At 38.0% G+C, this 115,343-nt stretch carries 113 protein-coding genes (2 of these 113 running past the window's edge); 60 read left to right on the forward strand and 53 right to left on the reverse strand.

The genetic code is table 11. The features are described from left to right. The 6 genes in view from DI076_RS17415 to speE are tightly spaced (at most 26 nt apart) and all read right to left on the reverse strand, a layout consistent with a single transcriptional unit that may run on beyond the window. A protein-coding gene (locus tag DI076_RS17415) for an NAD(P)/FAD-dependent oxidoreductase (protein ID WP_108961127.1) crosses the window boundary here: on the reverse strand, window positions 1-923 show its 5' portion. It extends 349 nt beyond the left edge of the window; only the first 923 of its 1,272 coding nucleotides appear in the window; its start codon is at window positions 921-923; its stop codon lies beyond the left edge, outside the window. Window positions 924-949: 26 nt separating this feature from the next. Beyond that, window positions 950-1,768, reverse strand: coding sequence for an orotidine-5'-phosphate decarboxylase (gene pyrF / locus DI076_RS17420; RefSeq protein ID WP_108961128.1), 819 nt, complete (start codon window positions 1,766-1,768; stop codon window positions 950-952). Then, window positions 1,765-2,643: a hypothetical protein gene (locus DI076_RS17425; protein ID WP_108961129.1), complete on the reverse strand. Its 879-nt coding sequence runs from the start codon at window positions 2,641-2,643 to the stop codon at window positions 1,765-1,767. The genes pyrF and DI076_RS17425 overlap by 4 nt, the downstream gene beginning before the upstream one ends. Further along, window positions 2,640-3,365, reverse strand: a complete 726-nt coding sequence (locus DI076_RS17430; protein ID WP_108961130.1) for a hypothetical protein — start codon at window positions 3,363-3,365, stop codon at window positions 2,640-2,642. The genes DI076_RS17425 and DI076_RS17430 overlap by 4 nt, the downstream gene beginning before the upstream one ends. Continuing rightward, window positions 3,355-4,614 carry a hypothetical protein gene (locus tag DI076_RS17435; RefSeq protein ID WP_108961131.1) on the reverse strand — a complete coding sequence of 420 codons (1,260 nt, stop codon included), beginning with the start codon at window positions 4,612-4,614 and terminating at the stop codon, window positions 3,355-3,357. Before DI076_RS17435 ends, DI076_RS17430 begins: the two co-directional genes overlap by 11 nt. A gap of 6 nt (window positions 4,615-4,620) precedes the next feature. Continuing rightward, window positions 4,621-5,466 (reverse strand): polyamine aminopropyltransferase, encoded by an 846-nt coding sequence (gene speE / locus DI076_RS17440; RefSeq protein ID WP_100727913.1) that lies wholly within the window; start codon window positions 5,464-5,466, stop codon window positions 4,621-4,623. A 140-nt stretch (window positions 5,467-5,606) separates the two neighbouring features. On the opposite strand from speE, the gene DI076_RS17445 reads away from it, so the two are divergent. Both DI076_RS17445 and DI076_RS17450 read left to right on the forward strand, forming a co-directional pair. After that, complete coding sequence (locus DI076_RS17445) at window positions 5,607-6,056, forward strand: hypothetical protein (protein WP_108961132.1); 450 nt, start codon at window positions 5,607-5,609, stop codon at window positions 6,054-6,056. Between the two features lie 71 nt (window positions 6,057-6,127). Beyond that, window positions 6,128-6,517 carry a DUF302 domain-containing protein gene (locus tag DI076_RS17450; protein ID WP_100715931.1) on the forward strand — a complete coding sequence of 130 codons (390 nt, stop codon included), beginning with the start codon at window positions 6,128-6,130 and terminating at the stop codon, window positions 6,515-6,517. Window positions 6,518-6,889: 372 nt separating this feature from the next. On the opposite strand, the gene DI076_RS17455 is transcribed toward DI076_RS17450, so the two are convergent. The 6 genes from DI076_RS17455 to DI076_RS17480 form a co-directional block, all read right to left on the reverse strand. Then, window positions 6,890-7,531, reverse strand: coding sequence for an HAD family hydrolase (locus DI076_RS17455; RefSeq protein ID WP_108961133.1), 642 nt, complete (start codon window positions 7,529-7,531; stop codon window positions 6,890-6,892). Between the two features lie 234 nt (window positions 7,532-7,765). Then, entirely contained in the window at window positions 7,766-8,512 is a 747-nt protein-coding gene (locus DI076_RS17460) for a trypsin-like peptidase domain-containing protein (RefSeq protein WP_108961134.1), read from the reverse strand. 91 nt (window positions 8,513-8,603) lie between these two features. Then, window positions 8,604-9,506 carry a DMT family transporter gene (locus DI076_RS17465; protein WP_369689775.1) on the reverse strand — a complete coding sequence of 301 codons (903 nt, stop codon included), beginning with the start codon at window positions 9,504-9,506 and terminating at the stop codon, window positions 8,604-8,606. Window positions 9,507-9,513: 7 nt separating this feature from the next. Then, a complete protein-coding gene (locus tag DI076_RS17470; protein WP_100715933.1) occupies window positions 9,514-9,996 on the reverse strand; it encodes a DUF2505 family protein in 483 nt (160 codons plus the stop codon). After that, a complete protein-coding gene (locus tag DI076_RS17475; protein ID WP_108961135.1) occupies window positions 9,996-10,742 on the reverse strand; it encodes a ferritin-like domain-containing protein in 747 nt (248 codons plus the stop codon). Before DI076_RS17475 ends, DI076_RS17470 begins: the two co-directional genes overlap by 1 nt. 58 nt (window positions 10,743-10,800) lie before the next feature. After that, window positions 10,801-11,469 carry a lysoplasmalogenase gene (locus tag DI076_RS17480; RefSeq protein WP_108961136.1) on the reverse strand — a complete coding sequence of 223 codons (669 nt, stop codon included), beginning with the start codon at window positions 11,467-11,469 and terminating at the stop codon, window positions 10,801-10,803. A gap of 66 nt (window positions 11,470-11,535) precedes the next feature. Between DI076_RS17480 and DI076_RS17485 the strand changes: the two genes are divergently transcribed. The 4 genes from DI076_RS17485 (at window position 11,536) to meaB (ending at window position 17,055) form a co-directional block, all read left to right on the forward strand. Continuing rightward, window positions 11,536-11,844 (forward strand): hypothetical protein, encoded by a 309-nt coding sequence (locus tag DI076_RS17485; RefSeq protein ID WP_238761418.1) that lies wholly within the window; start codon window positions 11,536-11,538, stop codon window positions 11,842-11,844. Window position 11,845: 1 nt separating this feature from the next. Further along, the gene (locus DI076_RS17490) at window positions 11,846-13,657 is read left to right on the forward strand and encodes a methylmalonyl-CoA mutase family protein (RefSeq protein WP_108961137.1); all 1,812 of its coding nucleotides are present in this window, start codon (window positions 11,846-11,848) and stop codon (window positions 13,655-13,657) included. A gap of 1 nt (window position 13,658) precedes the next feature. Then, window positions 13,659-15,797, forward strand: a complete 2,139-nt coding sequence (gene scpA / locus DI076_RS17495; protein WP_108961138.1) for a methylmalonyl-CoA mutase — start codon at window positions 13,659-13,661, stop codon at window positions 15,795-15,797. A gap of 142 nt (window positions 15,798-15,939) precedes the next feature. After that, entirely contained in the window at window positions 15,940-17,055 is a 1,116-nt protein-coding gene (gene meaB, locus DI076_RS17500; RefSeq protein WP_108961139.1) for a methylmalonyl Co-A mutase-associated GTPase MeaB, read from the forward strand. Between the two features lie 313 nt (window positions 17,056-17,368). Here the strand turns inward: meaB and DI076_RS17505 are convergent, their stop codons facing one another. The 5 genes from DI076_RS17505 to DI076_RS17525 form a co-directional block, all read right to left on the reverse strand. Continuing rightward, a complete protein-coding gene (locus DI076_RS17505; RefSeq protein ID WP_108961140.1) occupies window positions 17,369-18,031 on the reverse strand; it encodes a response regulator transcription factor in 663 nt (220 codons plus the stop codon). Continuing rightward, complete coding sequence (locus DI076_RS17510; RefSeq protein WP_108961141.1) at window positions 18,028-19,266, reverse strand: sensor histidine kinase; 1,239 nt, start codon at window positions 19,264-19,266, stop codon at window positions 18,028-18,030. The genes DI076_RS17505 and DI076_RS17510 overlap by 4 nt, the downstream gene beginning before the upstream one ends. Window positions 19,267-19,308: 42 nt before the next feature. Continuing rightward, entirely contained in the window at window positions 19,309-19,671 is a 363-nt protein-coding gene (locus DI076_RS17515; RefSeq protein ID WP_108961142.1) for a PilZ domain-containing protein, read from the reverse strand. Between the two features lie 80 nt (window positions 19,672-19,751). After that, window positions 19,752-22,955 carry an efflux RND transporter permease subunit gene (locus DI076_RS17520; protein ID WP_108961143.1) on the reverse strand — a complete coding sequence of 1,068 codons (3,204 nt, stop codon included), beginning with the start codon at window positions 22,953-22,955 and terminating at the stop codon, window positions 19,752-19,754. A gap of 12 nt (window positions 22,956-22,967) precedes the next feature. Then, a complete protein-coding gene (locus DI076_RS17525) occupies window positions 22,968-24,848 on the reverse strand; it encodes a hypothetical protein (protein WP_108961144.1) in 1,881 nt (626 codons plus the stop codon). Between the two features lie 106 nt (window positions 24,849-24,954). On the opposite strand from DI076_RS17525, the gene DI076_RS17530 reads away from it, so the two are divergent. Genes DI076_RS17530 through DI076_RS17540 form a run of 3 tightly spaced genes read left to right on the forward strand, consistent with a single transcriptional unit; the run spans window position 24,955 to window position 28,680 of the window. After that, window positions 24,955-25,614, forward strand: a complete 660-nt coding sequence (locus DI076_RS17530) for a MotA/TolQ/ExbB proton channel family protein (RefSeq protein WP_100727990.1) — start codon at window positions 24,955-24,957, stop codon at window positions 25,612-25,614. Window positions 25,615-25,625: 11 nt separating this feature from the next. Further along, a complete protein-coding gene (locus DI076_RS17535; protein ID WP_108961145.1) occupies window positions 25,626-26,267 on the forward strand; it encodes an energy transducer TonB in 642 nt (213 codons plus the stop codon). 1 nt (window position 26,268) lies between these two features. After that, on the forward strand, window positions 26,269-28,680 hold the full coding sequence (locus tag DI076_RS17540; protein WP_108961146.1) for a fibronectin type III domain-containing protein: 2,412 nt from the start codon (window positions 26,269-26,271) through the stop codon (window positions 28,678-28,680). A gap of 37 nt (window positions 28,681-28,717) precedes the next feature. On the opposite strand, the gene DI076_RS17545 is transcribed toward DI076_RS17540, so the two are convergent. Then, a complete protein-coding gene (locus DI076_RS17545) occupies window positions 28,718-29,125 on the reverse strand; it encodes an acyl-CoA thioesterase (RefSeq protein ID WP_108961147.1) in 408 nt (135 codons plus the stop codon). A 122-nt stretch (window positions 29,126-29,247) separates the two neighbouring features. Between DI076_RS17545 and DI076_RS17550 the strand changes: the two genes are divergently transcribed. Continuing rightward, window positions 29,248-29,838, forward strand: a complete 591-nt coding sequence (locus DI076_RS17550) for a TetR/AcrR family transcriptional regulator (protein ID WP_108961148.1) — start codon at window positions 29,248-29,250, stop codon at window positions 29,836-29,838. Here DI076_RS17550 and DI076_RS20535 read toward each other — a convergent pair. The 3 genes from DI076_RS20535 to DI076_RS17565 are packed head-to-tail and all read right to left on the reverse strand — an operon-like array spanning window position 29,828 to window position 31,861. Further along, a complete protein-coding gene (locus DI076_RS20535; protein ID WP_108961149.1) occupies window positions 29,828-30,085 on the reverse strand; it encodes an LA_0364 family Cys-rich lipoprotein in 258 nt (85 codons plus the stop codon). The two genes, DI076_RS17550 and DI076_RS20535, sit on opposite strands and share 11 nt — an antisense overlap. Further along, entirely contained in the window at window positions 30,082-31,494 is a 1,413-nt protein-coding gene (locus DI076_RS17560; protein ID WP_108961150.1) for a UTP--glucose-1-phosphate uridylyltransferase, read from the reverse strand. The genes DI076_RS20535 and DI076_RS17560 overlap by 4 nt, the downstream gene beginning before the upstream one ends. Before the next feature lies 1 nt (window position 31,495). Beyond that, window positions 31,496-31,861, reverse strand: a complete 366-nt coding sequence (locus DI076_RS17565; protein ID WP_108961151.1) for a hypothetical protein — start codon at window positions 31,859-31,861, stop codon at window positions 31,496-31,498. Between the two features lie 112 nt (window positions 31,862-31,973). Between DI076_RS17565 and DI076_RS17570 the strand changes: the two genes are divergently transcribed. Continuing rightward, window positions 31,974-32,840 (forward strand): esterase/lipase family protein, encoded by an 867-nt coding sequence (locus DI076_RS17570; protein WP_108961152.1) that lies wholly within the window; start codon window positions 31,974-31,976, stop codon window positions 32,838-32,840. A gap of 63 nt (window positions 32,841-32,903) precedes the next feature. On the opposite strand, the gene DI076_RS17575 is transcribed toward DI076_RS17570, so the two are convergent. The 3 genes from DI076_RS17575 to DI076_RS17585 all read right to left on the reverse strand — a co-directional run bounded on the left by DI076_RS17575 (window position 32,904) and on the right by DI076_RS17585 (window position 35,070). Further along, the gene (locus DI076_RS17575; protein ID WP_108961153.1) at window positions 32,904-33,350 is read right to left on the reverse strand and encodes a four-helix bundle copper-binding protein; all 447 of its coding nucleotides are present in this window, start codon (window positions 33,348-33,350) and stop codon (window positions 32,904-32,906) included. Window positions 33,351-33,418: 68 nt separating this feature from the next. Beyond that, entirely contained in the window at window positions 33,419-33,796 is a 378-nt protein-coding gene (locus DI076_RS17580; RefSeq protein WP_108961154.1) for a hypothetical protein, read from the reverse strand. A gap of 50 nt (window positions 33,797-33,846) precedes the next feature. Then, window positions 33,847-35,070, reverse strand: coding sequence for a TraB/GumN family protein (locus DI076_RS17585; protein WP_108961155.1), 1,224 nt, complete (start codon window positions 35,068-35,070; stop codon window positions 33,847-33,849). Window positions 35,071-35,130: 60 nt separating this feature from the next. Between DI076_RS17585 and DI076_RS17590 the strand changes: the two genes are divergently transcribed. From DI076_RS17590 to DI076_RS17600, 3 genes are read left to right on the forward strand one after another with little or no spacing between them, the layout of a single operon-like run. Next, window positions 35,131-35,634: a chemotaxis protein CheD gene (locus tag DI076_RS17590; protein WP_108961156.1), complete on the forward strand. Its 504-nt coding sequence runs from the start codon at window positions 35,131-35,133 to the stop codon at window positions 35,632-35,634. 5 nt (window positions 35,635-35,639) lie between these two features. Continuing rightward, window positions 35,640-36,494, forward strand: a complete 855-nt coding sequence (locus DI076_RS17595; RefSeq protein WP_108961157.1) for an HDOD domain-containing protein — start codon at window positions 35,640-35,642, stop codon at window positions 36,492-36,494. Between the two features lie 24 nt (window positions 36,495-36,518). Continuing rightward, window positions 36,519-37,055, forward strand: a complete 537-nt coding sequence (locus tag DI076_RS17600; RefSeq protein ID WP_108961158.1) for a shikimate kinase — start codon at window positions 36,519-36,521, stop codon at window positions 37,053-37,055. A 142-nt stretch (window positions 37,056-37,197) separates the two neighbouring features. Here DI076_RS17600 and DI076_RS17605 read toward each other — a convergent pair whose 3' ends face one another. After that, window positions 37,198-38,142 carry a TPM domain-containing protein gene (locus tag DI076_RS17605; RefSeq protein WP_245918552.1) on the reverse strand — a complete coding sequence of 315 codons (945 nt, stop codon included), beginning with the start codon at window positions 38,140-38,142 and terminating at the stop codon, window positions 37,198-37,200. A gap of 51 nt (window positions 38,143-38,193) precedes the next feature. On the opposite strand from DI076_RS17605, the gene DI076_RS17610 reads away from it, so the two are divergent. The 13 genes from DI076_RS17610 to DI076_RS17675 all read left to right on the forward strand — a co-directional run bounded on the left by DI076_RS17610 (window position 38,194) and on the right by DI076_RS17675 (window position 54,893). Then, a complete protein-coding gene (locus tag DI076_RS17610) occupies window positions 38,194-39,375 on the forward strand; it encodes a hypothetical protein (protein ID WP_108961160.1) in 1,182 nt (393 codons plus the stop codon). Between the two features lie 181 nt (window positions 39,376-39,556). Then, entirely contained in the window at window positions 39,557-44,134 is a 4,578-nt protein-coding gene (gltB, locus tag DI076_RS17615; RefSeq protein WP_108961161.1) for a glutamate synthase large subunit, read from the forward strand. Further along, window positions 44,127-45,569 carry a glutamate synthase subunit beta gene (locus DI076_RS17620; protein ID WP_108961162.1) on the forward strand — a complete coding sequence of 481 codons (1,443 nt, stop codon included), beginning with the start codon at window positions 44,127-44,129 and terminating at the stop codon, window positions 45,567-45,569. Before gltB ends, DI076_RS17620 begins: the two co-directional genes overlap by 8 nt. A gap of 214 nt (window positions 45,570-45,783) precedes the next feature. Then, window positions 45,784-46,752: an LA_0442/LA_0875 N-terminal domain-containing protein gene (locus DI076_RS17630; protein ID WP_100727975.1), complete on the forward strand. Its 969-nt coding sequence runs from the start codon at window positions 45,784-45,786 to the stop codon at window positions 46,750-46,752. A gap of 189 nt (window positions 46,753-46,941) precedes the next feature. Beyond that, window positions 46,942-48,372: a cytochrome-c oxidase, cbb3-type subunit I gene (gene ccoN / locus DI076_RS17635; RefSeq protein WP_108961164.1), complete on the forward strand. Its 1,431-nt coding sequence runs from the start codon at window positions 46,942-46,944 to the stop codon at window positions 48,370-48,372. Further along, complete coding sequence (gene ccoO, locus DI076_RS17640) at window positions 48,372-49,067, forward strand: cytochrome-c oxidase, cbb3-type subunit II (RefSeq protein ID WP_108961165.1); 696 nt, start codon at window positions 48,372-48,374, stop codon at window positions 49,065-49,067. Before ccoN ends, ccoO begins: the two co-directional genes overlap by 1 nt. 4 nt (window positions 49,068-49,071) lie before the next feature. Continuing rightward, window positions 49,072-49,221 carry a CcoQ/FixQ family Cbb3-type cytochrome c oxidase assembly chaperone gene (locus DI076_RS17645; protein ID WP_100715964.1) on the forward strand — a complete coding sequence of 50 codons (150 nt, stop codon included), beginning with the start codon at window positions 49,072-49,074 and terminating at the stop codon, window positions 49,219-49,221. A gap of 5 nt (window positions 49,222-49,226) precedes the next feature. Then, window positions 49,227-49,757: a c-type cytochrome gene (locus DI076_RS17650; RefSeq protein ID WP_100715965.1), complete on the forward strand. Its 531-nt coding sequence runs from the start codon at window positions 49,227-49,229 to the stop codon at window positions 49,755-49,757. Window positions 49,758-49,759: 2 nt separating this feature from the next. Next, on the forward strand, window positions 49,760-51,079 hold the full coding sequence (gene ccoG / locus DI076_RS17655; RefSeq protein WP_108961166.1) for a cytochrome c oxidase accessory protein CcoG: 1,320 nt from the start codon (window positions 49,760-49,762) through the stop codon (window positions 51,077-51,079). 2 nt (window positions 51,080-51,081) lie between these two features. Beyond that, entirely contained in the window at window positions 51,082-51,570 is a 489-nt protein-coding gene (locus DI076_RS17660) for a FixH family protein (RefSeq protein WP_108961167.1), read from the forward strand. Beyond that, a complete protein-coding gene (locus tag DI076_RS17665; RefSeq protein WP_108961168.1) occupies window positions 51,567-54,029 on the forward strand; it encodes a heavy metal translocating P-type ATPase in 2,463 nt (820 codons plus the stop codon). Before DI076_RS17660 ends, DI076_RS17665 begins: the two co-directional genes overlap by 4 nt. Further along, window positions 54,011-54,226 carry a cbb3-type cytochrome oxidase assembly protein gene (locus DI076_RS17670; RefSeq protein ID WP_108961169.1) on the forward strand — a complete coding sequence of 72 codons (216 nt, stop codon included), beginning with the start codon at window positions 54,011-54,013 and terminating at the stop codon, window positions 54,224-54,226. The genes DI076_RS17665 and DI076_RS17670 overlap by 19 nt, the downstream gene beginning before the upstream one ends. Next, on the forward strand, window positions 54,204-54,893 hold the full coding sequence (locus DI076_RS17675) for a sulfite exporter TauE/SafE family protein (RefSeq protein WP_108961170.1): 690 nt from the start codon (window positions 54,204-54,206) through the stop codon (window positions 54,891-54,893). The genes DI076_RS17670 and DI076_RS17675 overlap by 23 nt, the downstream gene beginning before the upstream one ends. 3 nt (window positions 54,894-54,896) lie before the next feature. Here DI076_RS17675 and DI076_RS17680 read toward each other — a convergent pair whose 3' ends face one another. The 7 genes from DI076_RS17680 to DI076_RS17710 form a co-directional block, all read right to left on the reverse strand. Continuing rightward, the gene (locus DI076_RS17680) at window positions 54,897-55,223 is read right to left on the reverse strand and encodes a hypothetical protein (protein ID WP_245918554.1); all 327 of its coding nucleotides are present in this window, start codon (window positions 55,221-55,223) and stop codon (window positions 54,897-54,899) included. A 105-nt stretch (window positions 55,224-55,328) separates the two neighbouring features. Further along, window positions 55,329-55,592, reverse strand: coding sequence for a hypothetical protein (locus DI076_RS17685; RefSeq protein WP_108961171.1), 264 nt, complete (start codon window positions 55,590-55,592; stop codon window positions 55,329-55,331). Then, the gene (locus DI076_RS17690; RefSeq protein WP_108961172.1) at window positions 55,573-56,097 is read right to left on the reverse strand and encodes an RNA polymerase sigma factor; all 525 of its coding nucleotides are present in this window, start codon (window positions 56,095-56,097) and stop codon (window positions 55,573-55,575) included. Before DI076_RS17690 ends, DI076_RS17685 begins: the two co-directional genes overlap by 20 nt. A 3-nt stretch (window positions 56,098-56,100) precedes the next feature. Then, window positions 56,101-56,553, reverse strand: a complete 453-nt coding sequence (locus DI076_RS17695) for a Spy/CpxP family protein refolding chaperone (RefSeq protein ID WP_108961173.1) — start codon at window positions 56,551-56,553, stop codon at window positions 56,101-56,103. Between the two features lie 93 nt (window positions 56,554-56,646). After that, window positions 56,647-57,027, reverse strand: a complete 381-nt coding sequence (locus DI076_RS17700; protein WP_108961174.1) for a TIGR04452 family lipoprotein — start codon at window positions 57,025-57,027, stop codon at window positions 56,647-56,649. Between the two features lie 91 nt (window positions 57,028-57,118). Next, the gene (locus DI076_RS17705; RefSeq protein ID WP_108961175.1) at window positions 57,119-57,799 is read right to left on the reverse strand and encodes an SH3 domain-containing protein; all 681 of its coding nucleotides are present in this window, start codon (window positions 57,797-57,799) and stop codon (window positions 57,119-57,121) included. 37 nt (window positions 57,800-57,836) lie between these two features. Further along, the gene (locus DI076_RS17710; protein WP_439957317.1) at window positions 57,837-58,184 is read right to left on the reverse strand and encodes a hypothetical protein; all 348 of its coding nucleotides are present in this window, start codon (window positions 58,182-58,184) and stop codon (window positions 57,837-57,839) included. 71 nt (window positions 58,185-58,255) lie between these two features. Here DI076_RS17710 and DI076_RS17715 point away from each other — a divergent pair, with 71 nt between their 5' ends. The 3 genes from DI076_RS17715 (at window position 58,256) to DI076_RS17725 (ending at window position 60,801) form a co-directional block, all read left to right on the forward strand. After that, entirely contained in the window at window positions 58,256-59,662 is a 1,407-nt protein-coding gene (locus DI076_RS17715; protein WP_108961177.1) for an aspartate ammonia-lyase, read from the forward strand. Between the two features lie 74 nt (window positions 59,663-59,736). Continuing rightward, window positions 59,737-60,120, forward strand: coding sequence for a response regulator (locus DI076_RS17720; protein ID WP_167396552.1), 384 nt, complete (start codon window positions 59,737-59,739; stop codon window positions 60,118-60,120). 54 nt (window positions 60,121-60,174) lie between these two features. Continuing rightward, window positions 60,175-60,801, forward strand: coding sequence for a lytic transglycosylase domain-containing protein (locus DI076_RS17725; RefSeq protein WP_108961179.1), 627 nt, complete (start codon window positions 60,175-60,177; stop codon window positions 60,799-60,801). 9 nt (window positions 60,802-60,810) lie between these two features. On the opposite strand, the gene DI076_RS17730 is transcribed toward DI076_RS17725, so the two are convergent. Continuing rightward, a complete protein-coding gene (locus DI076_RS17730) occupies window positions 60,811-62,142 on the reverse strand; it encodes a hypothetical protein (protein WP_108961180.1) in 1,332 nt (443 codons plus the stop codon). Window positions 62,143-62,243: 101 nt separating this feature from the next. Between DI076_RS17730 and DI076_RS17735 the strand changes: the two genes are divergently transcribed. Both DI076_RS17735 and DI076_RS17740 read left to right on the forward strand, forming a co-directional pair. Beyond that, on the forward strand, window positions 62,244-64,262 hold the full coding sequence (locus tag DI076_RS17735) for a protein meaA (protein WP_108961181.1): 2,019 nt from the start codon (window positions 62,244-62,246) through the stop codon (window positions 64,260-64,262). A 91-nt stretch (window positions 64,263-64,353) separates the two neighbouring features. Further along, complete coding sequence (locus DI076_RS17740) at window positions 64,354-65,358, forward strand: P-loop NTPase family protein (RefSeq protein WP_108961283.1); 1,005 nt, start codon at window positions 64,354-64,356, stop codon at window positions 65,356-65,358. Here DI076_RS17740 and DI076_RS17745 read toward each other — a convergent pair. The 7 genes from DI076_RS17745 to DI076_RS17775 form a co-directional block, all read right to left on the reverse strand. Next, a complete protein-coding gene (locus tag DI076_RS17745) occupies window positions 65,355-65,789 on the reverse strand; it encodes an acyl-CoA thioesterase (RefSeq protein ID WP_108961182.1) in 435 nt (144 codons plus the stop codon). The two genes, DI076_RS17740 and DI076_RS17745, sit on opposite strands and share 4 nt — an antisense overlap. Further along, the gene (locus DI076_RS17750; RefSeq protein ID WP_108961183.1) at window positions 65,790-67,430 is read right to left on the reverse strand and encodes a glycerol-3-phosphate dehydrogenase/oxidase; all 1,641 of its coding nucleotides are present in this window, start codon (window positions 67,428-67,430) and stop codon (window positions 65,790-65,792) included. It lies immediately after the preceding gene. Window positions 67,431-67,434: 4 nt separating this feature from the next. Next, the gene (locus DI076_RS17755) at window positions 67,435-68,364 is read right to left on the reverse strand and encodes a diacylglycerol/lipid kinase family protein (protein ID WP_245918558.1); all 930 of its coding nucleotides are present in this window, start codon (window positions 68,362-68,364) and stop codon (window positions 67,435-67,437) included. Next, window positions 68,361-69,002: a TetR/AcrR family transcriptional regulator gene (locus DI076_RS17760; RefSeq protein ID WP_108961184.1), complete on the reverse strand. Its 642-nt coding sequence runs from the start codon at window positions 69,000-69,002 to the stop codon at window positions 68,361-68,363. The genes DI076_RS17755 and DI076_RS17760 overlap by 4 nt, the downstream gene beginning before the upstream one ends. Continuing rightward, complete coding sequence (locus DI076_RS17765; RefSeq protein ID WP_108961185.1) at window positions 69,002-70,618, reverse strand: FAD-binding oxidoreductase; 1,617 nt, start codon at window positions 70,616-70,618, stop codon at window positions 69,002-69,004. The genes DI076_RS17760 and DI076_RS17765 overlap by 1 nt, the downstream gene beginning before the upstream one ends. Window positions 70,619-70,703: 85 nt before the next feature. Continuing rightward, window positions 70,704-71,156 (reverse strand): VanZ family protein, encoded by a 453-nt coding sequence (locus DI076_RS17770; RefSeq protein ID WP_108961285.1) that lies wholly within the window; start codon window positions 71,154-71,156, stop codon window positions 70,704-70,706. A 41-nt stretch (window positions 71,157-71,197) separates the two neighbouring features. After that, entirely contained in the window at window positions 71,198-71,503 is a 306-nt protein-coding gene (locus DI076_RS17775) for an HU family DNA-binding protein (protein WP_004788037.1), read from the reverse strand. 177 nt (window positions 71,504-71,680) lie between these two features. On the opposite strand from DI076_RS17775, the gene DI076_RS17780 reads away from it, so the two are divergent. Beyond that, the gene (locus DI076_RS17780; RefSeq protein WP_108961186.1) at window positions 71,681-72,958 is read left to right on the forward strand and encodes an STAS domain-containing protein; all 1,278 of its coding nucleotides are present in this window, start codon (window positions 71,681-71,683) and stop codon (window positions 72,956-72,958) included. A 457-nt stretch (window positions 72,959-73,415) separates the two neighbouring features. Here the strand turns inward: DI076_RS17780 and DI076_RS17790 are convergent, their stop codons facing one another. Further along, window positions 73,416-73,943 (reverse strand): hypothetical protein, encoded by a 528-nt coding sequence (locus tag DI076_RS17790; RefSeq protein ID WP_108961286.1) that lies wholly within the window; start codon window positions 73,941-73,943, stop codon window positions 73,416-73,418. An 87-nt stretch (window positions 73,944-74,030) separates the two neighbouring features. Here DI076_RS17790 and DI076_RS17795 point away from each other — a divergent pair, with 87 nt between their 5' ends. Both DI076_RS17795 and DI076_RS17800 read left to right on the forward strand, forming a co-directional pair. Next, window positions 74,031-75,533 (forward strand): HDOD domain-containing protein, encoded by a 1,503-nt coding sequence (locus tag DI076_RS17795; RefSeq protein ID WP_108961188.1) that lies wholly within the window; start codon window positions 74,031-74,033, stop codon window positions 75,531-75,533. Window positions 75,534-75,535: 2 nt separating this feature from the next. After that, entirely contained in the window at window positions 75,536-75,787 is a 252-nt protein-coding gene (locus DI076_RS17800; protein WP_108961189.1) for a hypothetical protein, read from the forward strand. Window positions 75,788-75,798: 11 nt separating this feature from the next. Here DI076_RS17800 and DI076_RS17805 read toward each other — a convergent pair whose 3' ends face one another. Continuing rightward, on the reverse strand, window positions 75,799-76,227 hold the full coding sequence (locus DI076_RS17805; protein ID WP_100715991.1) for a Crp/Fnr family transcriptional regulator: 429 nt from the start codon (window positions 76,225-76,227) through the stop codon (window positions 75,799-75,801). A gap of 80 nt (window positions 76,228-76,307) precedes the next feature. On the opposite strand from DI076_RS17805, the gene DI076_RS17810 reads away from it, so the two are divergent. Beyond that, on the forward strand, window positions 76,308-77,408 hold the full coding sequence (locus tag DI076_RS17810) for an acyltransferase family protein (protein ID WP_245918561.1): 1,101 nt from the start codon (window positions 76,308-76,310) through the stop codon (window positions 77,406-77,408). Here the strand turns inward: DI076_RS17810 and DI076_RS17815 are convergent. From DI076_RS17815 to DI076_RS17830, 4 genes are read right to left on the reverse strand one after another with little or no spacing between them, the layout of a single operon-like run. Beyond that, window positions 77,359-77,961 carry an NADPH-dependent FMN reductase gene (locus DI076_RS17815; RefSeq protein WP_108961190.1) on the reverse strand — a complete coding sequence of 201 codons (603 nt, stop codon included), beginning with the start codon at window positions 77,959-77,961 and terminating at the stop codon, window positions 77,359-77,361. The genes DI076_RS17810 and DI076_RS17815 overlap by 50 nt on opposite strands. Continuing rightward, window positions 77,958-78,602 carry a DUF1569 domain-containing protein gene (locus DI076_RS17820; protein ID WP_108961191.1) on the reverse strand — a complete coding sequence of 215 codons (645 nt, stop codon included), beginning with the start codon at window positions 78,600-78,602 and terminating at the stop codon, window positions 77,958-77,960. Before DI076_RS17820 ends, DI076_RS17815 begins: the two co-directional genes overlap by 4 nt. 7 nt (window positions 78,603-78,609) lie before the next feature. Then, on the reverse strand, window positions 78,610-79,320 hold the full coding sequence (locus DI076_RS17825) for a ParB/RepB/Spo0J family partition protein (RefSeq protein WP_108961192.1): 711 nt from the start codon (window positions 79,318-79,320) through the stop codon (window positions 78,610-78,612). Further along, entirely contained in the window at window positions 79,304-80,221 is a 918-nt protein-coding gene (locus DI076_RS17830) for a ParA family protein (protein WP_108961193.1), read from the reverse strand. The genes DI076_RS17825 and DI076_RS17830 overlap by 17 nt, the downstream gene beginning before the upstream one ends. Before the next feature lie 193 nt (window positions 80,222-80,414). Between DI076_RS17830 and DI076_RS17835 the strand changes: the two genes are divergently transcribed. Genes DI076_RS17835 through DI076_RS17850 form a run of 4 tightly spaced genes read left to right on the forward strand, consistent with a single transcriptional unit; the run spans window position 80,415 to window position 83,900 of the window. Then, on the forward strand, window positions 80,415-81,491 hold the full coding sequence (locus DI076_RS17835; RefSeq protein WP_439957319.1) for a putative porin: 1,077 nt from the start codon (window positions 80,415-80,417) through the stop codon (window positions 81,489-81,491). Beyond that, window positions 81,478-82,152, forward strand: coding sequence for a M48 family metallopeptidase (locus DI076_RS17840; protein ID WP_108961195.1), 675 nt, complete (start codon window positions 81,478-81,480; stop codon window positions 82,150-82,152). Before DI076_RS17835 ends, DI076_RS17840 begins: the two co-directional genes overlap by 14 nt. Next, the gene (locus DI076_RS17845) at window positions 82,153-82,626 is read left to right on the forward strand and encodes a low molecular weight protein-tyrosine-phosphatase (protein ID WP_108961196.1); all 474 of its coding nucleotides are present in this window, start codon (window positions 82,153-82,155) and stop codon (window positions 82,624-82,626) included. 2 nt (window positions 82,627-82,628) lie between these two features. Beyond that, window positions 82,629-83,900, forward strand: a complete 1,272-nt coding sequence (locus DI076_RS17850) for an NAD(P)/FAD-dependent oxidoreductase (protein WP_108961197.1) — start codon at window positions 82,629-82,631, stop codon at window positions 83,898-83,900. On the opposite strand, the gene DI076_RS20190 is transcribed toward DI076_RS17850, so the two are convergent. Then, window positions 83,886-84,026: a hypothetical protein gene (locus DI076_RS20190; protein ID WP_167396553.1), complete on the reverse strand. Its 141-nt coding sequence runs from the start codon at window positions 84,024-84,026 to the stop codon at window positions 83,886-83,888. The genes DI076_RS17850 and DI076_RS20190 overlap by 15 nt on opposite strands. Before the next feature lie 116 nt (window positions 84,027-84,142). Further along, on the reverse strand, window positions 84,143-84,502 hold the full coding sequence (locus DI076_RS17860; RefSeq protein ID WP_245918562.1) for a hypothetical protein: 360 nt from the start codon (window positions 84,500-84,502) through the stop codon (window positions 84,143-84,145). Window positions 84,503-84,662: 160 nt separating this feature from the next. Between DI076_RS17860 and DI076_RS17865 the strand changes: the two genes are divergently transcribed. From DI076_RS17865 to DI076_RS17915, 11 genes are read left to right on the forward strand one after another with little or no spacing between them, the layout of a single operon-like run. Next, window positions 84,663-85,523: an alpha/beta fold hydrolase gene (locus DI076_RS17865; protein WP_167396554.1), complete on the forward strand. Its 861-nt coding sequence runs from the start codon at window positions 84,663-84,665 to the stop codon at window positions 85,521-85,523. Continuing rightward, a complete protein-coding gene (locus DI076_RS17870) occupies window positions 85,520-86,062 on the forward strand; it encodes a PaaI family thioesterase (protein ID WP_108961200.1) in 543 nt (180 codons plus the stop codon). Before DI076_RS17865 ends, DI076_RS17870 begins: the two co-directional genes overlap by 4 nt. Then, window positions 86,059-87,378 carry an LIC20035 family adhesin gene (locus DI076_RS17875; RefSeq protein WP_108961201.1) on the forward strand — a complete coding sequence of 440 codons (1,320 nt, stop codon included), beginning with the start codon at window positions 86,059-86,061 and terminating at the stop codon, window positions 87,376-87,378. Before DI076_RS17870 ends, DI076_RS17875 begins: the two co-directional genes overlap by 4 nt. Beyond that, window positions 87,369-88,349 carry an AAA family ATPase gene (locus DI076_RS17880; protein WP_108961202.1) on the forward strand — a complete coding sequence of 327 codons (981 nt, stop codon included), beginning with the start codon at window positions 87,369-87,371 and terminating at the stop codon, window positions 88,347-88,349. Before DI076_RS17875 ends, DI076_RS17880 begins: the two co-directional genes overlap by 10 nt. A gap of 1 nt (window position 88,350) precedes the next feature. Beyond that, a complete protein-coding gene (locus DI076_RS17885) occupies window positions 88,351-89,169 on the forward strand; it encodes a DUF58 domain-containing protein (protein ID WP_108961203.1) in 819 nt (272 codons plus the stop codon). After that, window positions 89,162-90,004: an LB_053 family protein gene (locus DI076_RS17890; RefSeq protein WP_108961204.1), complete on the forward strand. Its 843-nt coding sequence runs from the start codon at window positions 89,162-89,164 to the stop codon at window positions 90,002-90,004. The genes DI076_RS17885 and DI076_RS17890 overlap by 8 nt, the downstream gene beginning before the upstream one ends. Before the next feature lies 1 nt (window position 90,005). Then, window positions 90,006-90,959 carry a VWA domain-containing protein BatA gene (gene batA, locus DI076_RS17895; protein WP_108961205.1) on the forward strand — a complete coding sequence of 318 codons (954 nt, stop codon included), beginning with the start codon at window positions 90,006-90,008 and terminating at the stop codon, window positions 90,957-90,959. A 5-nt stretch (window positions 90,960-90,964) separates the two neighbouring features. After that, on the forward strand, window positions 90,965-92,608 hold the full coding sequence (gene batB, locus DI076_RS17900) for a VWA domain-containing protein BatB (RefSeq protein WP_245918564.1): 1,644 nt from the start codon (window positions 90,965-90,967) through the stop codon (window positions 92,606-92,608). After that, entirely contained in the window at window positions 92,592-94,157 is a 1,566-nt protein-coding gene (locus tag DI076_RS17905) for a BatD family protein (RefSeq protein WP_108961207.1), read from the forward strand. Before batB ends, DI076_RS17905 begins: the two co-directional genes overlap by 17 nt. A 3-nt stretch (window positions 94,158-94,160) precedes the next feature. Next, window positions 94,161-95,993, forward strand: coding sequence for a molecular chaperone HtpG (gene htpG, locus DI076_RS17910; RefSeq protein ID WP_108961208.1), 1,833 nt, complete (start codon window positions 94,161-94,163; stop codon window positions 95,991-95,993). 57 nt (window positions 95,994-96,050) lie between these two features. Beyond that, a complete protein-coding gene (locus DI076_RS17915) occupies window positions 96,051-98,375 on the forward strand; it encodes an ATP-binding protein (RefSeq protein WP_108961209.1) in 2,325 nt (774 codons plus the stop codon). Here DI076_RS17915 and DI076_RS17920 read toward each other — a convergent pair. Then, entirely contained in the window at window positions 98,359-99,165 is an 807-nt protein-coding gene (locus DI076_RS17920; protein WP_174705099.1) for a hypothetical protein, read from the reverse strand. The genes DI076_RS17915 and DI076_RS17920 overlap by 17 nt on opposite strands. Before the next feature lie 91 nt (window positions 99,166-99,256). Between DI076_RS17920 and DI076_RS17925 the strand changes: the two genes are divergently transcribed. After that, window positions 99,257-100,420 carry an AZOBR_p60025 family cell surface glycopolymer formation protein gene (locus DI076_RS17925; protein WP_108961211.1) on the forward strand — a complete coding sequence of 388 codons (1,164 nt, stop codon included), beginning with the start codon at window positions 99,257-99,259 and terminating at the stop codon, window positions 100,418-100,420. After that, window positions 100,417-101,244 carry a 1,4-dihydroxy-6-naphtoate synthase gene (locus DI076_RS17930; protein WP_108961212.1) on the forward strand — a complete coding sequence of 276 codons (828 nt, stop codon included), beginning with the start codon at window positions 100,417-100,419 and terminating at the stop codon, window positions 101,242-101,244. The genes DI076_RS17925 and DI076_RS17930 overlap by 4 nt, the downstream gene beginning before the upstream one ends. Here the strand turns inward: DI076_RS17930 and DI076_RS17935 are convergent. From DI076_RS17935 to DI076_RS17950, 4 genes are all read right to left on the reverse strand, one after another. Further along, entirely contained in the window at window positions 101,230-103,740 is a 2,511-nt protein-coding gene (locus tag DI076_RS17935; protein ID WP_108961213.1) for a discoidin domain-containing protein, read from the reverse strand. The genes DI076_RS17930 and DI076_RS17935 overlap by 15 nt on opposite strands. 51 nt (window positions 103,741-103,791) lie before the next feature. Continuing rightward, the gene (locus DI076_RS17940) at window positions 103,792-104,682 is read right to left on the reverse strand and encodes a helix-turn-helix domain-containing protein (protein WP_167396557.1); all 891 of its coding nucleotides are present in this window, start codon (window positions 104,680-104,682) and stop codon (window positions 103,792-103,794) included. 376 nt (window positions 104,683-105,058) lie between these two features. Next, on the reverse strand, window positions 105,059-105,880 hold the full coding sequence (locus DI076_RS17945) for a ParB/RepB/Spo0J family partition protein (RefSeq protein WP_108961214.1): 822 nt from the start codon (window positions 105,878-105,880) through the stop codon (window positions 105,059-105,061). Beyond that, on the reverse strand, window positions 105,864-106,616 hold the full coding sequence (locus tag DI076_RS17950) for a ParA family protein (protein WP_108961215.1): 753 nt from the start codon (window positions 106,614-106,616) through the stop codon (window positions 105,864-105,866). The genes DI076_RS17945 and DI076_RS17950 overlap by 17 nt, the downstream gene beginning before the upstream one ends. A 230-nt stretch (window positions 106,617-106,846) precedes the next feature. Between DI076_RS17950 and DI076_RS17960 the strand changes: the two genes are divergently transcribed. The 7 genes from DI076_RS17960 to asd form a co-directional block, all read left to right on the forward strand. Further along, window positions 106,847-108,160, forward strand: coding sequence for a helix-turn-helix domain-containing protein (locus tag DI076_RS17960; protein ID WP_167396555.1), 1,314 nt, complete (start codon window positions 106,847-106,849; stop codon window positions 108,158-108,160). 2 nt (window positions 108,161-108,162) lie between these two features. Beyond that, window positions 108,163-109,161, forward strand: a complete 999-nt coding sequence (locus tag DI076_RS17965; RefSeq protein ID WP_100716018.1) for a hypothetical protein — start codon at window positions 108,163-108,165, stop codon at window positions 109,159-109,161. 528 nt (window positions 109,162-109,689) lie between these two features. Then, a complete protein-coding gene (locus DI076_RS17975) occupies window positions 109,690-110,139 on the forward strand; it encodes a phosphatidylinositol phospholipase (protein ID WP_108961219.1) in 450 nt (149 codons plus the stop codon). Between the two features lie 943 nt (window positions 110,140-111,082). Beyond that, window positions 111,083-111,298: a hypothetical protein gene (locus DI076_RS17985; RefSeq protein WP_108961290.1), complete on the forward strand. Its 216-nt coding sequence runs from the start codon at window positions 111,083-111,085 to the stop codon at window positions 111,296-111,298. A gap of 162 nt (window positions 111,299-111,460) precedes the next feature. Then, entirely contained in the window at window positions 111,461-112,798 is a 1,338-nt protein-coding gene (locus DI076_RS17990) for an MBOAT family O-acyltransferase (RefSeq protein WP_282432606.1), read from the forward strand. An 8-nt stretch (window positions 112,799-112,806) separates the two neighbouring features. Then, entirely contained in the window at window positions 112,807-114,327 is a 1,521-nt protein-coding gene (locus DI076_RS17995) for an LB_356 family protein (protein ID WP_108961222.1), read from the forward strand. A gap of 36 nt (window positions 114,328-114,363) precedes the next feature. Beyond that, on the forward strand, window positions 114,364-115,343 hold the 5' portion of the coding sequence (gene asd / locus DI076_RS18000; RefSeq protein WP_108961223.1) for an aspartate-semialdehyde dehydrogenase. The gene runs 70 nt beyond the window's last position; 980 of the gene's 1,050 nt are visible here — the first part of the coding sequence; the start codon lies at window positions 114,364-114,366; its stop codon lies off the right edge, out of view.

Genomic DNA, 115,343 nt, shown 5'->3' on the forward strand with positions numbered 1-115,343 from the left:
CAAGATTTGATGGATGGCATGTCAGAATCATCAGTATGTAATGTGGCTGTATTGTGTTGGTATTTGTAGAGAGGGAGTAATTCTTTTTCGAGTTTTGTTGGATTCCCTAGTAATTTTGCGGAAATATGTCCATGTGTCGCAAGAAGGACTTTGTCAAACACTTCCTTTTTCCCTTCCGGCAACACAAGTTCCACTTTTCCGTTCGGCAAACGGTTCACGGCAAGCACAGGTGTATTCAATCGGAATCGGTCTTGGATGGGAGGAACGATTCGTTTTACATATTCTTTGGATCCTCCATCAACTGTATACCACTGGTGTTGTGTACTTAAGCCCAAAAACCCATGGTTGTAAAAAAATCGAATGAGTGATTTAGCAGGAAATTCCAACATCAAATCAGGCGGAGTAGACCAAACAGCCGAACTCATGGGAACCAGATAATAATTGAGAATGTCTTTTCCATACCCAAAGGTTTCCATATAACGGCCCAAATTCCAATCATCGTATGTTGGGTTATCTAAAATTTTCGGTGCTTCCGTATTAAATCGATTAATCTCGAGTAACATTTTTAAGTAACGAGGACGGAAGAGATTTTTTTTCTGTGCAAATAAACCAGAGAGCCCAGATCCACAAAACTCCAGTTTGGTGGGATCATATTGTACACTGAATGACATATCCGATTTTTTGGTCGGTACATTTAAGGTTTGGAATAAACGTAATAAATTGGGATAAGTAACATGGTTGAATACAATAAACCCAGTATCAATGGGAATTTGGATCCCATCTTCTTCTACCATGACTGTATTGGTATGTCCGCCGATATAATCGGCATGATCAAAAATGGTTAATTCAAAATCGTTTTTTAAAAAGTGAACTGAACCTAAACCTGCGATTCCAGTTCCGACAATTGCTAATGTTTCTTTCACTTGATTTCCTAATGGTGATTAGACCGTTAAGAAAAGAGTTGGTTCATCAGCAAATGTACTTCTTCCGATTTCTTTTTAGAAACTTCTCCAAAATTTTCAGCAACCGTACTCATGGTGATCCCACGTGATGAATTGATAAGAGCTTCTTTGCCACTTGCTTTGATAATGGCTTCTAAATCACCACCTTGTGCTCCGAAACCAGGGATGAGAAAACATAACTCAGGGTGACGGTCACGTAAGGATTCAATTTCAGAGGGATGGGTACCACCGACAACTAAACCCAATTGTCCAGGATAAGATTCTGCCAGACGCGCCATTTGGTCACTCACCTCTTCGTATACGTACAAATCGCTGGACCCAATCCTTAGTTTTTGAAAATCAGATGAACTTGGATTTGAGGTTAACCCTAAAACAAATAGATACCCACCCAAATCTAAATAGGGAATAAGGCTATCTCGACCCATATAGGGATTCACTGTGAGGGCATCCACCTTTAAGGTTTGGAAAAAATACTTTGCATACTCTTTTGCCGTATTCGCAAGGTCCCCACGTTTGGCATCCATCACAATGGGAACTTCTGGGGAAATTTCCTTCATTAAGTGAACTGTATGTTCTAGCGCAAAATAACCCTCTGCACCAAGCCGTTCAAAAAAGGCAATGTTGGGTTTCCAAGAGACTGCATAAGGATGGGTGTATCGAACGATGGTTTCTGCAAAAAACACAAGAGGTGATTTTGAATCCAAACAGGGTTTTGGTAATTTTTCCAATTCAGGATCCATTCCGATGCATAATAGGGATCGTAAATTGTCTCTTCGGGAATGGAATTTTGTTAAAAATGAAGTCATGGAATGGATTTTGATTCCTTAAGTTTTTTCTTTTGTTTTCGCTTTTCTAATTCGAGAGGGATTTCTCTTTTTTTATAACGACCATAGATATGGCCAGGGATAACAGCGACAGCCGTTAATGGGTTCACTACCACATCTCCGATGGCTCCACCCACATACGTAGAGTAAGCAGGTGTTAACAATTCATAAGATGAGTTTAATTGAGCCGTGTCTTCTTTCTCTGCAAAATAATTTAATGCATCGTCAGAAGCTTTGGCCTCATGGTAAAGAGCTCCAACAACTGGAATGGCATAAACAACTGCATACAAAGTCCTTTTTTCTCTTTGTGAAAAATCCTTTGCATGCCCACCTTCATGGATCACGACTGGTGGTAAGTCAGAGTAGACGTTGATAGTATTGGTAAAAGAATTATAATGATCACCACCGATAGTACCTGCGAATAATCTACCTGGCAAAAACGTATAGGCAAGGAGAGAAATGGATCCAAAAAAATATCGGATTACTGGATTAATGTTTTTGTTTTTAGGAAGTCTACGCCATTCCGATAGAGGAGCATACTGGTTAAAACGGACTTTAACATCTCTTAAGTTGTTTTCTTTGATGTAACGGATTAAGTATTCTTTGGTTTCTTTTGAAATATAATGGTTATCTGCTTTGAGATTCCATAATACCAATTTGGAGGGAAGTGAAAAAACCCAATTCCCCGTTTGGTCCAAAATCCAAATTGGTTCCCCTTCTTCAAATTGAGGATCATCTTCTGTAAATTCAGGGCTTGGATGGTAAGGATTCCCATAATTATATGGTTTTTCCAAGGAATAACAATTGGAAAAAAATACCATAAACCCCAAAAACAAGATGAATCCATATCGTTTCATAAACTATCTAAAATTTCCTTTAACTTTGGATCCACTGGCTCTTGTTTGGTGGGTGTTTGTTTGGGAATGATTTTTTGATCCTCTAACTTTTGTGATTCGGTGGATTTTTCAGTGTAACCAGAACGTATTTCTAATTGGGTAAATAGTTCTGTCAACGCATTTCGGCCCAATTGGTTTAATTGGTCTTCGCGGTTCCCGCGAAATCCATTATAAGGCACATACCACAAAAGAGGTACAACAGTGATGATACTCCCTGTTAAAAAACAGTTAGTAACCTTCGAATCAATTTCATCATAATAATTAATTTCTTCTTCGGCATAACCTCGGATTTGGATTTTTGCCTTCAACCGAACATATGTTAAATTTCTAGAACACCGATCCAAAGATACTAATTGGAATTCTTCTACAGATATAGAACCCCCTCTTTCTACAAGTAATGGGTACCGTGACTCTCGGATGGAAAGTTCTTTTCGGATGAGATAGGATAATGGGCCGTATTCATTTTGTAAGGCTTCGGAATCAAAAAAATAGGGATCATACACTGCCATTTGCCTTCGATTTTCTTGTTTGACCTGGATGACAATATGATCCATTTTTTTTACAAAATCATATTCCCTTTCATTTGGAAAAACTCGGTACACTCGCAACGAAATTCCACACTGCAAAAACCCAAAGAGAGACAATAACAAACATAGACAATAAAGGAATCGTTTAGTAAACATAAGTATACCCAAAATACAAATTCGAAATACCATAGGATCTCATTGGACGACCCTTGCCTCCATCTGCTTCATAATACGCAGAACTCACAAAATAATCCCTAACACCGGCTAGGTAAGACTCTTGGTTTAAGGCACGAAGTCCTGGTGCTTGCGATTCATTGGCACGCCAATTGTATTGTATGGCTTGTAAACCCAGATGGAATTTATGATTCGGAAAGGGAACCCAATTCAATTGGGCATTGAGATTCAAACCAACAATCGTCGTTAGAATTCGTTTTTCTGAGAATAAAGAATACACTTCATCTGTTGTGGTTCGTTCACCCCCAAATCGGCTAATTCCTCCACTACTTGTCAAACTATCCCTTCTGTACTTTAAACTCCCAACAGGGGTAAAAAACAAATCACCACCCAATTCATAGGAATAATTTTCAAAAAACTGATGCACAAATTTAAAACCTGTACTCGGAGCCACATATTGGATTTTATCTCGGAAAAGTCCTGTTTGCCCCAATGATTGTGAATTTTGAGATGAATTTGTATTTAATGATCCCATTCGAAATCCAAATTCCCACACAAATCTCTTGTTATGCGAATATTCATCATGAACTAATACAGATAATTTATGGTCTGCGCTATAAAATCGATCCGTTTGGAATCCTAATTGGAAACCTGCAATGTCCCCCATCGAAAAAAAGTTTCTCGTGGTATTAAACTGCATATATACATATTCCATACCCCATTTTTTGGAACTATGTTGGTAGGAAATCCTTGGAGAAAAAGTATCTGAATTTTTTCTTGTATCTTCCCATTCCAATTGGTAAGGAAGTGTGCGGATATTTTGGTATCCCATGGGGGACCTAGGAAAATAAGGAGTGCCTGCTTGGAACGCAACTCTTCCATCATCTAACGCCCATTCCTTGCCGGAACGAAATCCTGCGTTTTGGCTTAAAAAACGAAACCCAAATTCCCAATTCCCATTCATAAATTCAAGTGAGCCGTTCTTCGTGGTTGGTAAATTTTGGTTAGGTGGGAGATAAACTGATTCGTACTCTTTGGATTGAAAATTTTCCTTTCGTATCCGTTTGATTTTTTCTCGGATGAGGTTTGCTTTTTTCGGATAACCTCGTTCTTCATACGATTCGGCTTCCAATTCCATCTCTGTTGCTTTTGTTTCTTGTGCAAATAATAGATTTGTACTCCCCAAAAGAGAAAAACAAAAAATGAAATTGGAAACGAATCGAAATTTCACAAAGTTTTAACCTTTTCGTTTGATATAAGCTTTTGCAAACTCAGGTAAGACAAACGCAGCTTTGTGGATTTCAGGGCTATAGTACTTAAGTCCTTTTGGAACTCGTTTTGGATCTGGTGTGACCGAATACGGATCAATTGCATTGGATAAAAAAGTAAACCCAATGATTCCAGATGGGTAAGTGGGAATGGTTGTGTAATAGTATCCATACTCAGGGAAAATTTTCGGAATGAATTCAAAGAGTGAAGTGATCACATCTCCATGGTACCAAAACGATTCTGCTTGAGTGGCAATGATCCCAGTAGGTTTTAAGGCACTTGCCATATCACGAAAAAATGGCTCCTTAAACAAAACTTCTGCAGGGCCCACGGGGTCACTGGAATCCACAAGGATCACATCAAAACGACCTTTGTTGTCTCTTGCAAATTTGGCTCCATCATCGTAATGGTGAATGACTTTCGGATCTTTCATGGCATCTGCACATTCTGGAAAGTATTTGTAACTGATGTCGACAACTGCTTTGTCAATCTCACACAAAACAACTTCTTTGACAGATGGGTGTTTTAATACTTCACGAACCGTTCCCCCATCTCCTCCTCCAATCACAAGAACAGATTCTGGATTGGGATGACTCATCATAGGGATATGTGCAATCATCTCATGATAAGAATGTTCGTCTTTATTTGTAACCATTGTTACACCATCTAAAGTGAACATACGACCGAATGATTGTGTTTCAAATATATCAATTTTTTGGAACGGAGATTGTAGGCTTTCGATTGTCTTTGTTACTCGGTAACTGACGGCTCGCCCTTTTTCTAATTCCAATTTTTCTGTGTACCAAATCTCCATTAAATGCTCCTAAGGATTCTCTCTTTGAACCAGAATAGGAATGGGAAGAAGAAGGTGTAGTTTTTTTTAATGATTTAGGAATGGGAGAGGTTAAAAATTGAACTTGGCGGGAATCAGTCAGTTCCATTCCATAGGTTTGTATGCAGAAATATTCTCGCGTTTTTTACCTCGTTGGTTTTTTAGCTATGCCACTCTTTATTTTACTTCTGGTTTTTGGTTATATCAAAATCAACCAAATGGCAAGTGAAGAAATCCATTGGGGCCATAATAAATCATTTGCGTTTGGGCAAGCTTCCAGAGAAGGGAAACTCATTTTATTATCAGTCACAAAGTCGCGTTGTGAAATGTTAAAGGGATTGGAATGTGGGGAAGGAAAACCTGACCTTGGCACTTATGTCCTGCTCAATTTCACTCCTCGCGATAATGAATTCCAAACCCTCATTTTGGATGATCGTTTTGCCTCACTGAAAACGGACCAACTCCCTCAATACTTTCTATTGAATGCTTCGGGCGAAATTAGGCATACTTCGAACCAACTTCCCAGTGTAGAAGAAATGCAAAAACTCCCGAAAAAAGAAACTTCTCCTTAAAAATTTAAAAAAAGCTCTTGCAACTTCCCACTTCTCCTATACCCTATGGGGTATAGGATTTCGGAGGATTTATGTTAGGGTTAACCGTTCACAGAAAAAAAAGTTTTGAAGAAACCATAAACGATACAACGGAAGCGTTAAAAAAAGAAGGGTTTGGAGTTTTGACTACCATTGATGTCAAACAAACCTTAAAAGACAAAATTAACGTTGATTTCAAACGTTATACCATCCTCGGTGCATGTAACCCTAGTTTTGCGCACAGAGCCCTACAAACTGCCGACGAAATTGGAATGTTGTTACCATGTAATGTGGTCGTGACAGAAGAAAAAAACGGAGAAATCAAAGTATCCATTTTTGATCCCATGACGATGACTAAACTCGTCCAAAATTCCGAACTGGAAACCATCGCCAAAGAAGTGCAGGACAAACTTGTCCGAGTGATCCACCACCTTCACGAATAACAAAAAAGAACCTTCCAAAATTTGGGGGCGCCTCGCCAATGGATGAGAATTTCGTATTCTTTCCATTAGGCGATCCCGCTGTCCGCTGCAATCTTTCGCCTTGCGAAAGGATTTCCGCTACCATCGGTGGCGCGGGACAATTGCCTTCCTACCTAAAAAGAATCAAAACAACGCAGATCAAACTTTACATCCACAGTATGAATACAACAACTAAGATTACAACTGGATACATACAAATCGAATATTTTCAAGGTTAGAAATCAAAAATAGTACCAAAAAAACTTAATAAATGATAAAGAAATCCAGCTTCAAACCAAATTACTATATACGCAATGTCGATATTGGTACGTCCGAAGCAAAATATATCAATCACTAAAATTCGTAAATTTTTTTATCTTTAAAATTATCAATAACGATATCCGCTAGGGATAGATCTTGATTTCCTGAATTTGGATTAAAAAAACCGATGCAAAACATATTAGCTGCTTTTGCAGCTTTAATTCCGTTTGTACTATCTTCTATGACGACACAATTATTTATGTTACAATTAAAAAATTGAGAAACTTTTAAGAAGATCTCTGGATTAGGTTTTCCTAGGGTGACTTCTTCGCCACTTATAATGAAATCGAAATAATTTGTGATGTTAAGTTTATTTAAGATCAAGTTAATATTTTTACGTAAAGATGATGAGGCAAGAGCGATTTTATAATTTTTACTTTTTAAGAAATTTAAATATTCTATAAGGTAGATAGTAGGCTTTAATTCTAAACTGGAAAGTGTATTAAATTTCATTTCCTTTTCTAGTTGAATGTAATGATCAATTTCTTCAGGGAGATTGAATTCTGATTTTAAAAAATTCCAAAATATTTTTGCAGAAATACCTACATATTTCTGATGAATATGAATCGGTAAATTAAATCCCATCTCATGAAACCATTTTTGATTCATGTCTAAATAAATTTTTTCGCTATCTAGGATAACTCCATCCATATCAAAGATAAAAACATTTTTCATAATTTAATTTAAAATTTTCCCCAGTTTTTAGGAAAGTTTTTTTGCTATGGCGCATAACAAACAAGCCAAAATGACGTAGGCTGACCCTTAGTTCCGGAATGGGAAGTTAGGGACTAACATGAAGTTTGCGGATGCAAACGAGTGACAGAAGGGAAATTTGCCACAGGCCGAGTGCCGAAACGGCAAGGTGCTGTTATACAGCCGTAAAAATGTAGAAAAAATCACGCAATTAAACTATTTTCCTTCTTCTTTTTCAAGTATCGCATTTACTAATGAATTTAAATCTAAAATATAATTCGCCATAGCAAATTTGTTTGTATAAATGTCGTCTTCAAAATAAAAATATGAAAAGCCTACAAACTCGCCTTTAATATTAAATAGTAAACCTGGATCTGGAATAATTCTTGATCTCGATGAGATCAAAAGGCTTTCCTTAGTTGAATATTCATTTTGAGGATAAATTTCATCACTAATATTGATTTTTGAGATGGATGTTAAAGCATTTACAGATTTATCTTTCTGATTATGAGTAATTAAAATTAGAAATTGCCCAATTTTCAATTTTGAATCATTACTGAAGCGAATAGGTTTTAAAATCACATTATTTGCAACTTTTAAGATTGCGAGATTATTCTTTTCGTCTATACCTACAAGTTTGCCAGGAATTTTTCTTCCGTCTGCGAAGGTAATTTCAAAATCGGAATTAAACTTACGAAGTGCATAGCGATTAATAATGATGAGTCCATCTAAATTGAATATAAATCCTACCCCGAGTTGCCTAGAAAGAACATTTTCTGAATCTGTTTTCTCTTGATTCTTTACACTAACAATTACAATTGATTCCTTAACATCATTGAATATATATTCAGGTAATTGATTTAAAATTGATTCAGCGAAATTTAAATTTATATTCTGTGAGAGTATTATATTACTTTGAAGTATAAGAACAATTTTGATAATACATTTAATAGCGTATTTCATAATTTCTCCTATTTTTCCCCTATTGACGCATAACAAGAAAATAAATGATTAACCAATTTCACTGAAACCTATCCCTAAAAAGAATAAATCTCTACACAAGTTTCTCTTTTTCCCGTATCCGAGACTCATTCTGTTTCCGAAACACTTCCATCACAGCACAAAACAAAATCACCCCTCCACCGAGCCAAAGTCTATCGGGCGGAACTTCCCCTAAAAAATACCATGCCGCCAAACTCCCGTAAATTGGGCTTAATGTGGACAATGTTCCCGCCGTAGTCACAGATAAATTTGACAAACTGCGAATCCAAATGGTATGGGCAAGGGATGTAAAAATTCCCGCAAGGATCACTTGGAAGAGGAGATACTTCGGTTCTGCAAGCATAGGGATAAGTCCATCGGCAAAGGGTAGTAAAACCAAGGAAGTAGCTAAAAGTTGGGTGAATAAAATTTGAGAACTTGGGTAATGGACATGCATCTCTTTTGTTAGCAAGTTTCGGATTGCATATAAAACAGCTGAAACAACACCCCAAACCACACCTTGGAACATTTGGTTGTCCCAAGAAAGATCGGGCACGATGAGAAATAATCCAAATAGTGAAAAAGAGGCCAAAAATAAAGCAAATGGTTCTGGTTTATTTCCACCTAATATTGGTTCGAGGATTGCAGAAAATACTGGGTAAGTAAATAGAGACAACATCCCAACGGCCACTGTGGAAACTTGGATGGAGTGGAAGTATGTTACCCAATGTAAGGCAAACAAAATTCCAATTCCAAATACATAACTAAAGTGTTTAAAACTTTGGTAGTTTATCGGCTTACGCCTTAGGATAAAAAATAACCCCAATATCAATACAGAAAACAAAGCACGACCAGAGATAATGGTAACCGCAGGAAAAGGGAGGAGTTTGGCAAACAAAGTGACGTTCCCCATAATGAGGATCGTCAAATTGAGTTCTAATACAGAACGAAGGAAAGACGGGGAAGAAGTTTTCACTTCTTCCTTAGGATTCAACCCCTAGAAATTTGGCGATGGATTTTCTGTCCTTCTCCAAACTATGTTTGTGAATTTCTTCGATCGCTTTTTCCACAATCGGAGAAACAAAGAGCAAACTAGAAACCACATCCACATCATAAGAACGTTTGGAATCAGATCCACTTGCCTCGTACTTACTTTTCCCTTTAATCACAAATACATTATCTTTGCCAGGTGGGGCAATTTTAAATTCATGTGTGTTGGTTGTGGTATCAAAGGTAGACTCTTCTAACAAAGAAAGATCATTCAGTGCCGCCGATAAAACGGCAGGCATTGATCCTTCTAAACTCACCTTTCGTTTTTGGTGGATGAGGTTCCCTTCTTTTTTTTCTTCGAGTAACGTCACATTCTTTAGATCCGGAAACTGGTCTAGGTGTTTGTATCTCTCTTCTCTTGCATGCAAAAGTTTATCTAAGGGAACTGGGAATGTATGGGTAACTTGGTATTTCACTATTTTTTCTTACCTTTTTTCTTTGCTGGTTTTGCCTTTGGTTTGGCTTTTTTAGCTACTGGTTTTGCGGCCTTTTTCACAGCTTTTTTCGCCTTCACTTTGTTTTGTGGTTTAGCAACAGGTTTGGATGTTGGTTTTGCCTTTGCCGAAGTATTTGGTTTCGCACTTGGTTTTGACTTCCCTTGTGACTTCGAAGGTTGGTTTACCTGTGCGAGTAAATCTTCATCTTCCCAATAAAAAACTTGGTCTGCTGGAGTGGACTGTTCCATCGCCATTGCTTGGGCTTCCAAAAGTGAATTATTGGATTCATTAAAATTTGCTAATTTTTGAAACAATAAATTGATTTTTGGATCTTGGAATTTCCCACGTACGGTCGCATAAAAATTACGTGCATCTTCCCCTTCGCGAATGGCAAGTTCAATTGCCTTCTTTTCGTCAGCTTTGACTTCCGCATTTTTGTTTCGGTCCAAACGATCCATTATCTTTTGGATGGTGGATGAATGGAATTTTTCAATCTCCGAAAGTTGTTTGAGGTTAGGAAGTTCTTTCCCCTCTGCACTTTTATAAATGTCTTTGATGTATTTGATGTGCTCATCACCATCTAACGCAAGTTGGCTGAAAAGTTCTCTAATTTGACCTTCAGGCAAACTTTCAGATAGTTTAAGATAAAAATTGAAACATTGAACCTCATGTTCAATCGCAGCTGCTACTGCTTCAATAAAGGATGTTTTTTTTAGCGATTTCATAATCCCTTTCCCTGGTTTTGTAAAACCATAAATACGATACTCGTTTGAGCGAAGCGAATCAAGTATTTTTCACTGATTGAACATCTAACTCTTCTGTCTTTGTTGCAGCATATATGAGTAGTTGTGCAAGATAATACGTGATCATAATTCCAAGAGAAGCAACGGATCGGTCCATTTCACGGTTGAGAAACATTGAATATGCGATAATGGAGTCCGATAGGATAAAAACCAGTGCACCAAGGAGACCCAAATAAAATGGTTTTGTGATGGAATTCCTTGCAGCTGCCCGCCAACCCATAAGGCAAATGGCAGAGATATAAAATCCGACAGGGATGGTTAGAGCTCCGAGTTTCGGAACAAGGACCATAAAGAAAGAACATCCAAATAATAAAAATGGAATGGCAAGGACCGGTTTGATTTTGGAATCAATGGTGAATGCATACGAATAAATCAATTGGGCAATGAGAAATGAGCCAAGCCCTGGGACAAAGTATCCTTCTTTTGGGATGGCCAAAAAACTATCTCCAAATAGAGAAAAAACAAGTCCTACTGCTACCAATTTCCCTCGTTTTTCCAATGTGGGAAACGAACGAAACAATGCTACAATCAAGATTAAGATTGGGACAATTTTGGAAGGTAGATAAAAAACATCTTCCTTTGAGATCGTAACGATCGCAAGTAGATGTACAACAGAAAAGAGAACAAACAAAACAATTTCTTTAGCCATATTTCTTACTTTACACAGATATCATTCTCGAGATTTCATCAGATGGAAAGCCCGAGTGATCAGCCTATGAAACAAACACGACCCTTGTCTATCCTTTTCTTAATCTGTCTTTTGTGGACACAAACCTTATCTGCAAGAGAAGTCCCTTCTGGTGGAGAAATGTTGATAGATCTCATCGTTGCTCGTCCCATGGGACTTGCAGGAACTGTATTAGGAACTGCAGCATTTATCGTCGCATCTCCCTTCACTCTTCTCTCTGGAACTTTTTTGCAATCTGGAAGAAGATTGGTTGTATACCCTGCAAAATTCACCTTCACACGAGGGTTAGGCGACTTCCCTGGTTATATGGAAGATTACCAAATCGTAGAGGAATAAATTGAACGAATTTTTATTTTCAGATTTCCCTGAAGTATCCACTGAGGATTGGAAAAACCAAATCCTCAAAGACCTAAAAGGTAGTCCTTGGGACAAAGTGACCTGGGAAACAGAAGAAGGTTTTAAAATTGAACCGTTTTATCGCAAAGAAGACCTTCCTGTTTTGCCTAGAGTTTTCAAACGAAACCCTGGATGGAAAGTAACCGAATCAATCACATCTGAATCCGAAACAAAATCTGTAACAGAGAAAGGTGTTGATGCAGCCATCCTCATTTCCCACGAAGAAGCTGGAAAACAATATGGATGTAAAATCTCCTCAGCTTCCGATTTAGAATCTTTGGCAAAATCAGTGGGTGAGATTCCCCTCATTGTTTCTCTTGCCACAAGAACTCCAAAGTTCAGTGACAGTTTCAAAAAACTTACTTCTTCGCATAACACGGTACTCGGTGACTTTGACCCGTATGGTACGGCGCTTCTTTGTGGAGAACTTGGTTGTGAAAAAGAGAGTATCGGGAAAACCTTCCAATCCCTCTCGGGAACCAAAGGTTTTTCTGGAGTCGGAATTCATAGTTTGTATTTACGGGATTCTGGTGCTTCCATTGGCCAAGAACTTGCCTATTCCCTTTCTTGGGGTGTGGATTACCTAAACCGACATTTGGATGCGGGAGTGTCTGTCGAAGATGCAGCGTCAAACCTTTGGTTTTGGATGGGGATTGGTTCTGATTACTTCACAGAGATCGCCAAATTCCGCGCAATGCGAATCCTTTGGACTGAAGTTTTAAATGCATACAAACTGGGTCTCGGAGAAACTCTTCCAGCTCTTATCCTTGCCCAAACTAGTAATTTTCAATACACTGCATATGATCCCTACGTGAATATGTTACGTGGAACAACGGCTGCTATGTCTGCCGTAATTGGAGGTGCTGATTTTATCGCCGTTTCTCCTTTTGATTCCGAATATTCCACAAAACAAGAGTTAGGAAAAAGAATTGCAAGGAATGCACAACTCCTACTTCGTTACGAATCTTTCCTCGACAAAGTAGAAGACCCTGCTTCAGGTTCGTACTACTTAGAAGTTCTCACGAAAAAATTAGCGGAAACAGCTTGGGAGAAATTCCAAACTGTGGAAAAAGAAGGTGGGTTTGGTGCCGCTTTGAAACAAGGAACTATCCAAAAGGAAATCACAGCAAGAGCTTCCAAAAAACGAGAAGCCCTTGCGACCAAAAAAGAAATCCTACTTGGTACAAACCAATACCCACTCCCCACAGAACGGCATGCCGAACTAAAAGAATCAATGGCCGAAACAGAAAAACTCCTATCTTACTCAGAAAAGTCGACATACGAACGTTTGGTACCACTCAGACTTTCATATGAATTTGACAAATGGAGAAACAAAACAGACCTCCACGTAGCATCTGGGAAAAAAGCTCCAAAGGTATTTTTATTGACCATTGGGGACCTAACGATGCGAAAAGCACGTGCTGGATTTAGCTCCAACTTCATTGGTTGCCTAGGATACGAAATCATCGACAACCTGGGATTTTCTTCTGTAAAAGAAGGAGTTACCAAAGCAAAAGAATCGGGAGCTGAGATTGTAGTCCTTTGTTCGTCTGACGAAGAGTATGCGACCTACCTTCCTGAATTTGCAAAGGAAATGGCAACCCAACTTCCAAACGCTTGGAAACTACTAGCGGGTTACCCAAAAGACCTAGTGAGCCAAGCGGAATCTCTCGGGATAGACGACTTCATCCACATGAAACGGAACCTCACTCAGTTTATGGAAAAAGCCCAAACCAAATGGATCGGGAAATAACATGAAGAAACCAAATTTTGCAACGACTCCACTTTCATTTAGTGCTCCAAAACCAGACCCAAAGTCGATTTCACTTTGGCAAACGGCAGAAGGGATCTCCATCCAATCTCGGTACCAACCTACCGATTTAGAAGGTTTGGAACACTTAAACTATGCAGCGGGAATCCCTCCTTATCTACGTGGGCCATATTCCACCATGTATGTGAATAAACCTTGGACCGTCCGCCAATACGCTGGATTTTCCACAGCGGAAGAATCAAATGCCTTTTATCGTAGAAACTTAGCCGCAGGGCAAAAGGGTCTTTCCGTTGCTTTTGACCTGGCGACACACAGGGGCTATGATTCCGACCACGAACGAGTGGTGGGGGACGTGGGAAAAGCGGGTGTGGCGATTGACTCTGTCCTTGACATGAAGATTCTCTTCGACCAAATCCCTCTCGACCAAATGTCAGTTTCCATGACCATGAATGGTGCGGTCATCCCAGTGCTTGCATTTTATATTGTGGCGGCAGAAGAACAAGGGGTAACACGAGACAAACTTTCCGGCACCATCCAAAATGATATTTTGAAAGAGTTTATGGTGAGGAACACTTACATCTACCCACCAAAACATTCGATGAAAATCATCGCCGATATCTTTGGTTACACTTCTAAGTACATGCCAAAGTTTAACTCCATCTCGATCTCTGGTTACCATATGCAAGAAGCTGGTGCCACGGCGGATTTGGAACTTGCGTATACACTCGCTGATGGTTGGGAATACATCAAAACGGGGATAGCTTCTGGGCTTTCTGTAGATGAATTTGCACCACGCCTCTCTTTCTTTTGGGCGATTGGGATGAACCATTTTATGGAGATTGCCAAAATGCGAGCGGGCCGTCTGCTTTGGGCTAAAATCGTAAACCAGTTCCAACCCAAGTCGACAAAGTCTTTGGCTCTCCGAACCCATTGCCAAACGTCTGGATGGTCCCTCACAGAACAAGACCCATTCAATAACGTGGGTAGGACTTGTATTGAAGCTATGGCGGCAGCCCTTGGCCATACACAATCCCTTCACACAAATGCTCTTGATGAAGCGATTGCCCTTCCGACTGACTTTTCTGCACGGATTGCTCGTAACACACAGATTTACTTACAAGAAGAAACCAACATCCACCGAGTCATCGACCCTTGGGGCGGATCATTTTATGTAGAAAAACTTACAAATGATTTAGTCCATAAAGCATGGGATCTCATCACCGAAGTACAAAAATTAGGTGGGATGGCAGAGGCAATTGAGACGGGAATTCCAAAGATGCGCATCGAAGAAGCATCCGCCAGAAAACAAGCTCGTATCGATTCTGGGAAGGATGTGATTGTCGGAGTGAACCGGTTCCGTTTGGATAAAGAAGCTCCACTTGATATTTTAGACATCGATAATACTGCGGTTCGACTCGCTCAAATCAAACGACTCGAACAAATGAAAAAAGACCGTGACAACACTGCCGTTGAAGCTGCGTTAAACGCCATTACCAAATGTGCAGAAACAGGCAACGGTAACTTACTCGAACTCGCAGTAGATGCCGCACGCAAACGTGCTTCTCTCGGTGAAATTTCATATGCAATGGAAAAAGTATTCGGGAGGTATAAAGCTGTGATCAGATCCATCTCGGGAGTGTACTCCTCCGAAATTTCTGAAGACAAAGGTTATATCGAAGCACGGGGTCTTGCTGACGAATTTGCAAAACTCGAAGGCCGTCGCCCAAGGATCATGGTTGCCAAAATGGGACAAGATGGCCATGACCGTGGTGCCAAGGTGATCTCCACCAGTTTTGCCGATATGGGGTTTGACGTTGATATCGGGCCTCTTTTCCAAACACCTGCGGAAGTTGCCAAACAAGTAGTAGAAAATGACTGCCACATCCTTGGAGTTTCTTCTCTTGCGGCTGGACACAAAACCTTGGTTCCTCAAGTGATTGAAGAATTAAAAAAACTCGGCGCAGAAGATGTGCTCGTGGTAGTGGGTGGGGTCATCCCAGCACAGGACTATGATTTCCTCTACAAATCAGGTGCCACAGCGATTTTTGGACCAGGGACTGTAATTTCGGAAGCCGCAAAACAAATCCTCAATTTGTTACTCGGGGAACGAAGAGCCGCCTAACGCTGACAAGCCAAGTTCTGGTAAATTACCAAATCGAACAAAAGACACCGACATGTCGTAATGGCAGTCGGTGTTCGTTTGTTGTCTGACAAACAGGATTCATAATAACACCGAAACGTTCGTAAGCTTCACAGAGAATCAAATGGATCAGGAAAACAAAGACTCACAGAAACCAAATCGTTCAAGTGACAAAGAAGGACATAAGTCTGCCCTTTCGGTCAATCCTGGTGTTGCGGATGCTCCTGCTATTTCTCCGTATATCAAAGAACAACGGAAATCCTTATCAAAAAAAGAAACCTCAGCGGAATCCCTCGCCGAAGGAATTCTCGCAGGGAACCGAACTGCCCTCTCCAAAGCCATCACCCTTGTGGAAAGTAATTTAGAGGAACACAATGACAAGGCGCAAGCCATCTTAGAACTTGTGATGCCAAAGGTTGGAAACTCCATTCGCATTGGGATCACTGGTGTTCCTGGTGTGGGAAAATCTACCTTCATTGAAAGTTTTGGAAGTTTTATCCTCGAACAAAATCGAAAACTAGCAGTACTCGCCATTGACCCGAGTAGCCAAAGGACAAAAGGTTCCATCCTCGGTGATAAAACCAGAATGGAAGTTTTGTCCAAAGCAGAAAATGCCTTCATACGGCCTTCACCTAGCAGTGGTTCGCTTGGTGGAGTCGCACGAAAAACACGTGAAAGTATGTATCTCTGTGAAGCGGCGGGGTTTGATACCATCATCATTGAAACTGTGGGTGTGGGCCAGTCTGAAACCCAAGTCCATTCCATGGTGGATTTCTTTTTGTTACTCATGCTTGCGGGTGCGGGAGACGAACTCCAAGGGATCAAACGAGGGATTATGGAGATGGCAGATCTCATTGCCATCAACAAAGCCGATGGTCCAAATGAAGCTTATGCCACTCGGGCAAGAGCTGAATATGAATCAGCCCTCCACCTCTTCCCTGCACCCGAATCCAAATGGACACCTCGTGCCACCACTTGCAGTGGGTTAGGTGGAAAAGGAATCGACGAAATTTGGAATCTCATCCAAGACTACATCAGTACCACAAAAACAAACGGATATTATGCGAAAAATCGCGATGACCAAACCAAAACTTGGTTTGAAGAATCTTTGCGGGAAGCAGTTTTGGATCAGTTTTTTGCAAAAGAAGGGAAAAAAGAATCCATTGCCGTTTCAGAATCCAAACTGATGCAAGGTAAGTCCACACTGCTCCGTGAAATCAAATTCCTCTTAGGACAATAAAAAAACACCACCGTGATTAAACACGATGGTGTATTATAAGGTTATCATTCATTTAAAGGAAAAAGTCTGTGATTGGTTTTCAAAAAAAACCGAAACCAATGGTGGGACACTCAGTAAAAAGAATTGAGGAGAAACATCATCAAACAATAAATCCCGAACCAAAAGAAAATCCTTAAACCGTTCCAGATATAAGGATTCAATGGCTCTCTGTGACTCGTTTCATAAGGGTGAAATTCCAACTTACAGTAAGTATAGGTTATTGTTTTCGTTTCGTCTATCTACCAGATGGTATAAAAACAAAACCTCCCTCAAATCAGAAGATACCAAATACCCTCGCTTTTTTTAACATTTGGACCCTCGTATTCACCTGGAGTTTTTTGTAGATGGTTTTGATTTGTTGCCTGACAGTCCCGAGGGTTGTTCCAAACAATTGGGCAATCTGTTGGGGAGTATCTCCTTCAATGATGAGTTCTAAAATTTGCCTTTCCCTTGGGGATAAAACTTCTAATCCCAATTCCTTTTCTTTTTTAGGATTAGAGCCTAAACTAGGATTGTTTTCCGGTTTTCGAAAGGCTAACAATACTTTTGTGGCGATGGAAGGAGAAATCACACTCCCCCCTTCCAAAATTGTTTGGATGGTTTCCCAAAGTGAATCCAATTCGGACTTCCAGATATAACCTGATGCACCGAGTTTGATCGCAGCAAAGATCACATCATCAGTTTGTAAAGAAGAGATCACAAGACTTTTCCTCACATCAACAGTATGGTATTTTTTTAAAACATCGATACCACTGGCACCTGGGAGTCCAATGTCAAGAATCAATAATTGTAATTCTTGCTTAGGAGGATTTGAATCAAATGTTTCTGCAGAATTCCAAGTTGAAATGGCAAGTGTATCTCTTGTTTTTAATACACCAACTAACGAATCTAAATAGTCAGGATTGTCTTCAATGATGCCAATATGGGTTACATTCATAATTGGAATAATGTTTTAGGGATTTGCATTTTGATACGGTAAGGTGAAGGATTAATTTCTAATTGACCATTTAGGAATTGGATTCTTTGTTCAATCCCTTTTTCTCCAATTCCAATATTCCAAAATGATTCAGGAAGTGCAATGTTTACGTTTGGAGGCTGTGGATTTGTTTCCTTGAATTCTGTGACAAAATCTATGGAGATGGAATTTTCGCTTTCCTCTAAACGACAAATTGTTTTTCCACTGCCATGCCTTAAATCATTGGTACTGATTTCTTTAAAAATTTGTAATAAATGATGTGCTGTCTCAGGTTCTTTGATTGGTATCATCCGATCCTTAAGGGTTTCGCTTTGGATTACAATTTCCCTACCTAACATTTTATATCTTTTTTTAACTAGGAGTTGCAGACCATGGATAAGGGATTCTTGCAAAATTTCTCTCTGGTCTTCTTCTTTTACTTGGTTCCGCAAAGATTCTAATGCATCAGAAGAAAGTTCTTTGATTTTATGGATCACAGCAGTGGAAGTTTCTGCTGCATTGGACTCCAATGTTTGGCAGAGTAATACTAAGTCCGTGAGTTTAGAACCCAAACTATCATGGATGTCTTGGAAAAATGTCCTACGTTTTTCTTCGAGTAACATACCACGATACGCTGCGATGTAACGTGTTTGGAACCACCAATGGTTTAGAAAGAAAGAAACTAAAAAGAGTGGCACAATCGTAGACATCTCTCTCCATGTTTCATCTGGAATCAAAGAATCATTTTGGATGAAAACTCGTATCAAATAAATGCAAAAAACAACGGTCCATTCAATCATAAACTGCCAAACAAGACCTGGATAAAAAAATGAATTTGAACCAATGAGTGCAATGATGGTTAACCAATTCCTTGGATCAAAATAAGGGATTGTTGGATCATGAAAGCCAGTTTCGATTTCGACTAAGACCAAGGAAAAAAACAAAATTCGAACAAGTTTTGTGATATTGGCATTCACAGTTCGATAAAAAAAAGAAATCCCGACTAAACATAAACTGATGATGAGCTGTGAAAACGAAAGGTAACAATTCGTAAGATCAGCTTTTCCCCACTCCAAATAAACGCTATGAGCATAAGCAAGGGTGTAGGCGAATCCTAAAAAATACAGTTTGTTTAAGATTTCTGAGTAAACTGCAATTAAGGAAATTGGGTCAAATTGTTTGCCCAAAAGTTTGTGATAGACAACACGAATGTTCATAAGACTACCAATACTTTGTTTGGTAGAGAATGAAGATTTTCTTCATACTTCTAGTTTTTTGATGTGTTCCAATAGGAGTTTTTTGTCATCATCGAAGATTTGGTTGAATTCAAGCCCCACTTCATAAAAAGCACCTTCACCAAATTCTTCCAATCGAACTACTTTTGCCTTCGGGTACAAAACATATTTTACATCAGGGAATCGTAATTCCAATTCAAGCCTTGTTCCCATAGGCATCGGTTCCTTGGTCCGAAAGAGGAGTCCACCTTCCGAGATGTCTTGTGAGTCCCCTTCCCCTTTGTCGCTAGGCAAAAACTGAGCTGAACCAGCACCTGATTGGATCACACGGTAGGTGAGATGGACTTTTTCAGAGATACGATTGTAAATGCGGCGTTCGCTAGACATGAATGCTAGAGAACACCGAAATCAATGTTTGGGCAAGTTTAAAATGAAAATCTCACCCGCATCTAAGGGTGAGATTTCTGTTATCCTTCTAAATCCTCTGGTCGGATTTCGTAATCTGGACGGAAGGCTCCTTCAATTTTCTCTCTGAGCCTATCGATGTATCCAAAAACGGCAGGTACTACGATGAGTGTGATGAGAGTCGATAGGATGAGTCCACCAATGATGGCAATCCCCATTGCAGTTCTCGATTTAGAGGCTTCACCAATCCCAAGTGCAATTGGCAATGTCCCTGCAATCATTGCAAGGGATGTCATAAGGATTGGTCTCAATCGTTTTGCACCCGCATCAAAGATGGCATCGTTTCTAGACATACCATGTTCTTTCATAGCAAGCATCGCATGGTCCACAAGTAAGATGGAGTTTTTAGCAACAAGACCCATTAGTAGGATGAGTCCAATCATACTAAATAAGTTTAACATCTCGCCAGTTAAGGCGAGTGCAAAAAAGGCACCCGATATAGCAGGTGGAATGGCAAACAAAATCGTTATCGGTGTGATAAATGACTCATAAAGAGAAGCTAACACAAGATAAATGAAGATAAGCGCCATCCCAAAGGCAAGGACGATGTTTTGTAACAACTCTTTGAAGTCTTCAGATTGTCCCACAAAGGAATACGTAATGCCAGGAGGTGGTGGTAATTTTTCCTTTAGGATTTTGACTGCGGATTCAGAAGCCGATGCAATGGCACCACCTGGTGCCAGGTTTGCATTGATAGGAACAACCCTCGATCTGTCTTCACGAATGATCCTTGCTGGAGAGGAACTTTCTTTACCATCGGCAATTGCACTTAGAGGAATGAGTTTGTTTTGAATGTTTGGCACTCTTGTTTCATAAAAAGACTTACGTAAATTTCGTTGGTCTTCTTTCAGACGTAACCGCACATCATATTCAATTCCATTTTCCAGGTATTTGGCAACCTCTCCCCCTTCGATGTGGTAACGAAGTTCTGCTCCCATCACCCCTGCAACCACACCAACGGTTTGCATTTTTGCACGATTTGGTACAACTTGGAATTCTGGTTTACCTGTTCTGTAAGTTGTGTCCACATCAGTTAGGTCTGGAATTTTTCTAAGTTCATCCATTACCTTAAACGAATAGCTTTCCAAATCTTTTAAATTTTCCCCTTTTAAGTTAAGGTTAAATGGATATTGTACCCCACCACCAATCGCAGAATAATCGTTAACCTTTGGTCTTGCATGTGGATATGCTTTTAGAAAATCTCTGATCTGGTCTTTTACATCTGCCGTTGTACGTTTGCGGTATTCAGAAGGAAGTAAGGCAACGCCGATCGTAGCGATATTGGATTCTCCATCACTATTCCCCACAACTGTTGCCAATAATTCTAACTCGGGAATGTTTTTGATGATTTCATTTTGGATTTGTTCTACCACTTCAGAAGTACCAGTTAAGGAAGTCCCCGGTGCCATTTCCACATTCACCATAAATTCACCTTGATCGTTTGCAGGAAGGAAGGTCTTTTTCACAAAGGCAAGAGAGAAGATACTTGTGATGAGTGTAAGAATTGTAAGTAAAATGACTGCCCAAGGTTTTTTTAAGGCAAACTTCATAATGATTGCGTACATTCTGTCCAGGAAATCTTGGAACTTATCAAAATTACGGAGAACAAAATTCTTTTCTTTGTGAATGTCAGTTTTCCCTGCAAAATAAGCAGATAACATTGGTGCAACTGTAAGACCATCAAAAAGAGAAATGATCATGGCAAAGACAACTGTGAGTCCAAACTGTTTGAAAAACTGACCTACTATTCCCGATAAAAATCCAATGGGAAGGAAAACCGCAATCACGGTAAGAGAGGTTCCAATTACCGCCAAGGTTACTTCTTCTGTTCCTTTTCGGGCAGCAACAATGACCGATTCCCCTTCTTCTAGTTTACGGAAAATATTTTCCCTAACCACAATCGCATCATCAACCAAAAGACCAACCGCAAGTGATAAGGCAAGAAGTGTCATCACGTTCATGGTAAATCCCATGGCATACATAATGATAAAGGCACCTAACATTGAGTTAGGGAGTGCCATACCAGTGATGATGGTAGAACGAACGTTTCCGAGAAAAAGATACACAACTAAAACAGCAAGAAAAATCCCTAGAATAATGGCGAGAGTTACATCTTCAATGTTAGCTCGGATCCATTTCGAGCCATCTCGGATGAGGATGACTTTCGGAGTGCCCTTCATATCTTTGATTTGGTCATTGATGGTATTAATTTTTGCTAAGATACCATCCGCTACTTCAACGGTGTTTGCTCCCGATTGTTTGTAAACATCTAAGAAAAGAGCTGTTTTTTGAACTCGCTCTTTTTTCGGTGCTTCGTATTTGAATAATAATTTTCCAATGATAGAAGGTTCTTCGTGTTCTTCGGTATTGATAGGAGCATACAATAATCCACGAGTCTGTCGGTCTTGTAATGTGTCTTTGACTTGGCCAAGGTCTTTGACAAGTACCCCTCTACCAAATTCACCACCAAACGAAACAACTGTGTTCTCAATTTGAGATAAGGATTCGTATTTTGCTACCGTACGGAAAGAAGTTTCCTTTTCTCCACCTTCTACTTTTCCTGCAGGGATGTTCACACCAGAATTTTTGATTTGGTTCCCAATGGCAATGGCAGGCACTTGGTAGGCATTTATTTTATTGCGATCAAGTTCGATATGAATCTCACGGCGAGCTCCACCGATAATTTTCACGGCACCAACATTATTCACTTGTTCTAACTTGGTTTTGATTTTTTCTTTTGCTAAATCGTACAACTCACCTTCTGGTAAATCCGCAAATAAAGAGATCCGCATAATGGGTTGGTCTGATGGATCAAACCTCTGTACGAGAGGTTCTTTTGATGATTCAGGGAAAAGTGGTTTGACCCTTGCTGTTTTATCGCGTACTTGTTGTTCGGCATATTTGATATCAGTGGTCAAACTGAACTCAGCAAAAACGAGAGAGATCCCTTCTTGGTTTCGAGAAGTAATCCTTTTAAGTCCAGAGATGGAACTGAGTTCCTCTTCCAAAGGTTTGGAGATAGAAGTCTCAATCTCTTCTGGGCCTGCTCCAGGGTACACAGTGGACACCACAACAAATGGGATGTTGATATCCGGGAATAAATCCACACCGATTCGTTTTAAGGAAATGTATCCTGTGATCACCATGATGATCACGAGGGATGAAATGAAAATGGGGCGTTTGATCGAAAATGAAGCAATACTCATGAATTTTTATCTCTATTGAAGCAGTTTGTATTCTTGTAAACAAGCTGTACCAGAGCTCTCTCTGTAAGTAGACAGCAATGTTGACTTACTGTTCAACATTTTTGTGCGATTTTCAAATTTTTCTTCAACAAAACTATCAGGACAAATATCACTTAATAAGAGAACGGAATCAAAATTTGTCCAATCTTTCCATCTGTATTTGTTGTCATTTCGTACCATCCCCTCTTTGTAGGTGCGAAGTTTCATCGCCAGATCAAAATCGGAGGCTAAAACTCGCCCTTTTGTATCGTATTTTTCTGTAAAATGGAAGGCATTGATGAGGATGTATTTTTTATTGGGAGTCACATGTTCGGCAATTTCTCTTGCAGGTTGGAAATCACCTGCATTCATCCCTCGGTAACAGAACATTTTGGTCTTATAAAATTTTCCAGAAAGAATCCCTTGTTCGTAAACCGAATTATAAAATACAAAACTAGTTGTGAGTAGGATCACTGATATGGAAGTGATCCTTTGAAAATTATGATCCGCTAAATGATAGAGTCGTAAAATCCACAAAAAACCCACTAGACCAATCGCAGGGATAAACTGGAGAACATGCCTTGGTTGTTTGTTCCCAGTGGTAAGTTCCAAAATCAAAAGTTCTAAAAATAGAATAAAAGTACCTGCTACAAGTGGGTCTTTGATTTTATTCCATATTGTTTCTTTCGTACGAACAAGAAAATATAACAAAGACAAGGTGGAAAATAATACCAAAGTTCGGAATCCCCAAATGAAATCAAAAACTCCAGGAACAGATGGGTCTTTTCCTGGTTCCGTCCAAAGGGTCAGGAAAAAACTTCTTGTGTAAGCGTTTACAATCATCTGTGCATCGATAAGAGCATTCACTCTATCTGGATTTAAAAATAACCATAAAAATGCAGGGAAAATTGCATAAGCCCAAAGTACAACGGCTGTTTTTGGGAAGATTTTCTTCATAGCATCGCGATTTCGGAATAAATAAACTGAAAGATCAACAAACAAAACCAAGGTGATCCCAAACATAAACTGTTTGAATCCTTTTTGATTCAGATTGATTTTGGTGACTACTCGTAACACAGGCAAAGAGAATACCATGAGTACAACAAATACTAGGTATAAAAGTCGAATTCCTTTTGCGTAATGTTTTAAGAGATAAAGGATAACTTCTTTGTATTTACCTGGGGAACGAATGAGTTCATAGGCAAAACATGCCATAAAGAATAAAATCCCATATGGATATTTGGTGAAATAAAAACCAAATAAGGAAACAAAAATCATCCATTTGGTAGTGCCATCAATCTCAAGTTCTCGGTTATCTGTATCATACAAACGGTAAATCGCATAAACAGAGAGGAGTAAAAAAAACATCGATTGGGTTTCCAACATAGAAGACAAAGAATACGCAGGCACTTCTACAGTTTGGATGGTCAGGATAAAAATGAGGGATGAAAATAGTCCTGACCAAAAAAGAGATTTTGTCATCCGAAACGATGTATACACCAAACCTGGATACACTAAGATCAAAAAGAAAAGTCCAAGAAAACTATCTCGATAGGTTTCATAAGCATCAATTGGTAAATACAAAGTAACAAATGTTAGAAGCGAACGTAATGGAGGCCAAGTGGGGCTTTCCAGAAATGGCATCATGCCATAAAACCAATTTCCATTTCGAAAATCGACGTACTGGTCCAGGACTTGGTTCAGTCGTATGTTTTCATCCCAAGACAAAAAATCTTTATTGGGACAAATTTGGAGGAAGGCCTCCCAAGATTTTGTAGCATAGAACACGACGAGAAAAACGCCGAAACCGATGAAAAGAACCCCAAAACTGTTCAGAAGAATGTTTTTTGCCTTCATACCAATCCTTGGAATCATTCTTTCTTTGGGGTGGAATTGGGATCAACCGAAGTATTTTTTACGCAAATTTTCTCTTTGATTGTTGTCCAAGGGATTGGATTCTGTCCGTTAGAAGGTTCAAAAAATGCAAGATTTCGTAGACATTGGTGAAAAAATCATCTTTCTCGTGATGTTATTCGCGAGTATCCTCGCCATTGCTGTTTTCATCGAAAGGTTAATTGTTTATAAACGCAATTTTAACAAAGAATCTGAATCACTTCTCGATTCACTCACACTTCTGATTCGCCACCGTGATCTAAAAGGTACGGAAAAACTACTCGAAAGCCATCCTATGGAAAATTCTTATACACGATTCATTCATTTTGTTTTGGAACGTGAAAAAGAAAATCATAAAGGTTTATCGGAACTCATGGAAGGGAAAATTCTAAAAGAACGACTCAGTTTAGAAGAAAGACTTCCGATTCTAAACACTCTTGGGAACAACACTCCCTTCATTGGACTTTTGGGAACTGTGCTTGGAGTCATCAAAGCATTTTATGGTTTGGGTACTTTAGGTAACTCTGGTGCAGAAGTGGTGATGCGTAGTATTTCCACGGCCCTACTTGCTACTGCTGCTGGTCTTGCTGTTGCGATTCCTGTTGTGATGGCCAATAACTACTTCACTCGTAAAATGAAACTGGTATTAGGACAATTAGAAATTCTTTCGAAAGAGATCCATGCAAGTTTTATCACAAGTGGGAAACACAACCAATCCTCTAGTTCCACTCCCAACATTCACCACTAAATACTGGTTATATGAATTCATTTACATTATTTTTACAATACAAACTCAGGCGGTTCGGTCTTTTCCGAGCCAGCTTATTTGTTTCTGTGAGTTTACATGTATTTTGTTATTTGGTATATTTTATTCTAACATTGCCAAGTGAAGCTGCGTTTCAAGAAACTTCAATGGAAGATGTGGATGTATCCTTTGAAGAAATTCCACCAGAACTCATTGGTGGAACTTCAAGCCCCGCTCCCGTCGAAAAACAAGAATGGGTAGAGGGATCGAATAAGGATGCGGAAGACAAACCCGATAATTCAGACTTAAACCCAAACCAACTTTCAGGGAATGGTACAGACAAAGATGGATTTTTGTTTTCATTTAATGGTGACAGGCCTCCCACACCTATCATTGATTTTGATCTAAAAGCATATTTCCCTGAAGCAGCAAAAGCTGCGAACATTAGCCAAAAGACAGTTGTAGTTATGGTGCAAGTTGACGAACAAGGTGTACTCCAAGGAGTCAAAATTGTTTCGGGACGAGCGGGATATGGGTTTGATGAAGCTGCGATTAAAATCATCCAACGTGCAAGGTTTACACCTGGTTATGACAAAGGAAAACCAACTCGGATGGCTCATAGATTGCCCATCAGTTTTGATTTAGAAGAGGATTAAGATGTTCCGGAATACAAAACAAAAAATTGCAATTGGTACTTTATTATTCATTGTTGGACTAATCGTTGTTAGTTTTCAAACAAAACCAATTACAGGGAAAACAGAAACCAAATCTTCTTTAAAAAAACCAGGTCTTACTCCAGACCCATTTGCTTTATACCAAAGTATTCCTCCCTTTACTTCCGATATTTCCCCATCAGATTTACCTTCCAATATCGACTTTAGTGCAGACTTTCCTACACCAATGGACCAAGGCACAGGGAAAGATAACGTAGGATTTACAGTTGGTTATGGCCTTATTTCGTATTTAGAAGCCGGAAAAAAGGGGATTCGCAATCTATCTTCAATTGGTCCAAATTCTGCGAATGGACAAAAACTTCTGTATTCCGCAAATTTCATTTATAACCAATTGAACAGTGGGAAAGACCAAGCAGTTTCCCTACTTGATGCCTTGGTTCTTGCAACGAGTAGAGGATCTGTTCCCATTGAACTCATGAATGAATCAAGTAACAATCTGAGGGTTCGACCAAAAGCAAACATTGTAGAAATAGGACGAAAAGCAAGGCTTGGGCGAATTTTTAAAATTGAACCTCACGACCTCTCTTCCATTAAACTTGCATTAGCTGAGAAAAAACCAGTTTTAATTGGATATTTGGTTTATGAAAATTTTCTAGATCCAAAACCAGATGCCATTTTCCAACAAGGGAATGGAGAAGTTTTAGGAGCACAATCCCTTGTAATTTTGGGATATAATGACAAAAAGAAAGCGTTTAAAGTTTGGAATACTTGGGGAACCAATTGGGGGGACCAAGGGTATCTTTGGATCTCTTATGATAGTTTCCCAAAACACACCAAATCGATTTATGTTGCGAATCCTTCAGAGGGAAACCAATTACTCACAGAATCAAAATTGATGAATGAATTGGAGTCATTGGAATTTGGTGAACATAATTTATTCCCACCGAAAGAAGTTTATGCATCCCGAGGGGATTTTTCTGATCGGATTAGAATCTCATGGTCGAGCGAAAAACGAGCTATTGGGTACGAAGTGTACAGAAAACGTAAAATTGATACGAAATACCAACTTGTAGGACTTTCCAAACAACCCTATTTCGATGATTTTGGTGTTCAAAAGAATACTGCCTACCATTACAAAGTCGCTAGCTTGGATGAAAATTATTTATCCAAACCTTCCATTGATTCAAACGATGGTTATGCGTCAGAGCCAACAAAACCTGCAGGCATTTTACCTGTCACGAATTTAAGAGCATCTGTTGCTCCAACGAATGACCGTATCCTATTGGAATGGGACAATCATTCCATTCCTACTACTTATATTGTCTACAAATGGAACGCAATGGCACGGATTTTCCGCTTTTTAGGAAAAACTGAAAAAAATTCTTACACGGATTTAAAAGCCAGTCGTAACGGTGACAACGAAATTTACCAAGTTGTTCCAGAACGAAACCAATTAGAAGGAGAATCCAGTTATTACGTATCTGCGCATTTAGATCCTTCTGAGGTTTTAAAACCCAGACCTGAACATTTCACCGCTTCCAAAGGATTGTATCCAGGTGTGACCGTCTTACAATGGGAAGGTTCTCCAAGTGCAACAGCTTACCATATCTTTCGAAAAACAAATGGTTCCTGGAAGCGCATTGCCAAAACCACAGATTTACTCTACAAGGACCATGAGCCATCTGAAAAAGAATCCTTTTATGCAGTCACAGCAGAATTCGAAGGGGAATTGTATAGTTTCCCATCTGAACCAGATATAGGATATGCATCACTAGTTGCAGGGAGGTCTTTAAGTGTAAAGGCTCCTGAATTATCAATTACAGAAAATCGTAAATCTGGTGAACTCTGGTTTAGTTGGAATGTAATTCCAAAAGTCACTTCTTATAAAATTCTGATGAGAAAAAAGAATGAAGAAGACTGGAGTCTTGTCAAAGAAACTTCAGAATCTAATTTTAAATTACAAAATCTTTCGAAAAATCAATTTTATTTTTTTGTGATTCAATCTGTGCAAAAAGGAGTTGGGGAAAGTTTGTATTCCTCTCCTGTCACTGCTGTTTTATCGGAAACTGTTCCCGATATTAAGAAAGTAAAAACTTTTGGCGAATCCGCCATACAGAAGTTTATCGGGCCTTGGACCGCTATGTATTGGGATGGAAAAAACAAAGTGAAACCAGTTCGATTGACCATCGAAGCTGAAGACGCTGAAGGGAACATTGTCATGAAATGGAATGACAATCCAATCTTTCGTGGCAAAAATATTGTAGATTCTGATTTAATTGAAGAAAAAGGAAAATGGAAAATTAAACTATCTCCAAACTATGAATCTTTATCAGGTGAATTTGAAGACAAAGGTTTAGTCCCAGAAAAAAGCCAACTATCATTTATCCGTGAATAAACGATAGACCTTCATATGATTCAGAAAAAAGTTTTCGTTAGGCAGTTGTTAGTTGGTCAAAAAAATGTTTTGGAATTTTCCAAGGTCTTTTTTTGGCAAAATCAAAAAATATAGCCGAAAAGATAGCTTCGCAGACTAGAACACCATCGGAAACCCGATACATATTTTGTACGACAGTTCCCCTTACGGCAGTCATATCCCGAAATCCAGTTTCAATTCGAACCGAATCGGGATGATTCAATGGTTTGTGGTAATTTAACTCGGCCTTTAAGACCACAGGACCGACCAGATTCTCTCTCATCTCTCGAATGGAAAACCCAATCTTCTCTAATGCCTGCATCCTTGCTTCATCCAAATAGGATTGGTACACTCCATTATTAACATGCCCATTGGCATCCAAATGGCTCCATAATACGGGAATTTCAGTTGTATGAGTCACTATCATGATCTTCGCTTTCCTCAACGATTCCAAGATTAGACAGAACGATCTGTCTGCCAACAAAAAAACAGACAATTCTGTCTAATTTATGATTCCCAAAATTGCAAATTGGACTCTAGTGGAGACGAATGAAACGTTCACCCAAAATTAGGATTCTCGAAATTGCCAAAAACAGATTTTACAGGCAAGGGTATCACCACACGGGGATCAACCAAATCATCCGAGAATCTGCGACAGCTAAAGCAAGTTTTTATGATCATTTCCCCTCCAAACAAACTTTAGGTGTTCACGTCATTAGAGCCTATGGTGTTGATGTGCTTGTATGGTTTCGCAAAATCCTTCGTAATTCCTCTACACCCAATGACTTTATATCGGAAATGTCCCAAGCAATGTTAGACCAAGTAAGAACGAATGATTCATATTACCAAGGTTGCCCCATTGCCATTTTTTCTAGCCAATTCCCTGTAGGCGAAAAACCATTTAGTGATGAATTCAAAAGGATTGTCATTCGTTGGGAGTCAATTTTAAGTACAGCCATTCAGAAATGGAAATCAAAAGGATTGATACAAAAAAATACAAAAGAATTAGAATTAGCAAGGGATCTGATCAATCTCTACGAAGGATCTCTTATGAACTGGCGAATTTCAATGAATGAAGATTACATCCTCCGTGCGATGTTACAAATCAAAGAAAGATTCAAAACAGAAATTAATAAATAGTTCCACTTTCGCAGTTTTTTCGACAGACTTTTTCTAATCCTAGGCAACTACCCACAATGGCCGCCAAATCTGCGTTACTGTAAGTAGACGCCCCAGTTGATACTCGATAAAATGCATCGTTCCGTAAAAAACATGCACCTTCAATTGTAGAACACTTATTCCGCTCATAACAAGCAGAACGAAACGAAAATGGCGAACCACAATCCAGTAAAAATACAAAAGTGATAGAACCAATCAAACCTCTCATAATGAAATGATTTGGTTTTCAAATTCAGTTTTTGATAAAGATGAAATTTTCTGAAGTGAACCAGAAACGTTTTGGAATTTCACCTTTCCCTTTATTTTCACAGGAACATCAAATAAAATCTCACCTTCCACAACCAATTCTTCACATTCAACTAAAGATGGTAAGGCCACAAACAATGTATCAAATTGTTGGATTTTTTTATAGAATTTTTCATCCAAAGAAACAAGAACTTCGCCAAGTCCTTTTTGCTTTCTTTCTCTTGTCATTGTTAACGAAAAATCTTCATTTAATACATAGGCATCCGAACGGCGGATCAAATAGTCTTCTGTTTTTTTGACAGGTGCAAATCGATCTCTTGGAATGATGATCCCTTTAAACTTTGAAAAATTACCAACCGCACTTCCCATTGCTGTTTCCAGTTGGATGACATCCTTTCCAGAAACTTGTTTTGGATTGACGATGAGAGATAAAGAAAAGTTTCCTTTTTGAAATCTTTCTTTGAGTGCACGCAAATTGATCCAAAGATTATTGGTAGAAAACGTTCTGAATTTTCCAAGTCCACTAAATTCGTGTTCGTGTTCTTTTGGAACTTGAGCCGTTTCCAATAATTCGTATTGAATCATTTTACCACCAACTAACTTACGATAAATGGCTCCACCTTTTTTATCCGCTAAAGTTTTTGGTGTCATTTCCATTGCAAAATGGATATCTTCTTTGAGTAAGTAGGATACGATTTGAGGGTCTACAGTTGCGCCTAAATTATCCCCATTGGAAAGGAAAGCAATTTCAAATCCTTTGGAGAGAAGTTCATCTAAAATCCCTTCTTCCATCATGGTAAAATAAATATCACCATGACCAGGTGGGCACCAATTTTCCTTTTCTACATTGGTTTTGATGGGAGCAAAGGTTTTTGCCTCTAATCTTGGAACTTTATGTTGTAAAAAACTAGAACGTAACGATTGTTTGAATCCACTATGATTTAATTCTTTTTGAGAATCTTCTTGGGTATTATAAGAATCCATGAATAACAAAGGAACATCGATACCATATTGATTACGAAGGTATTCAATTTGTTTTGCCATCACGGATAAAAAAGACAAATTCCCTTTGATCGGGATGAGGGACTTTGCTTTGTCGAGTCCCATACTTGTCCCAAGTCCCCCATTCAACTTGATGACAACAAGTTTCGATAGAAGTGTGGTATCGAGAGGATAAGAATCATGGATGGACTCAAGGGAAATTTCGTCAGATTTGGGGTCTAAATCTCCTACCTCTTCCCAACGTACGATCCCTGTTTCACCATTACGGACTGCGTCTACTTTAAGTATAAAGTCAGCGATGAACGCATCAGAAAGACCTGCCTGTTTCATCGTCTCGCGGATCAGTTGGTCTACGGTTTCTTTCTCCATTTCATTTCCCTTCGTGTGGTTCCCCTAATTCGATCCGGTGGGGTTCATCAATGATTCCCGGATTCCAGAAAAAAAAGACATGAATATTACGACCTTCCCGTTTTGGAACCGGCGTCGTTTCTTTCCTTTCGTACTTTGGCATAAATACTTCGAAATTGTACACCCAATACTTTCCTTTTTTACGAGAAATCTGACGGATCCCCTGATTGAGAGGGTCCTTCTTAATGAGTTTTCCATAAGGAAGTGGGTATTTTGTCTCCCAAATTTCAGGGAGTAATTTGGCTGCATCCTCATAAGTCCCAGGATTTGCCGAGAGATAGGACGGCAAAACCAAAAAGAACAAAAAAAAGCGCACCGAATGTAACATAGCTTACTAAAAGGCAATCCTATGTGGAGTCGGTTAGAGGTCAATTCAGGAATTCTTCCCCTGGAATTGATTTTCCTAGACAAGAATTGTGTCAGATTGAATCATCAAATTCATGTTTCGCTTCATGGAATATCTGGAACGATTTTGGGCTTTTGTATCATTTTACCTGCCTAGTCATTTGTCGATTGATAACAATAAAGATAAAAATATTCTCATTGTGCCTGGGTTTAGAGCCGGTCGTTTTTTTTATGCAAGACTAAAGTCAAATTTAGACAATCTGGGTTTCAAAGTTGGGATTTTGTCTACTTTACGAAACCCCACTTCGTTAGAAGAAGCAATCCAACACTTAGCGAAACAAATTTTAACAGCACCTAACGAAGTTACTTTGATCGCTCATAATACTGGTGGTCTATTGGTTTTGATTTTACCAGATGAAGCGAGACGAAAAGTAAAAAGATTAATCACTCTTGGAACTCCCTTTCATGGATCTGATCGATTTACCAATACAAGATTTTCGTATTGGGGTTTTGAATCGGATTGGGTGAAAACCAATTATAAAAACGCATTATTTTTTCCACTTTTCCAACCACTCTCTGCCATTGAAGATTTTAGTTTTCCCCCTCAAGAAAGTACCGAGTTTGGACAAGGACGTGACCTTTGGTTTGACATTCCAGGGAATTACAATCTTGTACGCAGGAATGAAAACATCCGAACATTACGTGAATTTTTAGGAACACCAAAAGATAATATTAATATCGCACCAAGTCCGAAAGCAAATCCTGACTTTGCAGTCCCTAAAAAAATCGAGGTTGATTTTTCTAAATATGAACCAGCTGTTTATAAAAAGAATCAAGCAACGTTAGCAAAAAAGAAATCTTCTTCTAACAAAGAGTTGTCGAAACCGTCACCAAAAACAAAACAGAAAGTGAAACAGACTCCGAAACCAAAGGCAAAACCGAAAAAGAAATCCAAACGGTAATACATAAAAAAAGCTGTCCACCAAACGATGGACAGCTTCTAAAAATAAAGTTCTAACCCGAACTTAAACTTTTTTTAGTTCTTTTGCACAAGCAAGACAACTGTCTCTACATTCTTTGCAAACTGCATGGTGATTGGCATGTTTATCACATTCTTTTGCACAAGCTTCACAGACTTCCACACATAAATTTGCTAGTTTCTTGGTAAACGTTGAACTTTGGCTCGCAAGTTTCACAAACGAGTCACAAAGGCTAATCACTTCACGAGTGGAGGCCGCACATGCTGCCATCGCTTTATCACCTTTTCCAAGTTCGGTGATACAATGACTGAGGCATACTTCTGCTGATAATTGGCAATGGATTGCTGCCATCATCGCTTTTGCGTATTTGGATTTCCCTGCAGTGGGCATACTTGCACTTTCGTGGTTATGGTCTTCTGCGGAAAGTGTTGATAAAATTCCAGAAACAGCCACTGCCATTCCTGCTTTTTGTAATAATTCTTTGCGATTCATATTCTAATCCTTCTGTAGTGATTTTAATTATTTGAAATCGGTTCACCTCAGTACAAGGTGTGCCATTCTCAAATCAGAAGGTGGATGGTACGAGTGGGAATATGAGGAGGGAGTTTGTGTTGTGATTTGGCAATCCAACTCTCGGTTGGTCGCGGTTTTAACAAGGAAACAAAAGACCCACGGGAATCTGACCAAACAACCAATGTCATCATTGGTTTGCCGATTGAAAGATCCGAATCAGGTGAAGATTGGAGTGATTCTAAGACAATCGGACAATCACAATTGTCTTTTTTGTCCGATTCACCTGCTTGTGTTTGGTGGCAAGGAGGGAGTGAGGATTTCTGAACGAAGGATTCAGGAGATAAACATACCCCAAAAAGGGAAGATTTACACCCTAAATAGAGTAAAAACAGCAGAATGAACCCTAAACTTGCCTTACGTTTCATTGTTGTTCCCTTGTCTTTAGACGAAGAACCCTTACAATCAGATTACCAGTTTAAAATAAATTCTTCAAGCCTTTTCCTGCGACAATAAAGGTTCCAATTGTGGACCCAAATTGGGGGAGGAAAAAAACCAAAAAGATATGCAAAACTCTATTTTTCCAAAACCCTTGAAAGGTTTCTGAATCTTCTGCAATTCTTTCAAAATCTTCTACCAGTGGTTTTCGTAAATAGGACTCAGATAAGGCACTCACCCAACCCGCCTTAAAAATGGGAACAAAAGTTCCAATGGGTGCTGTAATGAAAGCAAGTAAAATGGAAATGGGGTGTGCCCATGCAATGAGTGCTCCGAGAGCAGCAAGCCCTCCTTTGATGTAAATGAGTTTAGAAAACAAATCCAAACCCGCTTCTCCCCCTTGGCTCCAAGTGGTATAACCAATAAGCCCAGCAAAAAACACAGGGTAGATGATAAGACTCAGACTATCCCAAAGTTTTGGTTTGGGTACTTCGTCTAACACCGATAAGTCATTTTGTAAATCTATATTCCTTTCGATCCCAGCGAGGTGGCCTGCTCCCACAACTGCTACTACTTTTTTTACCTTTTTATCTAAGGTAGAAACGCGGATTTTTTCGGCTAAGTATACATCCCTTTCATCAATGATAACATTTTTGATAGATTCGTATTTTTTTGGAATTTGTGAGAATAAATCTTTTAGGATATCATCTGATTTCATTTCTTCAATTTTTTCATCAGAAACATCTTCTTTGACAAGTAATGATGCAAGTAAGGCACTAAAGAGATACATCTTAGAAAAAAATCCAACATTGCCCCACGAACGTTTGAGAGTGGTTTGGATTTCTCGGTCAACTGGAAGGACCGGTTTTTTGAGTGATTTTCCAAGAGAGATGGCTTTACGCATTTCATCTCCTGGTTTGATGTCTTGGTTCCCCATTTTTTTCTGAAACGAAGAGAGGATGAGACTCGAAAGTAATAACCACATCTTTCGTTCTTTGAACACTTTAAAAATATCTAATTTTTTAAGATAGTCTGGGTCTTCCACAGACTTCATGCGTGATTCACATAACTCAACACAAATGACATCCGGTTTGATACTTTGGATCAGTTTTTCAACTTCTTCCACACTTTGTTTGGAGATGTGGGCAGTTCCTAAAATATGGACTTCTGTTTTGTCAATGGTTTTAAATAGGTAAGGTTCTTTGGTTTTGAAACCTTTTTTGGCAGATTTTCTTGGTGGAGTAGTTTTTTTGATTGAACGCATACTGAGAAGTGACTATCTATTATACCTAAATAACGGTTCCTCTCTCTAGAAACAAGAAGAATGTCTATAAAATCCAAAATCATCAATGTGGGAATTGCTGACATTAAGGTCGGAAAAGATACGGATGTACTCCGGACTACATTGGGTTCCTGCATTGGAATCGTCTTGTATGACCCCGACCAAAAAATTGGTGCCATTTCACACATCATGCTCGCAAAAGATCCAACTGGAAAAGACATGAGTAAGTTTCCTCACAAATATGGAGAAACAGCACTTCCAATCCTCATTGATATGATGAAAAAGGAAGGATCAAACATTGGGCAATTCTCTTGCCGAATTTTTGGTGGTGCTTCCATGTTTAAAGGAATCAATTCCCAATTCTTACAAAATATTGGGGAACAGAACATTCTCATCGTCAGAAAGTTTATGGAAGAAAAAAAAATCCCAATCATTGTGGAAGATGTAGCTGGTAACGAGGGAAGAACCATCAGTCTCTACTGCGATGACGGTCGCGTTTTGCTAAAAAAAGCTGGTATGGAAAAATACCTTTATAAGGTGCGTTAGGCGATATGCTAAAATCAAAAGTTGATGAAGTATTACAAGACGTAAATAAACTACCGGCCATTTCATCGGTTGTTTCCAAGGTATTGGAAAAATTACAAAAACCCGATGTCAACATTGCTGACTTAGCACAAGAAATTTCTAAAGACCCAGCCATTACGGCCAATGTAATCAAACTCTCTAATTCGGCTTATTACCGAGCTTCCAAACCGATTCGAACTGTCCAAGAAGCATTGATGACTTTAGGGATCAAAACGGTAAAAGAAATTGTACTTCTTACTGCAGCAAAGGGAATCCTTGCGCAAGACTTAAACAGTTACCAATTGGAAGCGGCACAATTATGGACTGCATCCTTACTTGTTGCAGAACTTTCTAGTAAAATCGTCCAACACAAAAAGTTAAAAATTGATAAAGACTTAGCCTTTACTTCAGGTCTTTTGTGTAGTGTGGGAAAAATTGTATTAGCTCAGTTCTTTAGCCCTGTGATGATGCAACTCAAAGCAGACTTAAAAAACAACCAAGAACCATTCCCTACATTAGAAAAAAAATACTTCGGTTACACACACATGGAAGTTTCCGAAACACTTTTAAAACGATGGAACTTCCCTGTTGACCTTACCGATGTTGTGGCAAACTACCTCACTCCTGAAAATTCCAAAGTAAATCCTCTCCTCACTTCAGTTGTGCATATAGCAAGTATCCTCATTGTCGTATCAGGGATTGGGATTGATATTGGTGGAGAATCAGTTCCGATTTCGCCATTTGCTCTCAGCCAAACAGGTGTTACTGATGCAGATATCGAAACTTACTTTGTTCACATTCCTGACTTACAAGCAGGTCTTGCCGATTTGTTAAATGTTTAAAACAAACTAAGGATTTACTCTTAGATGAACATCATCTTTATTGGGGCCAGAGGAGCGGGGAAATCAAAAGTTTCCCGTAATTTATCAAAACAAACAGAAATTCCAGTAGTTTCAACGGATTCCATAGCGGTTTATGAGGCCGGTGGGTTACCAATCCCTAAGTTTGTAGATAAAAACGGATGGAAGGCTTTTCGTGAATTAGAATATTCTATTTTGCAAAAACTACAAAATGCAAATGGCATTATTTTAGATTGTGGTGGTGGAATCTTATTTGATTTAGATGATGTTGGCAATGAAATTGTGAGCCAAAGAAAGTTGGACTTATTACGAAAGATTGGCCGCATTGTTTACTTAGAACGTGGTATTGAAGAGCTTGTGGAAAAAGTAAAAGGGGATAAAACAAGACCCGACCTTTCGAAAGTAACTTCTTACAAACAGATTTTAGAAAAAAGACTTCCCGTTTACCAAGAAGCTGCACACTTTAAATTGAATTTATCCAAACTTTCCAAAGAAGAAGCAGTTGAACGGATATTAGACTGGCTAGGACTCAAATCCAAATAAAGGAAAGAGGTGTTGTCGGTTACAAGCATTGCGCTTATCAGCATACCATTTTTAGTCGTCCAAATGACAGACAACTTTTGGTTAGGGTTCGGTAATCGAAAAAAAAATGATTTAAAGATTCAGCTAAGCGAGCTTAATTTCATTACCAACTTCCACTCGAACCCCCTCCACCAAAACTTCCTCCTCCACCACTAAATCCACCACTCGAACCTCCTGAAGACCCACTCCCACTACTTCCAGAAAATCCACCGGATGAGAAAAATACATTGTCTGTTACCTTTGATGCAATGTGTTTTACCCATTTCACTTTATCCCTTGTGAGCCTTACAAAAAGAAAACCGAACCCATAAACCAAATTACAAAAAACCCAAGCATAATAACCAAAGAACATTGTTGGTACCCATTGGAAGAACACCAATATGAAAAAAAACATACCAACACCTTCCGCTTCATAATGAAAGGCCGAAATGAAAGCAAATAAAAACAAAACTCCTACAAACAAACAACCCAAAGGGTATAAAAACCAATTCCCTTGGAAATCGAAACCTCGAAAGGATTGGAATTTTTGAAATAGGGATGGTTCTTCTGGAGTGACTCCAATTGTTGCAGTTTGCAACAACTGTTCCAATCCCAATCGAATCCCAGTTGTGTAATCTCCTTTTCGGAAATGAGGGATCATGGTATCTCGTATGATTCGTTTGCAGTACACATCAGTGAGAACACCTTCCAAACCATAACCAACTTCAATCCGAACTTTTCTGTCATCAATGGCAAGTAATACTAGAACTCCATTATCGGAACCTTCCCTACCAAGTTTCCAGTTTTCCGCCACTTTTAAGCTATACTCTTCTAAGATCTCACCTTCAAGTGATTGTACGACAAGAATCGCTACTTGGTTTGATGTTTGTTTTTCGTGTTCGGCTAGGATTGATTCCCATTCTAAAGCCACATCTTTAGGAATTGTTCCTTCTTCAAAAGTAACTCTCGATTCTAATTTCGGAATCTCTTTTGCGAGTAATCTGGAATTGTAAGGAAGCAGGTAAAAAAATCCTAATACAAACCAGGCGGATACAAATCTTATTTTCATTGGCATAAGGCTAGTTGACAAATTGAAAAAAATCAAAAAGATTTTTGATGCGTGGAAACAACATTTTTACAAAATTCTATTTTGATCCAAGGGGCAAATGTGCATCCTTACGTACTATTATCGGGATCGATTGTTTTGGGGATTCTATCTCTACTCGGTATCCTTTTTTGGAAACACTCCACGATCGGAAAAAAAGGGATTCTCTTTTCCCTTCTCACGTTTACCCCACTCAGCTTGGTTTGTGTGAAATCTTATCAGGAAACCAATTCGTTTTCCTACCATGTACAAGTGGACGGAGAGTCGAAACAGGTTCGGTTTGGAGATACTCAAGGAATAAATGATTTGGGAATCCCTTTTTCCGATTGGGTTTCATACCAAATCCATTCTGATGCGGAATCCAAAAAAGATGGCTGGAAATATACAGATACTATTTATCTCAAACATAAGTTAGGTTTACTGATTCCGGTTTCGACCATTACAGTTAGAAAATACACGGACAAATCAAAAGAGTTTAGCCGTTACTTAGATTTAAACCGGGAACTTAAAAAATTCTATCGATTTATGCCACTACCCATTGAAGATGAGTTAGGTGACCCATTCCCAAAATTGCCAATCCCACTAACACCGAATTCCCTATTAAATTCCCATGATTTACCAAACCTTTCATTTGTAAGACCAGATTCGTTGTTCCCGATCCAATGGGATCATTCCATTTCGAATGCAAATTGGTTTTTTTCGTTTTGTTTACTGGCAGTCGGCCATATGGGGCTTTTGGTAACACTTGTGAGTTTAAAACAAGAAGAGAATCAAAACATGAAAACAGGTATTGTCATCCTTCTTGTCGGGTATCTCAGTTTTGGTGTACATTTTTATTATTGGATCGGTAAAAAAATGGGGGTAACCTACCAAATCGAACGTTTGTCGGATGGTTATGCGTTATATGGAATATCAAAGAAGGGAAAAGAGAAATTACAGGAATTGAAACAAACCGAAGATTTGATGGTACGTTTAGAACTTCCCTCAAAATACTTCTGGGTCCAATCCAGAAAAAATTACGAATCCACACGTAAGTTAGCAAAATCCTTACTCGATCCAAATTCCGAACTGACCACCACATTGAACCATACGAAAGAACTGTTCACCTCTTCTCAAATGGAACGTTGGGATTTAAGCGATCTTCCTATGGAAGTTGCAGTTCGCTTCTTTCTTGTACTCCGCCAAACTTTAGACTAAATATAAATATGCTATATTTATAATCCGATTTTGTATATATTATGCTAAATGATCAAATGATAGACATTTTTATGGCTTTAGTTTTGCCTAAAAATAAATCATTTTGCTGAAAACAAAATAATTGGACAGTACACCCAAATTCTAAAACAAGGTACAGTAATTGCTTTAGAGTAGGGTACGTATGTCAAAATCCAACCAACCACCCATCCTTCCGCCACTCGGCCCACAGGCCCAAGGTATGTATGATCCTGCCATGGACAAAGACTCCTGTGGTGTTGGTTTTATCGCAAACTATAAGGGCAAACGTTCCCGTGACATCGTAGACAAAGGCATCCGCCTCATGTGTAACCTCGAACACCGAGGAGCCGAAGGTGCGGATCCAAAAACGGGAGACGGTGCAGGGATTATGATCAACCTGCCAGATGCTTTTTTCCGCAAAAACCTACCCTTCACCCTTCCTAAAGAAGGTGATTATGCTGTTGGATTTTTATTTTTACCTCAAAATGCGGAAGTGAGAGCGGCCGTTGAAAACGTGATCGAAAAGATCATCATCGACGAAGGGGAAGAATTCCTTGGGTTTCGTGATGTTCCAGTTAACAAAGAATATGCGGGAGTGGTTGCCTCCAAAACCATTCCTGTATTCAAACAAGTGTTCATCGGGAAAAAATCCAAAAAAATCAAAACTTCTGATGATTTTGAAAGAAAACTATTCCTTATCAGACGACTCATTGATAGACGAATTCGTGCGGAACTAAAACTCGATCGTTCCCAATACTACGTACCAAGTTTTTCTTCTAGAACCATCGTATACAAAGGGATGTTACTTGGTGACCAAGTTAAAAAATTCTACGAAGACCTAAAGTCACCCGACCTTACTTCGGCGTTCTGTTTGACTCACACCAGATTTTCGACAAACACCTTCCCAACTTGGGATTTGGCTCACCCTTACCGACAAATTGCTCACAATGGTGAGATTAATACATTACGTGGGAACATGAACTGGATGGCAGCCCGCCAAATGGTCATGCAATCTCCGTTATATGGTGATGAACTAAAAAGAATGCTTCCGATCGTCATGGAAGGCCAATCAGATACGGCAACATTTGATACTGTCCTTGAACTACTTGTGATGGGTGGAAGGTCTTTACCTCACTCAGTGATGATGATGATCCCAGAAGCTTGGTCAAAAAATAAAGCTATGGATGCCGACAGACGCGCGTTCTACGAATACCATGCCACATTTATGGAACCATGGGATGGTCCTGCTGCGATTGCTTTTACTGATGGAAGGATTATTGGTGCCACTCTTGACCGGAATGGTTTAAGACCTGCTCGTTATATCGTTACCAAAGATGATGAAGTGATCATGTCTTCCGAAGCGGGAGTACTCAATTTACCACCAGAAGAAGTCCTTGTCCAAGACAGACTTCGCCCAGGAAGGATGCTTCTCATCGATATGGAGAAAGGACAAATCCTTGACGATGAAGAAATCAAAAAACAAATCTCTACCCAAAAACCATACCGCAAATGGGTAGAAGACAATATGATTCGATTGGGTTCTCTACCTGACCCTGAGAACGTAAAACAACCACAACACGAAACCATTTTAGAAAGACAAAGAGCATTTGGATACACACACGAAGACGTGTTTACCCTCATCAAACCGATGGGAGTTTCAGGGGAAGAACCAGTCGGTTCCATGGGAGTGGATTCCTCTCTTGCTGTCCTCAGTGAAAAACCACAACCTCTCTTCCGTTACTTCAAACAAAACTTTGCCCAAGTAACAAACCCACCGATTGACCCTATCCGTGAAGAATTGGTGATGGAACTCACAACTTACATTGGTCCGGAAGGCAACCTTCTTTCGGAAGAACCAGAACATGCTCACAGGCTAGAGTTGGAACACCCAATTCTTACAAACGAAGATTTTGAAAAGATCAAACAAATCAGTGAAGGGCATTTTAAAGCAAAAACCTTTGATATCCTTTTTGATCCTTCCAAAAAACATGATATGCGTAACTCACTCGATAGAGTGTGCGCGGATGCAGCAAAAGCGATCAGGGAACAAGGGGTAAACCTCATCATCCTCACTGACCATGCAGTGGGAGAAAAAAAGGCAGCCATTCCTTCCTTACTCGCAGTCGCTGGACTCCACCACTACCTCATCCGAGAAGGACTCCGTACAAAAGCAGGGATTGTTTTGGAATCTGGAGAACCAAGAGAAGTGGCTCACTTCGCTTTGTTATGCGGATATGGTGCCAATGCCATCAACCCATATTTAGCATTCGAAACCATTGCTGATTTGTCTCTTCAAGGACTTTTACCAGAAGTACCGAATTACAAAGATGCAAAGAAAAAATACATCAAATCCATTGGAAAAGGACTCTTCAAAGTATTCTCTAAAATGGGGATTTCCACATTACAATCGTATTGCGGTGCTCAAATTTTTGAAGCTGTAGGACTTGATTCCGAACTTGTGAACACGTATTTTGCGGGAACACAATCCAGAATTGAAGGACTTTCTCTTGAGATGTTGGAAGAAGAAACTGTCAGAAGGCACAAAGCAGCTTATGACCCAACTTTTTTCCCTAACAACTTAGAACCTGGTGGAGTTCATTATTACCGTAAAAATGGAGATAGCCATCTTTACACTCCGATCACAGTTCATAAATTACAAAAGGCAACACAAGAAAACGATTACAAAACGTTCAAAGAGTTTTCTGCTCTCATCGATAACCAAAACGAAAGAGCGATCACACTTAGAAGTTTGTTCCAATTGGACTTTGAAGGATCAAAGGCAATTCCAATTGAAGAAGTGGAATCGGTAAAATCCATTCTCAAACGTTTCCAAACAGGAGCGATGAGCCATGGTTCTATTTCTTGGGAAGCACATACAACTCTTGCCATTGCCATGAACCGCATTGGAGCAAAATCCAATACGGGAGAAGGTGGAGAAGACCCAGTTCGTTTCAAAACCCTCCCAAATGGAGATAGCATGCGTTCGGCGATCAAACAGGTTGCTTCCGCAAGGTTTGGTGTGACAATGGAATACCTCACGAATGCAGATGACATCCAAATCAAGATGGCACAGGGCGCAAAACCAGGAGAAGGTGGACAGTTACCAGGGCACAAGGTAGACAAATACATTGGATGGTTACGTTACTCAACTCCAGGTGTAACACTCATCTCCCCTCCTCCTCACCATGATATTTATTCGATTGAAGACTTAAAACAGCTCATCTTCGATTTAAAAAACTCAAACCCAAGAGCTCGTATCTCTGTAAAACTAGTTTCAGAATCGGGAGTGGGAACAGTGGCAGCAGGGGTTGCAAAAGCACATGCAGACCATATCCTCATCGCAGGTCACGAAGGGGGAACGGGAGCAAGTCCTATTTCTTCCATCCACCATGCAGGAACACCTTGGGAACTTGGACTTTCGGAAACCCACCAAACACTCGTTGCAAACGGTTTACGTGACCGCGTGTATCTAGCAGTGGATGGAAAACTCCTCACAGGAAAAGACGTAGTTGTGGGAGCCCTCCTCGGCGCTGAAGAGTTTGGATTTTCCACTTCTGCACTGGTATCTGTTGGCTGTATTATGATGCGTAAATGCCATCTCAATACATGCCCAGTGGGAGTTGCAACTCAAGATGAATTTTTAAGAAGTAAGTTCACAGGAAAACCTGAGTATGTTGTGAACTTTATGACCTTTGTTGCGGAAGAAGTACGTGAGATCATGGCAAAACTTGGTTTCAGAACTTTCGAAGAAATGATTGGCCAAGTGGAAAAAATCAAATTCAAACGACCTCACCACCATTGGAAAGCTCGTGGACTTGACTTTAGCAAAGTGCTCCATAGACCAAACCCTGTATTCCCTACAGGACTCTATCGTGCTAAAGAACAAAACCACCACTTGGATGAACAGATTGATAACGAACTCATTCGTAAGTCCCTTGCGGCGATTGATCACAAACAACCTGTGAAAATCCAAACATCCATTGTGAACTTAAACCGTTCTGTCGGAACGATGCTCAGCCACGAAGTCACTAAAAAATACGGAGTGGATGGTCTTTCTGAAGATACAATCGACATTGAGTTTACTGGAACCGCAGGACAGTCGTTTGGTGCATTTGTTACGAAAGGTATGACACTTCGCCTGGTGGGTGAAGGAAATGACTATGTAGGAAAAGGACTTTGTGGTGGAAAACTCATCTTCCAAACTCCTAAAAATGCTCCTTACAAAGCAGAGGAAAACATCGTTATCGGTAACACATGTTTCATCGGTGCCACTAGTGGACATGCTTATGTAAACGGTATGGCCGGTGAACGTTTCTGTGTGAGAAACTCAGGAGCTCATGTCATCGTGGAAGGAACTGGTGACCATGGTTGTGAATACATGACCGGGGGACGAGTGATCATCTTAGGTGAGATTGGTCGTAACTTTGCTGCGGGTATGTCAGGTGGAATTGCTTACCTCTGGGATCCAAAGAAAAACAAAGAAGCTCTCATCAACAAGGAAATGGTCGACTTAGATCCGTTAACTGATGCATCAGAAATTGCAGAAGTTAAAAAAATGGTAGAAGACCATAAAAAATACACTGGGTCCAAACGTGCAGAAGAAGTTCTAAACAATTGGAATGAAGTCGTAAAACAAATGATCAAAGTAATTCCGAGAGATTATAAAAAAGCCTTAGAAAAAATGGCTTCGGAAAATGGATCGGAAAAACAAAAAACAGAGGGGGTAACAACTCGTGGGTAAACCAACAGGATTTTTAGAATTTAAAAAAGAATACCTTCAAAAGATTGATCCGAAGGAAAGAGTTAAAAACTATAAAGAGTTTGAAAAACCTTTTCCTGAGGTTGTTGCCAAAGACCAAGGAGCTCGTTGTATGGACTGCGGGATTCCGTTTTGCCATGGCGACACTGGTTGCCCTGTGGACAACCTCATCCCTGAATTCAATGACTTTGTTTACCGAGGTCGCTGGAAAGAAGCTTGGGAAAATCTTTCGAAAACGAATAACTTCCCTGAGTTTACGGGAAGGTTATGCCCTGCTCCATGTGAGTCTGCTTGTACCCTTGGGATCATTGAACCACCAGTATCCATCAAGTCCATTGAACGAACCATCATCGACCGTGCTTGGGAAGAAGGATGGGTCATCCCGCAATCTCCTGTTTCTAAATCAGGCAAAAAAGTAGCAGTTGTCGGATCGGGACCAGCTGGTCTTGCCGCAGGACAACAGTTAGCTCGTGCAGGTCACACAGTCACTATCTTCGAAAAAAATGATCGGATTGGTGGCCTACTCCGTTACGGAATTCCAGATTTTAAAATGGAAAAAAGACACATCGACCGCCGAATGAAACAAATGGAAGCGGAAGGTGTTACTTTCAAAACCAATGTGAATGTTGGGGTTGATATTACCGCAAAACAATTATTAGATGATTTTGATGCAGTTGTCCTTGCTTGTGGATCCGAAGTGCCAAGAGACCTGCCTGTAGAAGGTAGAAATCACAAAGGAATCCATTTTGCGATGGAGTTTTTGACTAAAAACAACAAACACGTTGCGGGTGATGCGATTGATATCATCAATGCAAAAGACAAACATGTGATTGTGATTGGTGGTGGTGATACAGGATCTGACTGTGTTGGAACATCCAACAGGCATGGTGCAAAGTCCGTCACACAAATTGAATTATTCCCTGAACCTCCTAAGGAAAGAGACAAGTCCACTCCTTGGCCTTTGTATCCAAAGATGTACCGAACATCCACTTCTCATGAAGAAGGTGTGAATCGCAAATGGGCAGTTTCGACAATGGGATTTAAAGCCAATGAGAAAGGTGAAGTCACTGCCATTTACGGATCGGAAGTCAAAGAAGAAAACGGAAAGTTCGTCCCAGTACCTGGAACCGAATTCGAATGGCCTGCTGACCTTGTTTTTTTAGCCATGGGATTTGTGAACCCTGTGAAAGAAGGTTTGCTTGCTGATCTACAAAAAGAAGGGTTAGAACTGGATGCCAGAGGGAATGTCAAAGCAGAATTTGGCACAAAAGCCGGATCATTTGCAACCTCAGTTCAAAAAGTCTATGCTTGCGGAGACGTAAGACGAGGACAATCCCTGATTGTATGGGCGATTTCGGAAGGAAGAAAGTGTGCAGACCAAGTGCACCATTTTTTGACTTCAGAAGTAGACGCTTAAATTTTCAACAACCACACTTAAGATCCACATTTGGAGCAAACTTTCTCGTAACAGGGATAATTTGTTTCCAATTGTGGATTCTGATTCATCTTCTCTTTTGCAAAAAAATTCTTGCCTAACTTCCAAATCGATAAAATCATAGGAGAGATTAATTGGAACGTAGCAAGTAACACTATAAAAATTGTTAAGTAATATTCCAACATTCGAGACTCCCTTGAAACTAATTGTAAAACAAATCTTAAAAATCGCAACACTTTTGGTACTCCTATCAACCAACGTTTCTGCAGAGAACATTCTCCTCAAAAAAGGAGGAACTATCAAAGGGAAAGTTGTAGAACAAGACCAATACAAGCTTAAAATCAGAAAAGAAGATGGAACTACTGTTGTTCTCAATAAAACTGAAATTTTAAAGGTCGTTTATAAAGACCAACTAACAGCTGCAGAAGAAGATAAACTCAGAAAAGCAGAAGAAGAAAAAGAACGTATCAAACGAGAAAAAGAAGAAGCAGCAAGACTCAAAAAAGAGCAGGAAGAAGCAGCTCGTTTGGAAAAAGAAAACGCTAAAAACAATGCGATCCTAGAAGCAGAAGCAAAACGAAAACAAGAAGAAGACGCAAGACTTGCGGAAGCAGAAAAGAAAAATCTAACACGAGCAGGGGCAACATGGCGATCTGCTGTTCTCCCAGGATGGGGACAGTGGAAACAAGGAAGAAAGGTGCAAGCAATTGTTTACCCATCAATCATTGCCATTGGACTCTTTTTTACGTATGACAAACACCGCATGTATCTCAATGCAAAAAGAGATTATAATAATTTAGATAATCCTTATACAACAAACGGACTGATCCGTGCTGCTTTCACACCACAAACCGCTGCTGTTTCACCTGGAGAGGCAGTGGTTGCAAGCCAACTTGGACCTTTTAAGGGCCAAAGAGAATCTGTAGAAAGACACTACCAAGAAATGCAGTACATTGGGATTGCCACCTTACTTGCGTATGCTTGGAACATCTTTGATGCTTATTACTTCCACCCAACAGGTTCTGGTCTCAGTATGGATGATACTAGAAAGGAAAAGTTTTTCCTCCATTCGACTGTAGATAGAGTTGGATACCACCCAACAGCCATTGCTGGGGACAGAGGCATAGAACATCGTACACAATTAGGTTACGAAGTCACCTTCTAACCAGAATTATACTAACTTTAACCTTCCTTAAATTTTAGATCAATTCTAAATCTCAAGTCCATCCTTGACAAAAATCAAGGGTGGAACATAGTCTCGCTTTCCTGTTTTTCTTTCTTTTCTTCGTCTTCTTTGTATAAAGGATTAAGTTCTCTAAAGAAATAGAACTGATAAAGATTAAGGAGAGAAACATTGGCTACGGAAAAAACTCAATATGACGATTTTATCGTAAAAGGGTTTATCATTTCAGCGTTAGTCTGGGGCGTTGCATCAATGACATTTGGTGTCATCATTGCCTTCCAACTTGTGTATCCACAGCTGAATTTGGAATTACCTTGGACGAGCTTCGGAAGGTTACGACCATTACATACCAATGCTGCCATTTTTGGTTTTGCATTGAGCGTAATCTTCGCCACTGCTTATCATACAGTACAAAGACTTTGTCGCACAAGAATGTGGAACGACACTCTTTCCAAACTGCATTTGGCATTATACAATCTATCAATTGTTTTAGCTGCGATCACATTACCACTCGGTTACAGCCAATCAAAAGAATATGCTGAATTAGAATGGCCTATCGACTTACTCATAGTTGTATGGTATGTAATCTTTTTTGCAAACTACCTCATGACGGTACTCAAACGAAAAGAAGAACAAATGTATGTTGCCATTTGGTTTTACATTGCTTCCTTCGTGACAGTTCCCCTACTCTTCATTGTGAATAACATCGTAATCCCTGCAGGATTCTTAAAATCGTATTCGGTTTATGCAGGAGTATTTGATGCCAACATCCAATGGTGGTATGGTCACAATGCGGTGGCATTTGTTCTCACAACTCCATTTTTGGGACTTATGTACTATTACCTCCCAAAACACATCAAACAACCAATTTACTCACATAGACTCTCCATCATTCACTTTTGGTCTCTCATCTTTATTTACATTTGGGCAGGTCCTCACCACTTATTGTATTCACCAATCCCTGAGTGGCTACAAACAACTGGTATGGTATTTTCCATCATGTTATGGATGCCGTCTTGGGGAGGTATGTTAAATGGATTTTTAACACTCACACAAGCCAAAGACAAAATCAAAGTGGATGCAACCCTTAAAATGATGTTAGCTGCCGTAACATTTTATGGTATGTCAACATTCGAAGGACCACTTCTTTCCATCCGTGCCGTTTCTGCTTTAGGTCACAACACAGACTGGATCATTGGTCACGTTCACTCTGGGACTTTAGGTTGGGTTGGTTTTATGTCAGCTGCTGCCTTGTATTACTTAGTCCCTAGACTTTGGAATGCAAACCTCTACAGTGAAAAACTTGCGAATGCACATTTTTGGCTCGGTACGCTTGGTATCCTACTCTACATCATTTCCATGTGGGTATCTGGGATCACAGAAGGATCAATGTGGAGAGCTGTAGGTGAAAACGGTGAACTCGTTTATAAAGATTGGGTTGAGATCGTTGAGTTCTTAAAACCATTCCGTTTATTCCGAGCGATTGGAGGAACACTCTATCTGACAGGGATTATCCTTATGGTGTATAACTTTATCAAAACCATTCAAAACAAAGACAGTGGTTTTGTGGAACAAGACTTACGTATAGGAGTGAAATCATAATGTTTGGTTTTAACAAATTCTTAGATTGGTTTTCAGAAATTGCTGACCGTTGGGATACAAAAGGTGTTAAGTTTACAATTTATACAACCATTGCAGTTGTGATTGGTGGACTTTTTGAACTCATCCCTCCGTTTTTCCTAACCAAAACAGTTACTCCGATTTCCACTGTAAAACCATATTCAGCATTGGAGTTGGCAGGTCGTGATACTTACCAAAGAGAAGGTTGTATTGGTTGTCATACACAAATGGTTCGTCCTTTTAAATGGGAAGTGGATCGTTTTGATCCAACTAAATCGTATGGAAGAAATGGTTATTCCAAAGGTGGAGAGTTTGTTTACGACCATCCATTCCTTTGGGGTTCAAAACGTACGGGACCTGACTTAGCACACGAGTCACAAATGTTACGATCAAATGAGTGGCATAAAAACCACCTCATCAACCCAAGAACCGTAGGTGGTGTACCAAACTCCATTATGCCAGCCTATCCATGGTTATTCGAAGAGTCACACAAAGTAGATGTCGAACAAGTTGTTGCGAACATGAAAGCATTACGATCCATCGGGGTACCATATTCCGAAGAGGATTTAGCAAATGCTCCATCACTTCTCAAAGATAAAACTGAGGGAGATGCACTTGTAGCTTATTTGCAAAAACTAGGACGTGACTCTGCAGAGTTACAAAAAGGGATGAAGTAGAGTCATGAATGACGCCGACCTTCTCTTAATTTATAAAAGTTTGCGATTGCCGATCCTTGTGATCGCAATTGCATACATCACCTACTACGTTTATAAAAAACGCAGTAAAGAAGAAATGGAAAAACCCAAGTATCGAATGCTTGAGGAGGATTAATACGAATGAAAGAACCAAAAGAAGTAGACGGAATCTTCCAAGCCGACAATCCAATGCCACCTTGGTGGAAATTAGTATGGCTCATCAGTATCATCGTATCCATCGGTTATGTTGTATACTTTCACTGGTACTCCGATTGGCCACAAGATGTTGCTTTCGAAAAAGAAGTGGCGGAACACGAAACTAAGTTTCCAACAAAACAAGTTGTTGTAGCAAATCCAGAGGATGGCTCAAATCCATACCGCGATGATGCTGTTGCGATTAAAGAAGGTGAGAGCACTTACAAACAAATTTGCTCAGCTTGCCACGGACCAACTGCAGAAGGTGCGGTAGGACCAAGTTTGGTTGATAAAGATTGGATTCATGGAAATACTGATAAAGAAGTATTTAATAACATCATGAAAGGAATTGGACCAGATAGACAAAAACTCAACCGAGGTGGTATGCCAGCTTGGGAAGGTTTAGGTGCTGAGAAAGTATATGCTGTTATGGCGTGGCTTGCAACAAAGAACAGTAGTTTGGTAAAGGCAAAATAAAGATGATCATATCAAGACCCCAATCAGGAAAAGTAAGGACACGAAGAAATATCGTCATGAGTTTTCTCGTGGGATTATTTTTAGTCGCACCTTGGGTAGTGTTACCAGAAGGTAGCCCTCTCATCCGACTGGACATTCCCAAAAGGATGTTTCACTTGTTTGGTGGTCTTTTTATCCCACAAGAAGGACTAATTTTATGGTTTTTCCTTCTGACGATGGGATTATCACTTTTCTTTTTTACATCCGTCATTGGACGTGTCTGGTGCGGATGGGGTTGCCCCCAAACCATTTATACCGACTTATTCGATCGAATTGGTCGGTTTGTTTTAGATTCTAAATATGGAAAAAAAGACGCATCCATTGTAGGAAAATACACGGTGTATTTTATATGGATCGTAGTCTCATTTATTGCTTCCTTTCACTGGATTGCGTATTTTGTTAGCCCCTATGAAATGTTAGCTGATTATATGAGTTTTTCCGCATTTTCCGAAACCTATTTTTATTTTACCTTATTTTTTACCGCAGCGATGTTCATTGATATCGGGTTTATCAGGGAACAATTTTGTCGTTATGCATGCCCTTATGCAAGATTCCAAACCCTTCTTATGGATGAACATTCCTGGAATGTAACTTACGATTTCAAACGTGGTGAACCTCGTCGTGATGGAAAAACCAAAATCGGAGACTGCATTGCTTGTAATATGTGTGTGGTAGTTTGCCCAACAGGAATTGATATCCGTGATGGCTTACAAGTAGGTTGTGTTGCCTGCGGGAAATGTGTGGATGCATGTACATCCATCATGGCAAAAGAAAACAAAAAAACCTTAATCGGATATTTTTCACTCAAACAAATTGAAACTGGCGATAAAATCAAATGGGTTCGACCACGGACAGTGGTGTATGCGATTTTATTAGGTGTGGTTCTCACAGGGGCAAGTATCCAACTTCTCACAAGAATTCCAATGTCAATGATTGCCGCTTCGAATAAATCGATGCCCCCGATTCTCATTCCTGATAATAAAATCAGAGCCTTCGTAGCCCTCAGAATCCAAAATATTGCACCTGTCGAAAAAGAATTCCAACTTACTGCTTTTGATACGAGGCATGGAAAGGAAATCCTCATTCGTTCAGGTGAAGAAAATAATCAATTCACTTTAGGTTCCGGAGAAATCAAAAGTATTTCCGTTGTATTGGAAACACAAACTCTCTCCGAACAAGAATTAAACGAAGGGTATTTACCTGGTTCCATCGTTTTAAAAAACATACAAGATCCAGATGAAAAACTAGAGAAAAAACTATCACTGTCTCTACCAAGGAAATAATTATGTTCAAAGACTTACACCCTAGTTTACGCAATGCAATGTATGTGGTTTTATTTAGCTTTACTGGACTTGTGGCAGCAACCTTTTATACGATACGCCTTACTTACAAACATTTTGAGCCAGTCATGGACAAAAACTATTATGAAATCGGTTTGAATTATGAAAAGGCAATTGAAAATCAAAAAGAACTGATCAAACAAGGCTACAAATTATCTACCAATTGGGACAAAACAACAATACTTCCTCTTGGTGATTTAGAATTAACGGTTACTTTAAATCAAAACGAATCAATTGTGAAGGCAGATTCAGTTTATGTCATACTGGAACGAAATGCAACTACCAAAAACACAACTCGATATGATTTAAAACCATCAGATTTCACTTTCACTGGAAAAATTCCATTAAAAGAATCAGGTACTTGGAACATGAGGCTGATTGCAAATATCAGCGGAAAATCCTTTGAAAGAGAAGGTAAAATCATAGTTAAATGAAAGAAACAACATCACAAAACACAACAACGGAATGTGACCACTGCGGTAATCCCATTCGTTTGGTTCGTATCGAATCCAAATTGGGAGACGATACAAAGGTTTTCTGTTGTGAAGGTTGTGAAACTGTTTATTCCATTATACATTCATTAGGTGGTAGTTATTATTATAACCTAAAAGGAAATACTAAACTCAGCCCCGTTGAAATCGAAGAAAACGAATCAGAGATTGAGAATGAGTTGGTATACCAAAAGTTTGTAAGGCCCTCCGGAGAATTTTCGGAAGTTTCAATCCAGATCACAAACATCCATTGTTCTGCCTGCGTCTGGATCAATGAAAAAGTTTTGAATGAAGAAGAAGGAATCCTATCTGCTCAAATCAATTTTGCTTCTGGGCGTGCAAGAATCCGATTTGATAAATCTAAGATTAAAATTTCACGTATCCTTTCCCTAATCCGTGCGATTGGTTATAAACCGATTTTATTCTCCCCTACCGAAGGGAATTTACAAAAGTCAAAACAACTTAAGAACTTATTACTTCGCATTGGTGTGGCCGGTTTTTGTTTTGGGAATATCATGATTCTAAGTGTTGCATTGTATTCTGGATACTTCACTGGAATTGATCTCAATCTCAAACGTATGTTTCACTATGCTTCTTGGGTTTTTGCAACACCTGCCTACTTGTATTCTGGGTTTCCTTTTATGTCGGGATTTTTAACAAGTATTAGAAGGCGAACTCTCTCCATGGACTTCCTTCTATTTTTAGGAATTTCGATGGCTTATTTTTATTCTGTTTTTGTCACATTAACTGACAAAGGAGAAGTGTATTTTGATTCCGTAGCGATGATTTATTTCTTTATTTTAATAGGGAAATACTTTGAAGAAAAGGCAAGGGTATTTGCTTCGGATAAATTAGAATCCATCCTTTGTAAACTTCCAGAAACTTCAGTTCGTATCAGTGAAGATGTTGAAACTACAATCCCGAGCAGTGAAATTAGGTTAGGTGATAAAATCCAAGTAGCACCTGGTAAACGTATCCCTGTGGATGCAATTTTATTATCAAAGGAAACCTATGTTGATGAATCATTTTTAACAGGGGAATCTGTCCCGATTCGAAAACAAACAGGAGATTCCATTCTTGCTGGTTCCCTCACAATGGACAATCCAGCTCTCATCCTAGCTAATTCTGATTACCATGCATCCACATTGTCTTCGCTGAAACTGCGTTTAGAGGAAGCACTGCACTTAAAACCAAAAATCCAAATCCTAACGGAAAGAATTGCATCTTATTTTATTTCAGTCGTTTTCCTATTGGCATTTGTTTGTTTTGGAGTCTGGATGTTTGTCACGAATGGCAATCTAGAACAGAGTTTGGTCACAACGATATCTGTTCTGATTGTTGCCTGTCCATGTGCCTTAGGAATCTCAGTTCCCACTGCCCTCGTCACAAATCATATTTTAAATGCTGAAAAAGGTGTACTGTTAAAAAATCCGTCCGTTGTGGAAACTTTAGCAAAGGCAAATACAATTTATTTGGACAAAACAGGAACACTCACGGAAGGGAAATTCCTTGTTCGTTTGGTTACTGTTTCAGAGGAACACCTACCATTTGTTTATCGAATCGAAAAGGAAATTAACCATCCCTTAGCCAAATCTCTTGTAAGGTATCTTTCCCCTTTCCATTTGGTGAAGGAAAAAGCAAAAGAAATGGAACTTCTCCATATACAGAATATCCCAGGACAAGGTGTCAAAGGAACTATCCTTTGGATGGGTAACGAACATTCGGTTCTCATTGGAAACCAAGCTCTTCTCAAAGACCAAAACATAAAAATTGATTCCCATACTGATAAAGAAGGCTCTATCATCTACGTTGCCATTGACAGTAAAATGTTAGGGCAATTTGTACTGGCAGATGAAGTGAGGTTAGGTGCTCATTCATTTGTGACTTTACTGAAACAAATGATACCTAAAATAGCAATCCTTTCTGGTGATCGTTTCCCGGCGGTAAAGTCCATTGCAAATACATTAGGGATCCAACAGTTTTATTCAGACCTTTCACCCGAAGAAAAAGCAAATATCATCCAAGATTCACAAAACAAAGGCAATGTGGTCATTATGGTGGGTGATGGAATCAACGACAGTTTGTCTTTGGCTAGGGCAAATGTTTCCATTTCGCATACGGAAGCTGAAGATATGTCACTCGAAAAATCGGACGTCGTACTTACTTCTGGAAATTTAAACGGACTCATTCATTCTTTACTATCTGCCAAAAAAACAAAAGAAGTCATATTACAAAACATTATCATTTCTTTCTGTTACAATTCGATTATGTTACCACTTGCTATGTTTGGTTTGATGTTACCTGTAATCTGTGCCGTATTTATGGCTTGTTCTAGTTTGACAGTTCTCATTAATTCGTTATCAATACGCATAAGGATCCCCAAATGGAAGCCCTCTATTTAACTATTCCCATGGCAATGTGTATTGCTGGTTTCTTTTTATATGTATTTGTTTTGGCATTCCGAAAAGGTCAATTCGAAGACATTGAGTCACCTAAATATAGAATGTTTTTTGAAGAAGAATACCCTGTTCAATCAAAAGTGGAACCCTCTTTAACAAAAACAGAAGACAAACAAAATGGACCAACTGACAAATCTTAGCTTTTTTGCTTCTATCATTCTTTATGGATTACTGAGTAGTTTTCACTGTGCTTTGATGTGTGGACCGTTTATTTCTCTCCTGCAAACATCGAAACCATCCAAACAAATCCCTGTGATTCTCTATCATGTAGGCCGAATGGTATCGTATTCCTTTTTAGGAATTGTGTTAGGATTGATGGGCAAAGGAGCTAACGCAATAGGAGAACTCAAGTCCATCCAAAGCATTGCAGGAACTTTTACATTTGTCCTGTTACTCTTTTTTTTGATACGAATGCTTTTCCTTCCTACAAATTCCAAATTTGGAACATTACCAAAAGGGATTTCCAATATTTTACAAAAAATCCGTGAAAAGACAAATCTGAATGGTTTAGGGTTTGGAATTGGAATTCTCAGTGCTCTCCTACCCTGTGGTGTTTTATACCCAGCATATGCTGCATCGTTTGCAACAGGAAGTGCAGTGACAGGGGGGATTGTGATGTTTTGTTTTTATCTAGGTACAATCCCAATGCTTACAGGCTTAAGTGTTGTTATGGGGAAAATTCGAAACTACATTCAACCCAAGTGGATTCCAGTTTTTGGCACCGTGATCATTCTCACTTCACTTGGGTTTTTACTCTTCCGTTTGTTCTTTCATGCCCACTCGGAGTCTTGTGATCATTTGATCTAAAAGTTATGCCCTTCCTCGAAAGTATTTTTCTTTGAAGTGACTGACAACACTTGGATTGATTTTTGTTTCGATCGCACTTCCAATCACAGCGATGAGTTTTTTGGCTAAAACACGGTCATGGTTGGCTAACCATCGGCGGTATTCCATATTTAGACCCGATTCACCCACCAGGATCACTTCATTTGGTGAATCTAAAGTTTTGGTAATCTCTGCAAAATCCCATTTATCGGTTTCTTTCAATTTTTCCCAGGACTTTGATTCCATGTGATCTGATTCTAACTTGATCATCTCAATTCGTTTTTTGTTTAGGTAGAGAATGCAAGCGTTCATTTTATATTGTTCCTTATCAAATTATGACGAAACAATTGAATTAAATATACCTAATTCTTCAGTAAGATGCCTCCAAATTGTACTGATATTTGTCAATGACATATATCAATCAAAACTCAAACTCACAATCGATTCAGAACTTAGTTCTTCTACCAAATAACTCATGTTACTGATCATTTCGTTGGGTTCAATGACCCATTGGTGGAACGTAAACGATACCAAAATGATAAAACTTAGCCCAAACGAGACAACTAGGTTTCGATTCTTTCGTTGTGCTTGCACCTTGGTTTCTATTTTACGAACAATACGCGATTCAAAATCAGAATCATTCAATAATTCTTCCCATCTTTTATGATTCTTGGAATTCATTTTTCACTCCTGGCAACGATTTTCGAATCCATTCTTTTGTGCGAAACAATCTAGATTTTACGGTTCCCTCTTTGATGTTGAGTTCGTTTGCAATTTCGTCCATTGTTTTGCCTGATAAATACAAACGTACTGTCTTTTGGTAAACTTCTGGGATTTTTAGTAAGGTAGATTCAATCCATTCTTGTTTTAAAATGGAGTGATTCTCATCTGATTGGAATAAGTTCGATTTGTTTTTTTGTAAATATCGTTTTGCTTTTTCTTCTTCTCGTAAACGTTTTTCGTTCATACGTAAGGCTTCATTTTTTGCAATTGTGTAGATCCAAGTGGAAAGCTTAGATCGACCATCAAATCCACCTTTTTCGAGGGACTTAAAAACACGAAAATACACTTCCTGAACTACATCCTCAGTGGCATCGTCAAAACGATCGATGAGTGTGTCACCGATCGTTTTTAAAACCAAGTATTTGGTTTCTTTGACTACAGATTCGAAGTCAAAATTTGCCATGTTTTACTCTTCAGGTGATTGGTGACGAGATGCAAATTTTTCAACGAGTTCCGCAAATTTTTCCCTTTGTTCTGGTTTTAGAACCGCATGGAACTCAACAAGTTTTGTTTGGAAAAACTTACGCATTTCTTGGTGGCGTGTTTCTCTTTCTAGACTCATTTTGTCGAGATACTTGGTATCAATTTTTTCAGAACGAATCTGAGTTGCCAATTCTTTAGCCCAAGATTCATGTTTTGGTTTCATCTCCTTGTGTTTGGCGATGAGTTCTGCTTTGATACTTTCTAGTTTTGCTTTCTGAGCATCGTCCAAATCTAATTTTGAAGTGAGTTTGGATGTTACCCATTCGATACGTTTTTCAAAGTCTTTGTGACCACGGCAATTTCCAAAGGCAAACGCCATAACCGAAACAAGACCAAGGGTCGTTGTGATTTTGAGAGCTTTTTTAAAAGAGATCATAAAACCTTCCTTTTTTGTTTTGAGAATATGACCCGGAAGGTTTTGAAATGGTTCCCTGCCCTAAAAAAAAGAGCAGGGAAAAGATTGCTAGATTTAAAGGCTAGGGAACGGATCTCCCGTTACGTAACCGTCTGATTTCAAATCTTGGCAAGAAATGATATTTGTGATTAAAGATCCAAGAACAAATCCTTTGAATCCAGTAATCTCATCAACGCATTTATCTACATCCGCTTTTACATAGTATTTATCTGATTCAATATTTGCAATATCTCCCGCCAAAAGAGAGAGGATTGAAATAGACGCTCTTCCAGCTAAAAGAGTGGAATTGACTAGGTCTGTTTGAATGGCTGCATCAGTGATTCTACCTGCAGCGACAGAACCCTTTTCCCTATCAATTGTTGCACCAAGTGGATTTAAAACCAAACAGTTGGTGAGTGAAAGTGCAATAGCACCTAAAAGCAATTTTTTTAACATAGTGAATCCTTTTACGATTGTTTGTTCTTATTTGTAAACCTATGTTTCGAATATCAAGAAAAAACTATTGGATTTGATAATTTAACAGCTATCAATCGCCAACAATGAATGTTGTTAGATACCATTGCCCATTCTTTTTTTCGAAAAAAGCTCTGTAGTCGAGAGGACTACGGATGAATCGATCACAAACAAATCCGGCTTTTCCCTGAGGTGTACAAATCTTTTTCCAATTACAATTACTTTCCTTCTCCAATCGCCTTCCATCCAAATCATCAGCTTCGGACTTCACAATTTGGTAACTGAGTTGGGCAATCACCTTTGATTCTTTTGATGCATCCTCTCTTACATTTACGTTTTTTCCAATGATGAGGTAATGTGAAAAGGGATCATAATCACTTGGGAATGTTTCAAAAAAATAAGGAGCAACCATTTGGCCTTCTGCATTTTGACGTAAACCTAACTGGATTGTATCATTCATTAAATTCCAAAAATCGGAATCATTTGGTTTTTCTGTCAGTTGGAATGATTTTAAAAAATCTTTTTTGCCAGTTTCTGGACCAAATGTAAAATGAATGTCTTTGTCCAAAAAAGATTCTAAGGATTTTCGATCTTTTGATTTTAAGGTTTTTAAAAATTTGCCTTTGAATTCCGAAAAACTTTTGTCTTTCGATGAATGGTCGATAGGTGACAAAACTTTTGTAACAAAAGGTTCACATGGCAGAAGGACCATAGGAAAAAGGAAAAAACAGAAAATGGGAATGTACTTCAACATATACTTGGCAATAAATTTACTAAATTGAGTCGAAGAATCAATTCTTTTTCGTCACGGATTGGTAGGAATTACATTGTTTGGTAAGCCCCAAATTGTCACGAATCTCTTCTAATGTACGTTTTTTGCGTTTTAACTCACACACTTTCAAAAACAATTCTTGGTATTCTTTGTCCAATTTTTCGCCTTCTTCATCTTCTTCAGTGAGAACAAGTTTTGCAATTTCAGGACAACTCCGATCTGAATCAGGTAAAAGTTGGAATATCGTTTTGATTGTTTCTTCTTTTTGTTTGCAAGTTACTTCCAGGTTTGTCTTTTCAATACCAAATAAAAAGATCGTAGAAAATGGAAGGCTAAAGTAAATAAATAGGAATGTGAATTTCTTCATGCAGAACATAAATCTTCTTCCCAATTCTTTTTGGTCTAGTATCTTTCGTACTCAATTGGAGAAATTCTGAAATGACAGAAACAAATTTTCGGATGGAACATGACCTACTCGGTGAACGAGAAATTCCTAAGGATGTTTATTGGGGTATCCACACATTAAGAGCACTTGAAAATTATCCCATCACGGGGAAGTCCATTGGCACGTATCCTGATTTGGTATGTGCCCTTGCCCATATCAAAAAAGCTTCTGCTTTGGCAAATTTACAATTAGGTCTACTCCCTTCCGAAAAATCAAAATGGATCGTGGAAGCTTGTGATCAAATTTTAAACGGCAAATTCCATTCGGAATTTGTAGTGGATGTCATCCAAGGTGGTGCAGGAACTTCTACGAATATGAATGCCAATGAAGTGATTACAAACATTGCTTTAGAATTAGCAGGCCATCCCAAGGGTGATTACACAATGATCCACCCACTCAATGATGTCAATATGTCACAAAGTACAAATGATGTATATCCTTCCTCGATCAAATTGGCTGCTGTATTTTCCATCATTGGACTACTTTCTGCTTTAGAAAGTTTGCAGGTATCGTTTCGAAAAAAATCTAATGAATTCAAAGATATTTTAAAAATCGGAAGAACTCAGTTACAAGATGCAGTGCCAATGACATTGGGACAAGAATTCTCAACTTACGAAGTTATGTTAGGAGAGGACATTTCGAGATTGAAGGAAGCAACTTCCCTCATAGGCGAAATTAATTTAGGAGCTACTGCAATCGGTACAGGAATCAATACTGACATTCGTTATTCGAAGATTGTAACCGAAATCCTGGCAAAACAAACTGGATTTGATTTAAATGCAGCTCCGAATTTGATCGAAGCAACACAGGATACCGGTGCATTTGTACAATTATCTGGTGTCTTAAAACGGATTGCTACCAAACTTTCAAAGGTATGTAATGATTTACGATTACTCTCAAGTGGCCCACAAGGTGGATTTAACGAAATCAATTTACCAGCAAAGGCTGCGGGTTCCTCCATCATGCCAGGCAAAGTGAATCCCATCATCCCAGAAGTGGTCAATCAAATTGCCTTTGAAGTGATTGGGAATGATATCACAATCACTATGGCGGCAGAAGCAGGACAATTACAATTGAATGCATTTGAGCCAATCATTGCCCATAGTTTATTCAAAAGCATTGAGCACCTAACAGCCGGTTGTAAGACTTTGGAAACTAACTGTGTTTCAGGAATCACTGCAAACCGAAAAATTCTAGAATCCAGAGTCAAAACATCAGCAGGTCTTGCAACTGCACTAAATCCATACATTGGGTATGAAAATGCAACCTTAGTCGCAAAACGTGCTCTTGCCGAAAATCGTTCTGTGGAATCAATCGTCCTTGAACTTGGATTCTTAGAAGAGAAAAAACTAAAAGAAATACTAAGGCCAGAAGTTTTAACCTCTCCTCATTCCTTGTAAAGAGTGGTTTTATCATTTTATTGGTTGCTTCTTTTCCAGAAATCGATAGTTTCTGAGAGAAGTTTTCCAGAATCATGAGCCAAATTTCCAAAGTATTTTTGATTGAAGATGATGTTGTTACAACTTTCCTCATCAAAACCCTAATGGAAAAACTATCGTTTGCTTCTGAAATTTTCACTTACCCGAATGGAGCAGAAGCACTCACTGCCTTACAGTCTTCGGAACAACTACCCGAACTTTTGTTTTTAGATTTGAATATGCCGATCATGGATGGTTGGCAGTTTTTGGATACAATCCAAACGATCACACCCATCTCACAAATCCCGATTTACATTCTCACATCCTCCATAGATCCTTCCGACAAATCCAAAAGTTTGTCCTTTCCCAATGTGAAAGGTTACCTTGTGAAACCACTGGGCGCAAAAGACTTACACCAAATCCAAACTTCCAGATTTTAATAAGAGACATAATTTTTTACTTCAGTTTTCCAAATTTCGACCGAAGGGAATGATGTGAAACTCACTGATATCCCGTCTGTTTCGTCTGTCCTAGGCCGAATGGAATCTTTGTCCCAAATGGCAAAGAATCCTAGTACCCTTGTCTCCTTCCCTGATCTATTAGAAAAGGAATGGAACAAACAAAATGGGGCAAAACAAACGAGTGAGACAAATCCCGTTTCGAATGACTCGATCCAACTTCCTTTTCCTGATACAGCGAAATCCTTGGAGCCTTCTCTTTCACGAGGCCCCAAACAAACGGGGGATCTCATTGGTACCATCGAATCCATTGCAGAAGCTCAAGGGATGGATCCAAATTTAGTGAAGGCTATGGTAAAAGCAGAATCTGGATTTAAAACGAAAGCAGTTTCTCCCAAAGGGGCAATGGGCCTCATGCAACTAATGCCCGAGACAGCAGAAAGTTTGGGTGTAAAGGACCCTTTTGATCCAGAAGAAAACATTACTGGTGGTGTAAAATTCTTAAAAGGTCTCATGAAAGAATTTAAGGATCCAGAAAAGGCAATTGCCGCTTACAATGCAGGTCCTGGTGCTGTGAAACGATACAAAGGCATTCCACCATATGAAGAAACAAAACAATATGTTTCTAAGGTGAAACGATTTTATAAAGACTTTAGTTCTTAATCCGAAGTTTTAGTAAAAACTCAAATAACCAAACTTTTTTTGTAATCCTGCTGTATATTCGTCAAACGGGCGCTTTGCGGGAATATTCATCCACGATTCTTCTATCTTCTTAGAGATAAAACTTAGGTTTTTTTCATTTTTAATTCTATCGAAGGTAGTTTTTTGAATGAGGACATCGTCTTCGCTCAATGGAACAATCCCAATCGACCGATTCGATTTTCGGAACAATCCAGATTTTTGCACTAATTGGATGTCTTGGTTCCATATCCCTTCTACATATAAAAAGGATTTATCAGGAATCACTGTTTCTTTTAAATATTTAGTTTTGGTTCCTGTTTGGAAATACAAAGCAAAGGAAAACTCTTTTGGTAAATAAATAGGATCTGATTTTAGTACAAGAGCCTGACCAAATGATTTGGTTAAATTTTTGGTTTGAGTATCCCACGGTTCCTTGGCAGAAGAACGCAAATCCTTAAAGATAAAATACACGGAAACAAGGATTGAAATGCCTAAGACAACAGAAGCTGTAATTGTATTCAGTTCTTTTTCTGTTTTTAATAATATATGTCCAATCCCAATGGTTAACATAGGAAGTAATATCATCAGTGCTATTTGGTACCAAGTTTTGAAAAGAAAACTGATCGATTTTTCTCCAAAAAAATTGGAGTAAGAGAAAAAGATAAGTGAGATGACAAAAAAAGCTAAGTATCCAAGTAAAAATAAAAACGGAACATTTTTTTTCTTATAAAAAACTGATGTTTTTTGTGCTGCTTTTCTAGAACCACGAATCCCCGTGAAGATCACAAAGAATGTGAAACCCAAATAGAACATGATAAAACTAGAGAAAAAGGCAAGAAGTGTGAATGTTGGAAAAATCAGTAAGTCTGTCATCTTTTCTAATCGAAATGTCAAAAAGACAAGTAACAAAAATACCAAACAAAGTGTTTCTGTGAAATAGGAAGTTGGGAATCCGTAGGAAAATGGTAAAAAGGCAGCAAGATAAACCACAAAATAGTGATTTCGTTTCCATTCTACATTTCTGAGTAACAACAAAAATAGATGTAAAAACAAACTATAAAATAAGCCAGCTAACGCAATGAAGGATGGAATGTAATTGCTACCAAAGATTTTTTTCCAAGTGACTACAAACCAAAAAGCAAGAGGTTCTCTTGCAGAAATGAGTCCCCCCTCCTCCGTTGCAGCTTTGGCATTTGCCAAAAACTCCCATTCTGTTTCTGTCGTCGGGAAAGGTCTAAAATATGAGAACAACGCATAACCCAAACTTAAGAGTAAGATGCTAAAAATGAATGGAATTGGTGAAAAAGGTTTAGGTTCGCGCATCTTGGAAAAGGCTTAAATTGCCTAGTCCTGTATAAATTTTTAGGTGAAAATATTCCAGAAGATTTTCAATTATACATAGAAATTATAAAACGAGGCAAAGAATGTCCGCCGAAAAAAAAGATTACCTTCTCGTTGACGAGAATGGACAGGGAAAACCTGACAAACCATGGATTTTTAGGACCTATGCAGGGCACACCAACGCAAAAGCCTCCAATGAGTTGTACAGAAAGAACCTTTCTAAAGGCCAAACAGGGCTTTCCATTGCATTTGATCTACCCACACAGTGTGGTTATAGCTCCGACCACGAAGTCTCAAGGCCTGAAATCGGAAAAGTGGGAGTTCCTATCAACTCACTTGAAGATTTCCGCATTTTATTTGACCAAATCCCAATCGAGGAGATGAACACATCGATGACCATCAATGGAACCTCTATGTGGCTCTTGTCGCTTTATGTGGCACTTGCGGAAGAACGTGGAGTTCCCCTCGAAAAACTAAACGGAACTACTCAAAACGATCTCATCAAAGAATACCTGGCACGAGGAACTTACATTTATCCACCAAAAGACTCGATGAAAATCATCGTGGATATGTATGAATACTGTCTGCACAATATTCCAAAGTGGAACCCCTCTAACATCTGTTCTTATCACTTACAAGAAGCAGGTGCAACACCTGTACAAGAACTTTCCTTTGCTCTTGCAACAGCGATTGCAGTGTTAGATGCCATTAAAGAAAGAAACTGTTTTACAGAGGATGAATTCGAACAGTGTGTGGGAAGGATTTCCTTTTTTGTCAACGCTGGGATTCGTTTTGTAGAAGAGATGTGCAAAATGCGTGCCTTCACAGAAATGTGGGAAGAGATCACAAAAGAACGTTACGGTGTCAAAAATGCTAAGTACAGAGTGTTCCGATATGGAGTACAAGTAAACTCGCTTGGTCTCACAGAAGAACAACCAGAAAACAATGCATGGAGAATCCTGATCGAAGCGTTGGGTGTGACTTTATCTCGTAACGCAAGGTGCCGTGCTTTACAATTACCAGCATGGAACGAAGCTCTTTCCCTTCCAAGACCTTGGGACCAACAATGGTCACTTCGTTTGCAACAAGTCTTAGCGTATGAAACCGATCTTTTAGAATACCCAGATATTTTTGAAGGTTCAAAAGTCATTGAAGGAAAAGTAAAAGCCCTAAAAGAACAAGCCAAATTAGAAATCCAAAAAATTCTCGATATGGGCGGTGCTCTTGTTGCCATTGAAAACGGTTATATGAAATCACAACTTGTGAAATCGCAAACCGAAAGGCTTTCCAAAATCAATTCCAATGAACTTGTGATCGTTGGTAAAAACAAATGGACTGACGGAATCAAATCTCCACTTATGACTGACTCTGACGGTGGTATTTTCAAAGTTGATCCTAAATCCGCTGAACAAACATTAGGTGTGTTGGCAGAAGCAAAAAGTCGACGAAATGCAGAACTTGCTAAAAAATCTTTAGAAGAACTCAAACAAGCAGCAAAAGATGGAAAAAATCTTATGCCATATTCCATTGCATGTGCAAAAGCACTTGTGACTACAGGAGAATGGGCAGACGCTCTTCGCGAAGTGTATGGCGAATACAACCCACCAACTGGTGTAGATGGACAAAAACTTTTTCTCTCCGATGATAAAGTAGCCACTGTTCGTGGAAAAGTTGAGGCCTTCACAAAAGCCCATGGACATAGACCAAAAATTGTAGTGGGAAAACCGGGACTTGATGGACACTCCAATGGTGCGGAAATGATTGCAGTCTCTGCAAAACACAGTGGATTTGATGTGATTTACTCTGGGATACGACTCTCTCCAGAGGAAATTGTACAATCTGCGGTGGAAGAAAATGCAAATGTGATTGGACTTTCCATTCTTTCTGGTTCCCATAAAGAAATCGCAAAACATCTATTTGATGAACTTGCTCACTACAAAGCAAACATCCCAGTTGTGATTGGTGGGATCATCCCAGAATCCGATTTTGAAGAATTGAAAAAAATGGGAATCCGCGAGATCTTTACTCCAAAAGATTATGATTTGATGTCGATCATGAACAAGATCATCGATATCATTTCAGTTGAACCAGCCCTGGTTTAACCACGAGATCCAACTACCTCCACTATAATTCGAAGTGAATATTAGTGGAGGTTTCAGCTCGAATACTACTCGTTTTACAATGGCAAACTCTTTGATGGATTCCACAGAAACACTATCGCAATTGGTTTCAGAAGCACTCCTTGGTGAGAAGTTTCCCATTGCAAAAATCATCTCCAAAATCGAAACAGAAAACAATCTAACATTTCGTGAAAGTTTGTTCAACGAAATCCAATCTCAAAAACCAAATGCCAAAGATGGTCTTACCATTGGAATCACAGGAACGCCTGGTGCCGGCAAATCATCGTTACTCGGAGAACTTTGTCGTTTGTTCCTGGACTTTGCACCAGTCAAAAAAATGGCAATCGTTGCAATTGACCCCTCTTCCAATATCAGTGGCGGCTCGATACTTGGAGATCGTACAAGAGTTACTCTTCCAAGACGGGACACGAGGATTTATTTTCGATCACAACCTTCTCAACTTGAATTAGGTGGACTCAATCCCTATACCTATCATGTAATTCGTTTTTTAAGAAAGATTTTTGATTATGTATTCATTGAAACGGTTGGTATTGGACAAAACGAAATTTCAGTATCACTCATTTCCGATATTTCATTTCTTGTGATGCAACCTTTGGGTGGTGACCAAGTTCAGTTTATGAAATCAGGAATTATGGAAGTTCCCGAAGCTTTTATCATCAACAAATGTGATGAAGAGTCTTTGGCAAATTCAAGTTATTATATGTTAGAGTCCACTCTCGAATTTATCAAAGACATTCTCCCTGACCAGTCACTTCCACCAATTTTTAAAACATCAGTTGTAAAAAAGAAAGGGATAGAAGAACTATTAAATTTTATTCTAACATATTCGAAACGGAAAGATAAAAATATAGAAACCATAACTCAACTTATGCAGTGGATACGTAATGAATACGGCCGATTTGGGATTGGGATTTGGAAACAATTAGAATCAAATACTTGGAATCAAGCAGTCCGGCTCAATCCCTTAGGTGGCATCCATAAGCTCAGTTATGAGCTAGAAGAAACAAAATTTTTGTCTCTCATTCAAAACAAAATTGCTCAAAACGATAAAAATTAATTCTTAGATTCTTTTTTGATTACACTTAAAAACACTGCTGGGATTGGGCAAGGTTTCCGTTCCGAATAATCAAAAAAGACAATTGCAGTTTTAGCACGAGCAATTTCTTTTCCATCCTTATGTGTGATCACATACAACATATCTAATGATTTTGTTGAGATTTGATCTACGTACAATTGAATGTTCAAATCATCAGGGAAAAAAGCTTCTGATTTATAAACAATAGCCACATCAGAAACAACTATTCCTTTGCCTTCTACATTGATCTCAGTCCATCCATGAGAATAGAAAAATCTAGCTCTACATTCATGTGTTAATGTCAAAATCGCATCATGTGCCAAATGTCCGGCAAAATTGATATCTGATATTCGAACAGATAAAGATGTTTCAAATATTTTATGATTTGGAATATCGATTTTTATTCTTGGCACTTAATCAACAAACCACTGATAACGTTCATCAACTTTTTTGGCTTCTTCTTTCAGGCGATCTGCACTCCAACCAAGTAACTTAGCAATTTTTTTATCTAGACGAGTTCGTTCCGATGTTTCTACTTTCCCAACTGTTCCGACTCCAGACCTTCTGAAATAAAAATCAGTTAAATGATGAATGTCTTCATTTAAAACTATGTATTCCACTTCATCTTCATAATACATCTCGCCATTAGGAATTCGATATGTATCCAATCCTTTTAATGATAATATTTTCCATGTTAAACTGCCATACCGTCTAACTAATGTATCCATTTTAATACCAGGGACTTGTGGAAACTTAAATTGAATTTCGGTAACCAATTCCTTAAGGTTCTGGTATCTTCCACCAAGTAATGGTGTGAACTTTGTGACACAAGGATCAATTTTTCCTTTTGTATAAGTATCAATTGCATTCACTAAACTTTCTGCAACCGCTCTACTTGTTGTGTATTTTCCACCTAATGCTGAAAAAAATCCAGCGAAACCTTCATCTTCATAATGAAATATCTCCGATTTCCTTGAAGCAGAGTATGTTCCTTCAGTACTACCTGGATCTTCCACAAGTGGTCTTAATCCACCGTAATAATAATCGACATCTTTTAATGTTAATTTTGCAAAACCAAAACTATGATTTACTTCATCGATCAAATCAACAATTTCGGATTGTTTGACTTTAAACTTGTCTGGATCATCCTCATATGCAGTATCAGTAGTTCCGATGATCGTTTTGCCACGCCATGGGATCACAAATAAATGTGAGCCATCTCGTTTTGACAATACAACACACTCATTACCGCAAATATTACGAACGACTGCATGAATCCCTTTGGATCGAACTAATTTTTTTTCTGCTGAAATTCCAGCCATAGACTCAATTAAATCCGCCCAAGGTCCTGCCGAATTGACAACTACCTTAGCAGATACCAAAATCTTCTTGCCAGTGATTTCATCCGTCAACCCTACCGTATAACCGCCACTATTTTGTCTTTTTAAGGTAGTAACAGATAAATAATTGAAAGCATGTGCACCTTTTTCTTTTGCAGAAAGGATAAACTCAGTTGTATGTTTCTCTGGATTTGGATTTGCATAGTCGTAGTATTGGAAACTTCCTTTCAGTGATTTTCTACCAAGACCCAGCACCTTATAAATTGTTTCCGCAACGGAATTCCATCGGTATCTGGGAAGTTGAACATCTGGGTCAATTTCTTTGTTTCTATCAAAAGATAATAAATTGTATAACTCCATGCCTAACAATAACTGTATCCTTTGGAAGAGAGACCGAATCGGAATGATAAAACCCATAGGTCGAACAGCATGTGGAGAAATTTTCGCTAAATACCTTCGTTCTGATAAAGATTCACGCACAAGACCTAGTTCAAAATTTTTTAAATAACGTAGTCCGCCGTGGATTAGTTTGGAAGTTGCTTGGCTTGTACCAGATGCATAATCATTTTTTTCCACTAGAAGGCAATTATATCCTCTTAGTGTTGCATCCCATAAAACATTGGCACCAGTAATCCCACCTCCAATGACAAGAATATCGTATTCTTTTTTTAAATGATCTAATCTCGAATTTTCTTGTTTGGTGCTATTTTTCATAAGTTTAACATTTAATTGGTAATACCTTGGAAAGAACTTTAAACTGAGCAGGAAGTTGCCCCATATTTTCTCCATCTACATCGATAAATACATCTTCTTCTGATTCTGCTGTCAGTTCAGTAATTTGTTTTGAAATTACTTTTGCATCATCAGATAATTTTCCTTGGTAAAGATTTCCAAATTTTCGAAGTGTCTCAAAAACGGAAACGTCTTGGATTGCCAATAAATCCATTTTTCCATCATCTAATTTAGCTTTCGGTGCAAACCACATTCCTCCACCAGCAAATTCGCCATTCGCACAAACAATTAACCTACATTTATTTGTGATTTTCTCAAATTTGGAAAGTGTGAGTGTGATTTTTTTATTTGTATATGAAAACAAACAAACAACTGTATAAAAAAGGAATACACCTTTGCCACCAATAAACCTACCTAATTTTGATTGATTCACTCTATATACAACTTCTCCGCCCATTCCAAAATCAGCCAAGTTCAAACACAAATATTTACCTTTTGATTTATCAGGCTTGGTATAGGTAACATCAATTAAATCAATTTGTCTTTCGCTGCCATTTAACGCTTGTTCCAATGCTTTTACTGGATTTTTTGGAACCTTTACAGTTTTGATAAAATCATTTCCCCGGCCAGCAGGGATCGGGCTAAATACAACATTTTGATTGATCAATTTTCCATTTTCAAAAAGTCCATTGATGATATTTGAGAAAGTACCATCTCCTCCAATGCCTAAAATCCAATGATACCCTTGTTTTACAGATTCCTTTGCGATATCTTTTGCGGCTTTTTCTTTGGTAGTTGCTTCATATGAATAGGAAATCCCCTTTTGGATGAGAATAGGTTCAATTTTTTGCCAAACTTTTGCAGAAAGGCCTCCACCCGAAACTGGATTTAAAATTACCTTTATCTTTCTCATCATGTTTCTCCTTTGTTTCCACCTGAAAATAATCCAAAAAATAAAACATGTTCTATCGTTTCTAAATATGCTTTTTCACTTTTTATTTCATTTTGAAAATGCCCATCGAGAATCACTTCTACTGCACCACGGATCATTCCCCATGCAACGGCCACATTGGGATAGGTTCCTCGTGAGTTGATGAGATTTTCAATTTTTGCTTGTTTATAAATTTTTTCTAATAAAGACAATCGATTTGATCGTTCATCTGTGAGCATTTTCCTCATGTCTTCAGAAACATTATCAATGTTTAGATTCACTCCACATTGTTTAGCAACGAGGTACATATGTTTATCACCTAAACAATGATCGATGTAGGCTCGAATGGCCCGCCTAGACATCTCAATAGCAGTTTTTTCTTCAAAAGCTTTTTCAAGCCTTTCCCGAAGACGAACATAATCTTCATATTGGATACGAGCCATCAAATCATCTTTACTTTTAAAATGTAGATAAATTGTCCCTCGTCCAATTTCCAAATGTTTTGCGATATCATCCATCTTCACAAGAGATGGATGTTTTGTTCGAAAAAGTTCAATCGCGCAATTTAGAATGTCCGTTTCTCTTTGTGCAAATTCTCTTTTTTTCCTTTCAGAAACACCCATTATTTTAATCCTAATAATCCACCTGGATTCATAATTCCCTTTGGATCAAAAGTTTTTTTGAGAGAAGATAGGATACGAATCCCTTCTTTCCCAACTTCTTTTTCCATCCATGGAGACAACATTCTTCCGATTCCATGATGATGTGAAAGTGATCCACCATTTTCATGGATACTATCGATAATACCTTTATGAAATTTAACAAAAGAGGAAACTTCATTTTGTTTGTCCATAGGGCTTAGGAAAATGAAGTATAAATTTGCTCCATTTTCATATGCATGGGATATATGGACCATACATGAGGTATTTTCAAAACTTTTAATATATGCTCTTGTGTTTTCCCATAAAGTATGAAGGTTTGACCAACTAACAGCGGTCTCTAAGGTATCAATCCGAATACCTTCATCCATTAAATAATCACGCAAGTAGGCACTTGAATACCTTTGGTGTAGCCATTTGTTAACAGGTGATTCTCCGGTGGAAAATCCCCCATTCGATTTTGCTATCTTTTTGATTTTCTTCAAAACTTCTTTTGTATAAGAAGGGTCTCCATCGATGATGATGTGCATAAGTGACCTTTGCATTGGTTTGTAACCAATAAACCTTAGAAAAAGATCCTCTTTTCCTCCATGTAATCCACTCATATGAAAAGAAATATCAGTTTCCTCAGGATCTTGGATTCGGAAAAAATGAGGTTTTCCAAATCCCCCTTGCATCACTTCTCGCATTGTTTCCACTGCACTTTCAAAGTTTTTGAATATAAAAGAACCTTTAGCAGAATTTTGTGAATGGTATTTTCGAATTTTTAAAGTAGCCTTTGTTATAACACCAAAACTTCCTTCCGTTCCAAGAAACAAACGAAACATATCAGGACCAATGGAAGCTGCAGGATAAATTTTTGATTCAAATTTACCAGAAGGTGTAATCGCTGTTAATCCAAGAAGAATATCTTCTATCTTACCATAACCAGTTGAGGCTTGCCCTGCCCCTTTTGCTGCAATCCAACCACCTACAGTTGAAAATTCGAATGATTGAGGGAAATGTCCGCAGGTATATCCCCTGTCATTTAAATGTTTTTCTAATTCTGGTCCATATACACCAGCTTCGACGGTTACTGTTGAATCAATTGCATTAAATTCAATGATACGATTGAATCGAGACAAATCAAGGGAGATCCCTCCTTTCGGAGCTTGTAATGCTTTTGTGACTGTGGATCCTGCACCAAATGGAATGACGGGAATTTTATTTGCATTCGCAAGAGTTAAAATTTCTTCAATTTCCTTTTCATTTTTTGGAGAGACCACTACATCGACAACATCCGATACTTCACCGAACCGAGCTTTATAAATTTCAGTATAAAACTTTCCCATTGAATGTTTTGCTCGGCTAACATCGTCTAACGACACATTCGTATTCCCAACAATTTTTTTTAGTTTTGAGATGATGTTTGGAGTTAACTTCGATTTCTTTAATGGTTTTAAAGGGAGTTCACCTTTAGGAAGAGCAGATTTAAATTCTTTTGAAACTGGGAATTGATGATTTAAAAAATCCAATGTATGTGAGGGAAGTTTTTCTTCCACTTCTTGTGATCCCCATTTATAGATGTTTCGAGTTTGCATAGAAGTTACCAAAAATCCTTATTTGCTCCAAATTTTGAACCAAATTCACAAACTGACAATCAAAAAACTTTTTTGTTAGTTTTATTTAACCACGTAACTCTTTAAAATACTCAGCACGAACAGATGTTAAAAACTCAATTGATAAAGTAATTCCGAATAATAATGATAAAGTTTCTCTTAAAACTTCATCCAAATCAAATCCAGTTAACAACCATTCTATGAGTTCAAAACAAATATCTAATGCTGGTTGAGAATTTGATGGTGTATTTCCTTTTGCAATTGCTATCAGTAATTTGGGAATTTCACTAGTTTGATTGTTTGTTATTAAATTCCTAATTTCACTAGGATATGAAACCATTAACTTTTGTTTGATTGCGTTTGGAGTAAATACTAACTGATCTTCTCTTAATTCCAAAGCCATGAGTAAATGGTCTTTTAAATTTTTTTCAGAGTGATGGCTATCTTGCCAAACAAGTAGAGCTTTTTCCCCTACGAGAGAGTCTTCAAACGGTAAGAATGGATATGGTTTTTTTTCCATAAAATTCCCAGGTAGTTTCCCACCTGGGAGAATTGATGACATTATTTTTTAGGTGGGACAACCGCATCTTTGCAAGTTTTAGAAAGAGTGAATTTCACAACTGTCTTTGCTGGGATAACAATCGCTTCACCAGTTGCAGGGTTTCTACCTTTTCTTTTCGGACGATTACGTTTAACAAGTTTACCTAGACCAGGAATGACAAATGCACCATTCTTCTTAGTTTCTTTGTAAGCGAGTTCAACGAAAGAGTCCAAAAATGCTGCTACATTTTTTTTGGTCATTCCAGTTGTTTCAGCGAGTTCGCTGAGCATTTCGGACTTTTTCATTGGGGTAGGAGTTGTTGCCATACTTTGATTTTCCTCTAAACCATTTAACGGTTACACATTATTTACAAAACTACCTGTTTTGGTACAAGATTAAAATCATTTTGGATACAATTTTTCTTAAAATTCCCTAAGAAAATCGTAGTTTTTGTAAAAAAACCTTTATTTTCCTAAGGAAAATGGGAATTTCTTCCAAAACTCATGACTTCCATCAAATACAAGAAGATCGTTGTCGTTTTCAAACGAACCAAATACGAGTTGGATTTGGAAACTTATGGTTCCATCCAAGCCTATAAGGAAGTCACTAAACAAAATCCAAATGTATTCCAAAGAACATTTGAATCCCACGAAAGGCAAATTCGTTCCCGTGAGTATCTAAAAACACATGTATTTCCAAAAGCTGATTTTGTTTTCCGAGAACACTTTGACCCTGAATCTGGTTCGAATTATGATTTAGTTGTCGCACATGGTGGTGATAATCATTTTACATATGTTGCTCATTTGGTCGGTAATACTCATTTGATTGGGTGTAATTCGGATCCAGACTCTTCAGTTGGAGCACTTCTTGGCTTTACTGCGGAAGAACTTGGTGAAGCAGTAAAACATAATTTTAAACAAACAAAAATAGAGTCTTGGTCACTATTAGAAACTGAAATTGTGTATCCAAATGGTACAAAACTTAAAACGGTTCCAGCTGTTTGTGAACTATCCATCCGAAACAATAGCCCAGATCTCACTTCAAGATTTTGGATCACGTATTTGGACAAAAAGGAAGAACAAAAATGTTCAGGCTTACTGGTTTACACCGGTGCAGGATCAACAGGTTGGATCAGTTCCTGTTTCCCTAAAAAATTCCCGCCATTTTCGAAACATGAGCCATTTTTCCACGTGTATTCCAGAGAAATACGAGTCAAATCACGAGAAACAGAGTTTTCCTTGGCAGATTTTAGGGCTTTGGATCAAGTGGAAGTTATTTCCGAAATGAATGGTGGATTGGCAGTGGATTCTCTCACGGAGAGACACTATCCTTTTCCACCATATGCAAAAGCGGTAATCAAATTATCGCCTGAGAAATTATTTGTAGTCGTTCCACTAAAGAGAGGGGAATCCATGCAGGACTTACCATACGAAATCGAACAAAAGCGCATCAATGGAACTGTCATTGTTCAAATTAAAGGACGGATGGAATCTGGTCCGTTAGATCGAATCACCCAAACCATACTTGATGAAATGGTTGGTACCGATAGAAAACATTTGATATTAGATTTTTCTGAATTACGTTACATTTCCAGTTTAGGAATACGTATGATTTTAGATGTAAAAATGAACTTACAAAAACGAAATAAAGAAATGGCACTCGTCGGTGTAACAAGTTCTATTTTACAAGTGTTCCATCTGTTAGGTTTATCCAATGCATTCCAATTTTTTTCTGATCGAGAAGATGCTTTAAAGTCTTTTGAGGAGCCATCTAAGTCCTAGATGACTCCACGAATTTCCGTTTGGATCTCCAATTCGGTTTTCGTTTCTTTTTTAGTAATTTCTATATTCTATTCCCTCATTTACTACGAAAACTCCTTCCTAAAAGAGGAGTCCACTTCACTCATCAATGAAAAAAACAGAAGTTTTGCGAGGGTGCAAGAATTGTCTCGAATCAAAAATCAATTCCCAATCGCTTACCAATGCCATTATAATTTTGGTTTATCTGATGGATCTTTATATGAATCTACCGAAAAAATCCCTTATTCCATTTACAAAAGGTTAAGGTTAGGTGATTCAATTGAAATTTACAAAAAGGAATTGCGAATTTTAGGAAAACCTACGGCAATTTCGAGAATTATGGGGAATGAAGAGCCACTCCCCCTTCTAGAGAACTTAGAAAAATATTTTAGACTTAGCTTTTACTATTTCTTTACTTTAACGGCTGTTTTTTTGGCGATTAGGGTTTCGGAATTGTTACTTCGAACTTATCCTTACCGGAAAAAACCAAATGAGACTGACGTGATTGTTGTAAATAATTCTCAGGATTTACATCAAAAGTAACAAAACACATATATTTATCGTATTTCACAACATACATATATTCCATATAATTGAGATGCGTATTTTGAGTCATAAACCCACGTAACCATTTGCTATCACGATAAACTCTTTCGTATTGGATGTTAGTCGCATCTATTTTTTTGATTGATTCTGCTGACTCTTTTGAATAATCACGACTCATGATTTCTTTTTTAAGCGTCTTTATCAGGTTATATTCAAGTTTTGCTTTATTAGGTGGTAAATTTTCTGGACGTGTTTTATAGTAGTACTCGAACAACTCTTTGTCTTGGCCTTCTTTGGCATCGTGATTTTCTTGATTCACGTCGGTAGATGTTGTTTGTGGTTTAGAGTCCTGTGCAGAGATTGAAACAACTGCTAAACTGAACAAAATGGTTAAGAGAAGGCTTTTTTTCGAGAGTTCCATAGTTACTATTATCGGATTTTCTAAGTAAATTTCAAAATAAAATTTTCGGTTTTCAAAAAGAGAAACAAGGTTCAAAACAGTTTTATCATGTCGATTCCCCCACTCATGACATTCCAGGAGGACTTTCTCTCTGGGAAATTGATCACCAAAGAATATGTCCATTTTTCGGAAATCGACTGTCCGGAATTGGACATTTGGATTGGTCGAGTGGTTAGGAGTATTTCTCTGGAATTCCTCCATGAGATTTTATTCACCATCCTAAGTGAACTTTTAGTGAATGGGTGTAAGGCCAATGGGAAACGTGTTTTTTTCTCAGAACAAGGGTTAGACTTATGGAATGAAAAAGATTATGCCAGAGGGATAAGTCTGTATAAGGATGAGTTTGGTCACCATCGCAAACGAGTCTTTTCATCTTTAGAAAAATCAAATTATTCTATTTCTCTTAGTACAATTTACAAGGAGGATTTTATTGAGTTCCGAGTACGCAATAATGCAAAAATCTTACCGGAAGAAAAAAATCGAATCGTTCGCAGGGTCCAAGCTTCAACAAAATACAAAAATATCAATGATGCTTATCGAGAATCCGTAGACAATGAGGAAAGTTCTGGTTTAGGCATTGTATTAATTCATATCCTACTTCGTAATTCAGGAATACCAAATCAATTTTTCGAATTGGTAACTGGTGAAGACTTTACAGAAGTCATCATTCGTATCCCCAAACAATTGATCCCAAAAGATAGCCAATCACGCATCAGGGATCTTTTGATCCGAGAAGTAAATTCACTTCCTCCATTGCCTGCTCAAATTAATAAATTGATCCTGATTGCGAAAAAGAAAGATGTTACTTTCCAAGAAATTGCGACTGAAGCTGAAAAAGACCCAGCGATCGCGGCTGAAATCATCAAAATCGCAAATTCACCATTGTTCGGAGTCCATAAATCCATAGTTTCTGTTTTTGAAGGAGTGAAACGGATTGGTCTAAAAAACCTCGAGTCAATCTTTTTGGCATTGGGTGCAAAAAAGATACTTAACTCTCGTTATGCGAAACAAGTTCTTGTTTGGACTCACTCTTTTAAAACTTCTATGTATGTGAAATTTTTACTGGAAGAAAAGCGAAAACACATCCAACTTTTGGAAACCGCAACAATCGCTGCCCTACTACATGATTTAGGAAGAATGGTTCTTTTATCCCTTGATTTAAGCCAAGTCAATCAGATCCGAGTCTTAAGAAGTGACGATAATACGGAAATTTCTGAATGGGTAGAAGAATACACGGTTGGAACAACTCATTCAGAAATTGGTTATTTAATTTCTGACAAATGGCATTTTCCTGAAGAAATTTTAGATGTAATTCGTTTCCATCACAAACCTTGGCAGTGTAAGTCAAGAAATAACATTTTATGCCAAATCATATACTTAGCAGACATCCTGGCAAATATCGGCAAAGGGAAAGGGAATTACTTTACTGTAGAACCAGAAGTTTTGGACTATTTTGAAATTCACTCAGAAAAAGATTTTCGAGAAATGCAAGATCGTTTTAAAGTAAAATTTGAGGAACATAGAGAAGAATACCAAAATCTCTTTATATAAAAATGGATTGGAAATTATTACTCACACTGGAAGAAAAAGATTTAGAAGATCCGAATTTAGCCGACGAACTCAATTTAGTTGGCCATCCAGAATACCCTTATATATCAAGTTTACCACCTGAAGAAACTTTGGAAATATTGAAAGAATTTGTCCTCGCGGAAGGTCACAAGGTCAATTTGAAGAATTTACTTAGTTATGCGCCTATTTTAGAAATCACTTTGGTCAAAAAAAACTTACCGTCCATTTATGGGTAATGCGATTAAAACTAAACACTTCCCAAATCTTCTTTTAAATCTTTTCCTAATTCTGTACTAAATTCAATTTTCTTAGCAACTGATTTTTCCATACTGCTAATCAACAGTTCATTTGTTTTTGCTAATCGATCCGCCATAATGGAAACCATCTTCGCTGCGAATTTCGGATTTTTAACCAAGAAGTTTTCTAACTGTTGTTTACTCTCAATCACTGCTAATTCACAGTTTGTAATTGTCCTTGCAGTTGCACTCCTTGGATTGGAACTAAACAAAGCCATTTCTCCAAAAAAATCCCCAGGTTTCATGAGCGCCAATCGTGTTTGGCTATTATTAACAGTAAAAAATATTTCTACATTCCCTTGCAAAATGATGTACATAGCATTATTCAACTCCCCTTCTTTGAAGATCCTTTGGTTCGGCGGAATGTTGAGTTTGCTCATAAAATGGTGACTCCTATATCTATTTTTGGCTATTTTGGCTAAAATCTGAATTCATTTTCCTTTCCATCCTGAAATATAAAATGAAAATGTTCGAAAAGGACAATTACGATATGGAATGGGAATTATTAGGGATCATACTAGCAGGGATGTTGGCACTTACGTTTTACGCCTTCCGCATTCCATTATTATTTCCAGTGCCAAACCAATCCAAAAACAGCAGAGAATCACGTTTTGATGTACTGAGAGGGTTTGCAATGATAGGAATTGTAATGATACATATCCACTCTTACTTTCAGTTTTTCCATCCTGGTGATACATTTATCATCCATAATGCATTGATGTTATCTAATTTGGCACGTTTTTCGGTCCCAATGTTTATCCTAACATCAGCTATTTTTCTAAAAATAAAGGAAGGTTATTGGGTTTCAAAATTTAAGAACCTAGTCTTACCATATACGGTATTCTCAATTGTTGGGTATTGGATTAAATACAATCATTATTCCCTTAATGAGTTTCTAACATTTTACGCTTTAGGTAAAGTGTTCACACCCTTTTATTTTGTACCTTTGTTGTTACAATTTTACCTATTATTCTATATTTTGAATCCAATCATGAAAGAAGAAAATTGGCGAAATATAATCCTCTTAGTTTCATTTTTAATTAATTTGATCTCAAATTTAGGTTTTTTTGATACTTTTTTACCGACCGAGTACCTTTCAATTTCGATCTTCAATTATATTTTTTTCTTCGTATTAGGAATTCATATTGGGAAAACTAAACAATCTAACTCTGAAATCAATCAGAATTCAAAATTTATATTTTCAATTTATTTCGTTTTATCCATAATTTTGATTCTAATATTTAGTCATTTATTTAGTGCAGACTTAAAAAATCACCACACCATTTATCCAATACTATTTCTGTTATTCGTTTGGCAATACTTGAATGATTTCAATGGATCAATATCCAAAGTCCTCAGCTATATAGGAAATCAAAGTTTATTTATCTTCTTACTACATCCATTTATCATACACTTTATGCATAGCGTAGATCCGTATACTTTTGGAGGTCCATTTTTTGGGTATCTATTGACACTCATATCCAATGTTGGAATTCCAATTTTAATATCGATTATAATCCAAAGGGGTAAGTTTTTATATCAATCACACCGCTTGACCTAATGGCATTGAACGCTTTTGCATATTCTACTAACACATTCAAAACATAGTTTAATCTACCTCGGATATATGTATCTTCTTTAGATTCTGGTGATTCTGAATTTAAAACTGTTTCTACATGTCTTACAATAACGTGGTCTGGAATGTATACGATTCTTGTATTTTTGTAACTAGACATTCTTAATTCGGCATTTGGGTAACTTCCACCCATTCCACTTGATGCTGTTATAATAAGTCCAGGTTTATGAGCAATGTCCCCACCAGATAAATATAGGAAAAAGTTCTTCATCGCTGGACTAGCCATACCGGCATATTCTGGAGTAATAAATACAAATGCATCCGATTCAGACAATCCTTGATTATATTCGTTCCAAAACTTTTTAATCTCCGAATCTTTTTCCCACATTCCAGGCTCCCAAATTGGTAGTGGTGAATTACCTAAGTCTAGAATTTTAATTTCAATGCCTTTATCTTTTAATATTGAAGCTAAAAAATTTGTTACTTTTAATGATTGTGAATTCTTTCTATGACTTCCGCTTACTAACGTTATCCTCATTTAGGTCCTCCTCCTTGGTTTCTATTTCCCTTATAATGGGATTTCTTTTTATTTTTCCATTTTTTATTATTGTGTCCGCTTGGTTTAGATTCACCTTTGTCTTCATTTTTTCTTTGGTGATGATTTTGTTTTTTTTCAGAAAAATTTCGATCTTTTTTATTTTCTCTATCTTTTGTGAATCTAAGCTTTTCGTCACCAAACAACTGTATGTATCCAAACAAAAAAGAAGCGAGAATTCCATGAATTTTTTCCCATTGTTTTTTATCAAGTTCCCCAAAAACTGGATGTTCAGCAAATGGTCCAGAATGTAATTTAAAAGCAGTTAAAGATGTTCTTAATCGTAATTGTGCAGATTCTGGATCTCCTAAGTCTTTAGGTGGGAAACCGGGGATTTGATTTGCCTTTGTATAATGGCCAGTTGATATAAGTTTCGCGAATTTGTATTTACCTAAAAGTTTGTTTACTGTCGTTCTTTTGGTAGTATACCCTACTCCCTGAATCGATAATTCAATGGACTCAGCCAAAAAATCAAAAATTTGCGATAATGTAATGTCTGATTTCTGTTTTTTTTCACAAGTGATTATAATTGATAATTCTTTTTCGATATCATCTATTGTTTTTAATTTTAAAGTTGATTTCATTTTTCCTCTATTCGCTGATACCGTATTTTTTTTTGAGCGAGTTTAATTCCTTTAAAAAACTCTCCCGTAATTTACTGTTTAGTTTTCCGACATTAATACTAATTTTAGTCTGCGATAATCCAACACGGGGTGAAATGATTTCACCCCCTCTATTTTCTTTTCTTTTAAGCAAATCTTCTAAATTTTTGACTGACAATGGTTTACCACTTATGATCAACTCCATTACTGATTTTTGATCTAATCTCGCTATACTGCTAAGTTGTTTAACATACCTTTCACTGTAACCCAAAAGATTTGAAACTTCATCGGCAGTTTTTTTCTTTTCTTTCCTTAGATATTGGATTGCCTTTCCAACCTCCCAGGGATTTAAATTTTTTCGTTTTTCATTTTCAGCTAAAGACATTTCGTAACAAACATCTTCGTTTGCATCTGTAACAATGGCTGGTATTTCTTTCCATCCGAGCTTTAATGCTGCTCTGTATCTTCGTTCACCAGCAACGATTAAATATTTACCTTTTTCTTTTCGAACCAAAATGGGTTCTATTAATCCTAATCGTTCCATGGAAGGGAGTAAGTCAGAAGTATCTTCTCTACCAATAAGCCGAGGTTGAGTTGGATTTGGGAATATTTGGCTTAACTCAAGATGAGAAGGATTCTTTTTTTTCTCGGAATAAGCGGATATTAAATCTAAGGCTTGGAATTCAGTTTTTTTGGACATTGATTTTCTCTTTCACCTCTATAGCCAATTCTCGAAAATTTTTCATAGTAGCTAGATCGATTTTTGATAAAAAACTCATTTTAGCCTGAGCCTGCGGAATAGATTCACGTCTTTGTATAACGGTTTCAAACACAGGGAAATATTTTTTAACTCCCTCCGCCAAACCAGCCAAAGCTTTTTGCCCTTCGAATTGATTTAAAACAGCACCTAAAAGTTTCAATCGCTGATTGGCTTTTCTTTGAATTTTCTGAATTGTTTCATATAAATCTCGAATCCCTTGTAAACTAAATGCCCTAGTTTGAATCGGTACAAGAATATAATCCGCACATATCAATGCATTTTCCAATATTAATCCTAATGAAGGTGGACAATCTATTATGATATATTCATAATTTGATCTTAATGGCAAAATAGCCTCTTTTAATAATTCGAAGTCATCTCTTTCATAAGGAGTTGTCAGATTTGCAAGTTCCAACGTGGAAGGTAATAGGTCAAAATTTGTCGCTACCGTTTTGATGAGGGGCTCGATGTCCCTTGGTTTTTTTCCACGATATCCCAAATAATCCATAATTGATGTAACATCGTCATTTAGAAATAACTGAGTAGCATTCGCTTGTGGATCCCAATCGATTAATAATACTTTATGGTTTTCCGAAAGTGCTTCTGCTAAGTATAAGCTGATAGTTGTTTTCCCCTCCCCTCCCTTTTGGTTAGAGATTGCTATAACGTTACTATCAAATCCTTCCGATTGATTGATTTCAAAATATTTGGAAAGTACCGACTTCTTAAATTCTCCAGCTTTCAAACCAGGAACTTTTAATGTCGTTACCCTCTGCTGAAAATCATCGAGACTTAACCCAACAAATTTTGCAGCTTCTTCAGAATCAAACACTGTTTCCACGTTACCTTACCTACTCTAACCATTGTATCTTGACGACTATTGTCAATTTAATTATGTCTCCTAGGGGTGAAATCATTTCACCCCTAGGATGTAATTTTTATTTGAATATGATAAGAAATCGAGTCTCCTCAAAACACCAAGAGGAAAACAAATTACGAATTTACAACATTGAGGTAATTTCCATTCTAAGTTGGTGCAAAATTTTTTCAAATTTTTCCTACTTTTTACCTCTCTACTATTGGTTACTTCTCCAATAAAATCTGAAGTTATTTGGGGACCATCCATCGAAAGATCTGGAGGTGAATATATTTTTGAGACTGGCAATAAATACCCTAATCTGTCAGGTATACGTGGTGGTTCCAGAATATCCTTCCCGCGAACTTTTACATTATTTGGAATCCAGGGAATATATATCAAGGATAGATGGGAAATCAATGGAAAACTGAAAACAACGGGTTGGAATCAGAAATCAGGTGACGCTAGGGATGAAGATTTTTTTCTAGGAACTGTTTCAACTGAAAATTCAACAAATATTGCGACTCGAGAATGGAGTTACCGTGACTCAGCAACAGTTTATTCAGGAAGCAGAAATTTTGCCGACGGTAAAGGTAAATCTACAATCATAGAGAACAGAATCGAGCTTTTTGGTCGTTATTATTTTCAAGATGCAAATCCAGATTACTGGAAAGAAGGTTCTGGTTTTTTCTTATCAACAGGAGCCCGTTATTCCTACTTCAAATATCTTTTTTATGATGTGAATCAATTCATAGAAACAACTCCTGTATTTTACGCTCCTATTGGACTAGGATTAAGTTACTCCAATGATCTGTGGGAAGTTTTTTATGGCGGAGGTTACCGTTATTCCAAAAACAATTTATATTTTGATTTTAGTTTTATGCCTTCAATCGGTAGAATAAAAACCAGAGATTTTCACGTTCAGAGATCAATTAACTTTTTCTCAGAAAACTATGGATTCGGATGGAACTCAAAAATTGAAGTAGGTTACCAATTTAATCCGACATGGTTAAGTTATTTCAGACTCAATCACAGACGTTTTTTCTCAGAAGGTAGATTCACTTCCCAAGGCGGTTTGACAGTAGCAGATTTGACATCAAATCTGGTCTCTGGATTTAAATCTCATATCAATATTAAAGACTTTTCAATCGAATTAGGAGTTCTCAACAAAATAGAATGGGGCCGTGGAACCGATAAAACTGAAAAACTGGAATCAGGAACTAAAGAGAAAATCGAAACGAATGAATCAAATTGAAATAGAAAGGAAAATTACAAAAAGTAAAAATATATCCTTAACTGTTTATCAAAACGGAAGAGTTGTATTAAAACACCCCGCAAAAATTTCTAATAATCAATTAGAAGACTTTATTGCTGATAAACAAAATTGGATCTTAAACAAACTACAAAAAATCCCTAAAGACATACCAAAAAATCTCAAATTTGAAAACGGTGAAACAATTCATATATTTGGGGAAAGTGTAAAAATTCATCTCAATGACAGAAAAACTTTCTATGATCCTATGAACGGTTTTTATATCAAAAACGAGAAAAATGAGATATTAAGACAGAAAAAAGCAAAACATTTTTTAAAATCACTATTAGTTAATAAAATTGAACCTTTGGTAGAAAAATTTGAATTAAATTTAAAAACGAAGGTAAACAAAATTAGCGTAAGGACAATGCGATCGTTATGGGGAAGTTGCAATTCTAAAAATGATATATCAGTAAATTTAAGTTTGGTACATTGCCCGGATTATATTATAGAATACATTATCCTACATGAAATTTCACATACGATTGAGCACAACCACTCGCAAAATTTTTGGAATTTAGTAAAAAGCCAAAATCCTAATTTCAAAACCGCAGAAAAATGGCTAAGAGAACACGGTAAAAAATATATTTACTATTTAAATTAAATGAAAGATAAAATAAAAGTTTTGTTTATTTGTTTGGGTAATATTTGTCGATCCCCAGCAGCACAAGGTGCATTCGAAAATTTATTAAAGAAAAGAAACTTAGACCATATGTTCGAAGTTGATTCTTGTGGTACATCCGGTTATCACGATGGAGAACTACCAGACCCTCGGACACGCAAGGTAGCACTTCAACATGGAATCCAGTTGACCCATAAATCTAGAAAACTACAATCTAAGGATCTTCATTACTTTGACTATTTAATTGTAATGGATAATAACAATTATAACGATGTTCTGAGTCTAACAAATGATGAAGCTCTAATAAATAAAATTTATAAATTTGGAAAATTTCGTTCTGATAAAGGTCCTGATATCGTTCCTGACCCGTATTATGGAAGTGAAAAGGACTTTGAAAAAGTTCAAGAATTAGTAGAGAATTGTTCTATTGGCTTCTTAGATTACTTAGGAGTATAAATGTGTCCCATACAAAGAAAAAGATTATAATCATAGGTGCTGGTTTTGGTGGACTACAAGTTATCAAATCACTCGGAAACAATGAAAACTTTGAAATATTAGTTATCGATAAAAAGAATCATCATCTGTTCCAACCATTACTTTACCAAGTAGCAACTGCAGTATTATCTCCAGCTGATATAGCGATTCCAACTCGATCTATCACAACCAATTTTAAAAATGTGAAAATTTTATATGGTGAAGTGACAGATATCAACTTTAATACAAGAGAAGTGTCATTTCAAAACCATAACGAAAAATATGATTATCTGGTAATTGCTACAGGAGCAAAAACCAGTTATTTCGGAAATTCTCAATGGCAATCAAAAACCTTAGGATTAAAAAATTTAAAAGATGCATTGGCAATTCGAAAACAAATTCTATTGTCTTTCGAACAAGCCGAATTAATCGGAGATTACGAAAAAGCAAAAAGTTTAATGCATTATGTGATCATTGGAGGAGGACCAACTGGAGTTGAGTTAGCAGGTTCCATTGCTGAGTTATCACATAATATCATTCGGAAAGACTTTCGCAGTATCGATTCAGGAATGACAAAAGTAACCTTAATAGAAGCTGGTCCAAGATTGTTAAATGCATTCAGCGAAAAATCCAGCTCATTCACAAAGGAAAAGTTAGAAAGTAGGGGTGTTGAAGTTTTAACTAACTCACCTGTATTGGATATAACCGAAACGGGAGTTGTCCTAAAAGATAGAACGATTGTATCTAATACCATCATATGGGCTGCAGGAGTTGAGGGCTCAGAACTATCAAAAAAACTTTCAATTAACAAGGATAAGTCGAACAGAATCATTGTAGATGAATTTTGCAGATCTACAGAATATCCAAATGTATTCGTAATCGGAGATGCAGCCAATTTTAGCAAAGGTTTAAACAGACCTCTCCCAGGAGTTTCTCCTGTTGCCATGCAACAAGGACGATATGTAGCTAAAATCATCCAATCAATTGAAAAAAATAAAACCTTAATACCATTTCAATATTTTGACAAAGGCAATATGGCAACTATCGGAAGGACAGATGCAGTTGCTGAATTTGGCGGAATACGGCTAAAGGGTATAATGGGTTGGTTTGGGTGGCTCTTTGTACACCTTGTTTACCAAGTTGGCTTCAAAAATAAGATGAGCACTCTCATCAGTTGGGTTTGGAGTTATTTGACATTTAGAGCTGGCTCAAGACTGATCCAAGAAGAAGCAAATGATGCATCAATTGGAACGTAAATTGAACTGATTTTTCTTTGCTTCTGAAATGCATTTTTTATAAGCCAATTCTGTATTGCCAATCCAATAGATAGTATTGGTATCGGAAACACCATCTGTTGTGTGTTTTTGAAGAATCGGTATCATATACAAATATCCATTTTTCCGAGTTGTATTACATTCATCATGCAATTGTTCCTCTCTAGAAAGTTGACTGCAATGAATGTTAAAGAGAATGAAAATTACAGAAAAAATAAAACGACTCATTTCGAATTTTGAAGTATTCCTTTTAATTCATTAAATTCTTTAACTTGTTCCGGAGAACAATTAGCTAAATGATTCTCTATAAAGGAAAGGTCTTCTTCCACTTTTTTTAGTTGAGCCTGTTTGTATTCTGGTTTATGAGTAACCTTTAGAATAACTTCTCCCGTGTAACCAGTATCTCCATTCGCTTCTAGAAGAATCGATTTGGCTCTTTTTAGATAAATAGGAATGAGTGATTGAGTTGTCGCATCTTTTGAAAACTCATTGATGCCAGTAGACAAAAGCGTAATTTTTTTTCTATGAATGGAAGTGTTATCTGCCTTTTTTTCACAATCAACTAAGGAGACACATTGATTCAATGTTTTGTTTTGTCCCAATATTGTGTTTACACAAATTAAAAAAACTACACACAGCCGAAGTACTAACATAGCACAAATACCATCAGAGCAAAATAAAGAATCAAGTCTAATTCGCCAGATAAATGTTTACAATCCGAAGGTGCCGAGAAACCATATATTTATGTTGCCGATTTCAATTCGCACCAAATTTCACTCAATCGAGGGATTGGAGTGGGGGAATCCACAAGGCATTCCAATTCTGTGTTTTCATGGTTGGCTCGACAATGCTAATAGTTTTGCACCTCTTGCTCCTTATTTTCCAGAATATAGATTCATCTCAATTGATTTCCCTGGTCATGGCAAATCAAGTCACAAACCCGAAAATACAGTGTATTACTTCGCAGAATACGCATTAGAAATTGTATCCATTGTCCAATCTTTAGGGATTGAAGATTTTATATTAATGGCGCATTCAATGGGAGCAGCCATTTCCACGTTAGTTGCTGGTACAAATTTAGTAAAAATCAAAAAACTTGTTTTGATTGAGGCCCTTGGCCCACTAACAAATGTTTCACAATCTGCGCCCGATATCATGTCGGAGGCAATCAAACAAATTCTACACCCAAGAGGAAAAAAAGAAACCTATTTTCCTGATATGGAGTCCGCGATTACAATTCGCCTTAGAGCAGGGGATATGACTGAAAATTCTGCTACCGTACTAATGGAAAGAGGAATTGAAAAAACTCCGCGTGGTCTTAAACCAAGACGAGATATTCGATTGCATTTTAATTCTTTTTTTCGTTATACGGAAGAACAAGTAGTTTCGTTTTGCGAAAGAATAGAATGTCCAACCTTACTCATACTAGGCGACAAATCCAATTTCCCGATTGCAAATGCCTTCCCTAACAGAAAGTCTGCAATCAAAAACTTATCCGAAGTGATTTTAAGTGGTGGTCATCACTTACATATGGATCACCCTGAAAAAGTTGCACACGTCATCCATCAATTTTTAAACGAAGATACTCCAAAGGATAATCAATGAATTCACCTATCGAAAATCCATCCAGACATGGTTACGAAATCCACCATGACACTTGTTTTGGCTGCGGAAAGGAAAACCCACTTGGACTTGTAGCAGATTTTACTTTCCACGACGATACAGGAGAGGTAAATTTTACGTATAATTTTAAAAAACTTTATAATGGTGCACCAGGATTTGTCCATGGTGGCATTTTATCAACAGTGTTAGACGAGGCAATGGGTGGATTGTGTTTCCATTTAGGTTATATCGTCATGACGGATACAATGAGTTTTAAATTCCATAAAGCAACTCCCGTCGAAACAGAATTATTAATTCGTGCTTGGCCCATCAAAAAGGCAAAAAGAAAGGTACTGCTTGAATGCGAATTAACCTCCTTAAATGGGGAAATTTTATATGTAAAAGGGGAGGGTGCATTTCACATATTACCTCCAAGATTTTTCTCAGAAAAATTGACAGGCGGGAAAATAGCGATTGCGAATGAATTATTATCTGTTAATAAATTGAAACGAGCACATCTCTTTGACAGGATAGAAACATGAATCGAAAATTTTATGCATTAATGATCACAACATTGTTGATCCAATGTTCTGGTGCATCAGTAAAAGATGGATCAGGTGACCAGGAATTTGAACTCAAATTAACAAAGGGTAAATGGATCCGCACCGAACGATTCAAAAATTCAGGTGGAATTCGAGCTGTTGGAGAAGTGAAAGCGGAATGTGGTGGAACAAAATGTACAGAAGACCAGGTTTCTAAATTTGCCGCACCAAAAATTAAATCACTCCCTAAACATGGTTTTTGGGAAGAATACATTCAATTCGAACAACCAGGATCTACTGCTGAAAATCCAAAGTATAAATCGACACTTGACCAAATCGGAGAATACGTTGACGGAAAAAAAACTGGGATTTGGAAAAAACCTGATCCAGAAAATCCTCAAAAATTCATTGCGGAAACTCCATGGGTCGATGGCAAAAAAGAAGGGATCTCCAAAACTTTTGATAAACAAGGAAACGTTACTTCTGAAACTACATATGTAGATGACAAAAAAAATGGCCCGTACTTCCGAAAAAACAATAAAGGTGAGTGGGTAGAAAAAGGTGCCTTCAAAGAGAATGAAGAAGATGGAGAGTGGTTATATTATTTTGTAGGTTCTGATGGCAATGGTATCAAAACAAAAGTTTCCTATTCCAATGGTTTAAAAAATGGATTAGAAATAAATTATTATAAAGATGGTGCCATAGAGTCACAAGGGAATTATTCTGCAGATGTCAGAACAGGCCTTTGGAAAATGTTTGGAAACAAGGGAAATATCTTAGCAGAAGGAAATTATTCTAAAAAAGAAAACTCTGAAAATTTAGATATCAAATACGAAAGAACAGGGATTTGGAAAGAATACTATCCTGATGGAAATTTATTTGGTACAGGACCAAGAAAACATACGAGAACAGGTGAGTGGAAGTTTTATTATAAAAACGGTCAAGTAGCTTACCATGGAAATATGGCCAATGAAAGTATGTTAGAATCTGCTAAAGTTTACGATCAATCAGGAAAAATTTTAGGCGAAGGAAAAATGTTTTTTTCACTTGTCAAAATTGACGAGGAACTCCAAGACCTAAAGTTAAATTATAAACCAAGTATACCTTATACTTACTTCTATCCATCTGGAAAAAAAAGAATGGTGATTCGTTCTACCGAAGATGCGACGGAATATTCTGAGGATGGAAAAGAATTAGGAAGAGGACCTGTAGAACCACAAGGTAGAAAAATGGGATGTTGGACAATCGGTGGTAAAACAGAATATTACATGATTGATAAACCAATGCCAAAGATGACTGCTTCTCAATGCAAATAGACAAAGAACAAATCAAAGAAATCTCCGATCAAATGAAACTCATTCGGTCGGAATTGGCGGAATCTATATCAGGGATGGATGAAGTTATCCAATCCCTATTTGTAGCACTTGTTGCAAATGGACATATTTTACTTGAAGGTATGCCAGGTCTTGCGAAGACATTGGTCGCTAAAAACTTAGCATCCATTACTGATGCCAAGTTTTCTCGAGTTCAATTCACTCCAGATTTGTTACCAGCAGATTTAATTGGAACAAATATATTCAATCCAAAAACTTCCACGTTTGAAATCAGAAAAGGGCCAATCTTCACCAATGTATTATTGGCTGATGAAATCAATCGCGCACCAGCAAAAGTACAATCTGCACTCTTACAATGTATGGAAGAACGACAAGTTTCCATTGCAGACCAAACTTTTGATTTGACTCCTCCATTTTTTGTAATCGCAACTCAAAACCCAATTGACCAAGAAGGAACATATCCACTTCCTGAAGCACAATTAGACCGATTTCTTTTAAAAGTAAATGTAGCTTATCCTAGTTTTGAAGATGAAGTTTCAATCCTTCATCAACACGGGAATGTAAATTTTGAAAAAAAATCTCTAAAAAAAGTGATGAAACCAAAGGAAATCCAACGAATATCAGAGATATCAAACCACGTTTTTGTTGATCCAAAACTATTCTCTTATATTGTTCAATTAACACGTAATACACGGCCAGAATCCACATCAGACAAAGACTTAAAAGTATTCCTTTCACATGGTGTAAGCCCGAGAGCAAGTCTTGCCTTACTAAAAGTAAGCAGAATTAATGCTTTATTAGAAGGAAGAACGTTTGTCATACCAGAGGACATCCAAAGGTATTTTCCTGAAATTGTCAAACATAGACTTCACCTAACAATAGATGCTATCAGCGAGGATGTAAGCACTACTTCCATTATCAAAAGGATTTTAACAGTTACGGAAGTTCCTTAAAATGCTTGATCCCGAATTAAAAAGGTTACTCCAAGTATTACAATGGGAATCAAAGAAAAAATTCATTTCAAATAGACGTGGGCTTATCTTTACGAACGATAAAGGAAGAGGGCTTGATTTTAAAGAAGTAAGAAATTACCAATACGGTGATGACATTCGTTATATTGATTGGAATGTAACATCTCGGACTGGTGAACTCCATACAAAAGAATTTTACGAAGAAAAAGATGCCACAATTCTAATCTTCATTGATTTGAGCCAATCTATGGAAGGTATAAAGGCAAAAACTGCCTTTCAAATTGCATTATTTTTATCTCTATTTCATATCAAAATCGGGAACCGAATTTTTTTAGTTAGTTTTTCGAATCATACAATTTCATCCAACAAATGGTTAAAAACGGAAACGGAAGTACTCACCTATTTCGAAAATCTAAATAAACAGAAACATGGCAACCAAACAAACTATACAATTGCAAATCAATATGCTTTTAAAATCCACCCAAAGTATGCAGTTACTTATTGGATCAGCGATTTTAATCATCTAGCAGATTGGACAAAAACTTTTTCGATCCCAAAAGTTTGGGACCAATATGGAATTTGGATTTCGGATCCTATCGATGATTTGAATTTTCCATTTTGGTTAAAGTGGTTCCAACCAATATCACAGGAAGGGATCACTCTTAAAAGTCCAATGACATCTTATGACCACGATAAAACGGCAGCAAAAAATTTATTCGGGAACAAACTGATCAAAATAAACCCTAGTTTTAAATTAAACAACCAAATCCTTCCTTTGTTCAAATCACAAAAACATGGCTAAAATAGTTTATATTTTTATTTTCTCTGCTTTCCTTTTTTCGATTTTCCCAGCACCAAAGGAAACATTACCGACAGGAGAACTATTTGTTGGAGACACCATTCAATATACCATTGAATGGGAAAATAATGTAACAGACGTTAGTCTAGAGGAAGGTAAGTTTTTCGAAGACCATACTTTGCCAACTTTCGAAATTCAAACCGTAAAAAAAGAGAAAAACAAAATCATCGCTTCAGTTATTTTTTTTGTGCCTGGAGATTACTTTTTACCGGTGAAATGGAAGGAAGATGGGATAGAAACGGATTCGAAACTTAAAATTTCAGTTCTTAGCAACTTATCAGGCAATGAAACTGAAATTGAAGACATAGAGCCACCAATCCTTTTTTCAGGTCCTTATGCGTTCAGACTGATTGGACTTATCGCTTTTACAATTTTAAATTTTTATTTATTATATGCTTTGTATTTATATTGGAAATCAAAGCCAAAGATCATCGATGCTATCTGGGAAAAACCTCCCAAATTATTAGAATCAACTAGACGACTACACCACTTAGAACAATACCTCAATTCCGAAACTATAGACGAAAAAGAACTTACCTTCCGAATTAGCAATTACTTAAAGGAAGTATATTCGGAAAAATTTGAAGAGAACTTATTAGGCACAACTGACTCTGAATTTTTAGCAATTTTACATGATAAAACGCATATACCTGACTCTTCCATTCGCGACTTAAGACTTTATTTTAGAGATCTAAAATACAATCAAAATACAAATTCGATTTCAAACGAGGACGCAAGAATCATTTGGAATCGTATCAAAAAGGATTTTCTTTTATAATATGGATTACTTCCAGAGACCATATTTATTATTACTCTTGGTCCCAATCATCATTGTTTTCATCTATCAATGGAAAACAAATCCATATGGCCCAATTTTTTTTGTTCACTCCGACAGATTCCAAGAGCACAAATCAACTATTTGGGTAAGATTCAAAAAACAATTTTATATTTTTAATGAGATATTGATTTATCTTGCTATGTTATCTTTGGTTTTTGCTTCCGCAGGTCCAGGAGCAAAATACAACCTAATGCCTGATAACACCAAAGGTGTTGATATTATGATCGCACTTGATATTTCCGGTTCTATGGTAAATTCTTATGATTTTTTACCAAAAAATCGTCTCTCTGTATCAAAAGATTTATTAAGAGCATTCATCCAAAAAAGAATATATGATCGAATTGGGATTGTTGTATTTGCTGGGGCAGCTTACCTACAGTCACCACTTTCAAGTGACCGAACCGCCTTGGATGAGTTAATTGAAGATACTTCGAATGAAGATATAGAAGAACAAGGTACAGCGATTGGAGATGCACTTGTTTTATCTACATATCGATTAAAAAATTCGGAAGCTAAATCGAAAGTGATCATCCTTTTAACAGATGGAGTATCAAATACTGGGAAACTAGACCCAGAAACTGCAGCTTATACTTCAAAAACATTAGGCATCAAAGTGTATTGTGTCGGTATTGGCAAAGAAGAAGGTCAATATGAAGTGAATTATGAATCATTACAGAAAATTTCATCCGATACCAGTGGAAAATTTTTTAGAGCCGAATCACCCGAAGTTTTGGGAGAAGTATTGAACGAAATTGATAGGTTAGAAGTTGTCGAATTACCTTCAAAACCTCTTGAAATCCAAGAAACGAAATTCCCTACTTTTATATTTATTGTTTTTCTATTCCTTTTCTTAAATCTAATTCTTAAAATTTTTCCCTTACAAGAGAAACTCTAATGGAAATGAAAACTATCATTTTATTTGGATCATTCACTATTCTTTTGGGCATTCTCGTAGCTAGTATCAAAATCTTTATCAATTTCAAAGCCACACAACTTACAAAAAAACATATAGAACTTATCTCAAGGCTTACAACTTCAAATCAGTTTTTATTATTCTTACGTTATATATCACTATTATTTGCTCTCATACTGTGTTTATTGTCTTTATACAAAATTAAATCAATTGATGTGGAATCTACAAAGGAATTTGAATCTACGGATATCTTATTTGTTGTTGATGTTAGTTTATCTATGAATGCAATTGATGTAAAACCAAATCGTCTCAAACGTTTTCAGGATCTAATATTGAGAACACTTCCTGAATTAAAAGGAAATCGAATTGGGATCATTGTATTTGCAGGACAATCATTTTCGTTTTGTCCGATGACCACCGATTTATCCGCTGTCTCAGATTACATACAATCGTTAGGCGTAGAGATGGTCGGGACAAAAGGCACAAATTTGGCTATTGCTCTAAAAAGAGTAGGAAAAGTTCTAAATAAAAACCAAGGAATTAGATCATCCGTCACTGTCATTGTTACTGACGGGGAAGATCACGAAAAACAGTCGTTACCTGACCTCGAAAATGAAGTAATGGTTTGGGGGGTTGGAACAGAAGAAGGTGGACCTATCGAATTTAGGGACCCGAGTACTGGGAAAGGGGGGTTTGTTACGTATGACTCCAATTTGGTGGACTCACCTTATGGAAACAATGTTATAGTATCCAAATTGAATAAGGAATTTTTAGAAACGATCGCAGAAAGATATAATGGCGAATATTCCAACATATCCTTTTATGCAGATGGGAGTTTCCAACTCATCGACAAGGTGAAGGAAATGAAAAAAAATAAAATCCAAAGATTGGAAAAATTTAAAAATGAAGACGGGGCACATCCATATTTGTTACTCTCTCTATTGTTTTTTTTACTCGAACGACTTTTATCCATTGGGATTCAGAAAAAATCCCCACTCAAAATGATTACTTTCCTATTTTGTGTCTTCTTTATCCAAAATCGCGTAGAGGCTTGGGAGTTGGATCCTGGAGGGAACGCTGTGGAAAGAGGAGTTAAATCTTACTTAGATCAAAATTTTAACGAGAGCCAAAAAGAATTTTCGAAAGCAAAGGATTACTTCCAAGATGATCCAAGATTAATTTACAATGAAGCAGCAAGTGCTTATCAATTAGGAAAGTACAAAGAAGCAAAAGAACTTTCAGAAAAGATTCTTTCCCATCCAAAAGCAAACTCCAACCTCAAATCCAAAGCAAATCTAACTTTGGGAAACATTTTCAGTAAATTAGGCCAAAAAGAAAATGCCCTCAACTCCTATGTGGAAAGTTTAAAACAAAATCCAAAGCAAATCGCGGCAAAAAAAAACATAGAACATTTAACAAAAAAGAGCCAATCGAGTCAAAACCCATCGGAAAACCAAAAACAAGGGAATAGCGAAAATTCGAATCCTTCCGAATCAAAATCGCAAAATGATAAAACAAATCCTTCCAAACAGAAACAATCCGATATCGAAAGGATGTTTGAGCCATTTTCCAACGACTCCATTTTAAAAAATATGCGGGGAGGACCAATTGATAATGAGAAATTTTGGTAAATTGATTCCGTTTGTATTCTCCTTTCTCTTTGCCTCTATTACAAACTTATACTCTGCAGATGTGGAATTTTTTTTTCATCCTAACGAATTTTCTTTAGGAGAATTTGCTAAATTAGAAGTAAAAGCTTATGGAGACAAACCCTTTCGGACCCTACAAACGAACGTTAAACGAAATGGTGTTAGAATACGATATGTTGGGAGTGGAACGGAAACTCAAATCGTAAATTTTAAAGTATCCAAATCGCAAATCATCAATTTTTATGTTGATACAGAACAAGAAGGAAATTTCCAATTGCCTGAAATAACAGTTGAGTATGCTGGCAAACAATATTCTTCACCTCCTTTTGACTTCAAAGTCAGCAAAAAAACTAAAAATCTTCCAAATAGTTTTTTTAAGTCTTTTCCATTTGATTTAGATGAGCCAACTACCGAAGAAAATCCTGAAGTATCCTTTCATACGAATAAGTCGGTATTTTACAAGGGTGAACCTATAGTTGGCTACTTTGTTTTGTACTATGATCAATATAGACAACCTTTCCTGGAGAGAGATCCGAATCAATCCATCTCTTTTCCATTTTTTCTTTCGGAAACTTTAAGACAAGTGACAGTCCAAATTGAACCAGAAGTAGTTAGGAATAATGTACCTAAAAAAACTCTGGTGTTTGCAAAAGAAATTTATGGACTAACAGCACTTCGATCAGGAACTTACCTGTTAGGTAAAACGAAATTTATAACAGGCGATAGTTTACGATTCAACTCTCTCCAACAAACAATAGATACAAAACCTGCCAAAGTAATTGTTTTAGACCTTCCGAAAAACTCACCTCTTGATTTTAATGGCGCGATTGGAAACTTTAAAATGTACATTCTCAAATCACCTAAACAGGTGTACGTTGGTGAGACTGCGTATATAGAGATTATGATAGAAGGAGAGGGTGGATTTGAAGGCATTACACCTATGCTCTTTTCTAATCCAAAAATTCAATGTATCAACCAATCTAAAGTAAAAAATTTCCAACAATTAGAGTCGGGAGAGTATGGCTTCCATTCAAAAGTAAAATTTCTCTACGGTTATCAAATCGAAAAAATATCAAAAGAAAATGTGGAACCTATCCGTTTTACTTATTTCTCCCTAGCTGAAAAAAAATATAAAACTCTCTCCGTCAATTTCCCAGATTTCCAAATTTTACCGAAGAGAAAAACAGCTGAAGTTATTCCTCCAAAAAAAGAAAAATTAGAATTAGAATTACCTTTCTTCTCTTTAGTTTTACTTGCAGTTTTAGGAATCTTTGGTTACGTAGCACTTAAAAAGTATAAACTAAATGTGGAGACCAATTCTTTTGTTCGTATGGTTGAAAGTTTTGGCAGAAAACGAGATTTTTTCTTAATAGAACATTTAGAAAATAGGGGAGTGCCAAAATCCGAATCCATATGGCTCACTGAAATGATCAGTAGTCAAACTGATCCCTCCCATTTATTTAAACAATTATCGAAAAAAGATCAGATAAAGGCATTACACATTGCCAATAAATTAAAACCAAAGGAGTAACATATGTCAGCTGAAGAAAAAGGCAAAATAAGTGTCGAAACAGAAAACATTTTCCCAATCATTAAAAAATGGCTCTATTCCGAAAAGGATATCTTCCTAAGGGAACTTGTATCTAACGCAAGTGACGCAATCACCAAACTTAAAAAAGTCGCTTTGACTGAAGAGTTTGAAGGTGGAAGTGATTATCGAATCGACCTAAATTTTGACGTTGAAAAACGGATTTTAACCATCGAAGACAACGGGATTGGCATGACCATCGATGAAGTCAAAAAATACATCAATCAAATTGCTTTTTCTGGTGCAACAGACTTCGCCAAACAATACCAGAACGCTGAAAATAAAGCAGAGATCATCGGCCATTTTGGTCTGGGTTTTTATTCGAGTTTTATGGTCTCAAAACAAGTAACCATTGAGACCAAATCATACAAATCTGGCCAAGCGGCAGTTATGTGGTCTAGCGAATCAGGTACCGACTTCTCCATTACACCCATTGAAAAAAACACTAGAGGTACAAAAATTTCTTTGTACTTGGACAGTGAATCAGGTGAATACCTTGATAAGTGGAAATTAAAGGAACTAATCAAAAAATACTGTGATTTTTTGCCCGTTTCTATCTATGTCCAAGGAGAAAAGACAAACAGAGAAAAACCACTTTGGTCTGAGGAACCTTCTAAACTGTCTCCTGAGGATTATAAGGATTTTTATTCTTACTTGTTTCCTTTTTCAGGAGAATCTTTATTTCACATCCACCTCAATGTGGATTACCCTTTTCGTTTACAAGGAATCTTATACTTTCCAAAACTCACCCATGAATTAGAAGCTTCAAAAAATGGGATTAAACTTTTTTGCAATCATGTGTTTGTCAGCGATAACGCAAGTGAGTTGATCCCTCAATTTTTGACCATCCTCAAAGGTACAATTGACATTCCTGACTTACCTCTGAATGTCTCTCGTTCCTATTTACAAAACGATCCACTCGTTAAAAAAATCTCCAACCATATCATTAAAAAAGTAGCAGACCGACTTATTGATGATTTCAAAAAGAATCGTGCAAAGTATGAAGAAAACTGGAACGATATCTCTATCTTTGTCAAATATGGAGTATTAACAGATGAAAAATTTTATGATTCAATGAAGGATCATATCATCTTTAAAAATTCCGAAAATGGCTTCTCAACTGTTTCTGAATATTGGGAAAAGAACAAAGAAAAAAACCAAAACAAAATCTTTTATGCTAATGAAACAGAAATGGGTTCTGTTTATATGGAACTTCTCAAATCACAAGGACTAGAAGCCCTCTTAGTTGATTCTAAAATTGATTCACATCTCATCCAACATTTGGAAGGTAAAAATCCAGATTGGAAATTCCAAAGAGTGGATTCAGAAATTGCTGATCAAGTTTTAGACAAAGAATCAAAGACAGAAATTGTAAACGAATCTAATGAAACAGAATCGAATCGAATCACCAAACTCTTTGAAGTTGCATTGCCTAAGGAAGGAGTTCAAGTCAAAGTAGAAGCACTAAAATCAGTAGATGTCCCAGGGGTTATTTTACTCCCTGAATTTATGCGTAGAATGACGGAAATGAATTCTATGTTTAACAAAGAGGATACTAAATCAATGCTTAAGTCTCACACATTGATGGTAAACTCAAAATCACCTCTCGTAAAATCCGCCTTACAGGCGTTTGAGGGAGTTAACCCAGAGAAGGGTAAAAAATTGGCACGTGTCATTTACGATTTATCGTTACTGTCTGCCAAGGTAATGGACGAAAAAGAAGTCTCAGAGTATACAAAAAGGACAACAGAATTTCTTCAGGAGATTTTTTCTACTTAAGGTAAATTCCTATCATAAAGATTTGGCAACGATTCCTATCAATGGAATTGTTGCCAAGTGATCCAAATTTGTATTACAAGCCGACTCAGCTCCTTACCCATCGTGGTTGCCTACAAAAAAGGTTACTTCGAAGAATTTGGAGTCAAAGTTACGCTTCACCTCAATACTCACCATAAAGCAATTTTACCTTTATTGGATGCTGGACGAGTGGAAGCCGGGGAAGTTCCAACAATCGCATACTTACAAGACAGTTTTTTAAAAAAATCAAAACTCAAAAGAATCTATCGAGGAATTTATCTTTATCATTCGCCTCTCTCTTTTTATTCTAGATTTCAATTCAAACCAGAAGACTTAACCAGAAACAAAGCCTATATCCTTCCTGTTCCCCATATCAATTCCATCGAAAGATTATTCGCAGAAAAATTCCTAGAAGAATATGCACCTAAAAATCCCGTAAAGGTGCGTTATATTGACACACCAGGATTTTTAGAAGAAAAAGAATTCTTAAAACCAAACTGCTTAGGGCTTGTATCTGATCCATTTTCAAGTCCTTTCCTCCGAAACTTCCAAGACTTTGCCAATAACTTAGAACTTCCTATCTTAAAAAAGGACACGATTTATCCATCCACCTTACTTGCATTTAGCGGTGATGCCATTTTAAAAACAGGAAGAGAAGTATCAGGAGTATTATTGGCTGTCAAAAAAGCCATCGATTTCCTTCAAAATGCAAACAAGGATTATCATGGTAATTTATGGGACGACTTACAACTTTCTCATTTTTACCCACACTTAAGAGTAGGGGAAACAAAAAACCTACTCACCGAACATCCATTAATCCAAAAAGGAGTTTTTTCTTACCATGGTGACGAAACAACTCTCTTCCCATTACTAAAAGATGTTTATTTTCGCTTAATTCGAAGGGTCATTCAACCAGAGGCTGTGCAAGCTGCTCTAAACTTTGAAGAAATTTTATCAGCATTGGAACCTAAAAAAGTATTCGATGTTAGAAAATTATCTAGCTTCCAAGAACCAACAAATGTGAAATTGCATGCACCTTCACAAATCAATTACCGAAAGCTAAATGCAGTAAGACACTTAATTGTTGATGTTAATTCTTTGGTTTTGGACATGCTCCAAGGAAATTATAGTTCTCGCCTTAATACGGATGAAACACTTCAATTGGACAACAGAGTCAAAGTACTCGTAAATTCAATGTTAGACTCTTTTAATGCTAAAATTGAGTTACAAAGAGAAGAGATCACTGAATTGGAAAATTTAATTTCGATTTTGGAAATTAAATTGGATAGATCCGCTGTTGACTTACAATACTCAGAAGAAAAATACCGTTACCTATTTGAATTTTCAAGAGAGGCGATAGCCTTAGTTGATGCTGATACAGGGAGTATCCTGGAAGCAAATAACCAATTCCGTTCTTTAACTGGATACACCAGAGGTGATATCACAAAAATGAATATCGAAGATATCATAATCGGAAACCAAGTATCCAACCAATTACGATTTGGATCCGATTTATCCTCTGATACTATGTTATCACTTCCTGATGTTGAAATTTTAGTAAAAGATGGCTCCAAACTAGAAGTAGATATCAGTTTTACTTCCATACTATTATCTCCAAAAAAGAGATACCAAGTTCAATTCCGCCCCAACTCCGAACGAAAAGAACAAGAAAGACTCCAACATGAATTTATCTCTAATGTAAGCCACGAATTACGTAGCCCGATGACGAATATTCGTGGGTACTTAGAATTTTTTAAATCTGACTCTTCGTTACCATTCAACAAAGAACACATCAATATGTTGGAAGTAATCGATAAAAACGCAAAAAGACTTAGTTTTTTAATCGAAAACCTACTAAAATTAACAACCTCACGAGAAAAAGATAAAGAAGCGGAAGTGATAGAAATTTTTGATCCAGTCCCTGTGATTGAAGATGTCATTCATATGAATTCACATCTTGCGAAAGGAAAACCAATCGAATGGGAACTTTCTTTGAAAAAAGGCCTTTTGATTCGCGGAATTAAATTCGAATTTTCGCAAATTATAACAAACTTATATGTAAATGCCTTAAAATACACTTTCAAAGGAAAAATTGGTATCTCGTTACGCGACGCCAACGGGAAAGTGGAAATTATAGTTGAAGACACTGGAATCGGAATTGATCCCAACTACAAAAATCAAATCTTCGATCGATTTTTCCGAATCCCATCCACAGATAATAAAAAAATAGGTGGAACGGGCCTTGGACTTTCCATTGTTAAATCACTTGTAGAAAAGATGTCCGGAGAAATATTCGTTGAAAGTACAATGGGTGAGGGAAGTAAATTTACCATTCACTTCCCAATCATCAATGGGAACGTTTAACCACCTTCTTCTTTTTAGGTGCTGCTTTTTTCTTTGGCGAAACTTTTGATTTTTGTTTTTCCAAAACAACGGGTTTGGAATGTAAATGGGAAGGGATGTTCTGTAAGTCTAAATTCATTTTAGACAAAAGAACCGACAATTCCATCATTTCCCTTGTACCTAAAAGTTGCATCATTGCCAATGCCTGGTTCATACCTAATTTTTTAAAAATTTCCAATACATTCGAAACACCAAAAAACTTTAGAAGGATCGGCAATTCTTCTAATCCTCTTTGTTTGATCCATTTTTTACAATCAGCAACAGAAAGTTCATTTACCAATTGAATGATAGGCTGAAGCTGAATCTTATCAACTAACCACAAAAAATCTCGCATTGGAATTTCTTTTAGTAAAGATATCGACTTTTGAATACCGAGTGATTTTAAAACTTCAACACTTGCCTCAGGGCCTAATGTTTTTGCCAATAGACCTACATCGTGTGGAGGGATACTTTTAGATACAATGGCAAGATCCGCAATTGATAACGAATGAATGAAATAAACCAAATCATCATCATCATTTTCACGAATCATCTCCACCAAAATTTTTTCAGGGATTTGATTCACTAACTCAACGACTGTTTCTTCACTCAATTTTTGTGTTAAAACAATGAGGCGTTCCTTCGGAACTTTTCCAGTAAGGGAAAGAAGTTTTTCGTATCCCAAATTTTTCAATATTTGAAAGGACTTTTTTGGACCCAATTTTTCTAAATACTGATACACCGTTTGTATGGTAACGAGAACTTCTTTCATTTGCCCCAACTTTGGATACAAACTGTCAGAATCTTGTTAAAATTCCAGAGAAATTCCTTTCAAAATCTATTAATTTTTACAAAATGGGAGAGTGAAACCGCGTCAACTCTGCATAACCATGTTTTTTTTCATTTTGGGAGTAATGGGGATCATTCAATTTAAAATATCTCCCTACAACCACTCACTGTCTGCATTAATTGGGATTTGGGAAGGATTTTATGAAATCAATCCAAACTTAGTCGATCCAAATTTTGTCGTATATAAATCAGGCGGATATGATGGACAATTTTTTTACCTACTCGCAAAAGATTTGTTTAACGATTCCGATTGGAACTTAATTGTAGATAGTTTTTATTTTCGTTACCATAGAATAGGATTATCGCTCATTTCTGGACTTGTTTCTCATTTATTAGGCAGTGAACACTACCCACTCATAACACTTACGATTTTATTTTCGACGTTTCTATTTTCTGTATATTGTTTATACCAACTACTTCCCGAAAAATCGAAATGGTTAGTTTTGTTTTATATCTTTTCTCCCTATTCATTAAATTCCAATTTATTATTAGTCGCTGATTCTTTTTTTGTGAGTTTAGCAATAATTAGTTATTATTTTTACACAAAAAAAAATCTAACTACCTCGTTTTTATTTTTCCTGATCACAGTCTTCACAAGGGAATTGGGGGTTTTATTTTTAGCTCCGATTGTTTTGGGAGCTCTATACCATAAACAATGGAAAGAAGTTTTTCTATTTTCCTTACCAGGCATCTTGTTTTTGGGTTTTTTGTATGTCGGATGGAAAAACTCCCCAAATCATTTAGGCACAAACCCACTTGGTTTCAAAGATATGATAGATATTCCCTTATTCGGATTTGTAAAAAGTTTTTTTGACCATAACCAATTTCAATTCAAACTAAAAGAATTCCCCAAACTACTTTTCCTAGTATCGTTTTTAAGTATGATCATGATTTCTATCGCATCTATCAGGAACTCATTTCAAAAGGATCTAAACATACTCGTTCCTATCCTTGGAAGTTTATTCGTCATTGCAATTGCAGAAGAGGGGTATTGGAGGTCTTTTGATAATTTGAGTAGAATGTTTACACTCATTTTACCTTTCAGTTTACTACTGGAAGGTGTAACCAAAAAATTGAGTTTTAAGATCTTTCTTGGCACTTCCATTACCTTATTTTTCTTTTTACTAGTTCGAATTTTTTTCATCACACCAACAAAGGAATATTTTTTAGCACTATGATTTCACTTGCGTATTCACCTTGCCCAAATGACACTTTCCTCTTTTATCACCTGATTCGTAATACAGACTACCCGGTCAAAGAAGAACTTTACGATGTCGAAAACTTAAATGAATTTGCATTTGAAGGTAAATTCCCAGTAACTAAACTTTCGTTTGCTGCTTTTTTCCACATTATCGATAAATACATATTATTGGAAACGGGTTCTGCTTTGGGTCGAGGTTGTGGTCCACTTCTCGTCAGAAAAAAAAATACCAATACCAACTTAGAAAATTGTCAATCTTTATATATCCCAGGACAACTGACTACTGCCAATTTACTATTATCCCTTTATACAAATGGGACACATAAACCAACTGCACTTCGTTATGATGAAATCATTCCTAAACTTTTAACGGAAGAAAACAGTTTAGGAGTGATCATTCACGAAGAAAGATTCACATTCGAAGAAAGAGGATTGGAGAAGGTGGTTGATCTCGGTGAATGGTGGGAATCATCAACAGGATACCCAATTCCTCTTGGTGCTATTGCCATAAGAAGGGACATCCCAAGAGAAGAAGCACTCAAATTCCAATCGGAACTTCAGAAAAGCCTAAGAGATGCTTACCAAGAACCAAAAGCAATGATGGATTACATCAAGGAAAATTCTCAGAATAAAGAAGATTCCGTAATCAAAGCTCATATTGATTTATACGTGAACGAATTTACGAAATCATTGGGAAAAGAAGGACACGATGCTGTGACTTACCTTTTCCAAAGAGCGATTGAAGCAGGTTTTATCAAAAAACCCACCTCAACACTACCTTTGTTTTTAGGAGAAAGTTAAGAGGCAAAGGATATGTCCTTTATCTCGTTTGCAAGCTTCCATTGCCTTTGCCACCAACATTCCTGGTTTTAATTTGGAAGGATCCGCTTTGATCGCATGACCAGAAGTGAGTCCTGATACCAAAAGATCTCCAGGGTAAATGGGCACCTGTGTAGCATCCACGTGAAGTTTCGCCACTCCAAGAAGTGCCACTAACACGTATTCTACGCCTTTTTCTCTTTTCCCAAAAACCAGATTGGCATTTGAGACAGCAACACCGATCACATTGGTAGAGTAGGGGTGTTTGCTCCTCCCGAGAACTCCCGTTTCTTCGGTAGCCACAAGTAAATCACCAGAAGTGATAACATCTTTCCCATCGAGTCTAAAATAACGAGCGATACATTCTTCACCACCATCCTTCGTTATGCGAAGATTCCCCTCAAAAACCGACTCTCCATTAGCATAAATTGCTTTTCCAGAACCAATTAATTCATATTCAGGAATACCTTTTCCATCAACAACAATGGCAAACTCTGACTGTGAAACAAACCTACCACCTGGTGACGTTGTACCGGCACCTAAAATTCCAGCCGACCGAGTTGTTTCTTTTCCTTTGGAAATACCATAAACTCCGATGGATTCTCCAAATCCAACAACTCCAGAACCAGAAGAGACCCCTACAAGTCCTGAACCATTTTTCGTATTTTTTCCGTAAATGATCGCATCGTTTGATTGTGGTGGAACAAATCCTTTGGAGATAGACTCAGCTTCGCCTGTAATCTTTAATAAGCCAGTATGTGAGTTAAAATCATGTTCTTTTTCGGCATATGGATGTGTATGAGGTTTTGGTTCTCTTTTATCAGACAATCTTGGATCATCGGACAATACTACCTTCCCAGGGACAGCTTCTCCATGGTTTGCCAATACAACAATACCTGCATCGTCAAACCCTGCTTTGGCGAGACGTTTGTCGTTTCCTTGCACAACAACACCAGCTTTAGTTTCGCCTGAATGTGCGAGTTGGACAATTCCATGTGCTTCCGTATTGGCAAGTTTTAGACGTTTATCATTCCCTTGCACAACGGTATTTGATTCCTCTCCACCATTCGGAGCTAATTGTACAATTCCTTTTGCAGTGGTTGTGGCATCCTTTAACCTTGGATCGTCACCTGTTACCACTTTATCAATCGCAGTTTCACCAGCTTCCGCCAGTTGTACAAGTCCTACTGATTTTTTTGTCGCAATTTTTAATCGGGAATCATTGCCTTGGACAGCAACCCCTGGACGCGTTTCGCCATCTAACGCAAGCTCTACGATTCCTGGATGATCTGTAGAAGCATTCCGTAACCTCTCATCATCCGATTGGACGACGAGACCCGGTCTTGCTTCTCCACTCCTTGCAAGTCTCACGAGACCATGAGTGAGTTCGGTGGCGATTTTTAGGCGTTTATCATTTCCTTGGACAACAACACCTGGTTTTTCTTCTCCATCAGATGCAAGTTCCACAATCCCACGGTATTCGGTTGTTGCATCTCTTAACCTTCTATCATTAGATTGGACAACAACACCTTCTTTTACTTCACCATCAACTGCGAGTCGAATGATCCCGGATCTTAAAACAGAAGCATAGGGAAGTGGTTCTCTGGTTGGCCCACCTGATTCCTTTTTATCTGCACTAGAGTACAATTCGAGTTCAATGACTTCGGTAGTGTATTCTTTTTTGTTAGTTTGTTTTTCATCGATAAAAACAATTTTTAAAAATCGTAAATTGACAGGTGGGAAACGCCACTTGTACCAAGTACCTGGTTCAGATAAGAAATAATTTTCCTCATGTAACTGGTGCCAAGTTAGATCATCTTCGCTGTAATAAACAATAAACCTTTCGGGAAAATTGGTGATGGCATCGTTTTTCGTTAACATCCGAAATTCTTCAATCCGGTTAACAGATCCCATATCCAAAATCACGTATTCATCAGCAGGTTCTTCTTTTTTCTTTGAAGACCATCCGTAATCAGGTCTTGTATCAAATAAATTTTCTTTCACATAGAGTCTATCTAACTCTGAACTAACTTGAATAGACTGAACACCACTGATTAAGATTTTTAATGGACCAAAACTAATCCGATTTTTCCCGTTACTTGCTTTTCTTGAAATTTTAGAAATAAACTTCACATAACGAGCGCTTGTTAATGAAAACAACCATTTAGCGGAAGTTTTAAATGATTTGCGAAAGGATGATTCTTGTAAAATGGGTTCCCAATACTTACCATCATGTGATAACTCAAACCGGAAAGAATCGGGGAAAAAATCCAACCCATCCTTTCCTGGTAATAACTCGATTCCATTAAAAAAAACAACATCGTCAAATTGGAAAATGATCGAGGAGAGAGAAGACTGTTCCTTTTCTTCAAAAAATGACAAAAACTCATTATTTTTGATTTCATACGTTCCTGTTGTGGAAACAGATTGGATGGGCAAAGAGTAGGGGTGGCTTGTGCGAATTAAATGATCTTTCATGCGCTTTTTCAGTTATGATTCCTTCCAAAAAATACCGTTTTTCTATTCAGTCTATCGAATTTCACCGACACGTGAGCCTTCTTCTTTTTCTGTAAAAACTACAAGTACAACTGGTTTTACCCGTTCTGTGAAATACATTTGGATGATTTGGCGTAAATGCCCAAGTATCGGAGAGGTGACGATGATCACATTTCCATCTGTTGTCACCTGGATTTTTTCCAATTGGCGAAAGGATGATTCTGTCAATTGTTTCGAAGCCCAAGTCAAAAACCCAGACCAAGAAGCTGGGTGAGGAAGGCTTGATTCCTTTCCCAAATCATGCCCAGAATTAAGCACTTCTTTTCGTTGGGCACTCACTAATTCCCTGCAAAGGGTTTGTACATACGAAACATTCGATTCCATATGGAGGTCCACAGCCTTACGATACGCCTCAAGAGCAATTTCAGGACCAAATAAATCGACAAGAGTTTCGAAGTCTTTTTTCCCTTCTTTTGAATCTCTCTTACTTTCGCTTTGGTCCTTTATTTCTGGTACATGGTTTGTATTGGATATAGTTATATTAATATGGTTAGGGGATCCATCCGTAACCCCCTTTGTTTGTGAATTGAATCCCCCAGCGGTCTCGGACTCGGCCCCCCTGAGGTGTATCGATGTATCTCCCAGAGGGGTAATTCTGGAACCCTCATAATGGAAAGAAAAATGATACCTTGTGGAAGTCCTTCCACTTCCTGGAACTTGGTAGAGTAAACCTGCTTGTGTTAATTCTTTTTTGGCAGTCACTATGGATTTTTTGGTTTTGAATCCAGTTAGGCGCATGAGGGTTTCTGTATTTGGCCAAACAGGTTTGAAGTTGTAGTCACTGAATTTTAAAAGCACAGGATACAACGTCTTTGCAGCATGGGATAACCCTGCCCAAACACCGGAATCGATGATGTCGGTCATCAGACGGATATAGGGATGTCGCTGGTCGCTCAAGGAAGCTCCTCCGATTTCTGCAAAAATTAAACTAAATTTAAGCAAATAATTCGAAGGAGTTGACATTATCTGACATAATGTTAATTATGTCTCATCCAACAACATTCCTTCGGGAAACCCCGACCCCCTGGTGTTCCAGGGGATTTTTTTTATATGTCGGGTTAGGGCAATGGAATGCCCCCACACCTTTTCTCAAGAAAAGGTGTTTGCTCAAACCTATCAAAAGTTTTATTATGTCACATTATTGTCGGATTCTGGTAACTGTCAAGTTCGTACAGTATTTTTCCCTGCTCAGGCCAAAAAATTTTTTCCTAAGTACTTGACTGCTAAGTACTTGTTTGGGTTATGCCGAATCACCATACTTTTTTGAGAGTTCTTTTCTGATGAATTTATAAATATCTCCCAGCAAAATTTCGTCTTCCGATTGGATTTGGATCCCACTGCTTGTGCGTCTGATTTTGTAACCAGAAAGAGGGGAGGATTTTTGAATTGCCCCATCACCCGCTTTTACTTGTTTATTGAAGTCTTTTGCATCTCTTACGGTCTTGAGTGTACCTTTGTGGTAAAGGGTGAGGAATTCATCCAAACTTCCTTTTTTAGCTGCTTGGGCAGCTTGTACGAGGAGGTTTTTATTATAAATTTCATTCTTTTTGCATTTCTCCAAATCGGCTTTGGACATCGATGTAATGGAAAGTACTTCCGTCATGTAACTGCGACTTTTTCCAAATAGGTCGCCTAATTCCTGGTCCGTATACTGGTACGAATTTTTTAAAAAGAGAAGGGCATCTACTTCTTCGTAGGGAGAAAGGTTTTCCCTCTGCAGGTTTTCGATGACAGCAAGTTTATAGATTTCTTTATCGGGTCGGTTTAAGATCTTACATTCAATCTCTGCCCATCCTAAGGATTTGGCAGCATGGTAACGCCTCTCTCCTGCAATGATTTTATAACTGCCTTCTTTTTCGCCTTTTGAAACGATGATTGGTTGTAAAAGGCCATCGGCTTTTAGGGTCTGGGCTAATTCTTCGATCCCTTTTTTTCGTTCTTGCCTGGGTTGGTGTTCGGAAGGTTGGATTCTGTCCATTCGGATGGTACGAATGGTCCCGTCCAAATTTTCAGCTTGGTAGATGTCGGCGAGAGTTCCTAGGCGTTTACTTTTTAAGCTCACTTAAAACCTCCTCGATAAAACCTTCATATTCTTGGGATTGCCTGGACGATCTGTTGTAATCGAAGACGGATTTTTTGGCCAGATGGCTTTCGCCAATCGCAACTCCGTCAGATATCGTATGTTCAAAAATCCTGAAATATTTTGTGAGGACAGGTAAGATTGTCTTCGTCAATAAAGTTTGGGGTTTCAGTTGGGTGATGAGGGCACCTAAAATTTCCAGGTCTGGGTTGATCCTTTTTTTAATGGAGGAGATGGTCTGTTGTAGGCCCATAATCCCATCCATCGAAAATTTTTCTGCTTGGAGTGGGATCAAAACATAATTGGCAGCAACCAAACTGTTCACTGTGAAAATGGAGAGGGAAGGTGGGCAGTCAATGATGACAAAGTCGAAATCCTTAAGTCCGGAAAGTGAGTCTCTAAGGATATAAGGTGCTTCTACCGAGTTCACCGAAACTGTTTCCATTTCCGCCAAGCGCATGCTAGATGGTGCTATCCACAAATGCTCGTTATACGCTGGAGCAATGATGTCTTTCATGTTCGCCGAATTTTGAAATAAGTGGGCAAGGTCCTTTTCGACAGTTTCAGGATTTAGAAAAATTCCGGTAGAATTTGCCTGGGGGTCCATATCGATAAGTAAAGTTTTGAGATTTCGGCGAGCCAATCCCATGGCAAGATTCAAAGAAGTAGTTGTTTTGCCCTCTCCGCCTTTCTGATTTGCAACTGCAATAGTGATCATCTATCTCTCTTTTTCCTTCCCATTTGGTATGCTTTCCATTGGAAAATTTGGGATCAATTGTATTTTTGAAAGGGAACAAAAAAAGGGATTTTTGTCCGTTTCTACCTACATTGTCGGACATCCGACATGGCAAAAATTAGCAAAAACTATCTCTTCTGTTTCTGTCGGACATCCGACATTCAAACTGGTACGTACTTGACAAAGTGATTAAATTTAAACAGTTTCATAGCATGCCCCCTCATACCGCTTCCTTGTTTGCATCCAGCCAAACAGGCAAAGAATGGATGGAAACAATCCTTCCTTCTTTGTGGGCAGAGTTGTGTACCGAGTTTGGGTTGGCCTCCGGTGTCGTAGTTCTCAAAGCAGAAGACGAAGATTCGTTTTATGAATCAGCTAGTTTTGGCTACGGAGAAGATGGTTTTTATTATTCGTTTCTGAATCGTGGTTCTGCGGAATGGGAGACTCTTATGAGTTCCAGGGAACCTGTTTTCTTTTCCGGGAAAGAATTTCCTTTGTTTGGAAAAACAACAAATGCAATGTCGATCCGGATTGTTGCAAAAGAAAGTATTGGTTTCCTTCTTGTCGAATTTGAAGGTGAAACATCATTTCCTATGTTCGCACTCCTTTCTCTTTTTGCAGATAAAATTGGGAAAGAATGGAATGGTAATCAACCACAGATGGTTCGTCTCGAGCCAAAAGATTCTGATGAATCGTATCTCCAATTCAGAGAAAAAATTCCCAATCTAGAAGCCGCAATCCATCGGTTTGGATCCGAGAGGTTGGTTTCAATTTTTGGGGCCCCTGGGTCAGGAAAAAAAAGTTTAGCTAAATGGATCCACCAAAACATGCTTTCAGGTGCTCCCTTTCTGGTTGTAGAATCCGTGCCCGATCATTTTGGGAAATTTGAAAAAGCTCTCCAAGAATGGGGAATAGAAGCAAATTTTGGAAGTCTGGTATTTACGAACCCAGAACATTTTTCCTTAGGGCAACAACAAATCCTTGCGGATTGGTGGGCAAAATCTGGGTTCAAAGGTAACCTCTTTCTCTTGGGTGATTCAAATGGAAACGGAGAAGTCCTTCCTGAATTCCTCCTATTGTTGCAAAAAAATCCCGTGTATGTGCCGGCATTAAATCATTTGCCAAAACCTACGTTTTCAAAAATCATCCAGTCCATTTTTCAAACATTATGCCACGAGCAAAATCGCTCCGATCTTACTCTGAGTCAGGCAGGTGAAACGGAACTTCTCAATCGAATTTATAAAGAAAATTTCGTCGAACTGAGAAGTGCCATTCTCTCTGGAATTTTAACTTGTCGTACCAAAATCGTAGATGTTTCTGATCTTCTGGTCGGCCGGAACAGGATGGATATTGAGATTCCGGATGCCGAAGATTTAGACTTGCGGCGAGGGATAGAAGCCTTAGAAAGGCAGAAGATTCTTTTGGCAATGCGTATCTTTTCGGGAAACCAAATTCGAATGGCAAAGGCATTGGGAATTTCGAGAGGTTCTCTCCAATATAAAATGAAACAACTTGGTTTGATGTAAAGATGGATGATACTGTATATGAAGAACGGAAAACTCCGGCAGGGTTTCTCGTAAAAGTCCGGATTTCCAAACTGACCTACGTAGTTTTTACCGAATCAGGTCCCGAAGTTCCAAAAGGTGCCAAAAATAATTCCATCGTTGTCAACGTCCCGAGAGTGGGCTTTTTTGGAGATGATTTCGACGTTTCCCATTTCCATTTGGGAGAACTTTCCTTCGTCAATGTAAAAGCTGGAAAGATGGTCATTCCGTACCAACATGGTTTCTCGAATGAAATCAAAACCATTTATCTGGGAACGGGAAGCCAAAGTGATGTTTTACCTGTTGTTATTTACCACTACAAAAACAAAGAAGATTTGATGGCTGCTTGGGAGCGGGGGGAACAGGCTCAATTTTTGGTTGTCGATGAAGAAATCCCGAGATCGGACATGGTCTCGTTTAAAATCCGATACCCAAGTATGAACATCCTTGTGATTAAAAAAAGGATCAATACTTCCGCAGAATCCCAATCTCCAAAAACCGAAGAATCCAAAGACAAGGGAGTGGTGGATTATGACAAGGTGCGTGCGACGGATGTTGCCAAAAACCAAAACCTAAATACATATAGTGAGAACCCAGTCTTTTTAGCAAGGATCCACCTCCGGGCTATGGAGTTAGATAAAGTAAAACAACTCCTCCTCGATTTCCATTTATCTTCTGACGATGTAATGTTCATCCGAACCTTTTTGGATGTAATGATCAAAAATGAGTATAAGAAACCCGAACTAGACACAGTCAAACCACAACTCATTGCCATGAACGAAGCATTTCGATTGGCTGTCTTGATTTTGGAATTCCAAGTGGAAGCTTTTGAAAAAGAATTGGATGGAGGATTTTCAAAAGACATCTCTCACATGATTTATGCCCTCTTAGCCAAAGAACAAGACTCGGCCAAAGACCTAGAACACGAAATTGTTTTGTGGGAATGGAAACTCAGAGTCCGGGCATCCCTGTATAAAAAATAAGAAAAAACACTAAAAAATGCTTTATTTTTCTCGAATTTCGGGGAAAACTATAGATATTCATATGGTTTTCTTGGAAATAACAGAGAAGTTGGCACAAAAATTGCAAAAAAATGTACCGTTTTTTTGTGCACTCGTTTTTGTCCTTTTTTCCCAAGGAGCCCTATTTGCAAATGAATGGGAAGAACCAGTTGTCCTCTTAAACGATCCACTTGTTCCTGCCATCGAACTACGAGAAGGTGTCATCAGTGAAGTTGTGGTAGTTTCAAACCAAGAGCTTGCCATTCCAACGAACGAAAGTGAAGGACAAGGTCTCTTCCAAATCCCAAACACCCAAGTGGAAAAACATACGGTCCAGATTGTTACATCGAATCATCCATCCATTTTAATCGTTTCTCTTTCAGAAAAAAAGGGGATGGGTTTGTTTCACTGCCAAATTTTCCAGGGGAACAATTCAAAACCGAGAATGGAAGGGGAGAATCTACCTGTAAAATCGATTGCCAGCCCAGGACTTATTGGTTTTCTGGGGATATGTCTCAACCGAAGCGAGTTGCCTTCCAAAAATTTCTCAACGCCATGCGAAAACTGTCTACTGAGGTCAATGACTCTGAGATCTGCAAGCGATTGGAGATTCTCATGGCAACCAGTAAGGACGACCTCCCATTGGCTCTCGTCAACCAACTCCTCCAAGAGCCAAAAGAATTTGATCCAAAGGCCATTCCTGAACCATACACACAATACGTCCGACATTTCATCTACATGGTCAAACGGAATGGGCGAATGCCAAGTGAAGTCCTCTCCCATGAAGAAAATGGCGCTGGAGGATCTGGGAATTCTCGCGGAAGTCAAAAGGAATCCAAACCTACTGCCAAAAACAGCTCTAATGCAAAAAGTAAACGATCAGACTCTCCCAGTTCAAAATCCTCGTCGGCTCCTGTAAAAAAAGCCAAAACCACCACCGCATCTAAAACTAAAAAATAAACGAAACGAAGACTCCTCATGTGACCACAATCTCATGGGGTTTCCTTTGGCAGTCATTCCCTGTGCTCACTACAGGAGGAAAATGCCAAAATTGACAAAAACCAGCCCATTCCCGAGAGGCACCCCGGAGGTTAAATATTTGCCTAAAATTAGGCAAATATAGTCGAAATCTACTGCCAAACGTCTCGCAATGACAGGAAATCCGATTCTGAAGGAAAAGGGTCGTTATAACCAAGGAAAACTGCCCATATTTAGGCAATTAAAGCTGATGGGAGTTGCTGGTCAGAATTGCCTGGAGTTCGGCACGCCATTTATGACAGATCATTCCTAGAGACCAACTTTCGGCAGCGAGTGCCCTAGTGAGGTCGAGATTTGGGAGAGGTGACTAGGATTCGGCAGCCCGTATTACGTCAATTCCAGACAAAAAATTTGCCGCCGGAATTTCGTCAGGGAACCTATTCCTTACGGTTCTTGCGGAATCGTTCCGTTTTGATTCAGGCTTTTTTGGGACTTCCAGTCCCCCTCCTGGTTTGGTGACCAAAATCGGTCATTTCGTTCAAAACAAGAGCTGAGTAAACGAACTGAACGCAGGGAATAAAATCCCTGCAAATAAGCCAAATTTGTAAGGAAACTGGTGTCGTTTGAGCAGTTCCTTTGTAGATCCTTGGAATAGGAAAACAAAGAAACAAGGGCCTCTTATTAACCAAAATCGACCCAAATTGCCGAAATCTGGGCGTTTAAACCAAAAATCTGTCCACCGAAAGGCATTTCTCCCTGTGCCTAGGCCCTGCATTTTTGGACAAAATCCCCACCCCTTACCACCCTTAAATAGGGTCATAATCTGCCAATATGTCATGTGTACCCTGATTTCATCGGTATGTAAAATTGGCAGAAAATCGAATATTAGTTGCCTGGCGGGCTAGCCCTCCCATCTTTCCTTGGTATGGCAGAAACAATACGTCTAAGGGTGAAATGTCACGCCTGCTCCAATGTGATTGAAGGGACGGCCAAGTATGGGTCCGGTCACTTTGTGCCAGAAGGTGTTAATTTTGAATTTGTGGCAGTTGGGAAGGTAGAAGGTGCAAAAGGCAGACGCGTGAAGGCTGAAGTGACCTGTACTTGCCCCAATTGTGGGGTGAAATGCAAATACAATGTTTAATGACTAAATATAAGCTAAAATATGCTTTTTAATTCCCCCATATTTGGCATTTTTTTAATCACAACACTGCTCCTGTGGCATTTTGGTTCACTGGGACTGGCTCTTTTGGATCAGAAAAGTGCTGAAAATAGATCAAAATATAAGAGTAAGAAGTCCATTTACTTGCTTTTTGTTAGCCTGATATTTTACGGTTTTTGGAATATTAATTACTTAATTTTAATCATTTGGATTTCGTTTGTCGACTTTGTTTTGGCTTTGGTGATCCACGGTGCCAAATCTAAACGATTTCGACTCTTTTTTTTGTTGGCTTCTCTTTCGAATAGTCTCGGATTGCTGTTATTCTTTAAATATGGGCATTTTATTGCTGAAAATTGGGCAATAGTTGCTGGTTCCACTCAGGCCCCAGAGACCTTTTGGAGTCGCTGGTTGTTGCCGGTGGGGATTTCCTTTTATACCTTCCAGTCGATCTCTTATGTAGTGGATGTTTACCATAGGGAACTAGTTCCTGAAAGAAAATTTTCCTCTTACCTTTTGTTTCTTAGTTTTTTCCCGCAGTTAGTTGCAGGTCCCATTGTCACGGCAAAGTCTTTTTTGCCTCAAATCAGAAGGCCGCTCCACTTCCTAAGGATCCCCTTCTTATTTGGGACATTTTTGATAATACTCGGTCTTTTTAAAAAAATGGTGTTGGCTGACCATCTGGCAGAGGTCGCTGACATCGTTTTTTCCCATCCAGACAGTATGTCATCCCGTGCGCTCTGGATGGGAATGTTTTCCTATTCTCTCCAAATTTACTGCGATTTTTCAGGATACACTGATATTGCCCAAGGCACGGCAGTTCTTTTTGGATTCCATTTGCCTGAGAATTTTCGGATGCCCTACCTATCGAGTGGATTTTCAGAATTTTGGACTCGTTGGCATATTTCACTTTCCCAATGGTTAAAAAAATACTTATACATTCCTCTTGGTGGGAATCGTATGGGAATTTTTTTAACCTATCGAAATCTGATCCTTGTGATGGCCATTGGAGGTCTGTGGCATGGTGCTTCATGGAATTTTGTGGTTTGGGGGGTTGGGCACGGCATCTTCCTTGTGATGGAAAGATGGGTGGGGATTCGTTACTCTATTAAGGCATTACCGGCACTGAGGCCATTCAAAATTTTATTCACTTTTTTTTCGGTCACTCTTTTGTGGATATTCTTCCGAAGTGCAAATTTGGTTGATTCCCTGTGTTACCTACAGGGGATTTTTACTAAAAAAGAGGGTTTTTTGTTACCATACACTCTCGAAATGAAATTTGTTTATTGTTTTCTATTGATTTTGATTGGCCATCTGATCGGGAATCGCGTGTTTAAGGAAAACAAACAACTGTTAGATATTTTTGAAAAAATGCAAAATTCCTTAGGAAAATTGGCATTTTTGGCTTTTGTTGCAGTTTTAAGTTTGATTATAATCGTATTGTATTCTGCTGAAAGTAAACCGTTTGTTTACTTTGTATTTTAGGAATTGAGATGAAAAAACGAATATTTTTCCTAATATGTATGATTGTCTTTTTGTTCGGGATTGATACTTTGTTTTTCCGAAAAATCCAATTCATTTTGCCAAATGAATCTCCTTGGAATACCAATCATTTTTTCAATTTTTTATATGAATATGAAAGGATACGTTCCCTACCCAAAATTAAAAAACGGATCATCATCGTGGGAAGTTCTGTTGCTTATTATTCCATTGATGCGCGGTCCTTGGAAAAAACCTTAAAGGAAAAATTTGCATTAGATGTAGATGTTTTTTATTTAGCGTATGCAGGCAATAGTCCTCTGTATGTGTATTTGCTTCTCAATTGGCTTGCACCCTTGGGACCAGACTTAGTAGTTTATCCTGTTAATTTTATTGATTATCGTCTCCACCGAACTTATGTTTTGTTTCCGGATGGAAGGAATGATACAGTTGATGAGTCATTCATGATACGAGATGCACTTACCTTTGGTGAAGCACCTCAATCATTATGGGTTTTTCCTTGGGAAACACTAATGGAAGTAGGTTCGGAGATGGACACGGAAACTTTGTCTCGTTACATTATATCTTCTAGTTTCACTTTTTACCGATACAAAGACATTTACGAACAAAACCTGCAGAACCTTATCCAACACCGATTTGGTCGAAATACAAGTTATCATTCTTATATGGGTGTCAACATTCCAGAAGGAGTCAATGGACTTGGTTGGACAGGGAAACAATTTAGTTTTTTCCCAACACATAAAATGGAAGAAAAAGGGATTTGGTTGGAAGTCACTCCCTATTTGCTTGCTGGTTCCACTTGTAAACTAACCTTTTCAAATGGCGATACAAACCAAGTAGTGAACCTAAAAGATGCCCGATGGACGAATGTTCGTTTGGATCCAATTTTCTTTCGGGAAAAAAAGCAAATCACTGCTACTTTGGAACGAGTATGGTATGCACATGAAGCTACGGGAGCTTATTTGGATTACCATTATGATCCCATGGGTGTCCGATTGGAACAGACCTTTGGCCTAGAATTGGCAAAGTCAGGTGTCCAATACACACGGGAACCTCGTACGGAAGACTATCGCTACCAAGGGATGGATGATAGGACCTATACTCGTTATTTTTACTATCGATTGTTAGAAGGTTTGGACAAACGACCTGGAATCGGTTATTTAGTCGCATTAAAACTTGCCAAAGAAAGAATCCGAAAGGAAAAATTCCGACCGTTTTTTCATTTTCAGTACCTGCAAAAAATTGCAGACCATTTTCGAAATCGAAATATCCCGTTTTTGCTCATCAATAACCCCGAAAACCCAATCTCTCTCTCTTGGTATGAGGATTCGGACTGGTATAGGGACCATTTGCTTTTTCTGAAATCCTTGGATTCGGGTTCGGTACATTTTTGGGACATCCACGACGTACTTCCTATGCAAGGGTTTTCTGATTTTCATCACTTCACTTATGCAGGAATGGAACAAATGAATTCGATTTATGCGGAAAGAATTGGAAATCTCTTTCCGAAATAACATGTTTTTCAATCCTTACATTAGATAAGGAAAATTATGGAAAAAATCAAAGTTGGAGTCCTGGGAGCAACAGGATCCGTCGGTCAAAGATTCATTCAACTTTTGGAGAATCACCCTTATTTTACGGTGACTCATTTAGCAGCTTCTGAAAAAAGTGCGGGCCAATCTTATGGTGACGTGATGAAGTCTCGTTGGAAGATTTCTTCTGACATTCCTTCTTATGCAAAAGACATTATCATTTCATTACCAGATCCAAATGTAACAAAAGGCGTACAACTTGTGTTTAGTGGTCTAGACGCATCCATTGCAGGGGAAGTGGAGACTGCTTATGCGGAAGCTGGAGTGATGGTATTATCCAATTCCAAAAACCATAGAATGGACCCGAATGTTCCTATCCTTTCTGCAGAAGTTAACTCACATCATTTGGATGTACTTTCTGCACAAAAAACAAAAGGGAAAATCATCACAAATTCCAATTGTACAATTATGGGAGTTACGATCTCACTTAAACCACTGATGGATGCATTTGGATTAAAGTCAGTTATGTTATTTTCAATGCAGGCAATTTCAGGTGCGGGATATCCTGGTGTTCCAACCATGGATATCCTTGGGAATGTTGTGCCTTATATCGGTGGAGAAGAAGACAAAGCAGAAGTGGAACCTCAAAAATGTTTAGGGACAGTGGAAGGTGGTGTCATCAAATCCGCAGACTTTAAAATCTCTGCTCATTGTAACCGAGTTCCTGTATTTGATGGGCACACTGTTTGTGTTTCTGTATCCTTTGATAAAAAACCAAAAAAAGAAGAGATTTTAAAGGTTTGGGCAGATTTTCAAGGGGAACCACAGAAATTGGGATTGCCGTTTGCACCGAACCCCGCTATTCTTTACCGCGAAGAAAACGACCGCCCTCAACCTCGTCTCGATTTGGACACAGGAAAGGGAATGACAACTGTTGTGGGAAGGTTACGAGAAGATTCAATCTTGGACTGGAAATGGGTAGTTCTTTCGCATAACAC

This window comes from Leptospira ellinghausenii, from assembly GCF_003114815.1.
GTDB lineage: Bacteria > Spirochaetota > Leptospiria > Leptospirales > Leptospiraceae > Leptospira_A > Leptospira_A ellinghausenii.

What these genes read in the sequence shown, in the direction of transcription:
- pyrF (WP_108961128.1), bottom strand. Translation starts at nt 1,768, where the DNA reads ATGACTTCATTTTTAACAAAATTCCATTCCCGAAGAGACAATTTACGA.
- DI076_RS17425 (WP_108961129.1), bottom strand. Translation starts at nt 2,643, where the DNA reads ATGAAACGATATGGATTCATCTTGTTTTTGGGGTTTATGGTATTTTTT.
- DI076_RS17430 (WP_108961130.1), bottom strand. Translation starts at nt 3,365, where the DNA reads ATGTTTACTAAACGATTCCTTTATTGTCTATGTTTGTTATTGTCTCTC.
- speE (WP_100727913.1), bottom strand. Translation starts at nt 5,466, where the DNA reads ATGGAGATTTGGTACACAGAAAAATTGGAATTAGAAAAAGGGCGAGCC.
- DI076_RS17445 (WP_108961132.1), top strand. Translation starts at nt 5,607, where the DNA reads ATGCAGAAATATTCTCGCGTTTTTTACCTCGTTGGTTTTTTAGCTATG.
- DI076_RS17450 (WP_100715931.1), top strand. Translation starts at nt 6,128, where the DNA reads ATGTTAGGGTTAACCGTTCACAGAAAAAAAAGTTTTGAAGAAACCATA.
- DI076_RS17455 (WP_108961133.1), bottom strand. Translation starts at nt 7,531, where the DNA reads ATGAAAAATGTTTTTATCTTTGATATGGATGGAGTTATCCTAGATAGC.
- DI076_RS17460 (WP_108961134.1), bottom strand. Translation starts at nt 8,512, where the DNA reads ATGAAATACGCTATTAAATGTATTATCAAAATTGTTCTTATACTTCAA.
- DI076_RS17475 (WP_108961135.1), bottom strand. Translation starts at nt 10,742, where the DNA reads ATGAAATCGCTAAAAAAAACATCCTTTATTGAAGCAGTAGCAGCTGCG.
- DI076_RS17480 (WP_108961136.1), bottom strand. Translation starts at nt 11,469, where the DNA reads ATGGCTAAAGAAATTGTTTTGTTTGTTCTCTTTTCTGTTGTACATCTA.
- DI076_RS17485 (WP_238761418.1), top strand. Translation starts at nt 11,536, where the DNA reads ATGAAACAAACACGACCCTTGTCTATCCTTTTCTTAATCTGTCTTTTG.
- scpA (WP_108961138.1), top strand. Translation starts at nt 13,659, where the DNA reads ATGAAGAAACCAAATTTTGCAACGACTCCACTTTCATTTAGTGCTCCA.
- meaB (WP_108961139.1), top strand. Translation starts at nt 15,940, where the DNA reads ATGGATCAGGAAAACAAAGACTCACAGAAACCAAATCGTTCAAGTGAC.
- DI076_RS17505 (WP_108961140.1), bottom strand. Translation starts at nt 18,031, where the DNA reads ATGAATGTAACCCATATTGGCATCATTGAAGACAATCCTGACTATTTA.
- DI076_RS17510 (WP_108961141.1), bottom strand. Translation starts at nt 19,266, where the DNA reads ATGAACATTCGTGTTGTCTATCACAAACTTTTGGGCAAACAATTTGAC.
- DI076_RS17515 (WP_108961142.1), bottom strand. Translation starts at nt 19,671, where the DNA reads ATGTCTAGCGAACGCCGCATTTACAATCGTATCTCTGAAAAAGTCCAT.
- DI076_RS17520 (WP_108961143.1), bottom strand. Translation starts at nt 22,955, where the DNA reads ATGAGTATTGCTTCATTTTCGATCAAACGCCCCATTTTCATTTCATCC.
- DI076_RS17525 (WP_108961144.1), bottom strand. Translation starts at nt 24,848, where the DNA reads ATGATTCCAAGGATTGGTATGAAGGCAAAAAACATTCTTCTGAACAGT.
- DI076_RS17530 (WP_100727990.1), top strand. Translation starts at nt 24,955, where the DNA reads ATGCAAGATTTCGTAGACATTGGTGAAAAAATCATCTTTCTCGTGATG.
- DI076_RS17535 (WP_108961145.1), top strand. Translation starts at nt 25,626, where the DNA reads ATGAATTCATTTACATTATTTTTACAATACAAACTCAGGCGGTTCGGT.
- DI076_RS17540 (WP_108961146.1), top strand. Translation starts at nt 26,269, where the DNA reads ATGTTCCGGAATACAAAACAAAAAATTGCAATTGGTACTTTATTATTC.
- DI076_RS17545 (WP_108961147.1), bottom strand. Translation starts at nt 29,125, where the DNA reads ATGATAGTGACTCATACAACTGAAATTCCCGTATTATGGAGCCATTTG.
- DI076_RS17550 (WP_108961148.1), top strand. Translation starts at nt 29,248, where the DNA reads ATGAAACGTTCACCCAAAATTAGGATTCTCGAAATTGCCAAAAACAGA.
- DI076_RS20535 (WP_108961149.1), bottom strand. Translation starts at nt 30,085, where the DNA reads ATGAGAGGTTTGATTGGTTCTATCACTTTTGTATTTTTACTGGATTGT.
- DI076_RS17560 (WP_108961150.1), bottom strand. Translation starts at nt 31,494, where the DNA reads ATGGAGAAAGAAACCGTAGACCAACTGATCCGCGAGACGATGAAACAG.
- DI076_RS17565 (WP_108961151.1), bottom strand. Translation starts at nt 31,861, where the DNA reads ATGTTACATTCGGTGCGCTTTTTTTTGTTCTTTTTGGTTTTGCCGTCC.
- DI076_RS17570 (WP_108961152.1), top strand. Translation starts at nt 31,974, where the DNA reads ATGTTTCGCTTCATGGAATATCTGGAACGATTTTGGGCTTTTGTATCA.
- DI076_RS17575 (WP_108961153.1), bottom strand. Translation starts at nt 33,350, where the DNA reads ATGAATCGCAAAGAATTATTACAAAAAGCAGGAATGGCAGTGGCTGTT.
- DI076_RS17580 (WP_108961154.1), bottom strand. Translation starts at nt 33,796, where the DNA reads ATGAAACGTAAGGCAAGTTTAGGGTTCATTCTGCTGTTTTTACTCTAT.
- DI076_RS17585 (WP_108961155.1), bottom strand. Translation starts at nt 35,070, where the DNA reads ATGCGTTCAATCAAAAAAACTACTCCACCAAGAAAATCTGCCAAAAAA.
- DI076_RS17590 (WP_108961156.1), top strand. Translation starts at nt 35,131, where the DNA reads ATGTCTATAAAATCCAAAATCATCAATGTGGGAATTGCTGACATTAAG.
- DI076_RS17595 (WP_108961157.1), top strand. Translation starts at nt 35,640, where the DNA reads ATGCTAAAATCAAAAGTTGATGAAGTATTACAAGACGTAAATAAACTA.
- DI076_RS17600 (WP_108961158.1), top strand. Translation starts at nt 36,519, where the DNA reads ATGAACATCATCTTTATTGGGGCCAGAGGAGCGGGGAAATCAAAAGTT.
- DI076_RS17605 (WP_245918552.1), bottom strand. Translation starts at nt 38,142, where the DNA reads ATGAAAATAAGATTTGTATCCGCCTGGTTTGTATTAGGATTTTTTTAC.
- gltB (WP_108961161.1), top strand. Translation starts at nt 39,557, where the DNA reads ATGTCAAAATCCAACCAACCACCCATCCTTCCGCCACTCGGCCCACAG.
- ccoO (WP_108961165.1), top strand. Translation starts at nt 48,372, where the DNA reads ATGTTTGGTTTTAACAAATTCTTAGATTGGTTTTCAGAAATTGCTGAC.
- DI076_RS17645 (WP_100715964.1), top strand. Translation starts at nt 49,072, where the DNA reads ATGAATGACGCCGACCTTCTCTTAATTTATAAAAGTTTGCGATTGCCG.
- DI076_RS17650 (WP_100715965.1), top strand. Translation starts at nt 49,227, where the DNA reads ATGAAAGAACCAAAAGAAGTAGACGGAATCTTCCAAGCCGACAATCCA.
- ccoG (WP_108961166.1), top strand. Translation starts at nt 49,760, where the DNA reads ATGATCATATCAAGACCCCAATCAGGAAAAGTAAGGACACGAAGAAAT.
- DI076_RS17660 (WP_108961167.1), top strand. Translation starts at nt 51,082, where the DNA reads ATGTTCAAAGACTTACACCCTAGTTTACGCAATGCAATGTATGTGGTT.
- DI076_RS17665 (WP_108961168.1), top strand. Translation starts at nt 51,567, where the DNA reads ATGAAAGAAACAACATCACAAAACACAACAACGGAATGTGACCACTGC.
- DI076_RS17670 (WP_108961169.1), top strand. Translation starts at nt 54,011, where the DNA reads ATGGAAGCCCTCTATTTAACTATTCCCATGGCAATGTGTATTGCTGGT.
- DI076_RS17675 (WP_108961170.1), top strand. Translation starts at nt 54,204, where the DNA reads ATGGACCAACTGACAAATCTTAGCTTTTTTGCTTCTATCATTCTTTAT.
- DI076_RS17680 (WP_245918554.1), bottom strand. Translation starts at nt 55,223, where the DNA reads ATGAACGCTTGCATTCTCTACCTAAACAAAAAACGAATTGAGATGATC.
- DI076_RS17685 (WP_108961171.1), bottom strand. Translation starts at nt 55,592, where the DNA reads ATGAATTCCAAGAATCATAAAAGATGGGAAGAATTATTGAATGATTCT.
- DI076_RS17690 (WP_108961172.1), bottom strand. Translation starts at nt 56,097, where the DNA reads ATGGCAAATTTTGACTTCGAATCTGTAGTCAAAGAAACCAAATACTTG.
- DI076_RS17695 (WP_108961173.1), bottom strand. Translation starts at nt 56,553, where the DNA reads ATGATCTCTTTTAAAAAAGCTCTCAAAATCACAACGACCCTTGGTCTT.
- DI076_RS17700 (WP_108961174.1), bottom strand. Translation starts at nt 57,027, where the DNA reads ATGTTAAAAAAATTGCTTTTAGGTGCTATTGCACTTTCACTCACCAAC.
- DI076_RS17705 (WP_108961175.1), bottom strand. Translation starts at nt 57,799, where the DNA reads ATGTTGAAGTACATTCCCATTTTCTGTTTTTTCCTTTTTCCTATGGTC.
- DI076_RS17710 (WP_439957317.1), bottom strand. Translation starts at nt 58,184, where the DNA reads ATGAAGAAATTCACATTCCTATTTATTTACTTTAGCCTTCCATTTTCT.
- DI076_RS17715 (WP_108961177.1), top strand. Translation starts at nt 58,256, where the DNA reads ATGACAGAAACAAATTTTCGGATGGAACATGACCTACTCGGTGAACGA.
- DI076_RS17720 (WP_167396552.1), top strand. Translation starts at nt 59,737, where the DNA reads ATGAGCCAAATTTCCAAAGTATTTTTGATTGAAGATGATGTTGTTACA.
- DI076_RS17730 (WP_108961180.1), bottom strand. Translation starts at nt 62,142, where the DNA reads ATGCGCGAACCTAAACCTTTTTCACCAATTCCATTCATTTTTAGCATC.
- DI076_RS17735 (WP_108961181.1), top strand. Translation starts at nt 62,244, where the DNA reads ATGTCCGCCGAAAAAAAAGATTACCTTCTCGTTGACGAGAATGGACAG.
- DI076_RS17750 (WP_108961183.1), bottom strand. Translation starts at nt 67,430, where the DNA reads ATGAAAAATAGCACCAAACAAGAAAATTCGAGATTAGATCATTTAAAA.
- DI076_RS17755 (WP_245918558.1), bottom strand. Translation starts at nt 68,364, where the DNA reads ATGATGAGAAAGATAAAGGTAATTTTAAATCCAGTTTCGGGTGGAGGC.
- DI076_RS17760 (WP_108961184.1), bottom strand. Translation starts at nt 69,002, where the DNA reads ATGGGTGTTTCTGAAAGGAAAAAAAGAGAATTTGCACAAAGAGAAACG.
- DI076_RS17765 (WP_108961185.1), bottom strand. Translation starts at nt 70,618, where the DNA reads ATGCAAACTCGAAACATCTATAAATGGGGATCACAAGAAGTGGAAGAA.
- DI076_RS17770 (WP_108961285.1), bottom strand. Translation starts at nt 71,156, where the DNA reads ATGGAAAAAAAACCATATCCATTCTTACCGTTTGAAGACTCTCTCGTA.
- DI076_RS17775 (WP_004788037.1), bottom strand. Translation starts at nt 71,503, where the DNA reads ATGGCAACAACTCCTACCCCAATGAAAAAGTCCGAAATGCTCAGCGAA.
- DI076_RS17780 (WP_108961186.1), top strand. Translation starts at nt 71,681, where the DNA reads ATGACTTCCATCAAATACAAGAAGATCGTTGTCGTTTTCAAACGAACC.
- DI076_RS17790 (WP_108961286.1), bottom strand. Translation starts at nt 73,943, where the DNA reads ATGGAACTCTCGAAAAAAAGCCTTCTCTTAACCATTTTGTTCAGTTTA.
- DI076_RS17795 (WP_108961188.1), top strand. Translation starts at nt 74,031, where the DNA reads ATGTCGATTCCCCCACTCATGACATTCCAGGAGGACTTTCTCTCTGGG.
- DI076_RS17800 (WP_108961189.1), top strand. Translation starts at nt 75,536, where the DNA reads ATGGATTGGAAATTATTACTCACACTGGAAGAAAAAGATTTAGAAGAT.
- DI076_RS17805 (WP_100715991.1), bottom strand. Translation starts at nt 76,227, where the DNA reads ATGAGCAAACTCAACATTCCGCCGAACCAAAGGATCTTCAAAGAAGGG.
- DI076_RS17810 (WP_245918561.1), top strand. Translation starts at nt 76,308, where the DNA reads ATGAAAATGTTCGAAAAGGACAATTACGATATGGAATGGGAATTATTA.
- DI076_RS17815 (WP_108961190.1), bottom strand. Translation starts at nt 77,961, where the DNA reads ATGAGGATAACGTTAGTAAGCGGAAGTCATAGAAAGAATTCACAATCA.
- DI076_RS17820 (WP_108961191.1), bottom strand. Translation starts at nt 78,602, where the DNA reads ATGAAATCAACTTTAAAATTAAAAACAATAGATGATATCGAAAAAGAA.
- DI076_RS17825 (WP_108961192.1), bottom strand. Translation starts at nt 79,320, where the DNA reads ATGTCCAAAAAAACTGAATTCCAAGCCTTAGATTTAATATCCGCTTAT.
- DI076_RS17840 (WP_108961195.1), top strand. Translation starts at nt 81,478, where the DNA reads ATGAATCAAATTGAAATAGAAAGGAAAATTACAAAAAGTAAAAATATA.
- DI076_RS17845 (WP_108961196.1), top strand. Translation starts at nt 82,153, where the DNA reads ATGAAAGATAAAATAAAAGTTTTGTTTATTTGTTTGGGTAATATTTGT.
- DI076_RS20190 (WP_167396553.1), bottom strand. Translation starts at nt 84,026, where the DNA reads ATGATACCGATTCTTCAAAAACACACAACAGATGGTGTTTCCGATACC.
- DI076_RS17865 (WP_167396554.1), top strand. Translation starts at nt 84,663, where the DNA reads ATGTTGCCGATTTCAATTCGCACCAAATTTCACTCAATCGAGGGATTG.
- DI076_RS17870 (WP_108961200.1), top strand. Translation starts at nt 85,520, where the DNA reads ATGAATTCACCTATCGAAAATCCATCCAGACATGGTTACGAAATCCAC.
- DI076_RS17875 (WP_108961201.1), top strand. Translation starts at nt 86,059, where the DNA reads ATGAATCGAAAATTTTATGCATTAATGATCACAACATTGTTGATCCAA.
- DI076_RS17880 (WP_108961202.1), top strand. Translation starts at nt 87,369, where the DNA reads ATGCAAATAGACAAAGAACAAATCAAAGAAATCTCCGATCAAATGAAA.
- DI076_RS17885 (WP_108961203.1), top strand. Translation starts at nt 88,351, where the DNA reads ATGCTTGATCCCGAATTAAAAAGGTTACTCCAAGTATTACAATGGGAA.
- DI076_RS17890 (WP_108961204.1), top strand. Translation starts at nt 89,162, where the DNA reads ATGGCTAAAATAGTTTATATTTTTATTTTCTCTGCTTTCCTTTTTTCG.
- batA (WP_108961205.1), top strand. Translation starts at nt 90,006, where the DNA reads ATGGATTACTTCCAGAGACCATATTTATTATTACTCTTGGTCCCAATC.
- batB (WP_245918564.1), top strand. Translation starts at nt 90,965, where the DNA reads ATGAAAACTATCATTTTATTTGGATCATTCACTATTCTTTTGGGCATT.
- DI076_RS17905 (WP_108961207.1), top strand. Translation starts at nt 92,592, where the DNA reads ATGAGAAATTTTGGTAAATTGATTCCGTTTGTATTCTCCTTTCTCTTT.
- htpG (WP_108961208.1), top strand. Translation starts at nt 94,161, where the DNA reads ATGTCAGCTGAAGAAAAAGGCAAAATAAGTGTCGAAACAGAAAACATT.
- DI076_RS17920 (WP_174705099.1), bottom strand. Translation starts at nt 99,165, where the DNA reads ATGAAAGAAGTTCTCGTTACCATACAAACGGTGTATCAGTATTTAGAA.
- DI076_RS17930 (WP_108961212.1), top strand. Translation starts at nt 100,417, where the DNA reads ATGATTTCACTTGCGTATTCACCTTGCCCAAATGACACTTTCCTCTTT.
- DI076_RS17935 (WP_108961213.1), bottom strand. Translation starts at nt 103,740, where the DNA reads ATGAAAGATCATTTAATTCGCACAAGCCACCCCTACTCTTTGCCCATC.
- DI076_RS17940 (WP_167396557.1), bottom strand. Translation starts at nt 104,682, where the DNA reads ATGACCGACATCATCGATTCCGGTGTTTGGGCAGGGTTATCCCATGCT.
- DI076_RS17950 (WP_108961215.1), bottom strand. Translation starts at nt 106,616, where the DNA reads ATGATCACTATTGCAGTTGCAAATCAGAAAGGCGGAGAGGGCAAAACA.
- DI076_RS17960 (WP_167396555.1), top strand. Translation starts at nt 106,847, where the DNA reads ATGCCCCCTCATACCGCTTCCTTGTTTGCATCCAGCCAAACAGGCAAA.
- DI076_RS17965 (WP_100716018.1), top strand. Translation starts at nt 108,163, where the DNA reads ATGGATGATACTGTATATGAAGAACGGAAAACTCCGGCAGGGTTTCTC.
- DI076_RS17975 (WP_108961219.1), top strand. Translation starts at nt 109,690, where the DNA reads ATGTCTCAACCGAAGCGAGTTGCCTTCCAAAAATTTCTCAACGCCATG.
- DI076_RS17985 (WP_108961290.1), top strand. Translation starts at nt 111,083, where the DNA reads ATGGCAGAAACAATACGTCTAAGGGTGAAATGTCACGCCTGCTCCAAT.
- DI076_RS17995 (WP_108961222.1), top strand. Translation starts at nt 112,807, where the DNA reads ATGAAAAAACGAATATTTTTCCTAATATGTATGATTGTCTTTTTGTTC.